General features: G+C 60.2%; 106 protein-coding genes, 1 pseudogene and 1 riboswitch (2 of these 108 running past the window's edge). Of the genes and pseudogenes, 59 read left to right on the top strand and 48 right to left on the bottom strand.

Annotated elements, in window-relative coordinates; genetic code table 11:
• The 4 genes from IT763_RS10870 to IT763_RS10885 all read left to right on the top strand — a co-directional run.
• Positions 1-570, top strand: partial view of a 2,5-dihydroxypyridine 5,6-dioxygenase gene (locus IT763_RS10870; RefSeq protein WP_049298978.1) — the 3' portion only. It extends 489 nt beyond the left edge of the window; the window shows 570 of its 1,059 coding nt (coding positions 490-1,059); the start codon falls outside the window, past its left edge; its stop codon occupies positions 568-570.
• Positions 571-636: 66 nt separating this feature from the next.
• Positions 637-1,110, top strand: coding sequence for a MarR family winged helix-turn-helix transcriptional regulator (locus IT763_RS10875; protein ID WP_004938613.1), 474 nt, complete (start codon positions 637-639; stop codon positions 1,108-1,110).
• A gap of 85 nt (positions 1,111-1,195) precedes the next feature.
• Positions 1,196-1,738 (top strand): (2Fe-2S)-binding protein, encoded by a 543-nt coding sequence (locus IT763_RS10880; RefSeq protein WP_049298981.1) that lies wholly within the window; start codon positions 1,196-1,198, stop codon positions 1,736-1,738.
• Positions 1,731-5,306, top strand: a complete 3,576-nt coding sequence (locus IT763_RS10885; protein WP_206195398.1) for a molybdopterin cofactor-binding domain-containing protein — start codon at positions 1,731-1,733, stop codon at positions 5,304-5,306. The genes IT763_RS10880 and IT763_RS10885 overlap by 8 nt, the downstream gene beginning before the upstream one ends.
• A gap of 6 nt (positions 5,307-5,312) precedes the next feature.
• Here IT763_RS10885 and IT763_RS10890 read toward each other — a convergent pair whose 3' ends face one another.
• Positions 5,313-6,194, bottom strand: a complete 882-nt coding sequence (locus tag IT763_RS10890) for a LysR substrate-binding domain-containing protein (RefSeq protein ID WP_206195399.1) — start codon at positions 6,192-6,194, stop codon at positions 5,313-5,315.
• 107 nt (positions 6,195-6,301) lie between these two features.
• Here IT763_RS10890 and IT763_RS10895 point away from each other — a divergent pair, with 107 nt between their 5' ends.
• The 9 genes from IT763_RS10895 to IT763_RS10935 all read left to right on the top strand — a co-directional run bounded on the left by IT763_RS10895 (position 6,302) and on the right by IT763_RS10935 (position 17,692).
• Positions 6,302-7,045 (top strand): sulfite exporter TauE/SafE family protein, encoded by a 744-nt coding sequence (locus IT763_RS10895; RefSeq protein ID WP_206195400.1) that lies wholly within the window; start codon positions 6,302-6,304, stop codon positions 7,043-7,045.
• 268 nt (positions 7,046-7,313) lie between these two features.
• On the top strand, positions 7,314-7,637 hold the full coding sequence (locus IT763_RS10900) for a hypothetical protein (RefSeq protein ID WP_239511172.1): 324 nt from the start codon (positions 7,314-7,316) through the stop codon (positions 7,635-7,637).
• Positions 7,638-7,896: 259 nt separating this feature from the next.
• Positions 7,897-9,171, top strand: coding sequence for an HlyD family secretion protein (locus IT763_RS10905; protein ID WP_206195401.1), 1,275 nt, complete (start codon positions 7,897-7,899; stop codon positions 9,169-9,171).
• The gene (locus IT763_RS10910) at positions 9,164-11,263 is read left to right on the top strand and encodes a peptidase domain-containing ABC transporter (protein ID WP_206195402.1); all 2,100 of its coding nucleotides are present in this window, start codon (positions 9,164-9,166) and stop codon (positions 11,261-11,263) included. The genes IT763_RS10905 and IT763_RS10910 overlap by 8 nt, the downstream gene beginning before the upstream one ends.
• A 334-nt stretch (positions 11,264-11,597) precedes the next feature.
• Positions 11,598-12,653 (top strand): P1 family peptidase, encoded by a 1,056-nt coding sequence (locus IT763_RS10915; RefSeq protein WP_021504539.1) that lies wholly within the window; start codon positions 11,598-11,600, stop codon positions 12,651-12,653.
• Between the two features lie 16 nt (positions 12,654-12,669).
• A complete protein-coding gene (locus tag IT763_RS10920) occupies positions 12,670-13,494 on the top strand; it encodes a M55 family metallopeptidase (RefSeq protein WP_206195403.1) in 825 nt (274 codons plus the stop codon).
• Positions 13,495-13,695: 201 nt separating this feature from the next.
• Entirely contained in the window at positions 13,696-15,918 is a 2,223-nt protein-coding gene (locus tag IT763_RS10925; protein WP_176063232.1) for a molybdopterin cofactor-binding domain-containing protein, read from the top strand.
• Complete coding sequence (locus IT763_RS10930; RefSeq protein ID WP_004940763.1) at positions 15,918-16,376, top strand: (2Fe-2S)-binding protein; 459 nt, start codon at positions 15,918-15,920, stop codon at positions 16,374-16,376. The genes IT763_RS10925 and IT763_RS10930 overlap by 1 nt, the downstream gene beginning before the upstream one ends.
• Before the next feature lie 11 nt (positions 16,377-16,387).
• Complete coding sequence (locus IT763_RS10935) at positions 16,388-17,692, top strand: c-type cytochrome (RefSeq protein WP_016927822.1); 1,305 nt, start codon at positions 16,388-16,390, stop codon at positions 17,690-17,692.
• A gap of 37 nt (positions 17,693-17,729) precedes the next feature.
• Here the strand turns inward: IT763_RS10935 and IT763_RS10940 are convergent, their stop codons facing one another.
• Complete coding sequence (locus IT763_RS10940; RefSeq protein ID WP_151254802.1) at positions 17,730-18,899, bottom strand: cupin domain-containing protein; 1,170 nt, start codon at positions 18,897-18,899, stop codon at positions 17,730-17,732.
• 559 nt (positions 18,900-19,458) lie between these two features.
• Here IT763_RS10940 and IT763_RS10945 point away from each other — a divergent pair.
• The 3 genes from IT763_RS10945 to licT are packed head-to-tail and all read left to right on the top strand — an operon-like array spanning position 19,459 to position 23,590.
• Positions 19,459-21,315 carry a beta-glucoside-specific PTS transporter subunit IIABC gene (locus IT763_RS10945; protein ID WP_206195404.1) on the top strand — a complete coding sequence of 619 codons (1,857 nt, stop codon included), beginning with the start codon at positions 19,459-19,461 and terminating at the stop codon, positions 21,313-21,315.
• Positions 21,312-22,727: a glycoside hydrolase family 1 protein gene (locus IT763_RS10950; RefSeq protein WP_049298999.1), complete on the top strand. Its 1,416-nt coding sequence runs from the start codon at positions 21,312-21,314 to the stop codon at positions 22,725-22,727. The genes IT763_RS10945 and IT763_RS10950 overlap by 4 nt, the downstream gene beginning before the upstream one ends.
• A 20-nt stretch (positions 22,728-22,747) precedes the next feature.
• Complete coding sequence (gene licT / locus IT763_RS10955) at positions 22,748-23,590, top strand: BglG family transcription antiterminator LicT (protein WP_197788519.1); 843 nt, start codon at positions 22,748-22,750, stop codon at positions 23,588-23,590.
• Here the strand turns inward: licT and IT763_RS10960 are convergent.
• Complete coding sequence (locus IT763_RS10960) at positions 23,575-24,489, bottom strand: LysR family transcriptional regulator (protein WP_206195405.1); 915 nt, start codon at positions 24,487-24,489, stop codon at positions 23,575-23,577. The two genes, licT and IT763_RS10960, sit on opposite strands and share 16 nt — an antisense overlap.
• Before the next feature lie 103 nt (positions 24,490-24,592).
• Between IT763_RS10960 and IT763_RS10965 the strand changes: the two genes are divergently transcribed.
• Positions 24,593-25,159, top strand: coding sequence for a chromate transporter (locus IT763_RS10965; RefSeq protein WP_206195406.1), 567 nt, complete (start codon positions 24,593-24,595; stop codon positions 25,157-25,159).
• Positions 25,156-25,677, top strand: coding sequence for a chromate transporter (locus tag IT763_RS10970; RefSeq protein WP_028127817.1), 522 nt, complete (start codon positions 25,156-25,158; stop codon positions 25,675-25,677). The genes IT763_RS10965 and IT763_RS10970 overlap by 4 nt, the downstream gene beginning before the upstream one ends.
• A gap of 4 nt (positions 25,678-25,681) precedes the next feature.
• Here IT763_RS10970 and IT763_RS10975 read toward each other — a convergent pair whose 3' ends face one another.
• Positions 25,682-26,035: a protease inhibitor Inh/omp19 family protein gene (locus tag IT763_RS10975; RefSeq protein WP_016927814.1), complete on the bottom strand. Its 354-nt coding sequence runs from the start codon at positions 26,033-26,035 to the stop codon at positions 25,682-25,684.
• Positions 26,036-26,446: 411 nt separating this feature from the next.
• Between IT763_RS10975 and IT763_RS10980 the strand changes: the two genes are divergently transcribed.
• Entirely contained in the window at positions 26,447-28,063 is a 1,617-nt protein-coding gene (locus IT763_RS10980; protein WP_206195407.1) for a serralysin family metalloprotease, read from the top strand.
• Positions 28,064-28,104: 41 nt separating this feature from the next.
• Here the strand turns inward: IT763_RS10980 and IT763_RS10985 are convergent, their stop codons facing one another.
• Both IT763_RS10985 and IT763_RS10990 read right to left on the bottom strand, forming a co-directional pair.
• Positions 28,105-28,755 carry a dihydrofolate reductase family protein gene (locus IT763_RS10985; RefSeq protein WP_079451276.1) on the bottom strand — a complete coding sequence of 217 codons (651 nt, stop codon included), beginning with the start codon at positions 28,753-28,755 and terminating at the stop codon, positions 28,105-28,107.
• 69 nt (positions 28,756-28,824) lie between these two features.
• Positions 28,825-29,829 carry an alpha/beta fold hydrolase gene (locus tag IT763_RS10990; protein WP_049299004.1) on the bottom strand — a complete coding sequence of 335 codons (1,005 nt, stop codon included), beginning with the start codon at positions 29,827-29,829 and terminating at the stop codon, positions 28,825-28,827.
• Positions 29,830-30,063: 234 nt separating this feature from the next.
• Here IT763_RS10990 and IT763_RS10995 point away from each other — a divergent pair, with 234 nt between their 5' ends.
• The 10 genes and pseudogenes from IT763_RS10995 to IT763_RS11040 all read left to right on the top strand — a co-directional run bounded on the left by IT763_RS10995 (position 30,064) and on the right by IT763_RS11040 (position 39,397).
• Positions 30,064-30,495: a DcrB-related protein gene (locus IT763_RS10995; protein WP_016927810.1), complete on the top strand. Its 432-nt coding sequence runs from the start codon at positions 30,064-30,066 to the stop codon at positions 30,493-30,495.
• A gap of 31 nt (positions 30,496-30,526) precedes the next feature.
• Entirely contained in the window at positions 30,527-34,753 is a 4,227-nt protein-coding gene (locus tag IT763_RS11000) for an RHS repeat-associated core domain-containing protein (protein ID WP_206195408.1), read from the top strand.
• Complete coding sequence (locus IT763_RS11005; protein ID WP_016927806.1) at positions 34,750-35,082, top strand: barstar family protein; 333 nt, start codon at positions 34,750-34,752, stop codon at positions 35,080-35,082. Before IT763_RS11000 ends, IT763_RS11005 begins: the two co-directional genes overlap by 4 nt.
• A 384-nt stretch (positions 35,083-35,466) precedes the next feature.
• Positions 35,467-36,693: pseudogene (locus tag IT763_RS23455) on the top strand (RHS repeat domain-containing protein); the annotation flags it as partial.
• 8 nt (positions 36,694-36,701) lie between these two features.
• Positions 36,702-37,076, top strand: coding sequence for a hypothetical protein (locus IT763_RS11015; RefSeq protein ID WP_230199816.1), 375 nt, complete (start codon positions 36,702-36,704; stop codon positions 37,074-37,076).
• A 163-nt stretch (positions 37,077-37,239) separates the two neighbouring features.
• On the top strand, positions 37,240-37,698 hold the full coding sequence (locus IT763_RS11020) for a hypothetical protein (protein WP_075686905.1): 459 nt from the start codon (positions 37,240-37,242) through the stop codon (positions 37,696-37,698).
• A gap of 3 nt (positions 37,699-37,701) precedes the next feature.
• Positions 37,702-38,112 (top strand): hypothetical protein, encoded by a 411-nt coding sequence (locus tag IT763_RS11025; protein WP_143778967.1) that lies wholly within the window; start codon positions 37,702-37,704, stop codon positions 38,110-38,112.
• 30 nt (positions 38,113-38,142) lie between these two features.
• Positions 38,143-38,472 carry a hypothetical protein gene (locus IT763_RS11030; RefSeq protein ID WP_206195409.1) on the top strand — a complete coding sequence of 110 codons (330 nt, stop codon included), beginning with the start codon at positions 38,143-38,145 and terminating at the stop codon, positions 38,470-38,472.
• Between the two features lies 1 nt (position 38,473).
• On the top strand, positions 38,474-38,941 hold the full coding sequence (locus IT763_RS11035) for a hypothetical protein (RefSeq protein ID WP_197758241.1): 468 nt from the start codon (positions 38,474-38,476) through the stop codon (positions 38,939-38,941).
• Positions 38,942-39,016: 75 nt separating this feature from the next.
• Positions 39,017-39,397: a hypothetical protein gene (locus IT763_RS11040; RefSeq protein ID WP_076740238.1), complete on the top strand. Its 381-nt coding sequence runs from the start codon at positions 39,017-39,019 to the stop codon at positions 39,395-39,397.
• A 66-nt stretch (positions 39,398-39,463) separates the two neighbouring features.
• Here the strand turns inward: IT763_RS11040 and IT763_RS11045 are convergent, their stop codons facing one another.
• Together IT763_RS11045 and IT763_RS11050 are read right to left on the bottom strand one after the other, a co-directional pair.
• Positions 39,464-40,360: a PhzF family phenazine biosynthesis protein gene (locus IT763_RS11045; protein WP_206195410.1), complete on the bottom strand. Its 897-nt coding sequence runs from the start codon at positions 40,358-40,360 to the stop codon at positions 39,464-39,466.
• 54 nt (positions 40,361-40,414) lie between these two features.
• Positions 40,415-41,332: a DMT family transporter gene (locus IT763_RS11050; RefSeq protein ID WP_164053693.1), complete on the bottom strand. Its 918-nt coding sequence runs from the start codon at positions 41,330-41,332 to the stop codon at positions 40,415-40,417.
• 178 nt (positions 41,333-41,510) lie between these two features.
• On the opposite strand from IT763_RS11050, the gene IT763_RS11055 reads away from it, so the two are divergent.
• The 4 genes from IT763_RS11055 to IT763_RS11070 all read left to right on the top strand — a co-directional run bounded on the left by IT763_RS11055 (position 41,511) and on the right by IT763_RS11070 (position 44,097).
• Complete coding sequence (locus IT763_RS11055) at positions 41,511-42,380, top strand: helix-turn-helix domain-containing protein (protein WP_085058677.1); 870 nt, start codon at positions 41,511-41,513, stop codon at positions 42,378-42,380.
• An 18-nt stretch (positions 42,381-42,398) separates the two neighbouring features.
• A complete protein-coding gene (locus IT763_RS11060; protein WP_164094979.1) occupies positions 42,399-42,833 on the top strand; it encodes a glyoxalase in 435 nt (144 codons plus the stop codon).
• Positions 42,834-43,143: 310 nt separating this feature from the next.
• Positions 43,144-43,596 (top strand): MoaF N-terminal domain-containing protein, encoded by a 453-nt coding sequence (locus IT763_RS11065; RefSeq protein WP_015377823.1) that lies wholly within the window; start codon positions 43,144-43,146, stop codon positions 43,594-43,596.
• 9 nt (positions 43,597-43,605) lie between these two features.
• On the top strand, positions 43,606-44,097 hold the full coding sequence (locus IT763_RS11070; protein WP_197758244.1) for an ester cyclase: 492 nt from the start codon (positions 43,606-43,608) through the stop codon (positions 44,095-44,097).
• A 171-nt stretch (positions 44,098-44,268) separates the two neighbouring features.
• Here the strand turns inward: IT763_RS11070 and IT763_RS11075 are convergent, their stop codons facing one another.
• Entirely contained in the window at positions 44,269-45,468 is a 1,200-nt protein-coding gene (locus tag IT763_RS11075; protein ID WP_015377824.1) for a multidrug efflux MFS transporter, read from the bottom strand.
• A 255-nt stretch (positions 45,469-45,723) separates the two neighbouring features.
• On the opposite strand from IT763_RS11075, the gene IT763_RS11080 reads away from it, so the two are divergent.
• The 3 genes from IT763_RS11080 to IT763_RS11090 all read left to right on the top strand — a co-directional run bounded on the left by IT763_RS11080 (position 45,724) and on the right by IT763_RS11090 (position 47,848).
• Positions 45,724-46,296, top strand: a complete 573-nt coding sequence (locus IT763_RS11080; protein WP_033633093.1) for an isochorismatase family cysteine hydrolase — start codon at positions 45,724-45,726, stop codon at positions 46,294-46,296.
• A complete protein-coding gene (locus tag IT763_RS11085; RefSeq protein WP_049299019.1) occupies positions 46,293-47,309 on the top strand; it encodes an FUSC family protein in 1,017 nt (338 codons plus the stop codon). The genes IT763_RS11080 and IT763_RS11085 overlap by 4 nt, the downstream gene beginning before the upstream one ends.
• A 92-nt stretch (positions 47,310-47,401) precedes the next feature.
• Positions 47,402-47,848 (top strand): MarR family winged helix-turn-helix transcriptional regulator, encoded by a 447-nt coding sequence (locus IT763_RS11090; protein WP_060445182.1) that lies wholly within the window; start codon positions 47,402-47,404, stop codon positions 47,846-47,848.
• Positions 47,849-47,885: 37 nt separating this feature from the next.
• On the opposite strand, the gene IT763_RS11095 is transcribed toward IT763_RS11090, so the two are convergent.
• Positions 47,886-48,167, bottom strand: coding sequence for a YjcB family protein (locus tag IT763_RS11095; protein WP_004940713.1), 282 nt, complete (start codon positions 48,165-48,167; stop codon positions 47,886-47,888).
• 294 nt (positions 48,168-48,461) lie between these two features.
• Between IT763_RS11095 and mrdA the strand changes: the two genes are divergently transcribed.
• Both mrdA and IT763_RS11105 read left to right on the top strand, forming a co-directional pair.
• The gene (gene mrdA / locus IT763_RS11100) at positions 48,462-50,387 is read left to right on the top strand and encodes a penicillin-binding protein 2 (protein ID WP_049299020.1); all 1,926 of its coding nucleotides are present in this window, start codon (positions 48,462-48,464) and stop codon (positions 50,385-50,387) included.
• 107 nt (positions 50,388-50,494) lie between these two features.
• The gene (locus IT763_RS11105) at positions 50,495-52,213 is read left to right on the top strand and encodes a penicillin-binding transpeptidase domain-containing protein (protein ID WP_206195411.1); all 1,719 of its coding nucleotides are present in this window, start codon (positions 50,495-50,497) and stop codon (positions 52,211-52,213) included.
• Between the two features lie 6 nt (positions 52,214-52,219).
• On the opposite strand, the gene IT763_RS11110 is transcribed toward IT763_RS11105, so the two are convergent.
• Both IT763_RS11110 and IT763_RS11115 read right to left on the bottom strand, forming a co-directional pair.
• Positions 52,220-52,618: an SRPBCC family protein gene (locus IT763_RS11110; protein ID WP_206195412.1), complete on the bottom strand. Its 399-nt coding sequence runs from the start codon at positions 52,616-52,618 to the stop codon at positions 52,220-52,222.
• 46 nt (positions 52,619-52,664) lie between these two features.
• Positions 52,665-53,903, bottom strand: coding sequence for a hypothetical protein (locus IT763_RS11115; RefSeq protein WP_197758249.1), 1,239 nt, complete (start codon positions 53,901-53,903; stop codon positions 52,665-52,667).
• 338 nt (positions 53,904-54,241) lie between these two features.
• On the opposite strand from IT763_RS11115, the gene IT763_RS11120 reads away from it, so the two are divergent.
• Positions 54,242-55,867, top strand: coding sequence for a methyl-accepting chemotaxis protein (locus tag IT763_RS11120; RefSeq protein ID WP_371811610.1), 1,626 nt, complete (start codon positions 54,242-54,244; stop codon positions 55,865-55,867).
• A 154-nt stretch (positions 55,868-56,021) separates the two neighbouring features.
• Here the strand turns inward: IT763_RS11120 and osmB are convergent, their stop codons facing one another.
• A complete protein-coding gene (gene osmB, locus IT763_RS11125) occupies positions 56,022-56,234 on the bottom strand; it encodes an osmotically-inducible lipoprotein OsmB (protein ID WP_004940700.1) in 213 nt (70 codons plus the stop codon).
• Between the two features lie 230 nt (positions 56,235-56,464).
• On the opposite strand from osmB, the gene IT763_RS11130 reads away from it, so the two are divergent.
• The 3 genes from IT763_RS11130 (at position 56,465) to IT763_RS11140 (ending at position 57,793) form a co-directional block, all read left to right on the top strand.
• Positions 56,465-56,860 (top strand): DUF427 domain-containing protein, encoded by a 396-nt coding sequence (locus IT763_RS11130; protein ID WP_016927781.1) that lies wholly within the window; start codon positions 56,465-56,467, stop codon positions 56,858-56,860.
• Positions 56,861-56,991: 131 nt separating this feature from the next.
• Positions 56,992-57,462, top strand: coding sequence for an Rrf2 family transcriptional regulator (locus IT763_RS11135; protein WP_016927780.1), 471 nt, complete (start codon positions 56,992-56,994; stop codon positions 57,460-57,462).
• A gap of 193 nt (positions 57,463-57,655) precedes the next feature.
• Entirely contained in the window at positions 57,656-57,793 is a 138-nt protein-coding gene (locus IT763_RS11140; RefSeq protein ID WP_016927779.1) for an AcrZ family multidrug efflux pump-associated protein, read from the top strand.
• Between the two features lie 39 nt (positions 57,794-57,832).
• On the opposite strand, the gene IT763_RS11145 is transcribed toward IT763_RS11140, so the two are convergent.
• The 6 genes from IT763_RS11145 to IT763_RS11170 form a co-directional block, all read right to left on the bottom strand.
• Positions 57,833-58,594 carry an amino acid ABC transporter ATP-binding protein gene (locus IT763_RS11145; protein ID WP_016927778.1) on the bottom strand — a complete coding sequence of 254 codons (762 nt, stop codon included), beginning with the start codon at positions 58,592-58,594 and terminating at the stop codon, positions 57,833-57,835.
• Entirely contained in the window at positions 58,591-59,496 is a 906-nt protein-coding gene (locus tag IT763_RS11150) for an amino acid ABC transporter permease (RefSeq protein ID WP_206195413.1), read from the bottom strand. The genes IT763_RS11145 and IT763_RS11150 overlap by 4 nt, the downstream gene beginning before the upstream one ends.
• Positions 59,493-60,407 (bottom strand): ABC transporter substrate-binding protein, encoded by a 915-nt coding sequence (locus IT763_RS11155; protein WP_206195454.1) that lies wholly within the window; start codon positions 60,405-60,407, stop codon positions 59,493-59,495. The genes IT763_RS11150 and IT763_RS11155 overlap by 4 nt, the downstream gene beginning before the upstream one ends.
• 17 nt (positions 60,408-60,424) lie before the next feature.
• Positions 60,425-61,762 (bottom strand): LLM class flavin-dependent oxidoreductase, encoded by a 1,338-nt coding sequence (locus IT763_RS11160; RefSeq protein WP_143778978.1) that lies wholly within the window; start codon positions 61,760-61,762, stop codon positions 60,425-60,427.
• A 19-nt stretch (positions 61,763-61,781) separates the two neighbouring features.
• Positions 61,782-63,086, bottom strand: coding sequence for an MmgE/PrpD family protein (locus IT763_RS11165; RefSeq protein ID WP_143778979.1), 1,305 nt, complete (start codon positions 63,084-63,086; stop codon positions 61,782-61,784).
• A 225-nt stretch (positions 63,087-63,311) separates the two neighbouring features.
• Positions 63,312-64,199 (bottom strand): LysR family transcriptional regulator, encoded by an 888-nt coding sequence (locus tag IT763_RS11170; protein ID WP_143778980.1) that lies wholly within the window; start codon positions 64,197-64,199, stop codon positions 63,312-63,314.
• A 121-nt stretch (positions 64,200-64,320) separates the two neighbouring features.
• Here IT763_RS11170 and IT763_RS11175 point away from each other — a divergent pair, with 121 nt between their 5' ends.
• Together IT763_RS11175 and IT763_RS11180 are read left to right on the top strand one after the other, a co-directional pair.
• The gene (locus IT763_RS11175) at positions 64,321-65,487 is read left to right on the top strand and encodes a serine hydrolase (protein WP_143778981.1); all 1,167 of its coding nucleotides are present in this window, start codon (positions 64,321-64,323) and stop codon (positions 65,485-65,487) included.
• Complete coding sequence (locus tag IT763_RS11180) at positions 65,478-66,695, top strand: MFS transporter (RefSeq protein WP_049299193.1); 1,218 nt, start codon at positions 65,478-65,480, stop codon at positions 66,693-66,695. Before IT763_RS11175 ends, IT763_RS11180 begins: the two co-directional genes overlap by 10 nt.
• Here IT763_RS11180 and IT763_RS11185 read toward each other — a convergent pair.
• Positions 66,622-67,497: an alpha/beta hydrolase gene (locus IT763_RS11185; protein ID WP_164053824.1), complete on the bottom strand. Its 876-nt coding sequence runs from the start codon at positions 67,495-67,497 to the stop codon at positions 66,622-66,624. The genes IT763_RS11180 and IT763_RS11185 overlap by 74 nt on opposite strands.
• 149 nt (positions 67,498-67,646) lie before the next feature.
• Between IT763_RS11185 and IT763_RS11190 the strand changes: the two genes are divergently transcribed.
• From IT763_RS11190 to IT763_RS11200, 3 genes are all read left to right on the top strand, one after another.
• Entirely contained in the window at positions 67,647-68,396 is a 750-nt protein-coding gene (locus IT763_RS11190; RefSeq protein WP_016927770.1) for a DeoR/GlpR family DNA-binding transcription regulator, read from the top strand.
• A gap of 12 nt (positions 68,397-68,408) precedes the next feature.
• Positions 68,409-69,476, top strand: a complete 1,068-nt coding sequence (locus IT763_RS11195) for an oxidoreductase (RefSeq protein WP_016927769.1) — start codon at positions 68,409-68,411, stop codon at positions 69,474-69,476.
• A gap of 113 nt (positions 69,477-69,589) precedes the next feature.
• The gene (locus IT763_RS11200) at positions 69,590-70,984 is read left to right on the top strand and encodes an MFS transporter (protein WP_206195414.1); all 1,395 of its coding nucleotides are present in this window, start codon (positions 69,590-69,592) and stop codon (positions 70,982-70,984) included.
• Here the strand turns inward: IT763_RS11200 and IT763_RS11205 are convergent.
• The 7 genes from IT763_RS11205 to IT763_RS11235 all read right to left on the bottom strand — a co-directional run bounded on the left by IT763_RS11205 (position 70,969) and on the right by IT763_RS11235 (position 75,579).
• Entirely contained in the window at positions 70,969-71,505 is a 537-nt protein-coding gene (locus tag IT763_RS11205) for a dihydrofolate reductase family protein (RefSeq protein ID WP_016927767.1), read from the bottom strand. The two genes, IT763_RS11200 and IT763_RS11205, sit on opposite strands and share 16 nt — an antisense overlap.
• Positions 71,505-71,906, bottom strand: a complete 402-nt coding sequence (locus tag IT763_RS11210) for a VOC family protein (RefSeq protein ID WP_015377846.1) — start codon at positions 71,904-71,906, stop codon at positions 71,505-71,507. Before IT763_RS11210 ends, IT763_RS11205 begins: the two co-directional genes overlap by 1 nt.
• Before the next feature lie 146 nt (positions 71,907-72,052).
• Positions 72,053-72,247: a ribbon-helix-helix protein, CopG family gene (locus IT763_RS11215; RefSeq protein ID WP_004928567.1), complete on the bottom strand. Its 195-nt coding sequence runs from the start codon at positions 72,245-72,247 to the stop codon at positions 72,053-72,055.
• Between the two features lie 80 nt (positions 72,248-72,327).
• Positions 72,328-73,116, bottom strand: a complete 789-nt coding sequence (locus IT763_RS11220; RefSeq protein ID WP_197758258.1) for a spermidine synthase — start codon at positions 73,114-73,116, stop codon at positions 72,328-72,330.
• A 30-nt stretch (positions 73,117-73,146) separates the two neighbouring features.
• Complete coding sequence (gene fabZ / locus IT763_RS11225) at positions 73,147-73,602, bottom strand: 3-hydroxyacyl-ACP dehydratase FabZ (RefSeq protein ID WP_004928563.1); 456 nt, start codon at positions 73,600-73,602, stop codon at positions 73,147-73,149.
• Positions 73,603-73,790: 188 nt separating this feature from the next.
• Positions 73,791-74,285: a TIGR00645 family protein gene (locus IT763_RS11230; RefSeq protein ID WP_025302805.1), complete on the bottom strand. Its 495-nt coding sequence runs from the start codon at positions 74,283-74,285 to the stop codon at positions 73,791-73,793.
• 94 nt (positions 74,286-74,379) lie between these two features.
• Entirely contained in the window at positions 74,380-75,579 is a 1,200-nt protein-coding gene (locus IT763_RS11235; RefSeq protein WP_117286811.1) for an MFS transporter, read from the bottom strand.
• 97 nt (positions 75,580-75,676) lie between these two features.
• Between IT763_RS11235 and IT763_RS11240 the strand changes: the two genes are divergently transcribed.
• On the top strand, positions 75,677-76,618 hold the full coding sequence (locus IT763_RS11240; RefSeq protein WP_015377850.1) for a LysR family transcriptional regulator: 942 nt from the start codon (positions 75,677-75,679) through the stop codon (positions 76,616-76,618).
• A 6-nt stretch (positions 76,619-76,624) separates the two neighbouring features.
• Here IT763_RS11240 and IT763_RS11245 read toward each other — a convergent pair whose 3' ends face one another.
• Both IT763_RS11245 and IT763_RS11250 read right to left on the bottom strand, forming a co-directional pair.
• Complete coding sequence (locus IT763_RS11245) at positions 76,625-76,918, bottom strand: SelT/SelW/SelH family protein (protein ID WP_004928553.1); 294 nt, start codon at positions 76,916-76,918, stop codon at positions 76,625-76,627.
• Positions 76,919-77,045: 127 nt separating this feature from the next.
• Entirely contained in the window at positions 77,046-78,281 is a 1,236-nt protein-coding gene (locus IT763_RS11250; protein WP_049299198.1) for an FAD/NAD(P)-binding oxidoreductase, read from the bottom strand.
• Between the two features lie 191 nt (positions 78,282-78,472).
• On the opposite strand from IT763_RS11250, the gene IT763_RS11255 reads away from it, so the two are divergent.
• The 3 genes from IT763_RS11255 (at position 78,473) to adhP (ending at position 81,778) form a co-directional block, all read left to right on the top strand.
• Positions 78,473-79,258 (top strand): sulfite exporter TauE/SafE family protein, encoded by a 786-nt coding sequence (locus IT763_RS11255; RefSeq protein ID WP_033640363.1) that lies wholly within the window; start codon positions 78,473-78,475, stop codon positions 79,256-79,258.
• 16 nt (positions 79,259-79,274) lie between these two features.
• Positions 79,275-80,564: a bifunctional sulfur transferase/dioxygenase Blh gene (blh, locus tag IT763_RS11260; RefSeq protein ID WP_206195415.1), complete on the top strand. Its 1,290-nt coding sequence runs from the start codon at positions 79,275-79,277 to the stop codon at positions 80,562-80,564.
• A gap of 197 nt (positions 80,565-80,761) precedes the next feature.
• On the top strand, positions 80,762-81,778 hold the full coding sequence (gene adhP, locus IT763_RS11265; protein WP_016927758.1) for an alcohol dehydrogenase AdhP: 1,017 nt from the start codon (positions 80,762-80,764) through the stop codon (positions 81,776-81,778).
• 55 nt (positions 81,779-81,833) lie between these two features.
• Here adhP and IT763_RS11270 read toward each other — a convergent pair whose 3' ends face one another.
• Positions 81,834-83,354: an aldehyde dehydrogenase family protein gene (locus IT763_RS11270; protein ID WP_049299200.1), complete on the bottom strand. Its 1,521-nt coding sequence runs from the start codon at positions 83,352-83,354 to the stop codon at positions 81,834-81,836.
• 276 nt (positions 83,355-83,630) lie between these two features.
• Here IT763_RS11270 and IT763_RS11275 point away from each other — a divergent pair, with 276 nt between their 5' ends.
• Positions 83,631-85,406 carry a sigma-54-dependent Fis family transcriptional regulator gene (locus IT763_RS11275; protein ID WP_049299201.1) on the top strand — a complete coding sequence of 592 codons (1,776 nt, stop codon included), beginning with the start codon at positions 83,631-83,633 and terminating at the stop codon, positions 85,404-85,406.
• 55 nt (positions 85,407-85,461) lie between these two features.
• Here IT763_RS11275 and IT763_RS11280 read toward each other — a convergent pair whose 3' ends face one another.
• A complete protein-coding gene (locus tag IT763_RS11280; RefSeq protein WP_021504584.1) occupies positions 85,462-86,379 on the bottom strand; it encodes an ABC transporter substrate-binding protein in 918 nt (305 codons plus the stop codon).
• 149 nt (positions 86,380-86,528) lie between these two features.
• On the opposite strand from IT763_RS11280, the gene IT763_RS11285 reads away from it, so the two are divergent.
• Positions 86,529-87,725, top strand: coding sequence for an MFS transporter (locus tag IT763_RS11285; RefSeq protein WP_049299202.1), 1,197 nt, complete (start codon positions 86,529-86,531; stop codon positions 87,723-87,725).
• Here IT763_RS11285 and IT763_RS11290 read toward each other — a convergent pair.
• Positions 87,722-89,815, bottom strand: coding sequence for a bifunctional diguanylate cyclase/phosphodiesterase (locus IT763_RS11290; RefSeq protein WP_206195416.1), 2,094 nt, complete (start codon positions 89,813-89,815; stop codon positions 87,722-87,724). The two genes, IT763_RS11285 and IT763_RS11290, sit on opposite strands and share 4 nt — an antisense overlap.
• Positions 89,816-90,722: 907 nt before the next feature.
• Here IT763_RS11290 and IT763_RS11295 point away from each other — a divergent pair.
• Positions 90,723-93,758 (top strand): autotransporter domain-containing protein, encoded by a 3,036-nt coding sequence (locus IT763_RS11295; protein ID WP_176063183.1) that lies wholly within the window; start codon positions 90,723-90,725, stop codon positions 93,756-93,758.
• A gap of 140 nt (positions 93,759-93,898) precedes the next feature.
• On the opposite strand, the gene pqqF is transcribed toward IT763_RS11295, so the two are convergent.
• From pqqF to IT763_RS11335, 8 genes are all read right to left on the bottom strand, one after another.
• Positions 93,899-96,214 (bottom strand): pyrroloquinoline quinone biosynthesis protein PqqF, encoded by a 2,316-nt coding sequence (gene pqqF / locus IT763_RS11300; protein ID WP_206195417.1) that lies wholly within the window; start codon positions 96,212-96,214, stop codon positions 93,899-93,901.
• A 2-nt stretch (positions 96,215-96,216) separates the two neighbouring features.
• Positions 96,217-97,353, bottom strand: a complete 1,137-nt coding sequence (pqqE, locus tag IT763_RS11305; RefSeq protein WP_206195418.1) for a pyrroloquinoline quinone biosynthesis protein PqqE — start codon at positions 97,351-97,353, stop codon at positions 96,217-96,219.
• Positions 97,346-97,624, bottom strand: coding sequence for a pyrroloquinoline quinone biosynthesis peptide chaperone PqqD (gene pqqD / locus IT763_RS11310; RefSeq protein WP_049199562.1), 279 nt, complete (start codon positions 97,622-97,624; stop codon positions 97,346-97,348). Before pqqD ends, pqqE begins: the two co-directional genes overlap by 8 nt.
• Positions 97,624-98,379 carry a pyrroloquinoline-quinone synthase PqqC gene (pqqC, locus tag IT763_RS11315; protein ID WP_015376769.1) on the bottom strand — a complete coding sequence of 252 codons (756 nt, stop codon included), beginning with the start codon at positions 98,377-98,379 and terminating at the stop codon, positions 97,624-97,626. Before pqqC ends, pqqD begins: the two co-directional genes overlap by 1 nt.
• A gap of 9 nt (positions 98,380-98,388) precedes the next feature.
• Positions 98,389-99,300 (bottom strand): pyrroloquinoline quinone biosynthesis protein PqqB, encoded by a 912-nt coding sequence (gene pqqB / locus IT763_RS11320; RefSeq protein ID WP_206195419.1) that lies wholly within the window; start codon positions 99,298-99,300, stop codon positions 98,389-98,391.
• A gap of 58 nt (positions 99,301-99,358) precedes the next feature.
• On the bottom strand, positions 99,359-99,436 hold the full coding sequence (gene pqqA / locus IT763_RS11325) for a pyrroloquinoline quinone precursor peptide PqqA (RefSeq protein ID WP_004937827.1): 78 nt from the start codon (positions 99,434-99,436) through the stop codon (positions 99,359-99,361).
• 117 nt (positions 99,437-99,553) lie between these two features.
• On the bottom strand, positions 99,554-100,603 hold the full coding sequence (locus IT763_RS11330; protein WP_049299208.1) for a dipeptidase: 1,050 nt from the start codon (positions 100,601-100,603) through the stop codon (positions 99,554-99,556).
• 81 nt (positions 100,604-100,684) lie between these two features.
• Entirely contained in the window at positions 100,685-101,347 is a 663-nt protein-coding gene (locus IT763_RS11335; RefSeq protein WP_016927746.1) for an O-methyltransferase, read from the bottom strand.
• A 93-nt stretch (positions 101,348-101,440) separates the two neighbouring features.
• Between IT763_RS11335 and IT763_RS11340 the strand changes: the two genes are divergently transcribed.
• A complete protein-coding gene (locus IT763_RS11340; protein WP_049299210.1) occupies positions 101,441-102,082 on the top strand; it encodes a TetR family transcriptional regulator in 642 nt (213 codons plus the stop codon).
• A 7-nt stretch (positions 102,083-102,089) separates the two neighbouring features.
• Here IT763_RS11340 and IT763_RS11345 read toward each other — a convergent pair whose 3' ends face one another.
• Positions 102,090-103,022, bottom strand: coding sequence for a LysR family transcriptional regulator (locus tag IT763_RS11345; protein ID WP_206195420.1), 933 nt, complete (start codon positions 103,020-103,022; stop codon positions 102,090-102,092).
• 69 nt (positions 103,023-103,091) lie between these two features.
• The gene (locus IT763_RS11350; protein WP_100225605.1) at positions 103,092-103,898 is read right to left on the bottom strand and encodes an AraC family transcriptional regulator; all 807 of its coding nucleotides are present in this window, start codon (positions 103,896-103,898) and stop codon (positions 103,092-103,094) included.
• 127 nt (positions 103,899-104,025) lie between these two features.
• On the opposite strand from IT763_RS11350, the gene IT763_RS11355 reads away from it, so the two are divergent.
• Positions 104,026-104,814, top strand: coding sequence for a cyclase family protein (locus IT763_RS11355; protein WP_206195421.1), 789 nt, complete (start codon positions 104,026-104,028; stop codon positions 104,812-104,814).
• A gap of 3 nt (positions 104,815-104,817) precedes the next feature.
• On the top strand, positions 104,818-105,345 hold the full coding sequence (locus tag IT763_RS11360) for a carboxymuconolactone decarboxylase family protein (RefSeq protein WP_049299212.1): 528 nt from the start codon (positions 104,818-104,820) through the stop codon (positions 105,343-105,345).
• Between the two features lie 76 nt (positions 105,346-105,421).
• Here IT763_RS11360 and IT763_RS11365 read toward each other — a convergent pair whose 3' ends face one another.
• The 3 genes from IT763_RS11365 to IT763_RS11375 form a co-directional block, all read right to left on the bottom strand.
• Positions 105,422-106,891, bottom strand: coding sequence for an aspartate aminotransferase family protein (locus IT763_RS11365; RefSeq protein ID WP_028127421.1), 1,470 nt, complete (start codon positions 106,889-106,891; stop codon positions 105,422-105,424).
• Positions 106,892-106,909: 18 nt separating this feature from the next.
• A complete protein-coding gene (locus tag IT763_RS11370; RefSeq protein WP_004937838.1) occupies positions 106,910-108,292 on the bottom strand; it encodes a diaminobutyrate--2-oxoglutarate transaminase in 1,383 nt (460 codons plus the stop codon).
• 505 nt (positions 108,293-108,797) lie between these two features.
• Positions 108,798-110,018: an NADH:flavin oxidoreductase/NADH oxidase family protein gene (locus tag IT763_RS11375; protein ID WP_143778991.1), complete on the bottom strand. Its 1,221-nt coding sequence runs from the start codon at positions 110,016-110,018 to the stop codon at positions 108,798-108,800.
• Positions 110,019-110,088: 70 nt separating this feature from the next.
• Between IT763_RS11375 and IT763_RS11380 the strand changes: the two genes are divergently transcribed.
• The gene (locus IT763_RS11380; RefSeq protein ID WP_016927737.1) at positions 110,089-110,496 is read left to right on the top strand and encodes a MerR family transcriptional regulator; all 408 of its coding nucleotides are present in this window, start codon (positions 110,089-110,091) and stop codon (positions 110,494-110,496) included.
• On the opposite strand, the gene eno is transcribed toward IT763_RS11380, so the two are convergent.
• Genes eno through IT763_RS11395 form a run of 3 tightly spaced genes read right to left on the bottom strand, consistent with a single transcriptional unit; the run spans position 110,493 to position 113,190 of the window.
• Entirely contained in the window at positions 110,493-111,776 is a 1,284-nt protein-coding gene (gene eno, locus IT763_RS11385) for a phosphopyruvate hydratase (protein ID WP_143778992.1), read from the bottom strand. The two genes, IT763_RS11380 and eno, sit on opposite strands and share 4 nt — an antisense overlap.
• A gap of 16 nt (positions 111,777-111,792) precedes the next feature.
• Positions 111,793-112,221, bottom strand: a complete 429-nt coding sequence (locus IT763_RS11390; protein WP_206195422.1) for a universal stress protein — start codon at positions 112,219-112,221, stop codon at positions 111,793-111,795.
• A gap of 3 nt (positions 112,222-112,224) precedes the next feature.
• The gene (locus IT763_RS11395; protein ID WP_164052413.1) at positions 112,225-113,190 is read right to left on the bottom strand and encodes a DHHA2 domain-containing protein; all 966 of its coding nucleotides are present in this window, start codon (positions 113,188-113,190) and stop codon (positions 112,225-112,227) included.
• 40 nt (positions 113,191-113,230) lie between these two features.
• A riboswitch (Fluoride riboswitch) is annotated at positions 113,231-113,306 on the bottom strand.
• 176 nt (positions 113,307-113,482) lie between these two features.
• Here IT763_RS11395 and IT763_RS11400 point away from each other — a divergent pair.
• Positions 113,483-113,685, top strand: the 5' portion of a protein-coding gene (locus IT763_RS11400) for a diguanylate cyclase domain-containing protein (protein WP_016927733.1). The gene runs 1,678 nt beyond the window's last position; only the first 203 of its 1,881 coding nucleotides appear in the window; its start codon is at positions 113,483-113,485; the stop codon falls past the right edge of the window.

Consider the following 113,685-nt stretch of genomic DNA (forward strand, 5'->3'; position numbering starts at 1 on the left):
GATTTCCGCGCGCCGCTGGGGCAATACCCGACGGTGACCGAGTACGGCTATGCCGATGAACCGGGGCGCTGGGATCACTGGCCGAGCGGTTTCCTGTTCACCTGGCCGAATGAGGAACAGGCGGAAGGGGTGCTGGTGCTGGAGGTCGGCGATATCTTGCTGCCGTTCAAAAGCTATGCGCGCGAACGCATCACGCTGGAGATCGAACAAGGGTTCGTCACCCGCATTCACGGCGGCTTCGAGGCGGAATACCTGCGCGAATACATGAAATACTTCGACGATCCGGAGGTGTACGGCATCTCGCACATCGGCTGGGGTCTGCAGCCGCGCGCCCAGTGGACGGCGATGGGCCTGCACGACAAGAACGACGGCATGTGCATGGACGCGCGCGCGTTCTGCGGCAACTTCCTGTTCTCCACCGGGCCGAACACCGAAGTGGGCGGCACGCGCAAAACGCCTTGCCATATGGATATCGCGCTGCGCCGCTGCGACATTCGCCTCGACGGGCAAACGGTGGTGGCGGACGGTGAAGTGGTGGCGCCGGAGGCGTCGCGCGTGCGCCGGGCGTAATCGTTGCTGCCAACGGCGGGGGTTTGTACTATTCTCGTGGATTCCATAGATGGTGAGAGTAACGCAATGACGCCCCCCGAATACCCGTCAGCCGTGAGCGGCCAACCCGAAAATTATCATTTTACCGAGCAAGTCGGGCACCTGCTGCGCAAGGTTTATCAGCGCCACGTGGCGATTTTCCAGCAAAACGTCGGCGATTCGCAGCTGACGGCGGTGCAGTTCATCACCCTGTGCGCGGTGCGCGATATGGGGCCGAGCTCGCTGACCGAGCTGGTGCAGGTGACGGCGGTGGATCAGGCCACCATCCGCGGCATCGTCGAGCGGCTGAAGGCGCGCGATCTGATCACGGTGACGCCGGATCCGGTGGATCGGCGCAAGGTGGTGGTCGGCCTGACCGACGCCGGCGGCGCGCTGCTGGCGGAAACGGTGCCGCAGGCGGCGAAAATCACAGAATTGACGTTCGGCACGCTGAACCCGGCCGAACGGATAGCGCTGATATTTCTGCTGAATAAAATGCTGGAAGACCCTGCCACCGGCTGATTCGCCCGCGTAACGTCGGTTGCCTGGTGGTCGGTGGCGAGAGGCCAGCCCATAAGACCATCAAGTGCAGGCGGAGACGCAAACAATGGCGATATCTGAAGTGCAATCGCCCAGGGACGGCGCGAAAACCACGCTGACGGAGCATCCGCTGATGCTGTCGGTGAACGGCGAACAGCTTCATGCGCAGGTGATGGCGGATACGCCGCTCTTGCTGGTACTGCGCAACGATCTGGCGCTCAACGGCCCAAAATACGGCTGCGGCCTGGGCGAATGCGGCGCGTGCACCGTGCTGATCGACGGCGTGGCGGCGCGCTCCTGCGTGATCCCGGCCCTCGGCGTGTCCGGCCGGGCGATCGTGACCCTGGAAGGTCTCGGCACTCGCCAGCGCCCGCATCCGGTGCAGCGCGCCTTTATCGAAGAGCAGGCGGCGCAATGCGGCTACTGTCTCAATGGCATGATCATGACCACCAAAGCCCTGTTGGATCGCAATCCCGCCCCGAGTGAGGCGGAGATCCGTCAGGCGCTGTCCGGCAATCTGTGCCGCTGCGGCACCCATCTTGAAATCTTGCGTGCGGTTCAGCGCGCCATCATTCTCTGCCGCGATGAGGACGCCCACGATCATGACTGATTCCCGTACCCGTACCCCATCGCCGAGCCAGGCCGAATTGCTGCAGCGCGACGGCGTGCTGCTGATCGTCGACAGCGTGCAACCGCCGCCGGGGCTGGTGCCCAAGGGGCAAACGCCGGTGCTGAAGCCCAAAGAGCAGGGGCTGTTTATCGCCCTGTGCGGCAGCGGCGAAATCTATGCCTTTAACGGCCATGTCGATCTCGGCACCGGCGTGCGCACCGCGCTCGGGCAGATCGTCGCCGAAGAGCTGTACCTGCGCATGGATCAGGTGCAAATGGTGTTGGGTGATACCGAACGTGCGCCGAATCAGGGCGCCACCATCGCCAGCGCCACGCTGCAGATCGCCGCCGTGCCGCTGCGCAACGCCGCCGCCGAAGCGCGCCGTTGGTTGTTGCGCCAGGCGGCGCAGCGCTTCGATGCGCCTGTGGAACGGCTGACGCTGGAGGAGGGCGTGATCCGCAGCCCGCAGGGGCAGGCGCTCAGCTACGCCGAGCTGGTGGCCGGCGGTCATGTCGAGCTGTCGATTTCCGGCGACGCGCCGCTGAAACCGCAGGCGGAGTATCGCCTGGTGGGCACCAGCGCCGCGCGCGTCGATATTCCGGCCAAGGCGACCGGCGAAACCACTTACGTACACGATATGCGGTTGCCGAATATGCTGCACGGCCGGGTAGTGCGGCCGCCCTATGCCGGTTACGACAGCGGCGAATTTGTCGGCACCAGCCTGCTGGCGGTGGACGAAACCTCGATCGCGCATATTCCCGGCATCGTCAAACTGGTGGTGATCGGCGATTTCATCGGTATTGTCGCCGAGCGCGAAGAGCAGGCGGTCAAGGCGGCGCAGGCGCTGCAGGTCAGTTGGAAAGACTGGCGGCGCAATTTGCCGCAGATGACCGACGTGGCGCAGGCGCTGCGCGACAACCCGCATTCGACCCGGGTGGTGCACGATACCGGCGACGTGGACGCGGCGCTGGCGGCGGCCGACAGGCGTTTCACCCGCAGCTACCTGTGGCCGTATCAGCTGCATGCCTCTATTGGCCCTTCCTGCGCGCTGGCGGACTACCGACCGGAGCGTCTGCAGGTCTGGTCAGGCAGCCAGAACCCGCACCTGCTGCGCGCCGATCTGGCCTGGCTGCTGGAGTACCCGGAAGCGCAGATCGAGATCGTTCGCATGGAGGCGGCCGGCTGCTATGGCCGCAATTGCGCCGATGACGTCTGCGCCGACGCGGCGCTGCTGTCGCGCGCGGTGGGCCGGCCGGTGCGGGTGCAGCTGACCCGCGAGCAAGAGCATGTGTGGGAACCGAAGGGCACGGCGCAGCTGATGGAGGTGGACGGCGGGCTGGACGCCGCCGGGCACCCGGTCGCCTACGATTTTCGCACCTATTATCCTTCCAACGGCGCGCCGACGCTGGCGCTGTTGCTGACTGGCCGGGTCGAGCCGCTGCCGGTGGCCTATGAAATGGGCGACCGCACCTCGGTGCCGCCTTATGAGTATCCGGCGCTGCGCGTCAGCATCGAGGACATGGCGCCGATCGTGCGCGCCTCCTGGATGCGCGGCGTTTCCGCCTTGCCCAACACCTTCGCCCACGAGTCTTATATCGATGAGCTGGCCCACGCCGCCGGCGTCGATCCGCTGGAGTATCGGCTGCGCTACATCCATGATGAACGCGCCAGTGAACTGATGCGCAGCACCGCAGAACGCGCCGGCTGGACGCCGCATACCGAACCGATGCAGACCCCGGCGGAAGACGGCGTGCTGCGCGGGCGCGGCTTTGCCTACGCCCGTTACATCCACAGCAAGTTTCCCGGCTTTGGCGCGGCCTGGGCCGCCTGGGTGGCCGACGTGGCGATCGACAAAGCCAGCGGCGAAGTGGCGGTGACGCGCATCGTGGTCGGCCACGACGCGGGCATGATGGTCAACCCGGACGGCGTGCGCCACCAAATTCACGGCAACGTATTGCAATCGACCAGCCGGGTATTGAAAGAGCGCGTGACCTTTGAGGAATCGACGGTCTCCGCCAAAGAGTGGGGGGCTTACCCGATCCTGACCTTCCCGGAGGTGCCGGAGGTGGACGTGGTGATGATGCCGCGCCCTTACGATCCGCCGCTGGGCGCCGGGGAGTCGGCATCGGTGCCCAGCGCGGCGGCCATCGCCAACGCGGTGTTCGACGCCACCGGCATTCGTTTTCGCGAGCTGCCGATCACCTCGGACAAGCTGCGAGAGGCGCTGAACGGGCCGGACGCCGAGCGGCAGGCCGCGCCGCCCAAGAAAAAGAAGCGCGGCAAATGGTGGTTCGGTGGCGCGGCGGGGCTGTTCGGCGCCGTGCTGGGCATCGCCGGCAGCGCCTTGCCGTGGCGTGCGGAGATCGCGCCGGTGGCGACGCCCGGCGCCGGCACCTGGTCGGCCGCCACGCTGGAGCGCGGTCGTCAATTGGCCGCCGCCGGAGACTGCGCGGTTTGCCATACCGCGTCGGAAGGGGCGACCAACGCCGGCGGGTTGGCGATGGCGACGCCGTTCGGCACGCTCTACAGCACCAACATTACCCCGGACGTGGCAACCGGCATCGGCAACTGGTCGTTTACCGCATTCGATCGGGCGATGCGTCAGGGCATCGCCCGCGACGGCCGCCACCTCTATCCGGCATTTCCTTACACGGCATTCAGTAAAATGACCGACGGCGACATGCAGGCGCTGTACGCTTATCTGATGTCGCAACCGGCGGTGCGCCAGAGCAATCCGGCCAATCAGATGCGCTTCCCGTTTAACCTGCGGCCGCTGATGGCGGGCTGGAACACGCTGTTCCTGCGCCAGGGGGAATATCAACCCGATCCGCAACAAAGCGCGCAGTGGAATCGCGGCGCCTATCTGGTCAACGGGCTCGGTCACTGCGCCGCCTGCCATTCGCCGCGCAATCTGCTGGGGGCGGAAAAGGGCGGAGCGGCTTTCCTGGCGGGGGGGATGGTGGACGGGTGGGAAGCGCCGGCGCTGAATCAATTGGCCAACGCGGACAAACCCTGGACCGAGGAACAGCTGTTTCAGTACTTCCGCAGCGGGCATTCCGCCGAGCACGGCGTGGCGGCCGGGCCGATGGGGCCGGTGGTCAGCGAACTGGCGACGTTGCCGCAGAGCGATCTGCGGGCGATGGCCAACTATGTGATGTCGCTGAGCGCCAAGGCGACGCTGAATGTGGAACCGCAGGCGCAGTTGGCGGCCCGCGCGTTGCCTGCGGGTCAACTGGCGGGCGAGCGGTTGTTTCAGGGCGCTTGCCAGGCCTGCCACAGCGCCGCCGCCGGCGGGCCGCAGCTGTTCGGCGTCAGCCCGGATCTGGCCAATAACACCAATATCTTCAGCGATCGCCCCGATAACCTGATCAAGGTGATCCTGCAAGGGATCACCAAACCGGCCACCGCCGAATTGGGCTTTATGCCGGGCTTTAAGGACAGCTTTTCCGATCGGCAGGTGACGGCGCTGGTGAATTATCTGCGCCAACGCTATGCCGGCGACAAACCGGCCTGGCGCGACGTGGAGGCTCAGGTGGCGCGGCTGCGCGCAGAGCCGGGCACGCACTGAGCCGCCTCAGGCTTGGCGCAGGAACGCCACCAGCCGCTGCGCCGGCAGCGGCAACTGCGCCAGGTCACGCACCGCGATCGACAGGCGTCGGGTCGCCCACTCGTCCGTTAGCGGCAGGGCGCCGTGTCGGATCTCCGGATGGCGTTGGGCGCTCTCCTCCGGCACCACCGCCAGCCCGGCGCCGCGCAGCACCATGCGACAGATGGCGTCGAAATTAGCCGCACGCGCCCGCAGCCGCATCGGGCCGCCGCTGCGTATCGCCAGCTGTTCCAGATGCTGTTGCAGCGCACTCTCTTCCGGCAGACCGATGAAATCAAAAGGCAGGGCGTCCGCAAAGCTGAGCGTGCGGCGGCCGCTGAGCGCATGCCCCGGCGGCAGCGCCAGCACCAGACGATCCTGGCGAAAAGGGTAACTTGTCAGCCCGCGCAGATCGGCGTGGTCCGCGACGATGCCGATATCCGCCGCCCGTTCGGCGATGGCCTGCGCGATGGCCGGGCTGGGCAGCTCCTCCAGCGCGATGTCGGTGTGCGGGTGCTGCACCAGAAAATCCGCCAACAGCTCCGGCAAAAAGGTGTCGGCGGCGACGGTATTGGCGACGATGCGCAGCCGGCTGCGCTGGCCCGGCGCGAACTCGGCCATATCACCGCGCAGCCGGTCGCGCTGCTGCAATAGCACTCGCGCGTGATGCAACAGGCGCTCACCGGCGGGCGTCGCCTGGACGCCGCGCGGATTGCGCGTCAGCAGCGCTACGCCGGCCTGTTGCTCCAGCCCGCGCATGCGGGCGCTGGCGGCGGCCAGCGACAGCCCGACGCGCTCGGCGCCGGCGGTGATGCTGCCGGTCTCGAGCACCGCCGCCAACAGCCGCAGATCGATAAAGTCAAAATGCATGCGTTTTCCCTCTGTCTTTGCCGCAGGCAGGCTCTGTCATTGCCGCATTGTGCCGCGGCGCGGCGCTGGCCACAATCGAGCCGTTGATTCGCCATAAGGATAGACGCATGTCGCTGACGTTACTCGAAATTGTCGCCCTGACGGGCATTTTTACGCTGGCCGGCACGGTCAAAGGGGCGATCGGTCTGGGGTTGCCGACGGTGTCGATGGGGTTGCTCAGCCTGATGATGCCGCCGGGGCAGGCCGCCGCGTTGCTGCTGTTGCCCTCGCTGATCACCAACCTGTGGCAACTGCTGTGCGGGCCGCGGTTGGGGGCGCTATGCCGGCGGCTATGGCCGATGATGCTGTGCGTCATGCTGGGCACGTTATTGAGCGCCGGCGCGCTCACCGACATCGACGGCCGCCTGGCGCCGCTGGCGCTGGGCATGTGTCTGATCGGCTATGCGCTGCTGGGATTCACCCGTTTTGATTGGCGCATTTCCGCCGTGGCAGAGCCTTGGCTGGGGCCGCTGTGCGGCCTGGTGACCGGTACGCTGACCGGCGCCACCGCGGTATTCGTCATTCCGGCGGTGCCTTACCTGAATGCGTTGGGCCTGGCGCGTGACGATCTGGTGCAGGCGCTGGGGTTGTCGTTCACCGTCTCGACGCTGGCGCTGGCCGCCGGATTAGCCTGGCATCAGGCGCTGCCCGCTACGCTGCTCGGCGGTTCGCTGTTGGCGCTGTTGCCGGCGCTTGCCGGCATGTGGCTGGGGGAGAGGGTGCGTCGTCATTGGCGCCCGCAGCTGTTCCGCCGCCTCTTCTTTATAGGGTTATTAATCTTGGGCGTTGAGATTATTTGGCGATTCAATTAATTGAATCGATAACATCTGCGTGTAATTAGGTTCGGTATATTATTCTGGGTTTTATTTTAATATGATGGCTTGCAATGTTTAGAACACACTTTCTTATTGGTTTTTTTATGAAATACAGGATGGTTATGGATTGTTATTAGTGTGTTTTACTTTTGCCATTACAGCTGTTTTTAATGACTGTAAAACCAGTAAACCCATAGGAGAGTATTTATGAAGGAAATCTTAAGCAGCCAATTCGATGCGGTGTCGGGTGGATGGCAGGATCGCGATGGGAGTGGAAAAAGAGCGTCTGATAACGGAGATGGGGTATATGATGAATAGATATGTTGTTTTTATAAAGAGTGATGAATCAAAAGTGCTAAGAAAGGAAGTGGTTACACGAGAAATTATTAAGAATATGAAGCGGAAGGGATTCAGAAAGCATCATATCGAAGTAGAGGCTGATAACGAAAACGATGCTATTAACAAATTAAATAAGAACAGCAATGATTATTTGTATTCATTGAGAAATTTTTCAGGTGATTTATTGTTCTGTTCTATTTGTGTTATTATTATGACGATCGTCTATTTTGCCACGATGAAAATGAGTTAGAAGTAGATGCTGTTGGATTTAAAAATAAAACGGCTTGTCGAACTGGATCTCTCTGATTTCCTCTGGATATGATACTGCCATAGGGTGAAAAATACGTTCATGAAAATTTATTGGTGCTAGGATCACTCAGAAGATTTAAAGGTGTTTATTTTAATGGTTTCATATCCTCTCACCAAAATTAACTGACCTTCTGCTTGTTTTATTGTCAATACAATAGCCTGTGAATTTGAATGTTAGCTATCAATAAGGGACGCTGATCATGTTTCGCCAGGAAGCGATCGATAATCAGAAAATGAAATGGCGTGGCCGGGCACTCCTGCTACCCGGTATTCCCGTTTGGGGCACGACAGGGCTCTGCCTGTTTTTCTTCATCGTCTTTCTCACCTTCGCGATCGCCGGCACCTATACCCGGCGGGTCAATGTGACCGGTGAGATCAGCACTTATCCGCGGGCCGCCAATGTCTATTCCGCCGTTCAGGGGATAGTGGTCAAACAATTCGTCACCGAAGGGCAGGTCATTGCCGCCGGTGCCCCCGTTTACCAGATCGACGTCAGCAAGAGTACCCGTAGCGGTGTGCTCAGCGACAACCAACGCCGGGATATCGATGGCCAGCTGGCGCGCATTGCGCAAATCATTAACCGACTGGAAAGCAGCAAGCAGGCCACGCTTATCATGCTGAAACAGCAGAAGGCGCAATACACCGCTGCATTCACCCGCTCCACTGATATCCTCAAACGCGCCCAGGAAGGGATACGCATCATGAAGGAAAACATGGAGAACTACCGGCACTATCAGACCCAGGGGCTGATCAATAAGGATCAGCTCACCAATCAGGTGGCGCTGTATTACCAGCAGCAGAACAACCTGCTGGGCCTGTCCGGCCAGAACGAACAGAATGCGTTGCAGATCACCGCGCTGGAGAGCCAGATCCATACCCAGGCCGCTGAGTTTGACAACCAGATCTACCAGATGGAGCTGCAGCGCTTCGAGCTGCAAAAGGAGCGGCAAAACATAGATGCCACTGGCGATATTATCGTTCGCGCGCTGGCCGGAGGCCGTATCGATTCGCTGAGCGTCACGGTTGGCCAGATGGTCAACATTGGCGACAGTCTGCTGCAGATTATTCCGCAAAACATCGATCGCTATGCCCTGGTACTGTGGGTGCCCAACGACGCCATCCCCTACATTGCCGCCGGCGATAAGGTCAATGTGCGCTATGACGCCTTTCCGGCGGAGAAGTTCGGCCAGTTCGCCGGCACAGTGTCCGTCATCTCCAAAGCCCCGGCCTCACCGCAGGAAATGCTGACCTACCAGGGAGCGCCCAAAGCGGCGCTGACCGCCTCCGGGCCGTACTACAAGGTGATCGTCATGCCGGAGAAACAGGCCATTGCCTATGACGGTAAACGCCTCAGCCTGGAAAACGGCATGAAAGCGCAAAGTACTCTGTTTCTGGAAAAAAGGAAGATGTATCAATGGATGCTGTCGCCGTTCTACGACATGAAACACAGCGCGACGGGGCCAGTCAATGAGTAGGACCACATTCAAACAACGGGTCAGCCAACTGGATCTGCGGTTGCGCCACCGGGTTTCGATGGTGCACCAGACCGAGTCGTCGGAATGCGGGCTGGCCTGTCTGGCGATGATTTGCGGTTATTACGGCAAAAACATCGACCTGATCGCGCTGCGCCGGCAGTTCAACCTGTCATCCCGCGGTGCAACGCTGGTTGGACTGACCGGTATCGCCGAGCAATTGGGGTTGAGCACCCGTCCCCTGTCTCTGGATCTGGACGAACTCGGCGCGCTAAAACTGCCCTGCATTCTGCACTGGGAATTCAACCATTTCGTGGTGCTGGTCAGCGTCAAAGGCCACCGCGCCGTGCTGCACGATCCGGCGCGCGGGCGCCGGATCGTCAGCCTGACGGAACTGTCGCACAGTTTCACCGGCGTAGCGCTTGAGGCCTGGCCCGGCAGCGAATTCACCGCCGACAGCGTCCGCCATCGCATTCATCTTCGCACGCTGATCGGCAGCTTGCATGGCCTCAAGCGGGCGCTCGGCAAAATCTTTTGCCTGTCTCTGGTATTCGAAACCATCAACCTGGTGATGCCCATCGGCACGCAACTGGTGATGGATCACGCTATTCCTGCCGGAGATCGCGGGTTACTGTCGCTCATCTGCGCCGGATTGATGCTGTTTATCTTGTTGCGGGCCGCCATCGGCATGGTGCGGGCATGGTCAGGATTGGTCATGGCGACGCTTATCAACGTGCAGTGGCAGTCCGGGTTGTTCACCCATCTGCTGCGCCTGCCACTCGGTTACTTTGAACGGCGTAAGCTGGGTGACATTCAATCACGCTTCGGTTCGCTGGATACGCTGCGCAGCACTTTCACCACCAGTATCGTCGGCGCCATCATGGACGGCATCATGGTGATCGGTGTGTTGGTGATGATGGTGCTGTATGGCGGCTGGCTGACCTGGGTAGTGCTCAGTTTCACCGCGCTTTATGTGTTGATGCGGCTGCTGACCTATGGATATTACCGTCAGCTGTCCGAGGAGGCGCTGGTGAGAGAGGCGCGGGCCGGCTCGTATTTTATGGAAACGCTGTACGGTATCGCTACCGTCAAGATGCAGGGTATGGCAGAACGCCGCATCGCCCACTGGCTAAACCTTGAAATTGACACTATCAACACGGGTATCCGCGTCACCAGGATGGACATGCTGCTTGGCGGGATCAACACCTTTATAGCGGCGTGCGACCAGATCGTCATTCTGTGGTTGGGAACCAGCCTGGTGATCGATAACCAGATGACCCTCGGCATGTTCGTGGCGTTCGGCGCCTTTCGGGGGCAGTTCTCCGACCGCATCGGGTCGCTGACGGAATTTTTGCTGCAGCTGCGCATGATGAGCCTGCATAACGAGCGCATCGCTGATATCGCCCTGCATCCGCGGGAGGCGCGTAAACCCGATCACCCATACACGGCGGGCCTGCAACCTTTGGGATTGACGACCCATGCCCTGAGCTATCGTTACGACAGCCAGTCACCGGCTATTTTTGATGGCCTGGACATCAGCGTTGCGCCAGGCGAAAGCGTGGCCATCGTGGGCCCGTCCGGCGCCGGCAAAACCACGTTGATGAAGGTGCTGTGCGGACTGTTTACTCCAGATTCGGGGCGGGTTGAGGTGAACGGCGTCGATATCCGGCAGCTCGGCATCAACAACTACCACAAAATGATTGCCTGCGTGATGCAGGACGACAAACTGTTCTCCGGCTCGATCCGGGAAAATATCTGCGGGTTCGCGGACGAGGTGGACGATGCCTGGATGCAAGCCTGTGCCCGTGCCAGCTATCTGCATGACGTGATTTTACGCATGCCTATGGGATATGAAACACTGATTGGCGAGTTGGGGGAAGGATTGTCCGGCGGGCAAAAACAACGGCTATTCATAGCCCGGGCAATCTACAAAAAACCGGCTATTTTGTTTCTGGATGAGGCCACCAGCGCGCTGGATAAGGAGAGCGAAGCTGTGGTGAATCAGGCCATCAAGAGACTCAATATCACTAAGCTGATCATTGCCCATCGTGAAACGACCATTGCGTCGGCAGATCGAGTTATACATTTTGGATAAGGGGGATATCACCCGCGGCACCGGCCATTTACACTGTTTTTCCCCCTAAAAACCCAATAGGTTCAGGCCGCCGATGCCGCCGCCAATGACGATTGCTTTCATCGGGCTGTTCTCCTCGCATGGCGATAACCGAAGCGGCGATTATCGTACCCGCTAGCCGGGGCGGTGGCGCGCGGGCTGGCGTAGAGGGGCGGTCGCAAACGCAAAGTGGTGCAGGCAATGAACAGCGACGGGGCAAGGCTATTTTTGCTGCTCGCTTCGGCTTTCAATTTACGGCGCGGCGCATTGCGCGATATTCTGGTTTTCTGATGGGCTGACGGCGGATGAGGGAACCATGACAGACAGCCAGGCGTTTGAACAACAAAGCCTCGACAATCTGCTGAGCTATTGGCGGCGCCATCGCCGCCTGCCGGGCGCGCGCTATCCGGCCGGCCCGACCGACACACTGTGCGACGTGCCGGGCGTCAGCGTCGGGCATCACACGCTGGCCGACGGCGAATGCCAGACCGGCGTTACCGCCATCGTGCCGCCGGGCGATCTGTTTAACCAGCCGCTGCCGTGTGGCAGCGCGGTGCTCAACGGCTTCGCCAAGCCGCTGGGGCTGGTGCAGCTGAACGAGCTGGGGGTGCTGCAAACGCCTATTCTGCTGAGCAACACCTTCGCCGTCGGCACGCTGTTCAACGCCATGGTGCGGCGCAGCTGTCTGCGTTACCCGCAGATCGGCCGCGGCAGCGCCACCATTAACCCCCTGGTGCTGGAGTGCAACGACGGCTACCTCAACGATATTCAGGCGATGGCGGTGCGTGAGGAGCACGTCTTCAGCGCGCTGGATAACCACTCCACCCGCTTTGCGCGCGGCAGCGTCGGCGCCGGGCGCGGCATGAGCAGTTTCGGCTTGAAGGGCGGCATCGGCACCGCCTCACGCTATTGCCCTGGGCTTGGCACCACGCTCGGCGTGCTGGTGCTGGCCAATTTCGGCACCCTCGACTCGCTGACGCTGAGCGGCGTGCGCGTCGGCCAGGCGCTGGGCAAACTGTTGGCTGACCCGCCGCCGCAGGTGGACGCCGGTTCGGTCATCATCATCATCGCCTGCGATCGGGCGCTGGACAGCCGCCAGCTGAACCGCATCGCCCGCCGCGCGGGCGCGGGTCTGGGGCGGGTAGGCAGCCATTGGGGGCACGGCTCCGGCGATATCGCGCTGGCGTTTTCCACCCGGTTGCTGGGGGCGACGTTGCCGGACGAGCGGCTGGAGCCGCTGTTTGCGGCCGCCGCGGACGCCACCGAATACGCGGTGTTGGATGCCTTGCTGAGCGCGGAAGGCGTCAGCGGTTTCCAGCAGCACGATCGTATGGCGTTGGGCCCGCTGCTCGATCGGCTGGCGGCAAATTAAATAACGGGAGTGTGATGTGAAAGTCTTTATCTCTGCGGATATTGAGGGTATTGCCGGCGTGATGCGGCCGGAGCAGTGCAACCCGGCTCATGCTGACTATGCGGCGGCGCGCGAGCTGATGGAGCAGGAGGTCAACGCCGCCATCGACGGCGCTTTTGCCGGCGGCGCCACCGAGGTGACGGTGGCCGACAGCCACGCCATGATGCAGAACCTGCGCGCCGATCGCATCGATGCGCGGGCGCGTCTGGTGCAGGGCAAACCGCGCGGGTTATCGATGGTGGAAGGGCTGCAGCATCAACGTTACGATGGCCTGATGTGTATCGGTTATCACAGCGCCGCCGGCGAACGCGGCGTGCTGGCGCATACCATCAATGGCCGGGCCTTTTACCGCGTCAGCCTGAACGGCGAGGTGGTAGGCGAAAGCGATCTGTATGCGGCGGCGGCGGCCGAGTTGAACGTGCCGTTGTGGCTGGTGAGCGGTGACGACGAGCTGCAACGCTGGATCGCTGAACGTTATCCGCAATCCGGCTATGTTTGCGTAAAACGCGCCATCTCGCAAACCGCCGCCGAATCGCTCAGCCCTCAGCGGGCGCGGGCGGAGATCCGCGAGCGGGCGATGCAGCAGGTGCGCCAGGGCGCCAGACTGCCGGTGGAGCGCCGCTTCATGCCGCCTTACCGGCTGACGCTGATGGCGGCCAAACCGGTGCTGGCGGATCTGTTCAGCCTGGTGCCCGGCGTGGAGCGCCAGGATGCGCTCACCGTGGCCTTCGACAGCGACAACATGGCGGCGCAAATCAACCTGCTCAGCGTCTTCTCCTCTCTGGCGGCGACGCAGAGCTGACTCCCGGTGCGGGTTCCCGCCCGCACCGCACGATTCTCCAACAGAAAATCCCTTATCAAGATTAGGCCTGCTGAATAATAGGCTACGCTAATTATTGCTCTGTTGCGCTATATCACCTGACGGACGCGACAAGCCATTCCCATAACAAGATTTGTTTCGCCGAAGGCAGTGACGCCTTCGGTTTTTTTGGAGTCATGAGCAATGAGCATATCCCAAGTTCCGCTTTCGCGGCGGCGGTTTATCGTCGGCGCCGGGGCGTTGGTGATCGGCGCCTATCTGCCGTCCACCGGGGCGCTGGCGCGTTCGGCTGCCCCGACCGCCTCCGGCGCGGCGGCGTTAGACGCCAACGCCTTCGTTCAGATCGGCGCCGACGGCGTCGTCACCGTCATCAGTAAACACACCGAAGTGGGCCAGGGGGTCTATACCGGCATGGCGACGCTGGTCGCCGAAGAGCTCGATGCCGATTGGGCACAGGTGCGGGTCGTGGCCGCGCCGGTGGACACCAATATCTACAAAAACCTGGCCTTCGGATTCCAGGGCACCGGCGGTTCCAGCTCGGTGGCCAATGCCTATGAGCAAATGCGGCGTATGGGCGCCATGGCGCGCGCGCTGCTGGTGCAGGCCGCCGCGCAGAGCTGGAAAACCTCGGCGCAGGAAATCACCGTGCAGGCGGGCAAGATCCGCCATGCCGCCAGCGGGCGCGAAGCGGGCTTCGGCGAATTCGCCGCGCTGGCCGCCACGCTGCCGCCGCCCGATCCCGCTAGCCTGACGCTGAAGGATCCGGCCAATTTCACCCTGATCGGCAAAACGCGCGGTTTGCACCGCGTCGATTCGCTGGCGAAAACCAACGGCAGCGCGCAGTTCTCGCAGGATATCCACGAGCCGGACATGCTGACCGTCACCATCAAGAAACCGCCGCGTTTCGGCGGCAAAGTGGCGACCTTCGACGCCGAGCGGGCGCTGGCGGTGCCGGGCGTGGTGGCGGTGAAGCAGGTCGCCACCGGCGTGGCGGTTTACGCCAAAAACACCTGGGCGGCGATCCAGGGGCGGGAACGGCTGCGGGTCACCTGGGACGACGCGCAGGCCGAACGGCGCAACACCGAGGAGATCTACGCCGAATTCCGCCAGGTGGCGCAGAAAACCGGCGTGGTGGCGAAGAGCCACGGCAAGCCGGACGAGGTGTTCGATAAGGCCGACAAGGTGATCGAGGCCGAATACACCTTCCCGTACGTCGCGCACGCGCCGATGGAGCCGCTGGACGGCTATCTGTTCTGGGACGGCGAGAGCGTCAAGGCGCGCTACGGCTGCCAAATCCAGACGCTCGATCACAAGCAATTGTGCGATCTGTTCGAGTTGCCGCCGGACAAGGTGCAGATTGAAACCATTCTGGCGGGCGGCAGCTTCGGCCGGCGCATCGATTTAGGCAACCCGACGCTGGGGCCGGATCTGGCGGCCGACATGGCGGCGGCGGCCAAGGGCATCGGCCCCGGCCACGGCGTGAAGGTGGTGTGGACGCGCGAGGACGACATCCGCAACGGCTGGTATCGCCCGATGATCCTGCACCGCCTGCGCGGCGCCATTCGGGGCGGCAAAGTGGTGGGCTGGACCGATACCGTGGTCGGCCACTCCTGGACGCGCCACAGCGCGATGGATGCGCTGGTGGTCAACGGCCTCGATCAGATGATGGTCGAGGGCGCCAGCGAGGTCTCATACACCTTCGAAGCCTTCCGCTGCGATGCGCATATTGTGCCCGGCAAGGTGCCGACCACCTCTCTGCGGTCGGTCGCCAGCACCCACACCGGCCACGCGGTGGAGAGCTTTATCGATCAGCTGTTGCAGGAAACCGGCCAGGATCCGGTCGAAGGGCGGCTGGCGCTGATGGGCGATGCGCCGCGCGCGGCGGGCGTGCTGCGGGCGGTAGCGAAAGCCGCCGGCTGGCAGGGCGCTAAAGTGGTAGACGGGCGCGCGCGCGGCGTGGGCGTCGCCAAGGCGTTCGATACCTATGTGGCGCAGGTGGCCGAGGTGTCGATCGGCGAGGGCGGCATCCCGAAAGTGCATAAAGTGTGGTGTGCGGTGGATTGCGGCGTGGCGGTGAACCCCGACGTGATCCGCGCGCAGATCGAGGGCGGCATCGGTTACGGCCTCAGCATGGCGCTATACGGCAATATCACGCTGAAAGACGGCGTGGTCGAACAGTCCAATTTCAATAACTTCCGCCCGCTGCGCATCGATGAGATGCCGGAGATCGAGGTGATCATCGTGCCCTCGACCGAGAAACCGACCGGCGTGGGCGAGCTGGGGGTGCCGACCATCGCCCCGGCGGTCGGCAACGCGCTGGCGCTGCTCGGGCGGCCACGCACTTCGCTGAGCCTGCCGCTGCATAATCCCACTGCGAATCCGGCGTCTGACAAGGAGAGAACCTGATGATTCATTTAACCGTAAACGATCAGCCGCTGACCTTTGAGGGCGATCCGCACATGCCGCTGCTGTGGTTTTTGCGTGACGAAGCCGGCCTGACCGGCACCAAGTTCGGCTGCGGCATCGCCATGTGCGGCGCCTGTACCGTGCATCTGGACGGCGTGCCGGTGCGTTCGTGCATGACGCCGGTCTCCGCCGCCGTCGGCAAAAAAATCACCACCATCGAAGCCGTGGGCGCCACGCCGGAAGGCAAGGCGGTGCAGGAAGCCTGGCTTGATCTGGACGTGGTGCAGTGCGGTTACTGCCAGTCCGGCCAGATCATGAGCGCCAGCGCGCTGCTGGCGCAAAGCAAGGATCCGAGCGATGCGGACATCGACGCGGCGATGGGCGGCAACGTTTGCCGTTGCGCCACCTATGTGCGCATTCGCGCCGCCATCCACCAGGCCGCCAAGGCGTTGGGTTAGGGAGAGATGCGATGAGCAATGCCTTGAAAGGGCTGTTATGGCTGATTATCGCCGTGGTGGTGTTGGCGGGAGGATACGCGCTGTATACGCTGCTGCGGCCCACCGGCGCTGAGCCTGCGGCGCCGATCGCCGGGGCGCCGGCCGGCATGACCGACAAACTGGCGCGCGGCGAGTACCTGGCGCGCGCCGCCGACTGCGTGGCGTGCCACACCGCGCCGGGCGGCACGCCTTATGCGGGCGGCTTCGCCTTCAAGCTGCCGTTCGGCACCATCTACGGCACCAACATCACCGCCGACAAGGAAACCGGCATCGGCAACTGGAGCGACGATCAGTTCGTGCGCGCGGTGCGTGAGGGCATCGGCCCACAGGGCAACCTGTATCCGGCGATGCCTTATACTTCCTACACCGGGCTGAGCCGCGATGATGTGCTGGCGATCAAGGATTATCTGTTCAGTCTGCCGCCGGTGAAACAGGCCAACCCGCAAAACGAGCTGTCGTTCCCGTTCAACCAGCGTTGGGGCATGAAATTCTGGAACCTGGCGTTCTTCCAGGAGCAGCGTTTCGCGCCGGATCTCAACAAGGATGAACAGTGGAATCGCGGCGCCTATCTGGCGACGGCGCTCGGCCACTGCGGCGAGTGCCATACGCCGCGCAATCTGGGGTTCGGTCTTAACCAGAGCAAGCACCTGAGCGGTGAAGTGGTGCAGGGCTGGTTCGCCGCCAACATCACGCCGGACAAACAGACCGGCATCGGCGGCTGGAGCGACCAGCAACTGTCGCAATATCTGGCCACCGGCCATGCGCCGGGGCGCAGCAGCGCCGCCGGTCCGATGGCGGAAGCGGTGGAAAACAGCCTGCAGTTCCTGACGCCGGAAGATAATCTGGCGCTGGTGAAATACCTGCGCGACATCGAACCCATCGCCGGCGACAGCGCGGCGGCGGTGAACTTGCAGCCGAAGGGCGCGGGGGCTTCCACCCCGATCCTGCCGGGCGGGCAAGACAGCTCGCTCGGGCGGCGGATGTTCGCCAACGACTGCAGCGGCTGCCACCAGTGGAACGGGCCGGGCCGCCAGAGCGAGTATGCTTCGCTGGTGGGCAGCACGGCGGTGAACGATCCGCAGGGGCGCAGCGTGGTGCAGGCTATCCTGAAGGGGACGAGCATCAGCGTCGGCGAGCGGCATGAGATGATGCCGTCGTTCGGCAGCGCGTATTCCGACGAGGAAGTGGCGGCGGTCGCCAACTTCGTGGTCGGCCACTTCGGCGATAAGCAGGGCAGCGTCACCGCCAAACAGGTGGCGGAGCAGCGCAAGCAGTAACGAAAAGCGGCGAGGGAGATTCTCCCTCGCCGCGGCGTTATCGGCTGCGCCGCGACATCACCCGTTTGTCTTTCGGTCTATCCTGCCAGTCCTCAACCTGATTATTGAAGTTGTCCGCCAGCAGGTAGGCCGGGGTTTTCGCCAGCCAGTCGGACAACGAAATATCCTGATAAATGCCGTTGTCCATCACGATCAGTACCTTCAAATCCTCATCGCCGATGTTCTCGATGTAATGGCCGAAGCCCTGCGGCACGTAACCGACGTCCGAAGGGGCGTACTCTTCCGTCTGCGCGTGGCCGTGCGAGCTGAACACCGTCATGCGGCCTTTGCCGGCAATATAGTATTGCCATTCGTTGGCGTTGGGGTGCCAGTGCAATTCCCGGATCGCGCCGGGTTTCACGATCTCGATGATGCCGGTCATGGTGGTGGAAATGGGAAATTCTTTCGACGACACCAAATGGACGCTGCCGGCGTCATTTTCAAAGAACGGCTTTTGCTTCATTAATTCATAGCGGTGGGTCAGCGGGGCATTATTTAATCCGCCGTCGCTTTTCGGTAATGGCAAGGTGGGCGGAACGGCGCCGCCGACAATATAAGCTTCGCCCTGTTTGGCCTTGGAAAATACTGCCGCCGACATGTCGACGCTTTTTTCCAATACCTCTTTCGGCATATGCGCCACCCAATCGGTGATGCTGAAGGTGCCGAATTCGGAGAAATGGCCGTTATCGAACGCCAAAATAAAATGCGCGCCGTCCGCCAGCGCCTGAATGGAATGGCCGTAGCCTTTCGGGAAATACCAGACGTCGCCGGGGCCGAAATCCGCCACCTCACATTTTCCCTCGGGATCGAGGATGGTGATGCGCGCATGGCCTTCCAGCATGAATGCCCATTCGGCGGCGATGGCGTGCCAATGCAGTTCGCGCACGCCGCCCGGCTCCAGCGTCATGTCGACGCCCGCCACGCCTTCGGAGATCGGGAATTGCTCGACGGTAGCTTCGCGCGCCCAGCCGCTGGGCAGGCTGCGTTTTTTGCTGTCGGTGAATTTGTATTTATAGAGATGTTGCGCATCGGCAGGCGGCTGATAGCTGCTGGGGGGCACGATATTGCGATGGTCGTCGGCAGCGGCATTTTTGGTGATGCCGCCGATCATGCCGGCGGCGGCCGCGCTGACGGCGGAGACTTTCAATATATCACGACGCGATAGCATAGCATTTTCTCCAATATAAAGCCGTGCGCCTGCAGAAGCAGGCGACGGGGAAGGCGCGATCGCCATTGAAATGATTTTTGTCATCGGCGGGAATAGGCTGTGACCCTTAAATCCTAGCGGCTGGAATGTATTGCGTAGGCGTTTATTTGTTTGCGTTTGTTACTAAGTGAGAGCGGGTTTAATTATTCATTGTTAATCTCAATAGTCATGGATATGAATTAATCTCCCCCTGTAATTAAATAAACAAAGTGTCAATGAAACGCATTATTTTGGGTTATTTCCTTCCGATTGCGCTATGGGTGTGCGCAAAAAGCGTGCAGCGGCGACATTGCAGTGCATTTACGCTAAATCGTGACGCCTTTCACAACGCTGACGTCTGGCTATTGCCGAGTATTCGCGAGTATGGTGATACTTTTAGCGCGGTCGAGAAGACCGCACACCATTTTTATTGCGGCGTGTTACTGCTAAAGCAGGCAAGACCAAAATAGGAATGCACTTCTCCTTGTGATGAGGCGCATTTCCATTTTGGTCTTTTTTTTGCATTTTACCGGGGAAGACGATGGACTATCAAAAACTTGGCTTAGAAATATTGGCGCGGGTCGGCGGTAAAGGCAACGTCAGCAAGCTGACGCACTGCGCGACCCGTTTGCGTATGGAATTCAACGACGACGCTAAAGTGGATTCGAAGGCGATCGAAGCCCTGCCGGGCGTTATCAGCGTGGTGGTGCGAGGCGGCCAGTTTCAGATCGTGGTCGGCAATAACGTGCAGCAAACGTTCCGCGTGCTGCAAAAGGAGATTGGCCAGCCGCAAACCGGCGCTCAAAAGCAGCAGCCGAAAGGTGGCGTGGTGTCACGGATTATCAGCGTGATTTCCACGACCTTTACCCCGGTGATCCCGGCCATTACCGGCGCGGGGATGATCAAGGCGCTGCTGGCGATCCTCAAGCTGGCCGGGGCGATAGATCCCGCCGGCACGACCTATCGATTGCTGGATACCCTCGCCGATGCGGCCTTTTTCTTCCTGCCGGTGCTGTTGGCTTACGGTGCCGCGATAAAATTCGAGTGCAATCCCATCCTGGCGATGACCCTCGCCGGCGCGTTGCTGCACCCTAATCTGGCTCAGATGCAGGCGGCGGGCGCCGCGATTGATTTTCTCGGCATTCCGGTGCGGCTGGCGGATTATGCCGGCTCAGTGTTGCCGATCATTTTTACCGTGTGGCTGATGTCCTATATCGAGCGGTTTGCCGAGAAAGTTTCGCCGACGATGATCAAGTTCTTCACCAAACCGATGATCGTGCTGCTGGTCACCGCGCCACTGGCGTTGGTGGTGGTCGGGCCGTTCGGCATTTTCCTCAATGACATGGTGGCCGCCGGTGCGGCGATCGTCGATGGCAAGGCCAGCTGGCTGATTCCTATGTTGATGGGCGGGCTGCAGCCATTTTTGGTGATCACTGGCACCGCCTGGGCGATGACACCGATCGCCACCGGCCAATTGACCAAGAATGGCTTTGAGATGATTAACGGGCCGGGCATGTTGGCGTCCAATATTGCACAAGGTGCGGCGACGCTATGTGTGGCATTCCGCACCAAGAACACGAATTTGCGCCAGTTGGCGTCCTCCGCCGGTTTTACCGCGTTGTTGGGGATCACTGAACCCTCGCTGTACGGGGTGACGCTGAAACTGCGCAAACCGTTGATCGCGGCGATGATCGGCGGTGGCTGCGCCGGCATTTACGCCGGGTTGAGCGGGTTGGTGCGTTATGCCTTCGTTTCTCCTGGCCTGGCCGCTTTGCCGGCGTTTATCGGTGAGAACCCGATGAATATCGTGCACGCGCTGATCACTTGCGCCATTGCCATCGTCGTGACCTTTGCCCTGACCTTGATCCTTGGCTTCGACGATCCGGTCGAGGAGACGAACGACGAGACTCAGGTGGCGGCGGCCGACGAGGTATCGCCGGTTTTCAGCCCGCTGACCGGCAAAGCCGTGACGTTGGATCAGGTCAACGATGACGTTTTCTCCCAGGGCTTGTTGGGCCAGGGCATGGCGATCATACCGTCGGAAGGCGTGCTGCGTGCGCCGCTGGACGGCGAGATCGTGACTTTCCTGCCGTCAAAACATGCGGTCGGCATCAAGGGGGACAACGGCGCGGAGCTGTTGCTGCATATCGGCATCGACACGGTAAACCTGGGTGGCCAACACTTTGACTCCGGACTGCAGATCGGCGATCGCGTGAAGGCCGGCGACGAGCTGGTGCGTTTTGACATCGGCGCGATCGCCGCATTGGGCTTCGATCTGACGACGCCGGTATTGATCGTCAACAGCGAAGCGTTTCAGGTTCAGGTGTTACCTAAGCCGCATGGCGTTCATGCCGGTGAGACGATTATGGCGCTGAAGGCCAATAAGGAGCCGGCATGATTTATCAACGCTTGCACGATTTTCCCGCCGAGTTTCTCTGGGGCGCGTCGACTTCCGCCTATCAGGTGGAGGGCGCATGGAATGAAGACGGCAAAAGCCCGTCGATCGTCGATATGCTCGAACATCCCGCAGGCACGGCGGATTTTACGGTGGCCAGCGATCACTATCATCGCTTTCGCGAGGATGTGAAGCTGTTCGCAGAACTGGGGTTAAAGGCCTACCGGTTTTCGGTTGCGTGGACGCGCGTGTTGCCCGAAGGCGTCGGCGAAGTCAATGCGCCGGGGTTGGCGTTTTACCGGCAGTTGATCGACGAATTGCTGGCGCACGGCATCGAGCCGGTGGTGACGCTGTATCATTTCGATCTGCCGTATGTGCTGGAGCAGCAGGGCGGCTGGTCCAATCGCGCCACCATCGAGGCTTTTGTCACTTATGCCGGCGTGCTGTTCGACGCCTTCGGCGATCGGGTGAAGTATTGGCTCACCATCAATGAACAGAACACTATGATCCTGCACCCCGGCGCTATCGGCACGCCCAAAGGCGGTGCGTTGCCTGACAAACGGACGCTGTATCAGCAGAGTCATCATATGTTGGTCGCTCAGGCCAAAGTCATGGCATTATGCCATCAGCGCTGTCCCGGCGGGAAAATTGGCCCGGCGATCAATACCACCTCGATGTATCAGGAGACCTGTAATCCGCTGGATGCCATTGCCGCTCATAACTGGGAGACGTTGCGCTGTTGGAGTTTTCTCGATGTGGCGGTGCATGGCCGCTATAACGCCCTGGCCTGGCGTTACCTTGAGGATCGGGGGTGGTCGCCGGACAGGGAGCCGGAGGACGCGGCGCTGCTGTTGGCGGCACGACCGGATTATGTGGCGATCAATTACTATTCCACCGCCACGATCGCCGCCAGCCGCGGCGACGGTTCAGACGTGAGCGCACGCGCCGGCGATCAGCAAATTATGCTCGGCGAACCGGGTGTGTATCGTGCGGCGGAAAACCCGTTTGTCGGCAAGACGCGCTACGGATGGGTGATCGATCCGGTTGGCCTGCGCTTAACGCTGCGCAAGACCTTCGAGCGCTATCACCTGCCGATACTGATCACGGAGAACGGCATTGGCGCGCCGGATGAATTGCGGGCGGATGAGACTATCGACGACGACTATCGCATTGAATTCATGCGGCAGCATGTCGAACAGATGCGGCTGGCGATCAACGATGGCGTCGAGCTGCTCGGTTACTGCCCGTGGGCGGCGATTGACGTCGTCAGCACGCATCAAGGTTACGCAAAGCGCTATGGATTTATCTACGTGAACCGCGGAGAACGGGATCTTAAGGATCTGCGGCGCATCAAAAAACGCAGTTTTGACTGGTATCGGCAGCTTATCGCCGCCAATGGCCGGTTGGGCAAATAAGCAAGGTGACGGCCGAGACGATGAAAGTCATTAAGGTGCTCAACAACAGTCTGGTGTTAACCGCGGACGACGATAACCGTGAGGTTATCGTCATGGGCAAGGGAATTGGTTTTAACAGCAAAACCGGAGACGAGATCAACTCGGCCGCCATTGAGAAAGTGTATGTGGTGCAGGAGGGGCAAAAGGGGCGGGATTACCTGCGGCTGATTGAAACTGCCCCGACGGAGCACATCGAAATTGTGCAGATGATCCTCAGTGAGGCCAATCGCCAACTGAACGGCAACATTAATGAACAGATTTTCTTTACGCTGGCGGATCACGTCAGTTTTGCTATCGAACGTCATCACAAGGGTATCGCCATCCAAAACCGCCTGCTGTTCGAGGTGAAGCGTTTCTACCCGCGAGAGTTTGCGGTGGGGCTGCAAGCCTTGGCCTACATTAACCAGCGGCTGAATATCCAACTGCCTGAAGAGGAAGCGGGCAATATCGCCTTTCACCTGGTCAACGGCCAGACCGAAGTGCAAAACATGGAGCACACGTTGCTGGCGGTGAAGATGCTGAAAGATATTTTCAATATCATCAAGTATCACTTTCGCCTCAATATCGACACCGATTCGCTGAACTACGCGCGCTTTTTAGTGCATATGCAGTTCTTTATCCAGCGCATGCTCGACGGCAAACAGATGACCTCGAAGGCCGACTTTCTGTTTGCCCAGATGATGGCCGAGTACCCGCATGCCTATCGCGGCGCGCTATTGATCCGCGATTACGTGAAGAATCTGCTGCAAATGGAGATGTCGAACGATGAGCTGCTGTATTTGATGATCCACCTGACGCGCATCACCGATCAGCCCGAGGCCTGAACCGCCTCGGCGACCAGTTCGCGAAAGCGCTCGACGATCGGCGAGGCCGGGCTATGGCGCAGCGCCAGGTAAAGCGGGGCGCTGAGCTGCGCTTCTTCGGCGATCGTGCGGTAGACAATGCCGTCGCCGCCCAGCCGCCGCATCGAGCCGGGCACGATTGACAACCCCAGCCCGGCGCCGACCAGGCTGAGGGTGGCCGGCAGGCGCGGCGCTTCCTGCACGATGCGCGGGCTGAAGCCGGCGCGGTGGCAGGCGGCCAGGATGGCGTCGTACAACCCCTGACCGGCGGGGCGGCGATAGAGAATAAACGCCTCGTGGGCCAGTTCGGCCAGCGGCAGCGGTTGCTGCGTTTCTTGCGCCAGCCGGTGGCCCAGCGGCAGGGCGACGATCATCGGCTCGCTGAGCACCGGCTCGACGCTCAGGCCGGGAATGCCGTTGGCCGGCGAGCGCACGAAGGCGGCGTCGAGGCGCTGTTCCAGCAACGCCTCCATCAGTTCGCCGCTGCCGGCTTCTTCCAACTGGGTAGTGATGCCCGGCAGGATATCGCGATAGCGGCGCAGCAGGTTGGGCACGAACGGATGCAGCGCGGCGGAGCTGGTGAAACCGATGGCGATATAGCCCTGCTCGCCGCGGGCGGCGCGCTGTACCGCTTCGCGCAGGCGCTCGGCGCGCGCCAGCAGGGCGCGGGCTTCTTCGAACAACACGCCGCCCGCTTCGGTGACGCGCACGCCGCGCGGCAGGCGCTGCAACAATTTCACGCCCAGTTCATCTTCCAGCCCCTGCAACAGGCGGGTCAGCGGCGGCTGCTGGATAAACAGCCGCTCGGCGGCGCGGGTGATGTTGCCTTCTTCCACTACGGTGACGAATGCCCGCAGGCGACGCAGTTCGATCATAGCCATACCTCAAAGGTATCTTTGGTTTTTCCGGAATGCATTAGACATCATGGCACGGCGGCGCGCATGATACCAGACATCAAAACAAGCGATGTGGAATGGCAATGTCATGTCAGATATCAATACGTTAAAACCGCACCCGGCGGCAGCGCCGGGCAACGCGGAGCTGTTTTTGGGCTTTCTGTGGCTAGGGCTGATTGGCTTCGGCGGCGTGCTGCCGCTGGCGCGCAGCATGTTGGTGGAGCGGCGGCGCTGGCTGAGCGGCGAACAGTTCACCGAGCTGCTCGGCCTGGGCCAATTTTTGCCCGGCGGCAATGTGATCAATCTGTCGGTGGCGGTGGGGATGGAGTTTCGCGGGCTGCGCGGCGCGCTGTGCGCCTTGCTGGGCCTCATCAGCGCGCCGACGGCGATCGTGGTGGGGCTGGGTATGGTCTACGCCCGTTTCCAAAACGATCCGCATGTGCAGCATGTGTTCGCCGGGCTGGCCGCCGCCGCCGCCGGGCTGCTGCTGTCGACCGGGATCAAGATGCTGCTGCCGCTGCGCGGTAAATGGCCGGCGCTGGCGATCGTCGCGCTGGCGCTGATCGCTATCGCCTGGCTGCGCCTGCCGCTGTTGCCGACCATGCTGGTGCTGGCGCCGCTGAGCATTCTGCTGATGTGGCGGTGGCCGTCATGAGCGGGGTGTTGATGGCGTTGGCGCTGATCTTCACCGAGCTTTCTTTATTGGCGTTCGGCGGCGGAATGACCATTCTGCCGGAAATGCAGCGGCAGGTGGTGGAGGTGCATCAGTGGATGAGCGCCCAGGAGTTCAGCGCGCTGTTCGCCATGGCGCAGGCCGCGCCGGGGCCGAACATGATGATCGTGCCGCTGGTCGGCTGGCACGTCGCCGGCTGGGCGGGGCTGCTGGTGTCTTCGATCGCCAAGTTCGGGCCGTCTTCTATCGTTACGCTATTGGTGATGGGCGCCTGGCGGCGCTTTAAGGATCGCCCGTGGCGCCGCATCGTGCAGGCCGGGCTGGTGCCGCTGACCGTGGGGTTGGTGGCGGCCAGCGGTATCTTGATCGCCGAGGCTTCCGCGCCCAGCTGGCGGCTGGCGGCAATCGTGGCGCTGGCGACGGGGTTGAGCATGAGCAAGCGCCTCCATCCGCTGTGGGTGCTGGCGGGCGGTGCGCTGCTCGGGTTGCTGTTCGCCTGAAGGGTTAGCGCGGGATCAGCACAAAGCGCGAAGGGCCGTTGCGGTCGATCAGCTCATAGCGCTTCGGCGCGGTCAGGGCCAGAAACGCCACCATGCTCCCTTCGGCATCGGTCAGCGTCATGCCGTCCGGCGTCGGCCGCCAGGCGACCGGCAGCGCGTGCAGCGCCAGCGGCTGCAGGCATTGGGCGGAGGCGCTGAAACGGAAAGCGTTGGTGTTGGCGACCGCTTCGTCGCTCAGCTGCACCTCGCAGACGGTTTTACCGTCGCCGATGGCGGCGAGCTGCCAGTCGCCCTTCAGCGCGGCGGGTTCCAGCAACGGCAGTGAACTGCCCAGGGCACTGCTGCACAATATGCTCATAACGACTCCTGTCAGGCTGGCGCGGCGCAAGGCGCGCATAAGGAAATGGGTTGGCATCGGGTCACTCCTTTCGGCTGTCCGTTCACACTTTAGCACGTACCCATCTTGATGATGAGGGAAGGATTAGGTTTTTTAATCCTCGATTATTCTGATCCAATCGGCGATAAAATGCGCAAAAAGACGAATAATTAACCCGTTAATGCGCTCATTTTTCTCATTAATATAGTGAGAATACAAATTGTTACGCGTATCTCCAACTCAATGCCCGGCGTGGTGAAGCCAGGCCGGGCGGGCTCGCGCCAGCGGGGTGAGTCACTATACTGGTCATTCCTAAGCCTTGGCTTAGATTAGAACGACTGATGAGTAGTCTTACAAAGCGAGTGGGTTCCTATTGTGTAAAAGGAGAATACAATGCGCAGTCGCCACAACGACATTTTGCAAGATGACGATGAGTTCACCAGCCTGAGCGCCACATCCCCCAACGATCATAACTATCAGTTTTACTATCACCAGCCCGGCAGCATTTATGACGGATTGGGTTACGGCGCGCTGTTCACGCTGGACAACGCTAACCTGTACAGCAATCAGCGCGGCGGGGCAGCCATCGACAACCTGGGTAAAATCCGCGATAACTTCAGCTTCGATCGCGCCGCCGATCAGCTGACGCGGCCGGGCCTGACGCACAACGGCGATCAGGTGTATCATCAGTCGGTGGCGCTGACCTACTCCTTCCTGACGCAGAGCGCGCTGAACCGCATCGGCCAGACCGGCGACGGCGACAAGGGGCTGCAGCCACTGACCCAGGCGGCGCAGGCTCAGGCGCTGAAATCGATGCAGGCGTGGGCCGACGTGGCGAACGTGACCTTTACCGAAGCGGCGTCTACCGATATCAACCACCGCTCGGACATCACCTTCGCGTACTTCACCCAGCGCGCCGACGGCAGCACCGCCGCCGGCAGCGGCCCGAATGCCATCAACGCGTACGCCTATTACCCGCCGAGCTCCAAACCGGGCAGCGATAACGCCTTTGCGGGCACGGTGTGGTTCAACAAAAACTTCGCCACCCATCAGGCGCCGGTTAGCGGTGACTTCAGCAGCCAGACCTTCACCCACGAGTTGGGGCATGCCCTGGGGCTGGCGCACCCGGGATCTTATGACGCGTCGCTGGGCAACCCGAGCTACCAGAACGATGCCGCCTATTATCAGGATTCGTTGCAATACTCGATCATGAGCTATTTCAACGCCGGTTATACCGGCGCCGATACCAAAGGGGTGTACGGCTATGGCCCGATGGTGGATGACATTGCCGCGATCCAGAAGCTGTACGGCGCCAACATGAACACCCGCACCGGCGACACGGTGTACGGCTTCAACTCCAACACCGGGCGCGATTTCCTGACCGCCACGGCGGACAACGGCAAACCGGTCAACTTCGCGGTGTGGGACGCCGGCGGCAACGACACGCTGGACTTCTCCGGCTACAGCCAGCAGCAGATGATCAACCTGAACGACGGTGCGTTCTCCAGCGTCGGCGGCGGCACGCAGAACGTCGCCATCGCGCGCGGGGCGATCATCGAGAACGCCATAGGCGGCAGCGGGCGCGATGTGATCATCGGCAACGATCAGGACAACCTGCTGGCGGGCAACGCCGGCTCCGATATCCTGTACGGCGGCCTGGGGGCGGATCATCTGTGGGGCGGCAAAGACGCCAATAACTTCACCGACTATTTCGTCTATCTCAACGCCAAAGAGTCCACGGTGGCGGCGTTCGACGTGATTGAAGACTTCGAGCACGGCATCGACAAGATCGATCTCTCCGGCCTGCGCTTCAACAACAGCCTGAGCGAGCTGCGCTTTATCGACAGCGGCAGCGCCTTCAGCGGCCAGAAAGGCGAGATCCAGCTCAACTTCGACGCCTTCAACGGCACCACCGATCTGTTGATGAACACCCAGAGCAACAGCTATGCCGCCGACTTCAAGATCCACGTGGTCGGGCAGGTGGAGCAGAGCGATATTTTGTTTGCCTGAGGTGAGGAAGGGGAAGAGAAAAGGGCCGACCGGCCCTTTTTTTACGACTGGGCCGCCGCGGCGCTTTCCGCCACGAAAGAGCCGGTTTTCACCGCGCCGGCACGGCGGTAGTGAGCCACAATGACGCCGCCGGGCGAGACCACCGAGTGGGCCAGCGTGAAGGCCGCCGGCGCCGCGTTGTCATCGAACAGCCGCTTGCCGCCGCCGAGCAGCACCGGGTAGGTGAGCAAGCGCAGTTCATCCACCAGATCGTTGGCCAGCAGCTGTTGCATCAGCGTGCTGCTGCCCTGCACCAGCAGCACCGGCCCCTGGGTGCGCTTCAGCTCGCGCAGCCGGGCGAGGATGTCTTGCCCCAGCCACTGGCTGTTCTCCCACGTCAGCGTCTCGCCGTGGTGGGTGGCGACGTACTTGGCCGCCTGATTGAACGTGCGGGCGATATCGGCGGAAAACGGGTCGGCCTCGTCGGTGATATGCGGCCAGTAGCCGGCGAAGATATCGTAGGTGCGCCGCCCGAGCAGCAGATCGAAAGGCGCAGAGAAAAGATCGCTCATCGTTTCCGCGACGGCGTCATCCCAATAGGGCGCGGTCCAGCCGCCGAAGCGAAAACCGCCGCTGCGGTCTTCGTCCTGCCCGCCGGGCGCCTGCATCACGCCGTCGAGGCTGACGAACGCACTGGCAATAATCTGTCGCATGGCTGTCTCCTGCAATTGAGTGCCAGCTGAAAGTTTAGCCGCCGTGCGGCGGCCGCGCCAACCGGCCGCTCAGGGTTGCAGCGCCTTGAGCAACGCCTGATGGAAGCGCGCCGGCTCCTCCATTTGCGGCGCATGGCCCAGCCCGGCGAACTCGATCAGCGTGGCGTGCGGGATGAGTTTCGCCGCCTGCTTGCCCAGCACCGCGTAATGCCCGATTTTGGCCTTGACTGCCGGCGGGGCGATATCGCTGCCGATGGCGGTGGTGTCGGCGGTGCCGATCATCAGCGTGGTGGGCGTCTGCAGATCCTTGAACTCGTAATACACCGGCTGAGTGAAGATCATGTCGTAGATCAGCGCCGAGTTCCACGCCACCAGGCGGTGGCCCGGCCCGTTGTTCAGCCCGGCCAGCATATCCACCCAGCGATCGTACTCCGGCTTCCAGCGGCCGCCGTAGTAGGTGTGCTGCTCATAATTGCGGATGCCCTCGGCGGTGGTGTTCAGCTCGCGCGCGAACCATTGATCGATGCTGCGCCACGGCACGCCTTTCGCCTTCCAGTCCTCGAGGCCGATCGGGTTGACCATCACCAGCCGTTCCACCGCCTGCGGATACATCAGGCTGTAGCGCGTGGCCAGCATGCCGCCGGTGGAGTGGCCGATGACGATGGCCTTGCTGATGTTCAGGTTCTGCAGCAGGCCGTGGGTATTTTGCGCCAGCTGCTGGAAGCTGTACTGGTAATGCGCCGGCTTGCTGGAGGAGCAAAAACCGATTTGGTCCGGCGCTATGACGCGGTAGCCGGCCTTGCTCAGCGCCTTGATGGTGTCCTGCCAGGTGGCGGCGCAGAAGTTTTTACCGTGCAGTAACAGCGCGGTGTGGCCGTTGGCGGCGCCTTCCGGCGGCACGTCCATATAGCCCATCTTTAACGGCTGCCCCTGCGAGGTGAAGCTGAACTGCTGCAACGGGTAGGGGTAGTGAAAGCCCTGCAGTTCCGGGCCGAACGTCGGCGTTTCGGCGGCGCCGGCGTTGAACGCGGCCAGCGCGGCGCACAGCAGCGCGCTACGGGTGAATCTCAGCATCCTGATCTCCTGAAAAACGGACGAGAGCCGAGTATAGCCACAATCAAGGCGTTGGCGCGCCAGTGGTTTCAGATAATTCTGTAATATGACGGTTTGATTCCCGGCCAGATTCCGGCAACGCTCTTTTTCACAGTGAACGCGGTCACGCCGTGCAACATTGGCGACGCCTGATGGTTTTATTTCAAGGCTAAGTTATGCGATGCTTAAGCATTATTTATGCAAAAGGATCCTCGCATGTCCGCTTTATCCCGCTGCGCTTTCAGCGAAGGCAGCGTCGCTTTGCCGGAAGGCTATGCCGATCGCACGGTCAACGTCCTGTTGGCCGGCGATGATGTTTCCCCCTCAGTCAATATTTCCCGCGATGCGCTGCAGCCGGCGGAGAACCTGGAAGGCTACGTCACCCGCCAGCTCGATGCGCTGGCGCAGGGGCTGAAAGGCTGGGCGTTCAAAAGCCGCGAGCCGGCGTCGCTGGGCGATGGGCTGGCCGCCGGTGAGTGGGTGCGCGCCAGCTACCTGCGCGACGGCAAACGCATCTGGCAGAACCAGGCGGTGTTTGCGCTGGCGGAGGGGCGGGTGCTGGTGTTCACCCTGGCGATGGCGCGCAAGCTGACGCCTCAAGATGACGCGCTGCTGCAGCAGGTGCTGAACAGCTATCGGGCGGCCTAACGATGAACTCTTTGCGTAAAAGGAAATTACGATGACCGAAGCGGCCCGCGTCGGCGATACCATCGGGCATTCCCATGCCCTGGCCGGCATGATTGCCGGCACCCTTGTCGGTGGCCTGATCGCCGCCGCAGGCGCATTGGCGGCGGGTGCGCTGTTCGTCGCCGGCCTGGCGGCTTCCTGTATCGGCGTCGGCGTGCTGCTTATCGGCGCCAGCCTGGCGGTGGGGTATCTCACCGGGGAGGCGGCCACCGCGGCGCGCGACGGCATTGCCGACGCCGGTGCCGGTAGCCTGACCCCCAAAGGCAATATCGTCACCGGCTCCCCCAACGTCTTCATCAACGGCAAACCCGCCGCGCTCGCCACCAACAGCCAGGTGGCCTGCAGCGACGACGGCCCGAGCATGCAGATGGCGCAGGGCTCCGACAAGGTCAGCATCAACGGCCAGCCCGCCTCGCGCGTGGGGGACAAAACCAACTGCGACGCGCAGGTGATGGAAGGTTCGCCCAACGTGTTTATCGGCGGCGGCACCGTCACCACCTTGCCGATCAAGCCCGAAGTGCCGGATTGGCTGTACAAGGTCTCTGACCTGACGCTGCTGTTCGCCGGCCTGGTGGGCGGCGTGGGCGGCGCCGCCGGCAAGCTGGGGGCGCTCGGCAAACTGCTGGGCAAGCTGCCCGGCATCAACAAACTGGCGCGCATCGCCTGCCGCGCCGGCACCCTGATGACTGCGACCGCCGCGGTCGGCATTATCGCCCGGCCGGTGGATATCGTCAGCGGCCAGAAATTCCTCGACGGCGAAGACGATCTCGATTTCGTGCTGCCATCGCGCCTGCCGGTCGCCTGGCAGCGTTATTGGCGCAGCGGCAACCCCGGCGACAGCGTACTGGGCCGCGGCTGGAACCTGTTCTGGGAGAGCAGCCTGCAGCCGTATCAGGACGGCCTGGTGTGGCGCGCGCCTTCTGGCGACTTCGTCGCTTTCCCCATGGTGCCGCGCGGCCACAAAACTTACTGCGAAGCCGAAAAATGCTGGCTGATGCACAACGACGACGGCAGTTGGCAGCTGTTTGACGTCGGCGAACAGATTTTCCACTACCCGCCGCTGGCGGGCGAGCAGCCGAGCCGGCTGAGCATGATCACCGACGCCATCGGCAACGCCACCTCGCTGTTCTACGACGATGAGGGACTGCTGAGCGAACTGGTGGACAGCGCCGGGCAGCGCCTGATGTGCCGCTATGCGCAGGGCCGCCTGCGTGAAGTGGCGCTGCAAACCGCCGACGGTGAACGAACGCTGGCGCGCTATGGTTACGATGAGCAGGGCCAGCTGACGACGGTGAGCAACCGCGCCGGTGAGGTGACGCGGCGCTTTGGCTGGCGCGACGGCCTGATGATCAGCCACCAGGACGCCGCCGGGCTGCTGAACGAATACCAATGGCAAGAGATCGACGGCGTGCCGCGCGTGACGGCCTACCGCAACAGCGCCGGGGAATCCCTTGAGTTCGGTTACGACTTCGCCGGCGGGCGCCGCAGCGCGGTGCGCGGCGACGGCAAACGGGCGGAGTGGCGGCTGGATGACGACGACAACGTGGCGCAGTACACCGATTTCGACCAGCGCCGCTACGGTTTTATCTACCAACGCGGCGAGCTGTGCAGCGTGCTGCTGCCCGGCGGCGCGCAGCGCCAGAGCGAATGGGATCCCTACGGCCGCCTGCTGTCGGAGACCGATCCGCTCGGCCGCGTGACGCGCTATCAATATTCGCGCAACAGCGGCCGGCTGTTCGCCGTCGCCTACCCGGACGGCAGCAGTGAGGCGCAGCATTGGGACACGCTGGGGCGCCCGACGCGCTATGTCGATGCGCTGGGCAATGCCACGCTGTACCGTTATCCGGATGACGAAGAGAGCCTGCCAGCCAGCGTGATCGACGCGCTGGGCGGGGAAGTGAAGCTGGAGTGGGACGCTCGCGGCCAGCTGACGCGCTACACCGACTGTTCCGGCAGCGTGACGGCTTATACCTACGATGCGCTGGGGCAACTGACGGCGCAGACCGATGCCGAAGGCCACCAGACGCGCTACCGGTGGGATAACGGCGGCCGCCTGCACACCCTGATCCACCCGGACGGCGGCGAAGAGCGTTTTAGCTGGAACGCGCACGGCCAGCTGGCCGAACATCAGGACGCGCTGGGCAGCCTGACCCGCTGGCAGTACAACGCCCTGGGGCTGCCGGTCAGCATCACCGATCGCATCAACCGCACCCGGCGCTATCACTACAGCCCGCAGGGCTGGCTGACGCGGCTGGAGAACGGCAACGGCGGCGACTACCGCTTCAGCTACGATGCGGTGGGCCGTGTGCTGGCCGAAGAGCGCCCGGACGACACCCGCCACTATTATCGCTACGGCGCGGCCGGGCTGCTGGAGGAGCACCGCGAGGTCGGCCTGCCGGGCAGCGCGGGCGAGCTGACGCAGCGCGAACAGCGCTTCCGCTTCGACGAGGCCGGGCAGCTGGTCTGGCGCGGCAACGCCAGCGCGGAATGGCATTACCGCTTCGACGCCATGGGGCGGCTGCGCGAGCTGAACCGCCTGCCGACGGCGAGCGGCGCGGCGCTGGGCATCGAGCCGGACAGCGTGCAGATGCGCTATGACGCCGCCGGGCGGCTGCTCGGCGAACAGGGCGTGAACGGCGAGCTGCAATACCAGTGGGATGCGCTGGCCAACCTGCAGGCGCTGACGCTGCCGCAGGGCGATCGCCTGCAGTGGCTGTATTACGGCTCCGGCCACGCCAGCGCCATCAAATTCAACCAGCAGGTGGTGAGCGAGTTCACCCGCGATCGCCTGCACCGGGAAACCGGCCGCAGCCAGGGCGCGCTGCAGCAGCAGCGGCGTTACGACGCCATGGGCCGCCGCAGCTGGCAGAGCAGCGCCTTCGGCCACGACAAACTGACCCGGCCGGAAGACGGCGTGCTGTGGCGCGCTTATCGCTACACCGGCCGCGGCGAGCTGGCCGGGGTGAGCGACGCGCTGCGCGGCGAAGTGCACTATGGTTACGACGCCGAAGGCCGCCTGCTGCAACACCGCGAACCCAATCAGGGCAAACCGGGCGCACGGCTGGTGTACGATCTGGCGGATAACCTGCTGGGCGAACGCAGCCCGCAGAGCGACATCGACGCGCACCTGCCGCTGGCGCCGATCGCCGACAACCGCCTGACGCACTGGCAAAAACTGTTTTACCGTTACGACGCCTGGGGCAACCTGATCAGCCGGCGCAACGGCCTGTACGAACAGCACTACCGCTACGACGCCGACAATCGGCTGGTGCAGGCGTACGGCCGCGGCCCGCAGGGCGAGTTCGAGGCGCAGTACCATTACGATGCGCTGGGCCGCCGCAGCCGCAAAACGGTGCGCTACAAAGGCAAAACCGAACAGACGACCCGTTTCCTGTGGCAGGGCTACCGGTTGCTGCAGGAGCAGCGCGACGACGGCAGCCGCCGCAGCTGGAGCTACGATCCGGCCAGCCCGTGGAGCCCGCTGGCGGCGCTGGAGCAGGCGGGCGACAGCCGCTCGGCGGATATTTACTGGTATCACACCGATCTGAACAGCGCGCCGCTGGAAGTGACCGACGCGGCGGGCAACCTGTGCTGGTCCGGGCAATACGACACCTTCGGCAAGCTGCAGGGCCAGACGGTGGCCGGCGCGGCGCAGCGGCAGGGCGCGCAATACCAGCAGCCGCTGCGCTACGCCGGGCAATACCAGGACGACGAAAGCGGCCTGCACTACAACCTGTTCCGCTACTACGAACCCGAGGTGGGGCGTTTCACCACGCAGGATCCGATAGGGTTGGAAGGTGGGCTGAACCTGTATCAGTATGCGCCGAACCCGCTGATGTGGGTGGATCCGTTTGGGTTGACATGTAGCCATTCTGCTAAGAATCCTAAGCAGGCTCACGCTGCTATAAAGGATAAATGGGGACACGATATGACTCCTAAAGAAATGAAGGAGTTACATAAAACGGTAGACAATATCAAATTGAATAGGCCAGCTTATGCAAGGGATGGTATTGAATTTGAAAATAGTTATCGTATATCACCGAATAGCCAACGACTAGATACAGGTAGTGGGCCATATAGAGAATGGACAGTTAAGACCCCTGGTGTTGGTAATCGAGGTACAAGACGTATTGTTGTTGATAAAGCGACAGGGAAAGCTTACTACAGTCATGATCATTACGATTCCTTTATAGAAATAGATCTTTCAGGGTGGAAATGATGAAGTTTAAACGAGTAGTTGTTGATTTTTCAGAAATAAATACGGATGATGAATTTCATGATGAAATGAATAGGGTTTTTGGTTTTCCAGATTTTTATGGGAATAACTTCAACGCTTTTGTTGACTGTTTAAATAGTCTTAGATTTCCTGATGATGGGATGACTAGCATACACTTAGATAAGGATGAGTATTTGCTTATGAAAATCAATGGAATAAATTCGCTGCCTGACGATATTAGATATAATTTTTTATTGGCGGTAGAGGCTGTCAATAGGGGGGCTATCTCGTTTGGTGACGAAGCATTGATTCTATTACTTTTGGTTAAATGAAAAATGTACTAAAAAGGTGCTCGACTTTGAATTAAGGGACGCTTTTTTAATAATTTAAATAGAGCGTTCTTTAGAGATGAGCTGGCATATCAGACCATTGCGACGCTCTGTTTAGCCGCAACCGCACACTCATTTTTTTCGGGTTTTCATTGGAAGCAATGAATTCACTAAATCAAGGTTTTTTGTGCTGAGTGTTGTCTATCGGTGGCTAATGAGTAACTGTTTTATAATGGTCTGCTTTCAGATAATACCTGGTTTATATGAAAGAATTAAAATGTGAATAGATAATCTTCAGCTCTTTAAAAATAAAGAATCATAGAAAATTAATATTCCAAGTATTTATTGTAGAGCAGGCAGTCTGCTGTAACACCGCGAGCCCAATCAGGGAAAACCCTGGTGTACGATCTGGCGGATAACCTGCTGGGCGAACGCAGCCCGCAGAACGACATCGACGCGCACCTGCCGCTGGCGCCGATCGCCGACAACCGCCTGACGCACTGGCAAAAACTGTTTTACCGTTACGACGCCTGGGGCAACCTGATCAGCCGGCGTAACGGCCTGTACGAACAGCACTACCGCTACGACGCCGACAACCGGCTGGTGCAGGCGCACGGCCGCGGCCCGCAGGGCGAGTTCGAGGCGCAGTACCATTACGACGCGCTGGGCCGCCGCAGCCGCAAAGCGGTGCGCTATAAGGGCAAAACCGAACAGACGACCCGTTTCCTGTGGCAGGGTTACCGGTTGCTGCAGGAGCAGCGCGACGACGGCAGCCGCCGCAGCTGGAGCTACGATCCGGCCAGCCCGTGGAGCCCGCTGGCGGCACTGGAGCAGGCGGGCGACAGCCGCTCGGCAGATATTTACTGGTACCACACCGATCTGAACAGCGCGCCGCTGGAGGTGACCGATGCAGCGGGCAACCTGTGCTGGTCCGGGCAATACGACACCTTCGGCAAGCTGCAGGGCCAGACGGTGGCCGGCGCGGCGAAGCGGCAGGGCGCGCAATATCAGCAGCCGCTGCGCTACGCCGGGCAATATCAGGACGACGAAAGCGGCCTGCACTACAACCTGTTCCGCTACTACGAACCCGAGGTGGGGCGTTTCACCACGCAGGATCCGATAGGGTTGCGCGGCGGGTTGAACCTTTATAGATATGCTCCAAATCCTTTGGGATGGATAGATCCTCTAGGACTTAGTGGCTTAAATAGCCTTCAGCAACAAATTGATGAGATTCTATTGGAACATCTTCCTGCTATACAGAAGATAGATCCAAACGCAACCGTTGGATATAGAGGTAGTGCTGCAAGTGGAATAAGTAAGTCCCATGATCCTGCGATTGCTAGACCTATTAACATGAATGATTTCGATGTTGATGGATTTATTAAGTCGGATTACTTAGCTAGTTCACCTGAGTTTAGGAACAGACGCCGGGACGCATCTAAGCTTGGGGGGATGAAATCAATAGAGGAGTCTATCGATTCGAAGTTAAGGCAGAAATTCCCAGGGTTAAGAAATGAACCATTTGGGTTTAGGGTGTTCTACACCCATGAGTTAGATGATCTGGCTAGAAAAGGCGACGTCCAAAGAAGGTTAGGGCGTTCCGGATGTTCATGAAATGGAGAATGGCTGTGAACGAGAATAGGCAATTAGGTATTTTATTATTGGAAGACATTCCATTTGATAAGCTGCTTATTAAGCTGGAAAGGGCGTTTGGTGTTTCACTTCCTTGTGAAGATGATAAGGGGCGCTATGTGGCAAAAGCAGAACTAGATGATTATAATATAGAGGTTATAGATAGAGTTGATAGATTAGGGGATGTTCTTTGTGATGATAATCATGTGATCGACGTGAAAATAAAATCTAATGATTTTTTTAATCCAGACTTTGAGAGAAAAATAAAAAAAATACTAAGAGATGGAGATGTGAAGTGGAAGGATGGAATTTGGACTAAGCTTCATAGGGATGAGGATTATAGAGTCGTCTATCCTGACTCTTAGTGTTCACGTTAACAATGTAACCATTTCTAAATCTGCGTTAGAGCCGACAATTCTCAGTCGGTTCTAAATATCTAGAGTAAAAAAGTATCTAAAAGCAGGTTTGATAATTTTGAAATATCCATCCATAAACATTGATAAATCATTTTATATTACGGTATCTAACATGATTGATTTTAACGCTAGGATTGTGTCTGGTGTTTCCATAGGGAATGTCGTTCTAAATGAAAATATTTCATTATATATTAATGAGATGCAATCCAGATTTAGCGTTAAGATTAAAAATCACTCCCTACCTGACGGGAGTGAGCGAAAGTCATATACAGTCGATAATACCTTATCCGTCATAACTGATAAAGACGGTGTCATTTTGTCACTTGGATGTAATGCTCATTACCAAGGGGGCTACAATGGAATCATATTCCCCGGAATGGAAATAACAGATATAATCAAGCTGACGATATCACAGAAAATATACAATGGTTCAATAGTTATTAATGATGACTTTGGTATTTCGTTTATCCTCCCATGCCCATATGATGAGATTGCCGATGCGATAAACGATATTCCTGGCGGGGTGATAATAAACGAAATTTTCGTATCTGATTTTTCATTCTGGCGTTAGCTTATGGAACATATGAGTGAATTTAGTGAGAATATAATTAAATATGGGGTGGGTGATATAATTGTTACTGGTTACATAGATTCGGATACACCACCGTTTTTTCATCCGATGTATGACAGGGTTTACTTTATATCCGGTGAGGTTATATTTGAATTTTACATTGATGATGATGGGGTTGTTAATTCACATTTAGTTGAAAACATCTCTCCGTGGTTTGAAGTAGATGTGGATGATCAATTCTCCATGATGTCAATCTATTCACAAGCTTTTAAAACTGAACGGGAAGTTAAAATAATTGCAGTGAATTATAGTGAAGAACCGTTCTCAGTGTTCATCGTCAGGTATAAAGATGGTGACCATGAAAATTCACTGTATTTAGAGCCAAAGAGTTTTTTTGGCTTTTTGATTTCATAGAAAAAACCATGGAATGATTAGGAGTTCAATGTGAGCAAGGAATTAAAGCTTGATGTTATGAATAACAAAAATGACTTGATTGAAGGGACTTTTTGCCACTCGCTTTTTGAGAGGTCGTTCTTTGATGAAAAGCTGTTAAGTGACTTAATAAATAATTCAGGGGCATTTTTAAAAGAAAACGAATGTGATAAGGATGTTTTAAATTTGCTATCATGGATTGTCAATGGTGTTGATCAGTGTTTTACATCCCATAATGATGAAAATGACTATTATTTAATTAAAAACTACTCTGTGTCATTGGAAAATAGGTGGGTGCTTTTGTGGCGGTCAAAAATTGATAAAATAATTGGCGGGAAGTAAAATGGATATCAAGAAAATACAAGAGAAATGGGAGCGTGGTCAGTTAATTGGAGTGGATCTCATCGCAAGTAAAAACAATACAGCAAGAGAGATAAATATTTACTCTGAAGAAAGTGATGGCTTCAAAAATACTTTTAATAAGGAGTATGGCATTTCATATGGGAGTATTATTTCGTTAAGCTCATTCATTAAGAAACGTGATGATTTGTGGTCTGAAATTCAAATAAACAACAAGGTATTGCTTCCTGATGGTGACGTTTTATTTTGCGGGGAGGGCGAAATGGGGAGTGATGGTTTTATTGTCAGAGCAGATAAGTATAATAAATTGAAATGGTTCATGTACTCTACGACCTCTAACCCATTTCTTGATGTTATAAGGTTAAACGGTCGGCTGCATATAAAATCCACGTTGGGTTTTTATCTTGACTTCGGTATCGCTGACAATGATATTTTTCTGAGAAATAAATGAGTGATATTTTTCTAATTGACATCATTAGTATTAAGCCTAATAATCAATGAGTTTTTAATTTGATGTAGATTACCAATGATTAACAAATCTAGTCTGGTTGATGGTATCCTTTTTCGAGATGAGAATGACTCGAATGAAACTGTAGTTTTCAATTTTTATACTTGGGTGGAAATGCTTAAAGCGATCATTGTTAAATATGCGCAAAAGTCTGAAAGTGACGCGGAGTTATTGGTTTTATCATCGGGCTTAGTGTGCAAGCCTATCAACAGTTATACGGCTGTCTGTCTCAGGAGCCATGAAATTGAATATCATTGGGCAATGCTGATAGCTTATGGTGAACAGTATTGGCTGAAAGGCGTAGAATCCAAACAGCCTGATGGCTACTTTGACTGGGATGTGCAACATAGGAAAGAACATAACTTAGCAGAGGAAAGCTTTGTTTTTAGCAATTCATGAATCGCGATCCGATAGGGTAAACACCCCTCCAAATGTCCAACGCCTTCCTTATCCTACATCTCCAAACTAAATACCCACCGTGCCATTAATCAGGGTGCAGCACTGCCCGCCGATCCAGGGCTCACCGTCAATAAAGCGCACGCTCACGCGGCCATCTCGCTTCAGTTGGGTGCCCTGGCGCACCTGGTAACCCTGTGCGGTCTGGCCGCCGTCGGGGAAGCGGCTGGTTTGCAGCAAGCGCGCCAGGCAGGCGTTGGCGCTGCCGGTTACCGGATCTTCAATCAAAACACCGCATTCCACCATAAACGCGCGCATTTCGTAATCGACCGGTTCGGTTGCAGAGCTGACGCCATAGATCACCACGCCATCCACATCACACGCCGTTTGCAGCTGTTTAATCGTGGCCTGATCCGGCGTTACCGCCAGGCAAGACTGCGCATCCGGCAGGCGCACCATCAGCCAGCGAATGCCCATCTCGGCAATCACCGGCAGGGGGATTGCTGCAATCATCGCGGGCCGTAAAGCGGCCGTCAACCGTTCGGTTTCCTCGGCCGCCATTGGTCGGAACTCAACTTCGGGCGCGGCGAACGCCAAGGCGCCTTCCGGCAGGATATTGACCGCCACCAGGCCGACGCCGCATTCCTGCATCACCGTTCCAGGTCGTTTGGGCGTCAATCCGGCTTCCAGCAGGGCGTGGGCGGTGCCCAGCGTCGGGTGGCCGGCGAAGGGCAGCTCTTTTTCGGTGGTGAAAATGCGCACCTTATAATCCGCCGCCGGGTGCGTCGGTTTAAGCACAAAGGTGGTTTCCGAAAGGTTGGTCCAACGGGCCAGTGCCAGCATCTGCGCGTCGTTCAGCCCTTCGGCTTCCAGCACCACCGCCACGGGATTGCCCTGCAGCGGCGTGGCGGTGAAAACGTCCACCTGTTTGTAGGCGCGGGGTGTCACATCATCACTTCTGAGCATTGGCCATCATCCGTTATCAACAAAACCTGATGATAACGATATTCGCCAATGGCTTCAAAGGGTTGAGTTTTGTTTTGAGATATCTGCCCGTCGCCACTTCAGCCCCGGCTTGGCGAACATCACCAGGTTGCCCAGCAGGATCAGGCACAGGCCCAGCACGGCGTTGAAATGCCACTGGTAGCCTTCGTAGATCGTTGAGATGGTCAGCGCCACCAGCGGAAACAGCAGTGTGCTGTAGGCCGCCGCGCCGGCGCCGATGCGGCCGAGCAGGCTGAAGTAGGCGGCGAAGGCGATCACCGATCCGAAGATCGCCAGGTACAGCAGGGAGCCGATATAGCGGCTGCTGAATTCCATCTGGAATGATGCGCCCTGCGCCAGGGCGATCAGCGCCATCAGCATCGCGCCGTAGGTCATGGCATAGGTATTGGTGGAAAAAATATCCAGCCCGCGGCGCTGATGGCGCGCGCTGATCATATTGCCCAGCGAGAAGCCGTAGGTGCCGAGCGCGCTCAGGCCGATGCCTTTAAGCAGCTCCGGCGCCATGCGGGTGGCGGCCAGATCTTGCCAGAACAGCGCCACGATGCCGGTCAACCCCAGCAGCGCCGCCGGTAGCAGGTTGGGGCTGGGGCGCTGGCGGAAGAACAGCAGGCTGTTGAGGGCGTTGAACAGCACCGCCATCGAGAAGATCACCGATTCCAGCCCGCTGCTGATATAAGCCGCTGCGTGGTAAAAACAGAAGAAGTTGAAGCCGAACACGCAGCAGCCCTGCAGCACGCAGAACAGATGATCGCGCGGGGCGATGCGGCGCAGGCGGCGTGTTAACAACAGCACGGCGAACATCACCGCAGCGGAAATGGCGAAGCGGTAAGCGATCGAGACGGGAATGGCCACCGGGCCTTCCTGTTGCAGGGTGATCGCAATCCAGGTGGTGCCCCAAATCAGCACCACGGCGAGGTACAACAGCGCATTCATTCTATTTACTCCGAAAAACCGATGACGCAGTATCCGCTTTGGCGTGCGGCCGCGCTTGCAGCGCCTTGCGCCCAGTTGCATATTCTTGCGCTTTTTTTTGGTAAAAGCGCGAGGCGGCGGCTGGCATGCCGAGGCGCCACTCTTTACACTGTCAGAATGTCGAACAACGGGGCCGGCGATGTCCAACTATCAGGCGTTTGAAACACTGCGTGAGCACAAGGCGCGGCTGCACGGCAGCGTGCTGCTGGGCACCGGCGTGGAGCTGGCGGCCTGGTCCAACTGCAACGATCGCGTCACGCAGGAAAGCGCCGACCACCATACCCTGAGCCTGTACGTCGCCGACGGCTATGAGTGCTACCAGCAGGTGCCGGGCGGCTGGCGCAACGGCGGCGGGCCGGATCGCTTCTGCATCATGCCGCGCCAGTACGCTTCCACCTGGGATGTGCGCAGCGATCTGTCGTTTGTGCATCTGTATTGCACCGACGGGCATCTGCGCCGGCTGGCGGAGCAAACCTGGGATCGCAGCCCGGCGGCGATCAACGTGGAGCAACGCAGCTTCGGCGAAGATCCGCAGATCACGCTGCTGTATCGTCAGTTTTTGCTCAACTGCGACTGGCGGGACAGCGCCAACCTGCTGGCGCTCAGCAGCGCCTCGAACCTGCTGATGTCGCACCTGATCCAGCGCTACAGCCAGCTGCAGTGGAAGCTGCCGGCGGCGCGCGGCGGCCTGGCTCCCGCGGTAGCCAGGCGGGTGCGGGAATATATCGCAAGCCACCTGGATCGGCCTTTGTTGTTGGCCGATCTGGCGGCGCAGGCCGGGTTGAGCGAATACCATTTTGCTCGCATGTTCAAACATTCGACCGGCTTGGCGCCGCACCAGTTTGTGATGCGCGCGCGGCTGCAGCGGGCGGAACAGCTGTTGCGCCACAGCCAACAGCCGATCACCGAGATCGCGCTGGCGTGCGGCTTCAGCTCCGCCAGCCATTTCAGCAACCGCTTCAAGGCGGCCTATGGATTTGCTCCGCTGCAGGTGCGGCAGGGGCGCTAACCGGAAGGGAGTGCAAGCATGGATCAACCATTTGCCGGGCTGGGCGTGTTGTTCGTCGCCGGATTCGGGCCGATCACGCGTGAGAGCGACGAGAGCGAGGCGTTTTATGTCGAGGCGCTGGGGTTGCCGCTCAAGCCGATGCCGGGCAACGAAACCTATCTGCTGGCCGAGCAGGGCGCGCTGGACGGGGTGAAGCACTTCGCCCTGTGGCCGCTGGCGCAGGCGGCGCAGTCCTGCTTTGGCGACGATCGCTGGCCGGCGGATCTCGCGGTGCCGCAGGCATGGATCGAGTTCGACGTGGCCGACATGGCGGCTGCCACCCAGGGACTGATCGATCGCGGTTATCGGCTGCTGGTCGCCAATCGTGAAGAGCCGTGGGGGCAAAGCGTTACCCGTTTGCTCAGCCCGGAAGGGTTGCTGGTTGGCGTCACCTATACGCCCTGGCTGCGTTAAACGCTACGCCGTTCGCCGCCGTTTCCCTGCGGCGGGCGGCTTAAGAATAAATACGCATTAGCTTAAAGCGATCTGCGCTATAGACCCATCAAATCCCCGAGTGGTTTCCCTTTCTGAAAGCAGTAATTCCGTTCATTGCGTAAAAACCAATGGCCAGAACGCGCTATTGCTATGCCATTTTACGGCGATTTTTCGCCCGCTTTTTTCGCCGCCAGGTGCCTGATAGGAATAGAGATTATTCTTATATTTCCGCCAACCGTTAAGAAATAATAATGATTCTCGTTTTCAACCACGGAAAGGAGAAGGAACGATGAAAACAGTGAAACGAACGGGCATCGCGCTGGCGATAGCCCTGACTTTCCCCCTGGCATTGCCTGCCGCTTTGGCGGCGCAAACCACCCTGACAAACAGTAAGGCGGCGACGATGACGGAAAAACACGGGCAGTTTATTGCGGTCGGTAAAGTGGTGCAGGTGACCTTCGGCGATTTCGCCTTCAAGCTGGATTTTACCGATGACAAGACCATGACCTTCACCGGTATCGGCGAAGCGTCGCAGGGCATCACCGATACCGTGCAGTACACCGCGGTGGAGATTCGGCCGAAGGTCTACATGGTCTATTGGCATGAACCGCAGTCCGGCGACAACGTGACGCATGTCGAGGACTTTGAGCGCGGCGAGGTGTACACCAACATCGCCGCCAGGGACGGCAGCTTCACCCATCTGAAAGGGCAGCTGAAAATCGTAGGTCACTCAGGAAACTAAGGAGCAGTTATGAAAAAGGCATTGATCACCTGTGCGATCGTCGGCGGTTTGCTGGCGAGTTACCCGGCGCTGTCAACGGATCAGACGGCGTCTTACAAATCGGCCGGCAAAGGCGGCTATCATCATGCCCAGCAGAAGCTGAAGGTGGTGGAAGATCTGTATGCGGGCTTTTTCAACCGTCATGACATCAGCGTGGCGCAAAAGCTGATTGTGGAGAACTACAAGCAGCATAACCCGTTCGTCGGCGACGGCATCAAGCCGTTCCTGGATTTCTTCAGCCAGACCTTCAAAGACAATCCGCAGTACAGCGCCAAAATATACCGCAGCGCGGTCAACGGCGATCTGGTCTACGTTCACGTCCAATACCAAAATAACCCGCAGGATCGCGGCACCGCCAGCGTGGATATTTATCGGGTGAACGATCAGGGTAAAATCACCGAGCATTGGGACGTCAATCAGGATGTGCCGGAAAAATCGGCCAACGACAATACCATGTTCTGATCCAAAAGGGCCGCTGCGGCGGCCCTCCACACGCCCGCAACACTTTATTTACTTACATAAATACCAAACGTTCATCGTGTCGAGTAGGCTACGGCCGCCTTTGGCAGTGGTGGTACGGTTGATGGGCGTCATTGTCCCGCCACTGCTTGAGGCGTTTCCCCACATTCCTCGTTATCCCGCGCGTTTATTTTCCACTTTTTTGAACTGATGCCGCAGCTGCAGCGCATTGCAAAGCACCAATACCGCCGTGACGGCGAACACCCAGCGGAACCCCATCATCGCCGAAATGCCCGATCCCAGCAGCGGGCCAACCACGTTGCCCAGGTACATAAAGGATTGGTTATAGCCGAAGATGCGCCCGGTCACCTGATCGGAGGAATACTTCAGCAGCAGCGCCTGCACCGCCGGCATCAGCGCGCCGTCGGCGAACCCCAGCAGGAAGCGCAGAATGCCCAGCTGCAGCGGCGTATTCACCCAGGCCATCACGGCGAACAGGCCGGTGGTGAACAGCAGCGCGGCGATCAGGATGCGCGCGGTGCCGATGCGATCGCCGAGCCGCCCGAGGCGTGGCGCCGAGATCAGCGCCGCAATGCCGGGCACGGCGGCGATCATCCCGCTGACAAAGGCGATATTGCTGACGTCGCCCGACAGTTCGCGGATGAACAGCGTCAGGATCGGGCTGATGGAGGAGTTAGCCAGCTGGATCATCAGGGTACAAACGAACAGCGTGACGATCAGCGTTGGATAAGGCAGCGAACGGAATACCGCCTTGCCGCTTAGCTGATCCGCTTTTTTCACCGTGATGCGCCGTTCTTTAATCAGAAACAGCGTCACCAGGAAGCTGACGAACATCAGCCCGGCGGTGACGAAAAACACCACCCGCAGCCCCAGATGGTCGGCCATCAACCCGCCCAGCAGCGGCCCGGCGATCACGCCGGAGATCTGCCCGGTAGAGAGCGTGCCCAGCGCCCAGCCGCTTTTATCGCGTGGCGCCTGCGAGGCGACCAGCGCCATGGCGTTGGGAATATAGCCGGACGTCAGCCCCATCAGGGCGCGCAGCGCGAACAGCTGCCAGACGTTGGTGGCCAGCCCCTGCAGGGCGATGACGATCGCCATGCCCAGCGAAGCGCGCAGCAGCATCAGCTTGCGGCCTTTGCGGTCGGCGAGGCTGCCCCACAGCGGCGACACCACCGCCGAGACCAAAAAGGTGCCGCTGAACACCAGCCCGGACCACAGGCTGAGGGACTGATGATCGCTGACGCCGAGCTGTTCGACGTACAGCGGCAGAAAAGGGAGGATTTGGCTCATCGCCAGCCCGGTGAAGAAACACCCGAGCCAGACCGAGATCAGATTGACTTTCCACGCTTCCATCGACTTGTCGTACCACTTTGAATTTGGAGGGATTTGTTAAGCAAGATAATAATAACACCGCGAACTGGCCGGCGCGGGGGAAATGCGTGAGAAAACGTAAAGCCCGTCGGCGGCGTTGTTACATTTAGCTATAAATTAATAGCTATATTATCATAGGTATTTATTTTAAGCTACTCCACCAAGCCGCTCAACAATTCGGCGGCGCCACACTCTCTCTACCCATTTCGCCGTGTCGGCGGCAAGGAGACGCTTTCTATGAATACCGCACTGATCGCTCTGGATTACATCGTGGATATCTCCCACCCGGAAGGAAAAATTGCGCGCTCGGCGCAGCAGGTCATTGAGCGCGATGCTATCGCGCGGGCAAATAGCGCATTGTCTCTCGCGCAGCGCAAGGATTGGCTGCGCATATTGGTTAAAGTCGGTTTCGCGGCCGGCTATGTCGATCAACCCAAATACTCGCGGATGTTTGGGCAGGCGCATCAATTTGGCGCTATCGCACTGGGCCAGCCGGGCACGGATTTTCATCCTGATTTAGCGTCTGATTTGGGGGAGTTAACCATCGTAAAACCGCGCGTCAGCGCGTTTTATGGCACCAATCTGGATGCGACGCTGCGCGCCCGCCGCATTGAACGGTTGGTGATCTGTGGGGTCAGCAGCACCTGGGCGGTACAGGCGACGGCGCGCGACGCGCACGATCGCGATTATCAGGTGCTGATACTGGAAGAGGCTTGCGCGGCGGCCACGGCGGAAGAGCACCGGATCTCGATGGAAACGCTTGCCACTATTGCCGATATCGTCACGCTGGAACAGCTGAGCGCATTGTGAAGCTGCTGCGTGAAGAAATCGCCTGGCGTCAGCTGCGACGGGGAGCATGGGTGTTGGCGCCGTTGCTGGCCCTGAGCCTGGCGACAGGCAATGCCAACTGGCTGAAGGCTTCGGTGGTCACCATATCGCTGTTTGTCGTTTGTGAGCGCCTTGAACTGGCGCCGCTCGGCGTGGCGCTGCATGCGGCGGCATTGCTGCTGCTCTTTATGGCGCTGCTGTGCGCCATGCACACGTCGGTAATCTTCATTTTGGCGTGCGTGTTGGCAGCGGCGGCGGCGGTTGGGATCTCCGCGTTCGGCGGCAAGCTGCGATCCCTGGGGAATTTTATTTTTATTCCGGCTCTTTATCTGGCGTGTGAAACCGCTGAAGGTGGCGCCGGCGCGCCATTAGCCCAATGCGGCTGGGCGCAGCTCCCTTTTCTGGGGGCAGCCGTCTTGCCGGTGCTGATGCTTGCACTGGCAGAGCATCGGCGGCTAGCGCAGCTGTCGACGAGTGACAGCCTGCATCATTATCTCCAGCTGCGCCGCAGCGATGAGCTTGGCGCTCGCGTGGCCTGCGGCGAGGCTTTGCTCGCCGTAAGTTGTGCCGTTGCACTGTCGGCGGCGATCGTTGAGTGGCAACACCTCGATTACGGGCAATGGGTGATCTGGTCGGCCGTCAGCGTGATCAGCGGCGATATGGCCGCTACGCGCAACAAACTCCGCCAGCGTGCGTCAGGCGCATTGCTGGGCGTGCCCGTCGGTATTTTGCTGGGCAGCCTCATGCCGCATGGCAATGTGGGTTATGAACTGCTGAGCGTGGTGACGATGCTCACCCTGGTGTCTTTTCATCGTTATACCTTGGGGTTTGGCGCCCGTTGCGCCTGCATCGCCTGCGCGTTGGTGATTGCCGGAAAAGCGCCGTCGATCGCCGCAGAAAGGGTGGTCAATGTGTTGCTGGGCGGTGGCATCGGTCTGCTGTTCGCTTTGGCGGTGCATGCGGTGTTGCCGCCCAACGCCGGCACCCGCCAATAGCGAGCTGGCATATTTCGTCCGCCAATTTCGGTTGACCGTTCCCAGTCTCGGTGTGAAAGTACGGACAAATCTATCGTTATCTATTGATGCCAATGAAAAAAGATCATCCTGAAGACGTGACGCTGCTGCGCACGCAATTAATGTCGCTGGTGCGCCGTTTGCGGCGCGAGTCGCGCAGCGACGAAAAATCCTGGGCCCAGTTGATGCTGCTGGGAGCTATCGATCGCCACGGCGGCGAGGCGACGCCGTCGCTGCTGGCGGAATCGGAGCGCATGCGCTCCTCTAACCTGGCGGCCGCCTTGCGTGAGCTGGAGGGTGATGGGCTGCTGGTGCGCACGCCGGATGCCGAAGACAAACGCCGGGTACGGGTGCGCCTGACGCCCGCCGGGCTGGGCCTGCTGCAGCAAAGCCGCAGCCGACGCGAGGCGTGGCTGCTGGCGGCGATGGAAAGTTGTTTAACGGAGCGGGAGCAGGCGCTGTTGATAGAGGCGGGGGCGTTGATGGCGCGACTGGCGGCGGCGCCAACGGACGAGGAATAATCGGCGGGGCGGCAGATGCGCCGCCCGTGCAGCGAGGTTACGGCATCGGCCAATCGGCCGGCATGGTGCTGACCACGTCCACGTAGCGATCCCAGGCCGATGACCAGAATTGGGTGAAGGCTTCCAGGGTGAGGTGGATGCCCATCAGGCCCATCACGAACCAGCAGGCGGTAAACAGGCCCAGGCTGCTGAACATGAACGCCATGCCGTTGCGGCTGGTTTTACGGCAAACGACGTTTAACTGGCTGGCGAAGAACATCATCACGGCGCTCAGCAACTCCCAGCGCATCATGACTAAACCGGTGGCAATGGTACTCATCGAACTCGATCCTATGTAACAAAAAGCCGCATCCGGCAGGGCGCCGACAGGGAAATGCGGGGGAATAACGGGAATAATGTGATTTAGATCACATTGTAACATTGAGGCGAACGGCGGCTCAATGGGGATCGCGGTGAAAAAATCGCCGCCGGTAACATTCCAATATGCTGAAACAGTTATGCCATTTCATTAGCAACCTTTTCATGGGGCGGCGCGCCCGATAACGCTATGCTTGCCGGCTTTTCAGTTCCCTGATTTTGCGGGGAAATGTGACGCAAAAGGTACCGGCACCGCATGGCCCTGTTAAAAGAAAAAATTCGCGATCATTCCGCGGAAGAGAGGCTGTTCATCCGCCGGGCGGGCGTGGCGCTGGCGCTGGTGGTGGCCTGTTTCGGCGTGCTGATCGCCAATCTCTACCGGCTGCAAATCCGCCAGCATGGTTTTTACCAGACGCGCTCCAACCAGAACGACATCAAGATGCTGCCGCTCGCTCCCAGCCGCGGGTTAATCTTCGATCGCAACGGTACTCCGCTGGTGCGAAACGTGACACTGTATCGTATCGAGATCACGCCCAGCAAAATCACCGACATGGCGGCGCTGCTGCAGGCGCTGACGCCGATCGTCGATCTGACGCCGGAAGACATCAGCGCGTTTCGCGACGATATGCACCACAACAGCCGCTACAAGCCGGTGACGCTAAAAACCGGGCTGAGCGACACCGAGGTGGCGCGTTTTGCCGTCAATCAATACCGTTTCGACGGGGTAACAATCGATACCTATCAACAGCGTGAATATCCTTACGGCGCTCAGCTGGCGCACGTGCTGGGCTATGTGTCGAAGATCAACGACAGCGATCTCAAGCGCCTGGACAAGGCCGGCCTGAGCGAAAACTACGCCGCCGACCGCAACATCGGCAAACAGGGCATCGAAGCCTATTACGAGTCAGAGCTGCACGGCACCACCGGCTATCAGGAGGTGGAAGTGGATAACCACGGGCGGGTGATCCGGCTGCTGAAGGAACAGCCGCCGCAGGCCGGCAAAAACATTTACCTGACGCTGGATCTGCCGCTGCAGCAGTACATTGAATCGGTGCTAAAGGGGCAACGCGCCGCGGTGGTGGTGGAAGATCCGCGCGACGGCGGCATTCTGGCGATGGTCTCCAGCCCCAGTTACGATCCCAATCCCTTCGTCAAAGGCATCGGCTATCAGGCCTATAAAACGTTGTTGAGCAATCCGGAGCTGCCGCTCATCAACCGCGTTACCCAAGGGTTGTACCCGCCGGCTTCCACGGTGAAGCCCTATATGGCCGTTTCGGCGCTGTTCGCCGGGGTGATCACGCCCACCACCACCTTTTTCGGCGCGCCGACCTGGACGCTGCCCGGCACCGAGCGCCGTTACCGCGACTGGCTGAAAACCGGCCACGGCATGCTCAATGTCACCAAAGCGATTGAGGAGTCCGCCGATACCTTCTTTTATCAGGTGGCGTATGAGATGGGCATCGATCGCATTCACCATTGGCTGAGCCAATTCGGCTACGGTCAGTCGACCGGCATCGATCTGAACGAAGAGTACCGCGGCGTGCTGCCAAGCCGCGACTGGAAACTGAAGGTGCACAAAAAGGGCTGGTATCAGGGGGATACGGTCTCGGTGGGCATCGGCCAGGGGTATTGGGTGGCGACGCCGATCCAGATGGTGAAAGCGTTGACCACGCTGCTCAACAACGGCAAGGTGAAAACGCCGCACCTGCTGTATTCGCTGCAGCAGGGCAACCGGGTGACGCGCTACCAGCCGCCGGCGCAAGCGGCGCAGATCGGCGATCCCAACTCGCCTTACTGGGGCATCGTGCGCAACGGCATGTACGGCATGGCCAACTTGCCGAACGGCACCGGTTACAAGCTGTTCCATACCGCGCCGTATCAGATCGCCGCCAAATCCGGCACCTCGCAAGTGTTCAGCCTGAAGCAAAACCAGACTTACAACGCCAAAATGATCCCGGTGCGGCTGCGCGATCACATCTTTTATACGCTGTTTGCGCCCTACAAAAATCCCCGGGTGGCGATGGCGCTGATCCTGGAAAACGGCGGCGGCGATGGCGTGGTGGCGGGGCCGACCGCGCGCGCGATCCTCGACCACATTTTTGACCCGGCCAACGCGCCACAGCCCGGCGATACGCTGCAAAGTAAACCGCAGTTAAACGACAGCGCGGATGTGCAACGGTGATGCGGTTTGTTTTTACTTTCTTACAAACTGCAATCTCCTGACCATTTCCGGCAAGGTAGACTGAAATAACACCATAAACTGAATAAAAACGCAGGGTTAACACAACAGTGGCGCCATCGACCAAAAAGAGCGGTAAAACCTATTCCACAGTTCGTTTCGGCTGGATTTGCGCCGGCATGCTGGTCTGTTTTTTTCTGTTGGCGTTCAGGGTCGGCTACCTGCAACTGCTGGAACACCAGCAGTTGGCCAATCAGGCTGACCAGCGTTCGATCCGCACCCAGGTGGTGCCGACCAACCGCGCCATGATCACCGATCGCAACGATGAGGCGCTGGCGGTCAGCGTGTCGTCCAAAGACATCGTGCTGGATCCGAAGCATATTCTCGATACCCAGACCGATACCGGCAACGAACGCTGGCAGAGCATGGCCAACGTGCTGAAGATCCCGCTGGCGGACATCCAGCATCTGATCCAGAGCAACGCGCACAAACGTTTTGTCTACCTGGCGCGCAAGGTGGAGGACGACAACGCCGCCTACATCAGCAAACTGCACCTGACCGGCGTCAGCGCCGAGCAGGATTTCAGCCGCTTTTATCCGATGGGCCAGGATGCCGCCGGGCTGATCGGCATCGTCGGCCAGGACAATCAGGGGCTGGAGGGCATCGAGCTGGGGGTCAACCCGCTGTTGCAGGGAAAAAACGGCCTGCGGGTCTATCAGAAGGATGGCAGCGGCGCGGTGATCGGCGTGCTCAAAAGCGTGGATCCGGTGCCGCCGCCGAACGTGACGCTCAGCATCGACAAATTTATCCAGTACGTGCTCTATGCGCAGATCCGCGACGGCGTGGTGGCTAACCAGGCCGACTCAGGCTGCGCGGTGCTGGTCAAGATCGACACCGGCGAAATCCTCGGCATGGCCAGCTATCCGTCGTTCAACCCGAACAACTATGGCAGCACGCCGGCGAAAGATATCCGCAACGTGTGCAGCAGCGACAGCTTCGAACCGGGTTCGACGGTGAAACCGGTGGTGGTGATGGTGGGGTTGGAACATAAGCTGATCCGGCCGGATACCGTGTTGGACACCACGCCGTATCGGGTTAACGGTCACCTGATCAAAGACGTCGGCCACTGGTCGAAACTGACCATCACCGGCGTGCTGCAAAAATCGAGCGACATCGCGGTATCGCATATCGCGCTGGCGCTGCCGGCCACGGTGCTGCCGGCGGTCTACCGCAGCTTTGGCCTGGGGCGGCCGACCGAGCTCGGCATCGGCAACGAGAGCAGCGGCTATCTGCCGCAGCACCGTGAACGCTGGGCCGATATCGAACGCGCTACCTTCTCCTTCGGCTATGGGCTGCGCGTGACGCCGCTGCAGATGGCGCGCGAATATGCCGCTATCGGTTCCTTCGGCATTTATCGGCCGCTGTCGATCACCAAGGTGACGCCGCCGGTAATGGGGCAACGTATTCTGCCGGCGGATACGGTACGATCCGTGGTGCATATGATGGAGAGCGACGCCTTGCCGGGCGGCAGCGGGGTGAGCGCCGCGGTGCCGGGCTATCGGCTGGCGATCAAAACCGGTACCGCCGAGAAAATGGGCCCCAGCGGCAAATACGACGGCGGCTACATCAACTACACCGCCGGCGTGGCGCCCGCCAGCGATCCGCAGGTGGCGCTGGTGGTGATGGTCAACAACCCGAAAGCCGGCAAGCACTTCGGCGGTTCGGTGGCCGGGCCGGTGTTCGGCAAGATCATGGCCCAGGTGCTGGAGCACATGAATATTCTGCCGGACGCCCAGCCGCTTAACGTGGTGTCGTCGGTCAAGGGGTAAGGGGGATTAGCGCGATTCCAGCAGGCGCTTCAGCGCCTGCAGATCGGCGTTCACCAGCCCGACGTCGCGGGCGAACAGCGCGTCGTCCATCTCCGGCTGGCGGAACAGGGTGAAGATCACCTCGGTGCCGCGCCGGTTGGCGAGCGCGCGCAGCGGCACGTAGACCACGCCGCCGTCCGACAGCGTCACCCAATGATCCAGCACGCCGAAGGCATTCGGCGCGCTGAAGCGAATGCGGATCGGCCCTTGTGGGGTGTTTGCCACCCAATCTTCCCCTTCCCGCCGTAAGCTGTTGGCTAACCCTCTGGCCCACAAGGGGAAATTTTCCGGCTGGCTGAGAAAGGCGTACACCTCGTCACAGGGGCGGTTAATGGCAATATGCAGCGTTTGCGCGCTCAGCATCATGATTTCTCCGATTGACGGCGATACTTCAGTGTAGATCCCGCCGCGCTCAGAAGTAGTAACCGATGTTTACGTTGGTGCGAAAATACCATTTATTGCTGCCGGAGGACTGGGTGCCGGTCCAGCCGGTGGCGTTTTCCACGCCGCCCCACGGGTTGGCGTTCTGCGCCCAGGTCAGATCCACCCACAGCATCACCGGCATGGCGAACACCTGCACCCCGAGCGTATTCATTTTGGAGTCGGAACCGCCATGCTTATCCTTCCAGAGCACGCTGTAGTCGTTGTAGAAGCGCAGCTTTTTCACCGGCCCCCAGGGTACGTCGACGTCGCGCGCCAGGTTGATGGCGGCGGTGGTGGCCTGCGACGGGATCAGATAGGCCGGCGTCAGGCCGTTGCCGCCCATCAGGATCACCGAATTGTTGGCCCCGGCCGGGCCTTTGGCGTCGTAACCGTAGCGGATCACCTGGCCGGACAGATGCCAGGGATCGTTATTCACCAGCGTATGCAGGCCCGCCGCCCAGAAGCTGCCGTTATCGCCGGTCGCCTGGTTGTAGAGCCGCGAGGCCGCCAGCGAACCGCCGAGCTCATTGTCCCAGCTGCCCTGGTGGAAAGCGCGCGTCAGCCGCAGGTTTATCTGATCGCGTTTTTCGTTGCGCTGCAGGTGCTGTGACGCATAGTTGGTGTTTTTCAGATCGCCGTAGCTGGCGACGTCGGGGGCGTAACGCACGCCGGTCGGCATCATGCGCGGGTAGTAGGCGGCGTCGAAGGCCCAATCGTCATGCTGGTATTGGTATTTGGCGCCGAGTCCGGTGTTGACGCCAAAGCCGAGGTAAAACGGAATGCCGTACGACCAGCCGAACTGCGGGTAGGGCATCAGGCCGAACGGTTTGAACGGCGCGCCCAGTTGCACGGTGGAGCGCTCAGACAGGCGGTAGCCGATATAGGCGCGGTCGATGGCGTATTTGCGCCGATCCTGAAACCAGAATCCGCTATCGAAAAACGCGTCGTTGACCTGGCCGGCGGTATCAATGCGAAAGGCGTCAAAGCGTAAATGCGGAGGATTTCGATAATTGCTGCTGCGCCAGTCTTCATAGCGATAATTGGCGCGCAGCGCGCCGCCGATATCAATATTCTTTTTATTATCCTCGCTTTGCCAATGAATATGCGGAAATGCCGGACGGCTTTTTTTTACCGGCGCCATGGTGGCAGCAGTGTCGCTGGGCAATGCGACAGTGGTCGCGTAACTTACTGGTGAAACAAGAAAAAAACAAAGCGTGATCTTGCGCATGCCTGGCCCCTGGTGAAAGTAGACGGTTTATTAAGGCGAGCGAATTCCACCTGTGAATAGGGTGAATTTGCTCATTAGTTTTATATTTGAGACGATTTTATATGTGTGTTTCATATATTAAATTCGCTGTCGATTAATATATGAAACTTTGTTTCTTGTTTAATGGAAAAACTATAAATCCGGCATTAGACAAGTCAAGAAATAAAAATGAGCGTTGACGAGAAATTCCGATTATTGGGTCGCCCTGGTTTGCGGTGGGCGACACAAAGCAAGCTGAAATAGTGGTGTCATCAATGCCCGTTAGACTCGCGGCATCCTGGTATGACTGACTAAAAATCATGAACATAAAACTGACACTTGGCCGCCGGGTAAAACCTGCGGCAGCGCTGCCGCACGCATTTGGCATCGGCAAGAGCATGGGCTTATTAGGCGGCATAATTTGCGTTATTGCGCTATTTTCTCTGCTGCAATTGTTTTCCACCGTATTTATTTCCAATATTCTGCGCGACGCCAAGGTTAACCTGGTGACGGGCGACGGGTTGCATCGCCAGCAGGCGACGATGGATCGCGCCAGACTGTCGCTGCTGACGGCCAGCGACAGCCTGAACCGCGCGGGCATCTATTATCTGCAGGACAAAGTCACCGGCTCCGACGGCAGTTGGCATAGCCTGCTGGATGAATCGTTGGCGGCGTTGGCGGCTTCAAAGCAGGCCTTTGCCCGGTTCGAGCGCTTGAGCGCGGCTGCGCCCGAAGCGACGGGCGCCCTGAAAGACAGTTATCGCCTGTTCTATGACGGCCTGAAGGAACAGGCGCAAGGGTTGCAAAACAGCGCCAGCATCGATGCGTTTTTCGCCGTGCCGATCCAGGCGTTTCAGGCGGATTTCAACGAAAAGTACCTCGCGTATCAGGCGCTGAACGAACAGCGTGGCGATGACGTCAACGTGCGGCAATTGGCGGCGCTGGAGCAGGCCAAGACCTTTGCGCTTGGCGCATTGGCCGCGCTGGCGCTGATCGCCGTGGGGGTGTGGTTCGGCGTCGCCCGCTGGGTGATAGCACCGCTGCAGCGGGCGATTGTCCACCTCAACGTGCTGGCCGCCGGCGATCTTTCGCGGCCGCTGCCGCCTGAGCGGGCGTTGAACCGCGAGATGCGTCAGCTGCAGACCAGCATTGGCCATATGCAAAGCGGCTTGCAGCGCCTGGTAAGCGAGGTGCGCGATGCGGCGAGCGGGATCCTGAACGGCGTCGAGCGGCTGGCGGACGGCAATCGACAGTTGACGGCGCAGTCGGCGAAGCAGGACGGGGAATTGCAGTTGGCGACCGAGCACGTGCAGCAGCTGGCGGCGCGGGTGGAAGAAAACGGCCAATACGCCCAGCAGGCCAGCCAACGAACCGAATTGGCCCGGCAGTGCGCCGGCGCCGGTGAGCAGATGATGCAAACTGTCAACGTTTCGATGCACGGGATCGTCAACCAATCGGCCGAGATGCGCGGCATTGTCGCGCTGATCGACAGCGTGGCGTTCCAGACCCATATTCTGGCGCTGAATGCGGCGATCGAGGCCGCGCATGCCGGCGTTCACGGCCGCGGCTTTGCCATCGTAGCCAAAGAGGTGGGCCTGCTGGCGCAAAAAAGCAGCCATTCGACGCGCGATATCCAGCAGTTGATCAACCGTTCGCTGCTGCAAATCGATCAAGGTTCGCAGGCGGTCGAACTTCTGACGGGCAATCTGCGCCAGATTATCGATCTGGTGAACAAATGCAGCGCGCTGATGGGGGAAATCTCGTTGGCGTCGTTCAATCAAGGGGAGAGCATTCAGGCCGTGACGGCGCGCATTGCGACGCTGAATCAGGTGGCGCAGCAAACCGGCGACGTGGTGAGCGCGGTGACCGAGGCTTCGCAGTCGCTGCAGGGCGAATCGGAACGCTTGGAAAAAGCGATGGCGCGTTTCAGGCTGCCTGTGCAATAAATAACCCTGGCGCGGGTTAATGAATAATAAAGCTGCGCTTAATGTTATTCATTATTTCCCCGCCCTGAGGGACGTTATTTCGATAAATAAAAACAGGCCGGCGCTTATGGATGAAAAAAGCGCCGGCCTGCAGAGAATTATTTTAACGGGAGGATTAACGGCTGGTCTGGTGGCCGATAATGCCGCCCAGCGCTGCGCCGCCGAGGGTGCCCAGCGTGCTGCCGTCGGTCAGCACGGCGCCGCCGACCGCGCCGACGCCCGCGCCGATCGCCGTGTTGCGATCGCGATTGGACATATGCCCACATGCGGTAACGGAAAGCGTCGCCATCACCACCACCAACACACCTGCGGCACGTTTAATATTCATAATGAGTTCCTGGTAAATTGGCTGATTAATGGATTAAAAATAATCCGATTAACCCGCCGGTAGAAGTTGGGATGAATGTATTCCTCAGAAAGAAAATCGAACAGGTAAAAATTCTTAATTTTGCGGCGGTGAAAAGCGATTGCTCGCCGAATGTGCGGCCGCCGACAAAACCGCTGGTCTATACTGGGAAGACGCCTCGCGGGGGCGGGGCACACACTCTGGAGGCCGCCATGTCCGATCTCGTTTCCGCATCCGGCAAACCGGTGAAAATCCCCGGCCCGGATCACCCGATCACCTTGACCCGTCATCCGACGCGAGTCGTGGTGCGTGCTGCCGGGAAAATCCTGGCCGACAGTCGCAATGCGCTCATCCTGCAGGAAGCCACCTATCCGCCGGTGTTTTACTTTCCGCGTGAGGACGTGAATATGGCGCTGTTGCAGAAAAACGAGCACGTCAGCTACTGCCCGTATAAGGGCGACTGCAGTTATTTCACCTTCGCGCTGAACGGCGGGCAGGGGGCCAATACGGCCTGGAGCTATGAAATGCCTTACAACGCCGTGGTGGCGATCAAGGATCATCTGGCATTTTATCCCGATAAAGTGACAGAAATCAGTACTGAAGCCTGACCTGCCGCCGCCGCCGGGCGGGGGCAGGTTGACATTCCGCTTATCCCTACTCATTATGTGTATTACTGGAAACTGATACGCTTTCCTTATGTTTTAATCCGACATAAACGAAACTCTGAGCAGGTGCCAAGGTGTCTACCTCTACGCGATTTGCCGTTGCCATCCATATTCTGACCAACATCACGCTGTGTCGTGGCCAGACGGTGCGTTCCGAAGATATCGCGCGCAGCGTCAACACCAACCCGACGGTGGTGCGGCGGATCCTCGGCGCGCTGGCGGAGGCCGGGCTGACCTATTCGCAGATGGGGCAAGGCGGCGGGGCGCTGCTGGCGCGGCCGGCAGAAGCGATCTCGCTGCTGGACGTGTATCGCGCGGTGGAGGATCAACCTTATTTCATGCTGCACCGCGCCCGGCCTAACGATGCGTGTTATATCGGCCACGCTATTACCCCTGTGCTGGAGCAAGAGTTTGCGCGCGTTGGTCACGCGCTGGAAGCCAGCCTGGCGCAAACCAGCATCGCCGAAATGGCCGGGCAGGTCGAGCGGCAAGCCGGCTATCCTTTCGTCCCTTGTTCATCGCAATATCAAGCGGATACGCAATAAAAATCCACGCCAATTCCGTCTTCCCGCAGAGCATTTTTTGCATTGCGTTAATGTAATTGTGTAAGTTACATTAGCTCGCATCAAGTGTGATGTGGCTCACGTTTTAGACTGCCTCCCCACGATAATCGATCGATTGGCCGGAAACCTTTTCTTCCGGCGCAGATTCGCTGTGCTTATAAACCAGGAGAGAACGATGTTAGAAATGATTGAAAGCTTGGCCACCGTGGTGGTCCTGGTGCCGGTAATGGTGGCCGTCTTGCTCGGCGCGATTTACGGTCTGGGTGAAGTGTTCAACGTCTTTTCCGCTATCGGCCGAAAAAATAACGGCTGAATTTGAACGTCAGGGGACGCAACGCCCCCTGACGTAGGGTTACAATACTGTCGCCAGGAAGTTGCGCGTCCTCTCATGTCCCGGCGCATCCAGAACCTGCTGCACGCTGCCCGTTTCAACCACCTTTCCCTGATCCATAAAGACAATCTGGTCGGCCACTTCGCGGGCGAAGCCGATTTCATGCGTGACCACCACCATCGTCATGCCCGAATGCGCCAAGTCTTTCATCACCTGCAGCACTTCGCCAACCAATTCAGGATCGAGGGCGGAAGTCGGTTCATCAAACAGCAACACCTGCGGGTTCATCGCCAGCGCGCGGGCGATGGCGACGCGTTGCTGCTGGCCGCCGGACAGTTCACGCGGCCAGGCGTTGATGCGATGTTCCAACCCGACGCGGGCCAGCAACTGCTTCGCCCGTTCCTGCGCCTCGGCTTTTTTTTCCTTTTTCACCCGCTGCGGCGCGTCGCTGACGTTTTGCAACACGGTGCGGTGCGCAAACAAGTTGAACTGCTGAAATACCATGCCGATGCTTTTACGCTGTTCGGCCACCTCGGCTTCTTTCAGCTCGTACAGATGCCGGCCTTTTTGACGATAGCCGATCAGCTGTTCGCCAACGCGAATGGTGCCGCCGTCCAGCTTTTCCAGGTGGTTGATGCAGCGCAACAGGGTGGATTTGCCGGAGCCGGAAGGGCCGAGGATCACCGTCACTGAACCCGCCGGAATGGTCAGGCTGATGTTTTTCAACACTTCGGTGCCGGAAAAGGATTTCCGCACCCGGTTGATGTGGATGGATGCGCTCATTGTTCACCTCCCTGAGGGGCTTTGCGGTTGAGGAAGAACCCGCCGCTGCGCGTTGCCTGCGTGCCGCGGCCAAAATAGCGCTCCACGTAGTATTGGCCAATCGACAGAATCGAAGTCATGGCCAGATACCACAGGGTGGCGACCAGCAGCAGCGGGATGACCTCGTAGGTGCGTTGGTAAATGATCTGCGCCGAATACAGCACGTCCTGCAGGGCAATCACCGACACCACCGCGGTGGTTTTCAACTGCCCGATCACCTCATTGCCCGCCGGCGGCAGGATGGTGCGCATCGCCTGCGGCAATACCACGCGCCACAGGATTTGCCCACGACGGTAACCCAGCGCTTTGGCGGCTTCCAGCTGGCCGCTGCCGACGCTTTGGACGCCTGCGCGCACGATCTCCGCCGCATAGGCCGACTGATGCATCACCAGCGCGATCACCGCCGCGCTGAAGGTGCTGATAAGGGTATTGGTCGGCGCGCTGGCGACTTCGCCCAGAAACGGGATCCACAAGCTGATGCGCGGATAAAGCGCGGCGATGTTGTACCAGAAGAACAGCTGCACCAGCATCGGCACCGCACGGAAGAACCAGGTGTAGAACCAGCTTACCGCAACCAATACCGGATTGGCCGACAGGCGCATCAGCGCCAGCAGCACGCCGCCGGCGAAGCCGAACACCACCGAAATCACCGTCAGCTTCAGCGTCATGAGCACGCCGTTGAGGATGGACGCCTCGGTCAGATTTTCCGCCACCACCGACCATTCAAAGCGCGGGTTGTGCAGCATGGAATTGATGATAACGCCGACGATCAGCAGCACAACCAGGGCGCTGAGCCAGCGCCCGTAATGCCGGTGGCCGACGATGCTCAGTTCCGCGTCGTCGACAGGGTGTTGCCCACTCATTTTGCGATCTCTTCATTGATGCCGGCGGTTTTCACGGCACCAAAACCGATATCCCAGCTGTCGAGGATTTTCTGGTAGCTGCCGTCGGCGATCAGAGAATTCAGCGCCGCCTGCACCGGTTTCACCAGCTCGGAGCCTTTCGGCAGGGCGATGGCCACCGTGGTGCCGTCGATGTTGATATCACCGGCCAGCGTCAGCGGTTTAACGTGGGTGGCCTGGTAGCGCAACCCTTCATACGGGCCGAAAAACATCGGCACGCGGCCGCTGATCACCGCCTGCACCCCGGCCGGGCGGTCCGGGAAGATCGGCATGGTGATGGCCGGCTTGCCGGCGGCGACGCATTGATCGCTGGCCTGCTGCAGGCGGGTGATCTGCGAGGTGCCTGCGCCGGCGCCGACGCTCTGGCCGCACAGCTGGGCCAGCTCGGTGTAAGGGCCAAGCGCAGCGTCTTTGCGGGCGATCAAGGCCAGCTTGGAAGCGTTGTAATAGCCGACGAAGTCCACTTGCTGGAAGCGCTTTTTGTTGGCGTCAATGTTGGCCAGCGCGACGTCATAACGGCCGGACTTCAGGCCGGGGATGATGTTGTCGAAACCGCCGGTGTCCTTCCAGTGGATCGCCACGCCCAGGCGATCGGCAATCGCGCTCATCACGTCGATTTCACGCCCGGCCAGCGTTTTGTTGTCCGCCTGGTAAAAGGTGGTCGGCGGGGTGTTCGGGTTGGTGCCGGCAACGATATAGCCGGCCTTTTTGATAGCTTCAGGCAGACTGTCATGCAGCGCCGGATCGGCGGCAGCTTTCACCGCCGCCTTGAAGGGAACATCGCCTTCAGCGGCATGAGCTGCGGCCAACGGCGCCAGCGTGGAGGAAGCCAACAGCAGGGACAGTACGGTGCGTTTGAATGTGGTTTTCATCATGATTTCCCTGCGGATTAAGCCGATTTTACGTTAGCGAAGTTGATTGCCGGTTCCGGCAGACCCAGGTTTTCACGCAGGGTTGCATGCTGATACTCTTCACGGAACAGGCCACGGCGGCGCAGCTCTGGGATCACCAGCTCGACGAACAGTTCCAGCTGGTTAGGCAACACCGCCGGCATGATGTTGAAGCCGTCTGCGCCTTGCTGTTCCAGCCACAGCTGGAAGTCGTCGGCGATCTCTTCGGCGGTGCCTACCACCACGCGGTGGCCGCGCGAACCGGCCGCGACGGCCGCCAGCTCGCGTAGCGTCAGGTTTTCCCGCTCGGCCAGATCGGTCAGCAGTTTCACGCGGCTTTGGCCGCCTTCGGTGGCGCCCACATTCGGCACCGGGCCGTCCAGCGGGTAATCGCTCAAATCGAAACCAAAGCGTGCCGACAGCTGCTCAATGCCGTTATCGATATCCACCAGTTGATTCAGCTGATACCAGGTTTCTCGCGCTTCTTCTTTGGTTCGGCCGACAATCGGCATCACACCTGGCAGGATCAGCAGGTGGTCCGGGTTGCGGCCGGCGTCGGCCACGTATTTTTTCTGACTGCGGTAGAAAGCCTGTCCTTCTTCCAGGCTGGCGGCGGCGGTGAACACCACTTCGGCGGTTTCCGCCGCCAGCTGTTGGCCGGCCGGGGAAGAGCCGGCCTCAATGATCACTGGCCGCCCCTGCGGCGAGCGGGAAATGTTCAGCGGGCCCTGCACCGAGAAATGCTTGCCCTTATGGTTGGCGGCGTGGATTTTCTCGTCGATGGCGTACACGCCATTTTGCTTGTCGCGCACGATGGCGTCTTTTTCCCAGCCGTCCCACAGTTTGTAGCTGGCCTCGAGGAATTCCCGCGCCACTTCATAGCGTTCGGCGTGCGACGGCAGATCTTCACGGCTGAAGTTGCGCGCCGCATCGCTGGAGAATGAGGTCACCACGTTCCATGCGGCGCGGCCGTGGCTGATATGGTCGATGGAGGCCATGGCGCGCGCCAGGTGGAAAGGTTGATCGAAAGTGGTGGAGGCGGTCGCCGCCAGCCCGATATGGCGGGTATTGACCGCCAGCGCCGCGAGCAGCGTCAGCGGCTCCAGGCGTGACATCGTCGAGGGCAGGCGGTGCACGCTGGTCGCCAGCGCGTCGCCGACGAAGAACATATCGAAGGTGCCTTCTTCGGCTTTTTTTGCGATCCAGGTGAACCAGTCGATATCGGTCGGTGAACCGCTGGCGCCTTCTGCGCGCCATCCCCCGATGTGGTGCCCCAGCGCCTGAACGAACAGGCCGAGACGGAGTTGGCGCGATGGTGTTGAAGGTGAAGTACTCATAGTTATTCCTGTTTTATTATTAATTTAACAATGCAATCAGTCGCGGCAGCGCGCCAGGGGACATAAGCGCACAGTCGCGGATAACGCTCTCGCCTTCGAGGCCCGGAAGCAGCTGCAAAATGGCGTGCAGCTTGGCGTCGAGGTCTGTCGGCCGGGCGGCGGTTTGCTTTCTTGTGACTATGTCACTTATTTGCCTTCCGTCCTGCAGCGTCAGGGTCAGGCGATGGAAGCGCATCTCCGGATCGAGCGCGTCCGGCGGGGCCGCAGGATCGGCATGGCGCTCAACTTTTGCCGCCAGGGCGGCGATAGCCGCATCGACCGGCTGTTCGCCGTAATGCGTCAGCGCGACCTCGCCGTGGTATAGCGCATCGGCGATGACGTATTCGAGGCTAAAGCGCGCTTCCACACCGGTGGCCGGTTGGCGAATATAGGGCGCGGTATCTGCGCCGGGCGGAAAACTGACCTCAACCAGGGCGATCTCTGCAAGGGCGTCGCCTTGTTCCAGCAGCCGCTCGCGCAGGGCGAGCGCCGCCTCGGCCGCGCTGTGAGTGCCACCGCAGGTCGGGTAGCGCTTGAACTCCAGCCCCGGCTGCAGGATGCGCCAGGGCGCGCCCCAGCCGGCGGTCAGGCATTCCGGTTTTTGCCGGCCGTCGCCGTGGGAAGCCAGCAGGCTGTCCAGCACGCCCTCCGGTTGGCCGATGAAACCGGCCTGAGCCAGCAGGGCGGCGTTGACCGCGTTGCGTGCCGCCAGGCCGGCGTGCAGCGGTTTGGCCGCCGAACCGAACTGGCTGCGCAGGCCCGCCGCCTGGGTGGCCGCCAGGCCGAGAGCAATCTGCGTTTGCCGCTGGTCAAGCTGCAGATAACGCGCCACGGCGGCGCAGGCGGCGACCGCGCCCAGGGTGGCGGTGCTGTGAAAACCCAGCACGTAATGTTGCGTGCCAGCGGCCAATCCCAGCCGGCCAGCGGCCTCTACGCCGATGACATAGGCGGTTAACAGTTCAGTGACATTGTCACTCTCACCGTTCAGCGCCAGCAGGGCGGAGAGCACTACGGTGCTCGGATGGCCACGCAGCGCAGGATGGTAATCATCGAAGTCCAACGAGTGGCTGACATAGCCATAGCGCAGTGCGCGGTTCTCACTGCCGTTCGGCGGAAACGTCGTGCCGATCGCTGCCAGACCGGCATCGCTCAACGCCCCGCGGGCAATCGGCAATGCGCAGGCGAAGTAATCTTTCACGCCGCGGCGAGCGGCTGACAGAGCGGTTTGATCCGGCTGGCTGTTCAATATCAGATGAGCGAATTGGGCGGTTATCGATAATGACAAGGCGTTAACACCTGAATTTATAGATGGTTATGCACGAGTGCGGGGTGAAAGGTATTGTGTGGCGGTTTTCTTTGTCCCGAAAGAACGAACGGCGCTTCCATATCGCTGAATGGAATATCACGACGGCACTGCGCCGCCGTCAGGGCTGCTGGCAGGCGCGGCAGGCTGCACTTTAGCTATTTTTGTGCAAAGCAAAGCTGAATTTGTTCTAACGCGGTAGAGGACTTAGGCCGAGAAAAGGCGAACGCTCATGATGTCGATAAATGCCCTGAGACGCGGTGTAAGATGTTTGCTGGAAGGCCAGAGAATTTTGAGACTGCCACTGTGTCGGCATTGGTCGCCAAGCACGGGTTGGAGCCGCTGCTGCTCCAGCGCCTCCCGTACCGCGAAATCGGGCAGGCAGGCGATGCCCAGGCCCTGTTCCGCCAGGTAAATCAGCGTGTCGACGGTATTGCATACCGTGCGCTTGCCCAGGCCTTCGTCGAGCAGTTTATCTCCGCCCGCCACCGGCCAGGTCTCGACTTTGCCGGTGGTGGGGAATCTGTATAACAGGCAGGCGTGATCGCGCAGTTCTGCCGGCTGGCGGGGTATTCCCGCCCGGCGCAGATAGTCCGGCGCCGCCACCAGCTGTAGGTGAAACGTGCCCAGTTGGCGGCTCATTAAGCGAGAGTCCTCGGTATCGCCCACGCGGATCACCGCATCGAACCCTTCTTCGATCACCGCGACTCGACGGTCGGAAAAATCGGTTTCCAGCTCAATCTCCGGGTAACGCCGAACAAATTCCGCCAGCACCGGATTCAGCAGGCCGCCCACCAGCGGCAAACTGACACGCAGCTTGCCGCGCGGGGCGCTGTGCGTATCGCTGATTTCCCGTTCCGCCGCCGCCAATTCCCCGAGAATGCGCTGACAGCGGTGCAGAAACAGCAGGCCTTCGGCGGTCAGCGTCATGCTGCGCGTGCTGCGGTGAAACAGGCGCGTGCCCAGCCGGTTTTCCAGGCGGGCGATGCTTTTCCCCACCGCGGAAGCGGAAATGCCGAGCACGCGCCCGGCCTCAACGAAACTCAGCGTCTCCGCGGCCTGCACAAAGACGCTCACCCCAGACAGATTATCCATTGCTTGCCCTATTACGGACGTGAGTGTCCGCTATGAAAGGAAATCTAGCCTGTTTTTTCGTTAATCGCCACGCCCTATGCTCGGTGGCGACAGCATGGGCTGACTATCTGAGGTAATAAAGATGAATGAATACGGATCCTCCGCCAACGCGATTGACGGCGCGATAGAGCAAGCCTTGCGCGAAAAACGATTGGTTGGCGCGGTCGTTTTGGTGGCGCAGGGCGGTGAGATCGTTTATCGCCGCGCGGCGGGCATGGCGGATCGCGAAGCGGGCAAGCCGATGGCGCTCAATACGCTGTTTCGTCTGGCCTCGGTGTCCAAACCGATCGTGTCCACGGCGGCGCTGGCGTTGATGGCGCAAGGCGCCATGCGGTTAGACGATCCGATCACGCGTTGGCTGCCGAATTTTCGCCCGCGGCTGGCGGACGGCACCCAACCGTTGCTGACGCTATGGCATTTGATGACCCACACCGCCGGATTAAGCTACCGTTTTTTCCAGACGGAAGGGGGATTCTATGCCCGGCTCGGCGTCTCCGACGGCATGGATGACGCGTCCGTCAGCCTGCAGGAAAACGTGCGGCGCATTGCCTGCGCCCCTTTGCTGGCTCCGCCCGGCGCGGCGTGGCGCTATTCTATCGCCACCGATGTGCTGGGCGCGGTTATTGAACAGGCGAGCGGCCTGCCGCTGGCGCAGGCGGTCAACAAATGGGTGACCGGGCCGTTGGCGATGACGGATACCGATTTCCTGGCGGTGGACGCCGCGCGCCTGGCGGCCGCTTACGCCGATCATCCCGGCGAGCCACGCCGCCTGCGCCAACCGGATCGTTTACCGTTCATCGATGGCAGCGCCGGTTTTCATCTGTCACCTGCGCGTGCGCTGGATCCGTTGGCGTACGCCTCCGGCGGCGCCGGCATGGTCGGCTCGGCGGAGGATTTCCTGCGCCTGCTGGAAGCGTTGCGCCAGGGAGGAGAGCCGGTGCTGCCAACCGAGTGGGTTACGGCGTTCACCAGCAACCAAATCGGCGATTTGCCGATGCCGTTTTGGCCGGGGCGCGGGTTTGGCCTGGGCATCACCGTGCTGAAAGATCCCGTCGCTGCGCACACGCCGGAGTCCGTTGGCAGCTGGCGGATGGGCGGCACCTATGGCCACTCGTGGTTCGTCGATCCTGCCCGGCAGCTCAGCGTGGTGGCGTTTACCAACACGGCGCTGGAAGGGATGTCCGGTGCCTTTGTCGGCGAGATTTGTCAGGCGGTCTATGCCGCGACGGGAGCGATGCAATGCGCCTGATGCCGCCGATTTTCTTCCTCGCGCTGGGGCTGTTCGGCGTTTACTGCATCGAGTTCGGCGTGGTGGGCATTTTGCCGCTGATCATTGCACGGTATGGCATCTCCACGGCGCAGGCCGGCTGGCTGGTCGGGATCTTCGCCCTGACCATTGCGCTGCTCGGGCCGCTGTTGGTGCTGTTGGCGTCGCAATTCAATCGCAAACGCATGTTGTTGATCGCGTTGACCGTGTTTGCGGCGGCCAGCGCGCTGTCCGCCCAGGTGGACAGCTTCGCCATGCTCATGCTGCTGCGCATTGTGCCGGCGTTGTTTCATCCGATCTATTTTTCACTGGCCATGGTGGCGGCCGCGTCGCTTTATCCGCCGCATCAAGCTCCCAAAGCAACCGCCTATGCGTTCATCGGCACCAGCATGGGCATGGTGCTGGGGATACCGCTGACGCAATGGCTCGCCGGACAGTTCAGCTATGAAGCGTCGTTCAGGTTCTGTGCCTGGGTGAACCTTCTGGCGGCGCTGGGATTGCTGTGGCGTTTGCCTGATGCGGCCGTACAGCGCCTCAGCTATGGCAAACAGTTGGCAATCCTGCGCAGCGGTACGCTGTGGCTGAATATCACTACCTGCGTGCTGATCTTTGCCGCCATGTTTGCCGTCTATGCTTACGCGGCCGAGTACCTCAGCCGCGAAATCGGTCTCAGCCGCGGCGTCATCGGCTTTCTTCTGGTGGCGTTCGGTGTGGGCGGTGTCGTGGGCAACCTGTTGGCCGGCAGATGGCTGAGCCGCCATCGTGCGGTGACGGTGCTGCTGCATCCGATAGCCTTGATTGCGGCTTATGCGCTGCTGTATCGCTATGGCAGCGTGAATATTGGCTCGATGACGGCGCTTTGCCTGTATTGGGGAGCGGCGCACACCAGCGGTTTGATTGTCACGCAGATTTGGCTGACCGCCGAAGCCCCGCAAGCGCCGGCGTTCGCCACCGGGCTGTATATCGCTTTTATCAATCTGGGGGTGGCGGTGGGGGCGCTGGCGGGCGGCGGGTTTATCACCGCGTGGGGGCTACAGGGCAGCCTGCTGTGCGGAGCCTTGTTCGCCGCGCTGGCGGTGATTACGATCGCCGCCAGGCTGCGGTTACAGCGGCAGGCTACCGTTGCGTTGCGTCGATCATCGCCATCACCTGCCGGAACATCGCGCTTTCCGCATCCGCCAGCTCGTTGACCAGCGTAAAGTGATTGCAGTGACGGTCGGCCAGCAGCTGGACGTCGAGGCCATGCGCCAGGCAAGCGTCATAATAGGCCTGCGTCTGGTTTTTGAAACCTTGCGTTTCCCGCTGGCCGACGTCGAGCAGGATCTGCGGCGCATGGTCTTTCGCCGGCAGCAGAAACAGCGGGCTGAGGGTTTGCGCCTGTTCGGGCGTCAGGTGCAGCCAGTCGTTGATGTAGATATCGCACAGCGGTCGCAAATCGTAGAGGCCGCTCAGCGCCAGCGCGCCTTTGATCGCGTCGGGCGGCAGGCGATAGCGTTGTTGCCAGCCGTCGGCGATCAGCATGCCGCACAGGTGACCGCCGGCCGAACTGCCGCTGACGAAAATGCGCGCCGGATCGATGCCGAAAGGCGCCCCGTGATGATAAAGCCAGGCGACGGCGCTGCGTACCTCATGTACGATCTCCGCCAGCGTCGCTTCCGGCGCCAGCGTGTATTCCAGCGTGGCGGTCGCCACACCGCGGCGAGCAAACGCGGCGGCCATCGAACAGGCTTCCTCTTTGCGCTGTGAATGCCAATAGCCGCCATGAATAAAGATCAGCAGCGGGGCGGGTTGTGCGCTGGCCGGGAACAGATCGAGGCGCTCGGCGGCGCTCATGCCGTAGCGCAGGTCGTAAATGCCGGGCGTCTGCGCCTTGGCTCGCTGGGCCAGCGCGGCGTATTCCGCCATGCAGGCGTCAAAATCCTCCACCGAAGCGCGGGCGTTGTATTGCACGGCGCGTGCGCTCAGGTCTTCAAACGTCAGATCGATGTTCATGCCTTTCTCCGGATTGTTATGTGTTATGCCTTCATCATCGTCCCGCAGGCGAAAAGATGTTTGATCGCCGGTGCGCACAATTGCGACTTCTCCATTGCTGTTATCTGCTGTATATTGCTGTTTTATGCTTTTTACTGCGGAATAAGCCCATGCACAAAGCGGCAAGGCAGCGCCATTTACTGGATTTGCTCAGCGAACGCGGACAGGCGGCGGTGGCGGAATTGGCCACCGCCATCGGCGTTTCGGTCGATACCGTGCGCCGCGATCTGGCCGATCTCGAGCGGCAAGGGTTGGCGCAGAAACATCACGGCGGCGCGATCGCGCTCGAACCGTCCGGCATGCCACGTCAGGCGCGCGCGGCGCTGTTGCCGCAGATCAAGCAGCGGCTCGGTCGCGCGGTGGCTGCGCAGATCCCGCCCGGCAGCACCCTGATGCTGGATGCGGGCAGTACGCTGTTGGCGGTGGCGCAGGCGTTGCGCGGCCCGGCGACGGTGATCACCGCTTCGCTGGATATCGCGCAGTGCCTGAGCGACAGGCCGGAGATCAACCTGATCCTGCTTGGCGGCCAGTGGGATGCGCGCCAGCGGCTGTTCGCCGGCAGCGCCACGCTGGCGTTGCTGGCGCGCTACCGCGCGGATATCGCCTTGCTGGGCGCCTGCGCGGTGCATCCTCAGCTGGGACTGAGCGCCGGCGAAGAGGCCGATGCAGAGGTCAAGCGCGCCATGCTGGCTAACAGCGGCGAGCGCTGGCTGGTGGCCGACCATATGAAGCTGGATCGCTGCGAACCGCATCACGTGGCGGATCTGGCGCAGATCCAACGCCTGTTTACCGATCGCCCGTGGGACAACCTGGACGAACAGTCATTGATTGAACTTTGTGTCGTCGCCGACGACCGCTAGAGGAGAACACTGATGAACGATACCGCTCGACCGTTGCAGGTGGCGCTGATTGGCTACGGCTTTGTCGGCAAGGCGTTTCACGCGCCGCTGATTAACGCGGTGCCGGGGTTGGAACTGAGCGTGGTGGCTTCGCGCGATGCCGCCAAGGTGCATGCCGATCTGCCGCACGCGCAGGTGATCGCCGATCCGCTGGAGGCCATCCGCCGGCCGGAGGTGGATTTGGTGGTGATCGCATCGCCTAACGCCACCCATGCGCCGCTGGCGCTGGCCGCGCTGGAGGCGGGCAAGCACGTGGTGGTGGATAAGCCGTTTACGCTGGATTTGGCGCAGGCGCGCGCGCTGATTGCGGCGGCGGAGAAGCACGACCGCCTGCTGTCGGTGTTCCAGAACCGTCGCTGGGACAGCGATTTCCTGGGCGTGAAGCAGGTGATCGAACAGGGGCTGATTGGCAAGGTGACGCACTTTGAGTCGCACATCGATCGTTACCGCCCAGAAGTGCGGGTGCGCTGGCGTGAACAAAACCTCCCTGGCAGCGGACTGTGGTTCGATCTGGGGCCGCACATGGTCGATCAGGCGCTGCAGCTGTTCGGCTTGCCGCACAGCGTGCAGGCCAACATCGCCACGCTGCGCCCCAACGCGCAGATTAACGACTGGGCTCACGTGGTGCTCAACTACCCGACGCACCGCGTGATCCTGCATGGCAGCATGCTGGTGGCGGGGGGCGTCTCACGCTTTACCGTGCACGGCGAGAAAGGCAGCGTGGTCAAAGCGCGCGCCGACGGGCAGGAAAGCCAACTGCTGGCCGGCGTGACGCCGGGATCGGCGGAGTGGGGCAAAGACGACGATGCGATGAGCCTGTTTATCGGCACGGAGCCGATGCGTACGCTGCCGACACCGGATGGCGATCAACGCCAGTATTACTTCCAGGTGCGCGATGCGTTGCGCGGCGCAGGCGCCAACCCGGTCACCGCTGCGCAGGCGTTGGCGGTGATGGCGGTGCTGGAAGCGGCCACCCTGGCGGCGGAAACCGGCGTCACCCAAACTCTCCCGCTCACCGAGGCGGAAATCGCCGCCTGGTGACGGCTCGCGTCAGATAAGGCGTCAGGCGCATGGATACAGTGCATGCCATGCGTCTTCCGCCATCCTGCCCCCTGACATAGGCTTACCCGTAGTCAATGTCAGGAGTGTTCATCATGTTATCCCATCCTTCGCCGCAAGGCGTCCGCGGCATACTGGCCGCTCTTTCTCTGAGCATGCTGCTGTCATCGCTTGGTATCAGCATTGCCAACGTCGGGCTGCCGGCGCTCGCCACCGCGTTCCATGCCTCGTTCCAGGCGGTGCAGTGGGTGTTGCTCTGCTATTTGCTGGCCGTCACCACTTGCATCATCGGCATCGGCCGTTTGGGCGACAGCCTCAATCGCCGCCGCCTGCTGCTGGCGGGCATCGCGCTGTTTACCGCCGCTTCGCTGGTTTGCACGCTGGCTCCGCAACTGTGGCTGTTGCTGGCGGCGCGCCTGGCGCAGGGGCTGGGGGGCGCAGTCATGATGTCGATCGCCATGGCGCTGGCGGGCGAGGCGCTGGGGACGGAAAAAATCGGCCGCGCGATGGGGCTGCTCGGCACGATGTCGGCCGTGGGCACCGCGCTGGGGCCGTCGTTGGGCGGCGCGCTGATCGCCGGTTTCGGCTGGCGGGCGATGTTCCTGATCAACCTGCCGCTGGGCCTGCTGGCGCTGTGGCTCGCCTGGCGATACTTGCCGAATGGGCCGCGCGCGGCAGTGCGCGCGGAACCGTTCGATCGCGCCGGCACGTTGCTGCTGGGCGGCGCATTGCTCTGCTATTCGCTGGCGATGACCCTCGGGCGCGGCGACTTCGGCGCACTCAATCTGGCGTTGCTGCTGGGGGCGCTGTTAGCGGGGGCGCTGTTTATCCGCGTGGAGCGCGGCGCCGCATCGCCGCTGCTTGCGCCGTCGATGTTCCGTCATCCGGCCCTGACGGCGGGGCTGGCGGCCAGCGCGCTGGTGATGACGGTCATGACCGCCACGCTGGTGGTCGGGCCGTTCTATCTGTCACGCGCGCTGGAGTTAAGCGCCGCGCAGGTGGGGCTGGTGATGTCGGCGGGACCGGCGGTGGCGATCTTGACCGGCATACCGGCCGGCTATCTGGTGGATCGTTTTGGATCGCAGCGCATTGCCCTGCTTGGGCTGATGGCGGTGGCCGCCGGCGCGGCGCTGCTGTCGCTGCTTAACCGTTGGGGCGTGCTCGGCTATATCGCCCCCATCGCGCTGCTGACCGCCGGCTATGCGCTGTTTCAGGTGGCCAACAACACCATGCTGATGAAAGATCTGTTTCCTGAACGGCGCGGGCTGATCGCCGGCATGGTGAACCTGTCGCGCAATCTCGGGGCGATCACCGGCGCGTCGGCGATGGGGGCGCTGTTTTATCTGGCTTCGCAGCAGGTCGCGGGCACTGCGGCCGCCGCGGCTTACGGCATGCGGGTGACCTACGGCGTGGCGGCGCTGTTGGCACTGGCGGCGTTGCTCATCGCCTTCGGTGGCCGCCGCCTGATGCTGCGTTACGGCGCGCGCTGAACCGCGTAGCGTTCTTGCACGAAACCGTTGTCCGATGAGGTGACGGCAAGCAGGCGCAGGCGCTGCTCCGGGCCGTCGGCGCCGAATAAGGGGATACCGCCGCCCAGCAGCAGCGGCACGCGCGTAATCGTCAGTTCGTCGATCAAGCCGGCCTGCAGGAAGCGCTGCACGGTCTGGCCGCCGTCGATATACAGGTGACGGCAGCCGACCTCGGCCAACCGCGCCACGACGCTGGCCGGTTCGCCGCTCATCCAGCGGACAGGTTCTGCGCCGTGCGGTGCGGGCTGCGTCGACAGCACCACCACCGGCAGTGCGCCATAGGGCCACTCGGGAAAGGCGCGGACTTTTTCATAGGTATGGCGACCCATCACCAGCGCGTCGATGTCGGCGACAAACGCTTCAAAACTCAACCCATTGAGCAGCGAAACCGCGTATTCGGGCCGCAGCAGCCAGTCAATGTCGCCATCCGGGCCGGCAATGAATCCGTCTACGCTGGTGGCGATGTAAACCGAGCATTTCATCAGGCGAGATCTCCCCGATAAACCACATGCACCTTGTTGCCGTCGGGATCGCGCAGGTAAGCGCCGAAATAGCCTTTGCCGTAGTGCGCGCGCTCGCCGGGTTCGCCTTCACTGCTGCCGCCCGCCAGCAGACCGGCGGCGTAGGCGCGTTTAACCGCCAGCTCGTCGGCGGCGAGAAAGGCCAGCATGCTGCCGTTGCCGGCGCTGGCGGGCTGTCTGTCGAAGGGTTGGTAGGCGTAAAAACGCGGCAGCGTTTGGCCTGGCATCACCCAGCAGCGGGCGGCGGGGCCGCCGTCCGGCGTCACTTCCCGCCGTTGTAAACCCAATGGCAACAGAATGGCGTCGTAGAACGCGGCGGCGGCATCCAGATCGCTGACGCCGACGGTAATATGGCTGAACATGGCGCGTTTCCTTTCCCAAGAGAGAATAATGAACGCCTAAAACAGTAGCAGCGATATTGCAGGATGGACAGACCGCCGTGGAGGATTCGGATTAGGGACGCGCGCAGGGGGAAGCGCGCTTCACGGTTTGCGGGGCAGGCCGCCGTTCAATTGCTCTCGACTCGCGGATTGGCGTGGGTCGGCTGGCTGGGATAATCCACCTGATGCTTGTGCAGATAATCGCGGATCAGCTGACGCACCACCTGGGAAGGGGTGACGTCCTGCTGCAGGCACAGCTCTTCCAGGGCTTTCTTCTTGTCCGGGTCAATCAGCACCGTTAGCCGCGCCGTTTTCTTTTCCATCAGGATCCTCCAGAGAATGATGACTGAATGATAATACCATGTGGACGAAGCGGCCAGCCAGACCGCGTCGCCGCTCGTTCTTAGCGGAAATGCAGCCGTTCTATCTTGCGTGACAGGTAGCCGAGTTCGCAGTTGAACAGCTCGCCGCTGCCGGCGGCCAGCGTGCGAAGCGTGCTGAGCGGCAACGTCACCTGGGCCGGCGTGGCGTAAATGATCACGTTGCCGCTGGGGGCGACGCAAAACAATACGGTGCCGAATATCCGGTGCAGGCTGTGGTACAGCAGGCTGTTCTCATCGGGCAGATCGTGGTAATTGAGCACCAGCCAGCCCCCGTCGTTCAGCCGCGCGGCGCAGTTTTCCAGGAATGTCTGGGTGCCTTGCTGCGGATCCATGGCGAACGCCGAATAGAGATCGGAGAAAATCAGATCGTAACGCGTCTCGGCAGGCGGGCGCACAAAGTCCATGGCGTCGGCGGTACGCAGGCTGATGGTGTCGGTGGCCGGCAGCGTAAAATAGCGGCGCGCGACGGCGATCACTGCGGCGCGCAGTTCAACCACGTCCAGACGCATGGCCGGATCGAGCGCGTGCAGCGCACGCAGCAGGCTGCCGCCGCCTAACCCCAGGATCAACGCCGAGCTCGGCGGCTGCCAGGCCACCGCCATCAGCATCGCTTTGATGTAGTTGTGGATCGGCTGTGCGGGGTTGCTGAGGCTCATCTTGCTTTGCTCGCAGATGCCGTCAAACCGCAGCGTGCGGTAGTCCTTGTGATCGGAAACGATGATTTCGCCCCAGGCGTCGGCTTCGCGAGCGATCACCTGGCCGCGCGGGGAGAAATCGAGGGTTCTGAGTAAGCGGTCAACCAGAGACATGGTATTCGCAGGGTTCCTTTGGCAAGCGGCCTATTTACGGGCGCACATGAAATCGGCGGTGCAAATGCGCCGGCCATCGATGCTGGCGCGGCCGGTGAAGCGGGCGATCGCGCCACGCCGGCGTACAAAGGCGACCTCCATCAACACCTGGTCGCCGGGACGGGCGGCGCGATAAAACCGCGCCCGCTGAATGGAAGCGAAGTAGTAATGTTCCCCTTCGTTCAACGCCCCGAGATAATAGTGCGCCAGCAGCCCGGTGCTTTGCGCCAGCGCTTCCACCAACAGCACGCCGGGAAAACCGGCGAAGTGCGCATGGCCGTTCCAGAACGTCGGCTCATTGGCGGTGATGTTCTTGATGGCGCTCAGCCGCCCTTCGGCAATGCAGGTGCCGGCGGGCAGCACGCGATCGACCAACAGGCAGGGATAACGATGAGGCAGAATCGCCTGAATATCGTTGAATTGCAGGGGGTGACCGTTTAATGGCATGGAGGTGCGTGATCCTGTCTGCGGCGAATCCGGTGCGGTGGCCGGCGTTCGGTCCATAATGAGTGTAATGACATTATAATAAAATTATCATCAGATGTGCCAGATGAAAGACATGACGGCGGCGACGGTTGGGGAATAGCGAAGGAGGGGATGACACCCGATCCTGACGATCGGGCGTGGCGGCGCGTTTAATGCTTGGAGCGGGTCACCTTGTCCAAATAACCCATCACGAAGGCGGAGAGCACGAAGGTGAGGTGGATGATCACATACCACATCAGCTTGTTGTCGGGTACGTTCTTGGCGTCCATAAACACCCGCAGCAGGTGAATGGAGGAGATGGCGACGATAGATGCGGCGACCTTGTTTTTCAGCGAGGTGGCGTCCATTTTGCCCAGCCAGCTCAGTTTTTCTTTTCCTTCGGTGATATCCAATTGCGAGACGAAATTTTCGTATCCGGAGAACATCACCATCACCAGCAGCCCGCCGACCAGCGCCATGTCGACCAACGACAACAGGGTCAGGATCAGATCGGCTTCAGCGACGGAGAAAATGTTGGGCAGGACGTGCAGGATCTCCTGAAAAAATTTGATAGACAGGGCGACCAGGGCCAGTGAAAGGCCGAAATAAACCGGCGCGAGCAGCCAGCGGGAGGCGTACATCGCGTTTTCTAGCAAGCGTTCCATCATAAAATTGTTTTAAATGCGTAGCAAAAAGGGCGCTCAGTATAGCGCAAGAGGCCTGGGTAAAATCAACCGCTTGCGCCAGTAGAGGGCGATATCAGGCCGCTACGCGCGCCGTTTTGCGCCCGCTGCGGATCCACAGCGCCACGGCCCCCGCCGCCGTCGCTAGCGCCACGACACCCGGCCAGCCCGCGCTTGCCAGAATGCGGCTGCCGAGGGCGGCGCCGGTCGCCATACCGATGAATACGCCGGTGAACAAGAGGGCGTTCAATCGGCTGCGAGCTGCCGGATCGAGACCGTAAACGATGGTTTGATGCGCGATCAGCGTAGCCTGGATGCCCAGGTCGAATCCGACGGCGCTCAGCGCAATGAGCGCCAGCTGCGCCGGGAGCGGCAACAGCGGCAGCAAAAACATCAAGGCGAAGGAGGCCAGAACCAGTCCCGCGCCGATACGGGTCACGACGTCAGGGCCGTGCCGATCGGCCAGACTTCCCGCCAACGGCGCCGCCAGCGCCCCCGCCGCCCCCGCCAGGCCAAACGCGCCGGCGGCCGCGCTGCCGATCTGGTAGCGCTCCGCCAGCATCAACGCCAGCGTTGACCAGAAAGCGCTGAAGCCCAATGACAGAAAGCCTTGCGCCAGCGTCGCGCGCCGCAGCGCGGGATACTCGGCCCACAGATGTCCCAGTGAGCGCAGCAGCGCGGGGTAACTCAGCGCGTTATGGGGGCGAAGACGCGGCAACATGCGCCAGATCGCCAGCGTGATCGGCAAAACGCCCAGCGCCGCGAGCGCGTAGACGCTGCGCCAGCCGGCGAACTCGGCGAGCGCGCCGCTGAACACGCGCGACAGCAAAATGCCGGCCAATAGCCCGGTCATCACCGCGCCGACGGTTTTGCCGCGGCTGGCCTCTGGCGCCAGCGTGGCGGCGGCGGGGATAATGTCTTGCGCGACGGTGGCGGTCAGGCCTATCGCCAGGCTGCTGAGCAACAACAGCGGGAACGAGGCGGCAAAAGCGCAGAGTAACAGCGTCAGCGCCAGCAGCGCGCCTTTTACCAGAATGATCCGCCGGCGATCGTACCGGTCGCCGAGCGGCGCCAACAGTAAAATGCCCAGCGCATAACCTAACTGGGTCAGCGTCGGCACCATGCCGGCATCGGCGACGCCGGCGTGGAAATCGGCGCCCATCATGCCAAGCATGGGCTGACTGTAATAGATTGACGCGACGCTGAGGCCGGCGCCGGCGGCCAGCAGAAATACGACGTTGGCGGACGGTGCGCCGTGGGTGGTGGCGGTGCTCATGGCAAAAATTCCTGCAAGGTGAATGTGCGGCCATTTTTACCGCTTGCTTCATTCCGCTGTAGCCCCCTCGCAGGTAAAACTGTTATACACTTAACGTATGAATAAAATTAACTTACCTAACGGCGACCGCATAACTTTGCTGCATACGCTGGTGCGCATCGTCGAAAGCGGCAGCTTGTCGGCCGCGGCGCAGCAGCTGGGCACCTCGCAGCCGACAATCAGCCGACGTCTGCAGGCATTGGAACAGCTGCTGGGCGCCAAACTGATCCAGCGGACGACCCACGCCCTCAAACTGACCGACGACGGCGAGCGCTGTTACCGCCAGGCGCGGGGGCTGATCGAACAATGGCAAAGCCTGGAAGAAGGGCTTGGTGGCGCGCGCGACGAACCGGTCGGCGTGTTGCGCGTGCGGGCGCCGCACGCATTCGGTCAAGATCAGCTGATCGGTCCGTTGGGCGAGTATTTGCGGCGCTATCCGCAAACTTACGTTGAGTGGACGCTGAACGACCATTCTCCGGACTTTATTCCCGAGGGGGTGGATTGCGCCATTCACGTCGGGGCGGTGACCGATCCGTCGGTCGTGGCGGTGTTGCTGGCGGAGGTGCCGCGCAGCACGGTGGCGTCACCGGCGCTGTTGGCTGAACGACCGGCGATCGTCGATCTCGACGATTTGGCCTCATTGCCGTGGTTGGCGGTAAACAGTTTTTATCGTAATGAGGTCGTCTTGACTCACGCGACCAGCGGTGAACAGCGGCGTTTCGACATCGCGCCGAGGTTGAGCACCGACAGCCTTTATGCGGCGCGCAAGGCGGCGCTGGAAGGGCTGGGCGTCGCGATCGTGTCGTCTTGGGTGGTGAAAGAAGAATTGGCGCAAGGCGCTCTGCAGACGCTGTTACCCCTGTGGCGAGCTGAGCCACTGCCTATTTACCTGTTGTATCCCTATGCCAGCTATTATCCCGCGCGTTTACGCAAATTCATGGAAATGATGAAAGAAACGATGCCGCGCATTCTCGGCGCGCAGCCGCCGACGGGGCGCTGACGGCCTTCAGTGTCTGGCTTTTTTTCCGTCGCTGTGGCCGAGAGAACGATCGGGGAAGCTGTGATCGCGCAGCCGCTGCTTTAACTGCGCCGCATCGGGGAAGCCGCCGTCAATCTTGCGATCCCAAATCATCACGCCATCGACGCTGATTTGGTAGACCCCGCCGGTGCCCGGCATCAGGGTGACGGAGGCGAGATCGTCGCCGAAGGTGTTCAGCAGCTCTTGCGCCATCCAGCCGGCGCGCAGCAGCCAGTTGCATTGTGAACAGTAGTGAATCGTAACGGCGGGTGCGTTTTTCATCGTTGATCGACCGGTTAGTGGTGACGGCTTGCAATCAGCCTGCGGGCTCGCAAGCGATGGTGGCTGTGTATCGCCAAATAGTCAAGCGCCTGCGGAAGCCGCGAGGCGCGGATAACGATGACGGTCGCTATGGCTTGCTTTTGGCAAACCATTCGACCCCGCGCAACATGCCCGCCCAGTAAAATTTGGGTAAAAACCAGGCCTTCAGCCACCAGGCCATACGGCTGGGATGCGTGTTGTCGAACAGAGGAAAGGTGGGGAGTAATTTACTGTCGTAACCAAACTCCGCCAGAACAACCTTGCCTTTCTCTACCGTCAATGGGCAGGAACCATAACCATCATACCGTGCCGCATCAGGAGCGCCGTTAAGCCGGGCCGCGATGTTCTCTGCCACCACTACCACCTGTTTGCGAGCCGCCGCCAGGGTTTTGGCATTTGGCGTGGCGCAACAGTCGCCAACCGCAAAAATCGTCTGCCACTGCTTATGCCGTAGGGTGAATTTATCCACGTCGCACCAACCTGACTCGTCAGACAACCCACTTTGCGAAATGAACGCCGGCGCAGATTGCGGCGGCACTACGTGCAGCATATCGAAGGGCAGTGTCACTTCGCGTTTGCCTTCTTCATCACCGTCCAGAGAAAAGGTTGCTTGCCGACGCAGCCCATCAACGCGAACTAAATTATGCCGGAAGTTGACCTGTGCGTGGTATTTCTTCAAGTAATCGGTCAGCGGAGGAACAAATTGCGGCACGCCGAATACCGCCGCGCCCGCCAGGCAGAAATTGACGTTAATATTATTAAGGACACCTTGTCGCCGCCAGTGATCGCATGAAAGGTATAAGGCTTTTTGCGGCGCGCCGGCGCATTTTATCGGAACCGGCGGTTGAGAAAATATCGCCTCGCCGCCTTGCATTTCACGAACCAGTTTCCAGGTGTATTCCGCAAGATCAAAACGATAATTAGAGGTGACGCCATTCATTCCCAACGTTTCTTCAAGACCCTCTATTTTATCCCAACGTAAAACGAGGCCGCAGGCAACAATAAGAAAGTCGTAGTTTATTTTCTGCCCTTGGCGGGTCTCGACATATTTTTTGCCGGGCTCCACCCTGACCACACTATCCTGAATCCATGCGGTTCCTGGGGGGATGACGGCGCGCATAGAACGCCGTGTTTTATTGATATCAAACAGCCCGCCGCCCACCAGGGTCCATGCCGGTTGATAATAATGGCAGTCGCTAGGTTCAATTACCGTTATATCAATGCCTTTAACTCGCTTCCTTATGCTTGCCACGACGCTTATTCCAGATGAACCACCGCCAATAACAACAACTTTCTTCTTGGTGTTTATTTTTTCCGGTTTCATGCAGGCCTCCTTTCATAAGAAAGTAGGGGGTTAATGCCCAGATTAAAAGGGAATTCATAGAACTTATGGTTATATTAAAAAACACATATTCGATTTAGCTATATGTAATAGCTAAATGTAATAAGTTATTTGACAATCAATGCGAACTGATCGTTAATAAATACCACAAACACCGTTCGGGAATTAACCCATTGGATTTTTTCCATTTTACTTTTTATACCCTGATGTTATTGGTGATAACCGGAGGAATAGTCGGATTTCTCTTGGCCCTGACAGGCGGAGGCGGCTCCATCGTTTGTGTGCCGCTGCTGCTGTATATGGTGCAAATCCCGGATACGCATTTGGTGATAGGCACCAGCGCCATGTCCGTCGCCGTCAGCGCGCTGCTCAACCTTTTTGCGCACGCCGCCAAAGGAAACGTCCGGTGGCGAACCGGCATTGTCGTGTCGCTGGTCGCGGTGGCCGGCACGCTGGCAGGTTCACAAATGGGAAAAATCACGGACGGGCGCTATCTAACCCTGCCTTTCGCTTTGCTGATGCTGATTGTCGCCGGATTAACGCTGAAAAAAAATCACCGGGCCGGCAACGGATTGGCTTCTCCTGATGCGGCCTTTCATCCCGCCATCGTGTGGCCCTGCGTGTTGGCGCTGGGCGCGGTGGCCGGCTTTCTGGGGATCGGCGGCGGATTTTTAGTGGTGCCGGCGCTGCTCTGGTTTTTCCGCTTTTCGCTGCTTGAAGCGGTGGCCACCTCGCTGGTGGTGGTTTCTGCCATGGGTTTATCGACGAGCGCAAGCTATGCCTTGTCCGGCAAGGTGTCGCTCGTCATCACGTGCTGGCTGATCGTCGGCGGTGTTCTGGGGGGCGTCGTGGGGGTTGCGCTCACCGAGCGCCTGAAGAAACGCGAGGACATTATCCGTGTGCTCTACGCCGCCATGCTCTTGGTGCTGGCCCTTTATATGCTTTTTAAAAGCTTATAAGACAGAAGGAAAAAATATGCGCATCCGTACATACCATCATCAGCTCTCCTTTTCGGGGGCGCCCGCAGCGAGTGATTTCGCTACCCTGCATCAACAAGGCTACCGGCTTATCGTCAACAACCGGCCGGACGAAGAGCCGGGAGAGTATCTTGACCATCAGCAAGAGAAAGCGTTGGCTGAACAAGGGGGGATGCGTTACGTCTATCTCCCTTATACGTTCGATACGCTGACCTGGGAGACCGTTTACACCTTCCAGTTTCTGTTGCGGCAAGGCAAGAAGACCCTGGCGCATTGCAGGAGCGGGGCGCGCTCGGCTTGCCTCACTCTGCTGTATGCGCTGCGCGAAGGGCGGATCGATGAAGCGCAATTCCGCAGCCAATGCGAAGAATATGGCGCGGATGCCGATAAGGCGCTCAGTTGGTATCGCCGGCATCAGCCCGTTCAGTCTCATGCGCAAGTGCATGCGTTTTATGAGCCGGAAAGCGGCAGCCTGCAGTATGTCGTCGCCGATTCCAAGGCGCGTCGCTGCGCCATCATCGATCCGGTGCTGGATTTTGATCGCCGATCGGGCACGGTCTCGCATCAGCAGGCCCGCACCATTTTAAGTTTTATCCAGCAGCGAGGGTGGGGTGTGGCCTGGGTGCTGGATACGCACCCGCATGCCGACCATTTTTCTGCCGCCACCTGGCTGGCGCAGAAAACCGGCGCCCTTACCGGCATAGGCGAAAAAATTACCGCCGTGCAGGGGCTGTGGCAAGACATCTATAATTTGAAGGAACTGCCTCCCGCCGAGACCGTGTGGGATGCGCTGTTTGCGGATGGGGACGTCTTTTTTATCGGCAACCTGCGCGCTGAAGTCTTGCTGTCTCCTGGCCACACCCTGGCTTCCGTCACGTATCACATTGCCGATGCTGCGTTTATTCACGATACGTTTTTCATGCCGGACAGCGGCACCGCAAGGGCCGATTTCCCCGGCGGAAATGCGGAAGCCCTGTGGGATTCGTTGCAGCGGATCTTGAGCCTGCCTGCGGATACCCGCCTGTTTACCGGCCATGATTACCGCCCGGAGGGGCGTGAGGCCCGCTGGGAAAGCACAGTGAGAGAGCAGCGCGAGAACAACCCCTGGGTGGCCAACATGGATAAAGCTCAATTTATCGCGCAAAGAAAGCAGCGAGACGCCACGTTGCCGCATCCGGAATTGATGCTGATGGCGCTGCAGGTCAACATTCGCGGCGGCGTACTGCCTGATTGCGAAGATGATGGGCGGCACTACCTCAAAATTCCTGTTAATCGCTTCAAGGGGTAAATCAAGCCAGAGAGGCGCGATCGTTCACGGCTGCCAATCTCAAGGCGATCGCGCCGTCTGTTAATGGTTTTTTATGAAATAATCAGACTGATTCATATTTAATTATTTGTTTTTACACAAAACACGCGGCGCTTGCCCTCGCCGAATACAGTCACTACATTAACAACTGTACTTCCCACACTGCTAAGGAAAACACCATGAAAGCTGCCGTAGTGACGAAAAACCATACCGTAGACATTCAGGATAAAGTGCTGCGCCCGCTGAAGCACGGCGAAGCGGCGTTGAAAATGGAGTGTTGCGGGGTGTGCCACACCGATTTGCACGTGAAAAACGGCGATTTCGGCGAGGTGCCGGGCATTACGTTGGGGCATGAGGGCATCGGCGTGGTCTCCGCCGTCGGTGAGGGCGTCACCTCGTTAAAAGTGGGTGACCGCGCCAGCGTCGCCTGGTTTTACCAGGGTTGCGGCCATTGCGAATACTGCGTCAGCGGCAACGAGACCCTGTGCCGCTCGGTGAAAAACGCCGGCTACAGCGTTGACGGCGGTATGGCGGAAGAGTGCATCGTGGTGGCGGACTACGCGGTGAAAGTGCCGGATGGGCTCGATTCTTTCGCCGCCAGCAGCATCACCTGCGCCGGCGTCACCACCTACAAGGCGGTGAAGATTTCCGATATCAAACCGGGGCAGTGGATCGCCATTTATGGCCTTGGCGGGCTGGGCAACCTGGCGTTGCAGTACGCCAAGAACGTGTTTAACGCCAAAGTGATCGCCATCGACGTCAACGACGGTCAGCTGGAGTTCGCCAAACAGATCGGCGCCGATCTGACCATCAACTCCAAAACGCAAAACGCGGAGGAGATCATTCAACAGCAAACCGGCGGCGCTCACGCGGCGGTGGTGACGGCGGTGGCGAAAGCCGCCTTCAACTCGGCGGTGAATGCGGTGCGCGCCGGCGGTAAAGTGGTGGCCGTGGGGCTGCCGCCGGAGAGCATGGATCTGAGCATTCCGCGCCTGGTGCTGGACGGCATTCAGGTGGTGGGTTCGCTGGTGGGCACGCGCGAAGATCTGAAGGAGGCGTTCCAGTTCGCCGCCGAAGGCAAGGTGACGCCGAAAGTGACCAAGCGGCCGCTGAGGGATATCAACGCCATCTTCGACGAGATGAAGGCGGGCACCATTCGCGGTCGCATGGTGATCGATCTCGGCATGGCGAAGTAGGCCACGCGCAAAAAGAAGGCCACCTGCGGGTGACCTTCTTGTCATTACGCCGGGTTCAGAACAGGCCCAGCGGCTTGGCGTCGTAGCTGACCAGCAGGTTTTTCACCTGTTGATAGTGCGACAGCGCCGCCTTGTGGGTCTCGCGCCCGATGCCGGAGTTCTTGTAGCCGCCGAACGCGGCGTGCGCCGGGTACAGGTGGTAGCAGTTGGTCCATACGCGCCCGGCCTTGATCGCGCGGCCCATGCGGTAAGCGCGGTTGATGTCGCGGGTCCACAGCCCGGCGCCCAGCCCGAACTCGGTGTCGTTGGCCAGCGCCAGGGCTTCGGCCTCATCCTTGAAGGTGGTGACGCCAATCACCGGCCCGAAGATCTCCTCGCGGAAGAAACGCATGCTGTTGTTGCCGGTAATCAGCGTCGGCTGCAGGTAGAAACCGTTTTGCACTTCGTCGCCGCGCTGGGCGGGCTCGCCGCCCGCAACGATTTTGCCCCCCTCGTTTTTAGCGATGTCGATGTAGGACAGGATCTTGTCGTACTGCTGTTTTGACGCCTGGGCGCCGATCATGGTCTCGGTGTCGAAGGGATCGCCCTGGCGGATGGTAGCGATACGCGCCAGCACTTTCTCCATAAACTGCGGGTAGATGGATTCCTGGATCAGCGCGCGTGAAGGGCAGGTGCACACCTCCCCCTGATTGAAGAAGCCGAGCACCAGCCCCTCAATCGCTTTGTCGATAAACTCCGGTTCCGCCTGCATGATGTCTTCAAAATAAATGTTCGGCGATTTTCCGCCCAGCTCGACGGTGCTGGGGATGATGTTCTCCGCCGCACAGGCGAGGATGTGGCGGCCGACCGGCGTGGAACCGGTGAAGGCGATTTTTTCGATGCGTTTGCTGCGCGCCAGCGCTTCGCCGGCCTCGCCGCCGAAACCTTGCACCACGTTGAGCACGCCCGGCGGCAGCAGATCGCCGATCTCTTCCATCAGCACGCTGATGCCGAGCGGCGTTTGTTCCGCCGGCTTCAGCACCACGCAGTTACCGCCCGCCAGCGCTGGCGCCAGTTTCCAGGCGGCCATCAGCAGCGGGAAGTTCCACGGAATGATCTGGCCGACCACGCCCAGCGGTTCATAGATATGGTAAGCCACGGTGTTCTGGTCGATCTCCGCCGCGGTGCCTTCCTGCGCGCGCAGGCAGCCGGCGAAGTAACGGAAATGGTCGACCGCCAACGGCAGATCGGCATTCAGGGTTTCGCGGATCGGTTTGCCGTTGTCCCAGGTTTCGGTCAGCGCCAGCATCTCCAGCCGCGATTCGATGCGATCGGCGATCGCCAGCAGCACGTTGGAACGCTCCTGCACGCTGGTTTTGCCCCAGGCGTCCGCCGCCGCATGCGCCGCGTCAAGCGCCAGCTCGATGTCTTTGGCGTCGGAACGCGGGAATTCGGCGATCGGCTGGCCGGTCACCGGCGAGGTGTTGGTGAAGTAGTTGCCGGATACCGGTTCGACAAATTTGCCGCCAATGTAGTTGCCATAGCGTTTACGGAACGAAACCAGCGAGCCAGGCAAACCGGGGTGAACATATTTCATGTGAAGCACCTCTCTGCAGATGATAACCGGCGCTATTGCGCTGCGCCTGTGAGTGCGGCCTGTCGCCGCAGCACAGAGAAGCACGCCCCGTGCCAGATTAGCGATGGACGTAGCATTAGTAAAAAATGGCTATTTATTAAAATGTTAGGCATTGACAGGGGTAAGGCAATCGAGCGGTGCCGCGGCCGCCGATGATTTTTTGTGTCCCGTGTCGCAACGCCTGGTACACATTTATGATACACATTTGCAACACTCGCGAACGGGGGGGAGAAACGCATGTTGTCTGACGACCGCTTGCCCGCAGAGGGCGCCAGCGTGCTGACCCAGCCGTTGGCGGAATCCTGGCAACGCAGCCAGGGTTATGGTTTGACGCGCACCGATCAACATATCCCGTTTATCAAAGCCGGATTGCTTGAAGAGCTGCGCAGCCGCAACGATTGGGTGCCGCAGCGGGTACAGCCGTTGATCGAGCAGCTGGGTGCGCAAATTACGCGCCAGCCCGCCATTGTGGTGATCGCCGACGCCGGCGGGCTGGTGCTGGAAACCCGCGGCAATACCGACTTTCTGCATAAGGCGTCGCGCTTTGCGCTGGCGCCGGGTAACCAGTGGGGAGAAGCGGAGCGGGGCACCAACGCCATCGGCACCGCGCTGGCGCTGGGCGCATTCTGCGAAGTGCGCGGCGGCCAGCATTTTCTCAACCAAAATGCCGGATTGAACTGCACCGCCGCGCCGATCTATCGTCCGGATGGCCGCATTGCCGGCATACTGGATCTCTCCGCCCCCGCGCAGCGCCCGTACCGCGATGCACAGCGCCTGATCATGCAGGCGGTGCGGCATATCGAACACCGCTGGGTCAGAAGCGCGATCGCCGATCGCCACTGGACGCTGCGCCTGCACGCCGATGCCCGCTGCCTGGGCAGCGCGCAAGAGCTGCTGCTGGTGTTTCACGACGAAGTGCTGATCGCCGCCAATCGACTGGCGATGATGGAGTTCCGGCTTTCGTCGGCCTCATTCGGCTCCGTTGAGTTCACCCAACTGTTTCCCGACCTGTTGCGACAGCCTTCCGGCGCACCGCGCCAGACGCTGGCCGGCAATCAACAGCACTATTATTCGTTGCTTGAGGCGCCGCAGCGCCGCGTCAGCGCTCTGCGTTCTGCGCCGCCGGCGGAACGGCACGACGAGCAGCATCAGAAAGCGCTGCGTATTCTCAACGCCGGCCTTTCGCTGTGCGTGACCGGCGAAACCGGCTGCGGTAAAGAGCATTTCAGCCGCAGCCTGTTTCAAGAGAGCCGCTGGCGCAACGGCAACTTTGTGGCGATCAACTGCGCGGCGCTGCCTGAGCCGCTGATCGAATCCGAACTGTTTGGTTATGCGCCGGGGGCGTTTACCGGCGCCAATCCGAAAGGCTACATCGGCAAGATCCGCGAGGCGGACGGCGGCGTGCTGTTTCTCGATGAAATCGGCGACATGCCGGCGGGCCTGCAAACGCGCCTGCTGCGGGTGTTACAGGAAAAAACGGTCACGCCCCTTGGCAGCCGCAGCGCTTATCCGGTCGAATTCGCGCTGGTCTGCGCCACGCACCACGATCTGCATCGGCAGGTAGAGGCGGGGGCGTTTCGCGAGGATTTGCTGTACCGCATACAGGAATACAGCCTGCGCATCCCGCCGCTCAGAGAGCGGGCGCAGCTGGAGGCCTTCATTTTGCAGCTATGGCGAGAGCTGGGCGGCGAGCGGCGCGACATTCGTCTGTTGCCGGAGGCGCTGGCGATGCTGGCGCGCTATCCGTGGCCCGGCAACGTGCGGCAACTGTTGAGCACGCTCAAGGTGCTGCTGGCGCTGGCGGACGATCATGCGGTGCTTACCCTGGACGATCTTCCTCAGTCCATCGCGGTGCTGGCGCCGCGGCAAGAGAACGCCGATACCGATCAGGGGGCGCTGCAGGCGGCGATCGACAGGGCGGGCGGCAATCTCAGCCGGGCGGCGAAGGCGCTCGGCGTTTCGCGCAGCACGCTGTACCGCAAGCTGGGAAGGCAGAAAACGGCGGCGGAATGAGGCGGCATGATTGCTCATCAATAACCGGCCCCTCGATGCGGGGCCGGTTCATACTCTAGTCCCCCAGCCCCGGCGGGTTAATCTCGGAATGGGCAATCTTCTCGTCGCTCTCCGCCCAGCGATCCAGCACCTGCAGATAGCTGCCGTTGGCGATGGCGCTGTTGAGCGAAGCCTGCACCGCGTCCACCAGGCCGTTGCCTTTCTTCAGCGTGACGGCGATGTTGGCGGTCTTCGGCCAGCCGCCGGGCACGATGCCCACCAGCCGGGTTTTGCCGGTCAGCCGCGCCTGATAGGCGCCGGAAACGTTGGGCCCGAAGGTGGCGTCGGCGCGGCCGGACTGAATGGCCAGCGTGGAGGCGGCCTTGTCGGTGACATACACCGGCTGCAGCGGCGCGAGCCCCTTGGCGCGGTTCTCTTTGTCCCAAGCCAGCAGCACCGCTTCCTGATTGGTGCCGGAATCGACGATGATCTTTTTACCGGCGATATCCGGCGCGGTTTTGATCTGGGTGATTTTACTGTCGGACTTGACGTAGAAACCCAGCGTATCCTGCCGATAGGTGGCGAAATCGAATTTGGTCTTGCGTTCGTTGGTCACGGTGATGTTGTAAACCGCGGCGTCATATTTGCCGGAGGCCACCCCCAGCGGCCAGTCTTCCCACGAGGTGGGCACCAGCTTGAGTTTCAACCCCAAACCGTCGGCCACCAGGCGCGCAATGTCCGCCTCGCTGCCAATCACCGTTTTATTGTCGCGGGCGTACAGGCCGAACGGCGGGCCGCTGCCCAGCAGAGAAATGGCGACCGTCAGCGTGCCGGGTTCCACGAACCGGAAGCCGGCGGGGATTTTGGCCACGGCTTCGGCGCTCTTCACCGTGTGGATCGGCGTTTCGTTGGCGACGAGATCCACGCCTGGTGCGGCGGCGGCGGAAAAACTCAGCAGCGCCGCAATCACTATCATCTTTTTGCTATATATCATTATGTTAATTACCTTCATTATTATGGGTGTCACACGGTCGTTGCACTATCTCTAAAGGCGGCAGATCTGTGAACGAACAAAATCAACTAACCAATCTTGGAAAAATCATGAGGCGCCTCTGGCGGCGCTGAATCGATCGAGGATGCACCATGTCGTCGCGTTTCGCTACGTTGGGCCGCATACCGCGCGGCGTGTGGGTATTGGGTGGCGTGAGCCTGCTGATGGACGTTTCCTCGGAGATGATCCATAGCCTGTTGCCGCTGTTTATGGCGACGACGCTCGGTGCCAGCGTGATCGTCATCGGGTTGATCGAAGGGCTGGCGGAGGCGACGGCGTTGATCGTCAAGGTGTTCTCCGGCGTGCTCAGCGATTACCTCGGCAAACGCAAGGGGCTGGCGCTGCTGGGCTACGGGCTGGGCGCCATCAGCAAACCCTTTTTCGCCATCGCGTCGTCGTCCGGCATGGTGATGAGCGCGCGCCTGCTGGATCGCGTGGGCAAAGGCATCCGCGGGGCGCCGCGCGATGCCCTGGTGGCCGACGTGACGCCGCCGGAGATCCGCGGCGCGGCTTTCGGGCTGCGCCAGTCGCTGGATACCGTCGGCGCCTTTTTAGGGCCGCTGCTGGCCGTCGGCCTGATGCTGCTGTGGCACAACGATTTTCGCGCCATCTTCTGGGTGGCGGCGATCCCGGCAGCGCTGGCGATTGCGCTGCTGTTTTTCGGCCTGAAAGAGCCGGCCGCCGCGATAACCCACAAGCGCACCAACCCGATTACCCGCGCCAACCTGCGGCTGTTGGGGCGCAGCTATTGGTGGGTGGTGAGCATCGGCGCGATCTTTACGCTGGCGCGCTTCAGTGAAGCGTTCCTGGTGTTGAAGGCGCAGCAGGGCGGCACGCCGCTGGCGTTGATCCCGCTGGTGATGGTCGCCATGAATCTGGTCTACGCCTGTTCGGCCTATCCGTTCGGTAAATTGTCCGACCGCATGAGCCATGAAGGATTGCTGAAAGCCGGGCTGCTGGTGCTGATCGCCGCCGACCTGGTATTGGCGCTGAGCGATCATTGGGGCGGGGTGCTGTTTGGCGTGGCGCTGTGGGGCGTGCACATGGGCATGACGCAGGGACTGTTGGCGGCGATGGTGGCGCACACTGCGCCGGCGCACCTGCGCGGCACCGCGTTCGGCATGTTCAATCTGATCAGCGGCGTGGCATTGCTGCTGGCCAGTCTCGGGGCCGGAACCCTGTGGGAACTGTTCGGTTCCGCCTCCACCTTTTACGCCGGGGCGATCATCTGCGTGGTGACGCTGCTCGGCATGAAGCTGGCACCGTTCGGCGAACGGCAGGGCGCTTAGCGGCCCTCGACAAACTGCGGCATCGCCTGCAGCAACTCGGGCACCTGCTGGGACTCCACCGCCCGGCTGAACAGAAAACCCTGGCCGATATGGAAACCGGCTTCGCACAGCGTTTGGCGCTGCTGCTCGGTTTCCACGCCTTCGGCGATGATATCGATCGACAGTTTTTGACCGAGAATGCCGATGCTTTCCACGATCGCCAGGATCGCCGGTTCGGTGTTCATGCGTTGAATAAAGTCGCAGTCCAGCTTAATGCAGTCCAGCGGGTAATCCATGATATGGCTGAATGAGGAGTGGCCGGTGCCAAAGTCGTCCAGCGCGATGCGGATACCCATCTCTTTGAGCATTTGCAGCGCGCGCAGTACATATTTCGAACCGTGCTTGTTGAACGCGTGTTCGGTCACTTCCAGTTCGATCAGGTGATGGGGAATGCGGAACTTCAGCAGACGTTGCAGGAAGGTTTCGGCGTAGTTGTCGCGTAAAAACTCGATCGGCGACACATTCAGCGAAATAGGCCGCACCGCCACGCCGGCCGCGCGCCAGCGAGCGATATCGGCGAAGACTTTCAGCTGCATGGCTTCGCTGATCTTGGTTGCCAATTCGTAGTCGTTGAACGCCTCGCTTACCGTCGCCGGCAGCTGTACGCCGTTTTGCGGGCAGTGCCAGCGCAGCAGCGCTTCAAAGCCGACGATGCTGCCGTCGATCAGGCAGACTTTCGGTTGGTAGCTGGGGCGGATGCAGTTGTCGCGTACGATCTGGCGCGCGTAGTTGAGCTGGCTGGCGCGGGCGCGGGCTTTGTCCATCATCTTGCGATCGAACATGTAGACGCCGCCGCGGCCGCCGTCTTTCAGTTCATACAACGCGGTATCGGCGCATTTCATCAGCTCCGAAGTGTCGCGAGCGTCTTTGGGATAGATGGCGCCGCCGATGCTCATGCCGCAATGCAGCGTCTTGCCGCCGTGGGTGATCGGCGTCTCCAACTGCAGCAGAAACTTGTTGGCGATGCGGAAAATATCCTGCTCGTTTTCGACATCGCTGATCACCACGGCGAACTCGTCGCCGCCGAGGCGGGAGACGAACGAATGCGCATTCATGCAGGCGCTGAGCCTTTTACCCAAGATCCGCAGCAGATGGTCGCCCGCCGCGTGGCCCAGCGTGTCGTTCACCAGCTTGAAGTGGTCAAGATCCAGCAGCATCAGCCCAAGCGACTTTTTGCCGTGCAGGGCGCGCTTCATCTCTTGCTTCAGCTTTTTCTTGAATAAGCGCCGGTTGGGCAGGCCGGTCAATTCGTCATATTCGCTGGCGAGCAACAGACGTTGTTCCATCACGCGTTGCGACGTCACGTCGCGCGAGACGCACAAGATCTCGGCCACGGCGCCGTGTTCATCGCTGACCGGTGTGAGAATGTTGTCCCAGTGCTGTTTTTTACCCTGCGGCGTCACGCTCAATCCGGTGAAGCGCGCATTTTTTCCGGCTCTGACGTTGCGCAGCGCCTTGCTGCCGCGGCGACGGATCTCGGGGGACAGCAGCCCCAGCCAGGGCATGCCAAACTCTTTTTGCGCCGGATCAAGACCGAGCGCCAGGCTGCCGGAGCGATTCATGTGGCGCAGCGTGCCGTCGTGATTGATCACTTTGATGCAGTCGACGCTGGCGTCCAGCATGTCTTGCTGGATAGAGAGCGCCTGAACGTTTTGCTGGCGTTGCAGCATTTGCGGATGGATGTCGGTGGCGGTGAGGTACCAGCTGGGCTCCTGCGCCATGCCGTCCTGACGGGCGTTAAACGCCAGCATAAACCACCGGTAGGCGCCGCTGCGCTCGCGCAGACGGGCTTCGCCGGCGAACGAGGAGAGGGCAACGATCGCCTGGCGCCATTGCGCGGCCAGGCGATCGCGATCGTCGGGATGCAGTGCATCGAGCCAGTCTGCGGCGGCGTGCTCACCGGCGATGGCGCCGGTATAGTCGCGCCACTGCTTATTGAAGTAACCGCCAAGGCGGTTGCCGAAGCAAATCAGACCCGGCAAGTCGTCTACGATTTCGCTATAGAGATCAATCGGATTTTTGTTATTGCTCTGCTTGGGCAACAGGGTCATGCGGTATTTCCTCGGAAAATTACCCATATTCGTGCTCTATAGCAGAGCCTCTTTCAATATAGTCTTGCCAATGAAATTAGGAATAGCCAGCGGACGCGGCTAAAAACCGGCCTGGTAGCATGAAATAGATTACACAAGAACGCATTAGGAATACTCCTGTTATTTATAAGCCCCTCTTATATTGCATCGAAAAATAAGTGCTCCGACCACGGTGGGCTATTGCCATAAAAATTAATCAATCTGATGTTTCTATTTGATGAAATATTCAGGTGTTTTCATGCTCTTCCATCGTCTGCACTGTCGCCGCTATGCGTATTCACTGATAAAAATCTCACTTATGGCGGCAATAGCCGTCATTTCATGCACTCTTCAGCGGTTATCGCAGCACCGTCGCTCGGCGCTTAGAGAAAAGTCATGATACAAATCAAGAAATGTTTTGTTTCATCTGTTGACACTTTGCTTACGTATAAGATAGCCTCGCGAATGAAAATCATTAGCAAAACTGGATGATGAAGCGAAATGTACCCACAGCCTGATCCTTACGCCCGGTCCCGATGGTCGGGTCATTCCGGCGCAACGGCGCCGGCAAACGTACATTCGCCTCCTCTCCAGACGCCTGCGCCATAGGCGCCCGGCGCGATGACATCCCTTTGTCTGTCCGCGCCCATTTGCATCTCTCAGCATGTCTGTTCGTGCGGCCCGCGCCGGGTCCGCATGTGTTATCCGTCGTTTCACGATCATAGGAGGTTTCAGCGCGGTTAAAACGTAAGTTTTCTTCTGGGTATAAATAAACATGGAGCGTAAAATGATACTTAATAAAAGATTGAAGTTAGCGTATTGCGTTTTTCTGGGTTGTTATGGCTTATCCATTCATTCTTCTCTTGCCGCTTATCAGGATCCCGGTCGATTGGGCGCGCCTGACAGTTGGAAAACCGCGGAGTTTAATCGCCAATGGGGGCTTGAAGCTATTTCCGCCGAATTCGCCTATGCCAGAGGCTATACCGGAAAAGGTATAACCATCGGCGTTATCGATAACGCTATTCTTTCCCATTCTGAATTCTCCGGTAAACTGACGCGCCTGGATAACGGCAGTTATAATTTCTCGTATGATAAACAAGATAATATGTCTTTCGGCGATCACGGCACGCACGTAGCCGGTATCGCTGCGGCTAAAAGAGATGGCGCAGGCATGCACGGCGTCGCTTTCGACGCGGATATTATCGGCACCAAATTGAATGATTACGGTAATCGCAACGGCCGTGAAGAGCTGATTCAGAGCGCGGCTCGCGTCATCAATAACAGCTGGGGGATCGCGCCGGATATACGGCGAGACGCCAAAGGCGATATCATCTGGTTGCCGAACGGCAGGCCGGACTACGTGGCATTCGTAAAAAGCGAAGTGATCGCCGAGATGATGCGCAGCAAATCCAGCGTGGAATGGGGCAGCGAACAACCGGTGCCCACCGGCGGGCACAGCGCCATGTCGACGCTGCTGCGGGCGGCCAGGCACGGCAAGCTGATCGTCTTCTCGGCGGGCAATTACAACAATTACAATATTCCGGAAGCGCAAAAGTCACTGCCTTACGCTTTCCCGGACGTACTGAATAATTACCTGATTGTGACCAACCTGAGTGACGAAAATCAGTTAAGCGTTTCCTCGACCAGCTGCGGGCAAACGGCCAGCTATTGTGTTTCCGCGCCGGGTTCTGATATTTACAGCACCGTCGGCCGGCTGGAGTCCAATACCGGCGGCGCCGTGAATCGCGAAGCTTATAATAAGGGCGAGCTGTCGCTTAATCCTGGTTACGGCAACAAATCCGGCACCTCAATGGCGGCGCCGCATGTGACCGGCGTCGCCGCCGTATTGATGCAGCGCTTCCCATATATGAGCGCCGATCAAATATCTGCAGTCATTAAAACCACCGCCACCGATTTAGGCGTTGCCGGCATTGATAATTTATTCGGCTGGGGGCGCGTCAATTTACGCGATGCGATCAACGGCCCGAAAATGTTTATTACCAAAGAGGATATCCCGCAGGAATATTATGTGCCGGGTTCCTACAGTGAGAAACAGTTTGTGGTGAATATCCCCGGCCTGGGAAATATCGTCGAACCCGGCACGCCGGTTGAGCGGCGCTGCACGTCGAGCGAATGCGATTTCGATTCGTGGAGTAACGACATCAGCGGGCACGGCGGCTTGACCAAAACGGGCGCCGGTACGCTGGCGCTGTTGGGTAATAACACCTATCGCGGTGATACCTGGGTGAAACAGGGCGTGTTGGCGATCGACGGTTCGGTGGCATCCAACGTCTATATCGAAAATAGCGGCACATTGTCCGGCGAGGGCACCGTAGGCGCCTTCAGAGCGGCTCGGAGCGGCAGCGTCGCGCCGGGCAACGGCATCGGCACGCTGCATGTGTTGCACGATGCCATTTTTGATCGCGGTTCGCAGTATAACGTGGAAGTGGCGGACAATGGCCGCAGCGATAAGATCGCCGCGCGGCGCGCTTTCCTCAACGGCGGCAGTGTGAATGTCAGCCTGGAACGCAGCCAAAACCTGCTGTCGCAGAATGAGGCGCAGAGTCTGCTGGGCAACAAGTACACCATCCTGACCACGACGGACGGCGTTACCGGTAGATTCGAAAACGCCAACCCATCGTATCCGTTTGTTAAAGTCGCGCTGGATTATCGGGGCAATGACGTCGGCCTTGGCATCACGCGCACCGACGCCAGCTTTGACAGCCTGGCCAGCACTGAGAACGAGAAAGCGGTAGCTCGTGCGGTGGAGACGCTCAACGCGACGGAACCGGTCACGGAAACGGCCAAACGCAGCGTGGCGATCCCGGCGGCCGAAGAGGCCAACCTGCTGCAAAGCGATGGGGGCGAGGCGCAAGCCGTGAACGAAGAGGCGAGCATCGTGGCGGGCCATCCGGTCTATGAAAGCTTCCTCGGCTTCACCTCGGCCAGAGAATTGCAACAGGCGACCCGTCAACTGTCCGGCCAGATCCACGCGGATATGGCTTCCGCCCAGATCAACGAAAGCCGTTACCTGCGCGATACCGCCACCGAGCGCTTGCGCCAGGCGGAAGGCCGCCGCACCGCTACCGACATTAAAGCGGATGACAACGGCGCCTGGGCGAAACTGCTGGGTAGCTGGGGGCATGCTTCCGGCAACGACAACGCCACCGGTTACCAGACCTCCACCTATGGCGTGCTGTTAGGTCTGGACAGCGAACTGTTTAGCGACGGCCGGCTTGGCATGATGACCGGGTATACCCGCACTTCGCTGGATGGAGGTTATCAGTCAGATGCTCACAGCGACAACTACCATCTGGGGCTGTACGGCGACAAACGCTTCGGCGCGTTGGCGCTGCGAGCGGGCGGCACCTATACCTGGCATCGCATCGACACCTCGCGTTCGGTGAACTACGGCGCGCAGTCGGATCGCGAGAAGGCCAAGTATAACGCGCGCACCGGTCAGCTGTTCATCGAAAGCGGCTACGATTGGACGAGCGATGCGGTCAACCTTGAGCCGTTCGCCAACCTGGCGTATACCCATTACCGTAACGAGGAGATCAACGAACAAGGCGGGGCAGCGGCGCTGCGCGGCGACAAACAAAGTCAGTCCGCCACCGCCTCGACGTTGGGTCTGCGCGCCGACACCGAGTGGCAAACCGACAGCGTGGCGATCGCGCTGCGCGGCGAGCTGGGTTGGCAGCATCAGTACGGCAAGCTGGAGCGTAAAACGCAGCTGATGTTCAAACGCACTGATGCGGCGTTCGACGTGAACAGCGTGCCTGTTTCTCGCGATGGCGCGATTCTGAAAGCGGGCGTCGATGTATCGATTAACAAAAATGCCGTCCTGTCCCTTGGCTACGGCGGGCAGCTGTCGTCCAACCACCAGGACAACAGCGTCAACGCCGGTCTGACCTGGCGCTTCTGATCGCGGTTGCATGCTTCGCTTTATTCAGCCCTCATCGAGACGATGGGGGCTTTTTTTTTCGCGGCCAGCCGGCCTTCTGCGGCATGAGCGATACTTTCTCAGCGACCTATTCCCCCGGCCGGTGTTCGCCGCCGGGTAAATCAATCAGAGGAAAACAAACGCTGCTGCCAATAGCGCAATTGCGTCAGCGTGATCGGCGCAGCGGCGGCAATGGCCGCGCGATTTTCCAACGCAATCTCCCGCGCACGTTGCAACGGCTCGGCGCTGAGGCCTTGCAAGTTTTGTTGCAGCGCCTGTTGCGTTTGCTCCAGCTCTCCAACGCTAACGTGCGTCAGCTCATGATACATCTGCAGCAAGAATTCATCGTTTAACTGCCGCAGCTGTTCTGCGGTGAACGTCGGGGATTGCAGCGCGAACAGCAGGCCTTCGGCATGGGTGCAGCGGTGGAAGGCACATTGCACCACGTAGCCCACGTTGCGTTCCACGCGCAGCCGCTGAAAATAGCGCGGCGCGTAAAGCCGGGCCAGCACGCGCAGCGCCCAGCGGCCTTCGGCTTCATCGTTTTGCAGCGGGTAAAACTGCAGCAAGGCGTGTTCGGCGCCGCTTTCCGTCAGCGTGACAGGGGGATGTAAACGCGGCGGCGTTTGCGGCTCAGCCGTTATGGCGTAGGGGAAGTCATACAGCAAATGTGACAGTCGCCGTTTTAACTTGCCATCGCCGCCGACCAGGGTGGCATGCCAGTGTGGCGCCGTTGTCGTAGAGACGTTCAGCGCCGCCGGCAATTGGGCCAACAGGCGGCGAATGGCGATATCGTTTCGTTGTTTTAACTGCGCGTGGCGCAGGTTTCTCGCCGCCTCGTTGATGACGGCCGGCGGCTGCGCCGCCAGAGCCCGGTTCACGACGTTCAGGCCGTGGCAGATCAGCCCGTGGCTGCCCGCCAGCTGCAGCAGCCACACGCCCTGGTGGCGTTCGACGCTTAAATGTCCCTCCCGATGCGCCAGCTCCGCCGCGCCAGGGCGCAGCGCCGCCTGCAAGCCACAGGCCTGTTCTTCGCTGAGCGCGCCATGCGACGCTGGGCGCAGCAACAGCACCGGCTGCGCCTCGCCGGAACGCAGATGCCGCAGCGGCGCCTGGCCGGCCGGCAAGGGCGGGATCGGCAGCGCCGCTGAGGCTGAGAAAAAGCGGAAAGGTTCCGCTGTAGGTGCCAGCGCGGCGCCGGCGAAGGGGCGCAGGGTCAGCGGCAGCCCTTGGATTTCGCGCGTTTCACCGCCCCCCTCGGGCTGCACGGCCAGGCGGCGGCGCGGCGCCGCCATCAGCATAGCGAGTTGCCGCGTCCAGTCGTCATGCTGTTCCGTCGGCGGCAGCCCAAACGCTCTGGCCCGCAGCTGATCGAGCGGCGCCAGACGGTGAAAATCGCGGTTCGCCAGTTGCCCGAAATGCTCGAGCTGGCCTGGTGTCAGCGCGTTCAACGCCTGCAGCCATGCCAGCAAGGCGCTTTCGATATGGGCGGCCTCAGACGCCGAGCCGTGATTGACGGTGAAAATAAAACTCAACAGGGCGCTGTTTTCGCCGCAGCGGGCATAATCCAGCCGAACGGCGTCGCCCCACGCGTGCGCGCGCAGCCGTGCCAGCAGCCCGCCAGGGGCGTCGTCCAGCAATAAACGCTCAAGCCGTCGCAGCCAGCCGCGTGAACGGCAGTGCGGCAGGGCAAACACCAGCCGCAGCTGCGGCGCGCCGGGAAGAGACAGCGTGTAATCTTGCCCGGCGGCCAGCGGCGGCAATGTCTCGGGCGGCGCGGCGCTGCCCGACGGCAAGCCGCCACCGTAGCGCTGTGCCAGCGCATGCAGTTGCTCAAGCGATTGCGGGCCTTGCAGCCACAGCGTCATGTTCGGTGCGCGGTAATAATGGTGGTGAAACTGCCGCAACGCCTGCTGCAACGCGGAAATATCGCTGCCGAAAGCGGCGCGGCTGCCGATATGAAAGCGATGCAGCGCGTCAAATCCGCTGAACATCTGCCGCTGCGCCGCTTCGCAGCGGGTTTCAACATCGGCGCGCAGCAGGCGGTATTCGGCGTCGATGACCTCGATCTCCTGGGCGATCGCCTCAGTCGCCAGCTGCGGAGCGGCGAGCATATCGCTCAGCCGCGCCAACCCATCCGCCAGATGGGCGGCGCCCACCTCAAAGAAAAACGCGGTTTGCGTGGCCTGGGTGGTGGCGTTTAACCGGCCACCGGCCGCCTGCGTCCAGCCCATCAGCCCATCTTGCGCGCTGAAGTTCGCGCTGCCGCGAAACAGCATATGCTCCAGCAGATGCGCCAGGCCGGGCCAGGCGGCAGGCGCCTGAAAGCTGCCCGCTTCGATGCGCACCAGCGCGGCGGCGGCGTCGGCGGCAGGGTCGCTTATCGCTTTGACGGCCAAACCGTTATCGAGCTGCCACGAAGCGGCGGCGGGTGCCATCGTCAACCCTTGAAGATCAGACGGGAGTTGGTCTGATTGCGAAAACGCAGCTGATCGATACCGATCTGCGAACGGTTCGCCGCTTCCCGCGCCGCCAGGATGGTGCCGTGATGCGGCGATTTGCCGCACACCGGGTCGGCGTTGTCGGCGTTGCCGGTCAGCATGAACGCCTGGCAGCGGCAGCCGCCGTAGTCTTGCTCTTTCTCCGAACAGGACCGGCAGGGCTCCGGCATCCAGTCATAGCCGCGATAGCGGTTAAAGCCGAAGGAGTGGTACCAGATATGCTGCAGATCGTGCTCCAGCACCGACGGAAACGTAATCGGTAACTGACGGGCGCTGTGGCAGGGTAATGCCATGCCTTCCGGCGTCACGCTCATGAAGATGGCGCCCCAACCGCCCATGCAGCCTTTAGGCCGCTCCTCGTAGTAATCCGGCGTGACGAACAGCAGGTTAGCCAGTTTGCCGTCGGCGGCCATGCGTTCGCGGTAGCGTTTCACCACCGCTTCTGCCTCGGCGATCTGTTCGCGGGTCGGCAGCAGGCCTTCACGGTTCAGGTGCGCCCAGCCGTAGAACTGGCAGGTCGCCAGCTCGACGTCGTCGGCATCCAGCTGGATCGCCAGTTCGATGATGCGGTCGATCTGGCCGATATTATGGCGATGCAACACGAAGTTGAGCACCATCGGATAGCCGAGCGCCTTGACCGCCTTGGCCATCGCCAGCTTCTGCTGAAATGCCTTGGCGGAGCCAGCCAGCGCGGCGTTCAGCGTTTCGTCGCTGGCCTGAAAACTGATCTGAATATGATCCAGCCCGGCGTCGGCGAAGGTCTGCAGCTTTTTCTCGGTCAGGCCGATGCCGGAGGTGATCAGGTTGGTGTAAAACCCGAGATCGCGGGCGGCGGCGATCAGCTCGGGAAGGTCTTTACGCACCAGCGGCTCGCCGCCGGAGAAGCCGAGCTGCACGCTGCCCATCGCCCGCGCCTGGCGGAACACCTCTATCCACTGTGCGGTAGTCAGCTCTTTTTCCTGCGCGGCGAAATCGAGCGGGTTGGAGCAGTACGGACACTGCAGCGGGCAGCGGTAGGTCAGCTCCGCCAGCAGCCAGAGCGGCGGATTCACCGCCGGCGCATGTGGTTCAGTCACGGAAGGTCACCCATTTTTGTTCGTAGGCGCGCTGGAAAAATTCCAGCACGTCGTCCGCCAACCCATCGGCGCCGGGGAAGCGGGCGTTCAACTGGGCGATGATGCCGTTCAGCGTAGTGTGGCCGTCGACCAGTTGCAAAATGGCGGCGGCGCTGTCGTTCAGCTTGGCCATGCCTTCCGGGTAGAGGATCACATGGCTGTTTTGCACCTGCTCCCATTGCAGGCGGTAACCGCGGCGGAAGACGGGAGTGTGTTCAGGGTTCAGCGTCATTACACCAGCCTCTGGTTGTGCCATACCCGCGCGGCGGTCACGCTGTGGTAAGGCGGGCGGTTCAGGGTGTAGGCCATGCTCATGGCGTCCAGCATGCTCCACAGAATGTCCAGCTTGAACTGCAGGATCTCCAGCATGCGCTGCTGCTTTTCAACGGTATCGCAATAGTCCAGCGCCAGCGCCAGGCCGTGTTCCACGTCGCGGTTAGCCTGGCCGAGGCGGCTGCGGAAATAGTCGTAGCCGGCGGCGTCGATCCACGGGTAGTGTTGCGGCCAGCTGTCGAGACGCGACTGGTGGATCTGCGGCGCGAACAGTTCGGTCAGCGAGCTGCAGGCTGCTTCCTGCCAGCAGGCGCGGCGCGCGAAGTTGACGTAGGCGTCCACCGCGAAGCGCACGCCAGGCAGCACCAACTGCTCGGATAGCAGGGCGTCGCGCTGCAGCCCGACGGCCTCGCCGAGGCGCAGCCAGGCCTCGATGCCGCCTTCGCTGCCGCCGTAGCCGTCGTGATCCAGAATGCGCTGCACCCACTTGCGACGGGTGTCAGGCTGCGGGCAGTTGGCCATGATCGCCGCATCCTTGATCGGAATGCTGGTCTGGTAGTAGAACCGGTTGGCCACCCAGCCCTGGATCTGCTCACGCGTCGCTTCGCCGTTGTGCATCGCGATGTGATACGGGTGGTGGATGTGGTAATAAGCGCCTTTGGCGCGCAGCGCCGCTTCAAATGCCTGCGGCGTCAGGGGACGTGGTTGCGTCATGGCGATTCCCTACAGTTCGATATTCATGCCGTCCCAGCTCACTTCGATGCCGGCGGCGGTCAGGCTCTGCCGTTCCGCGGAGTCTTCATTGAGGATCGGGTTGGTATTGTTGATGTGGATCAGGATCTTGCGTTTGGCGGGCAAGGTGCTGAGCAGGGCCGCCAGCCCGTACTCTTCCGCCAGCGCCAGGTGCCCCATGTCTTTGCCGGTATTGCGGCCCACGCCGGCGTTGGCCAGTTCGTTGTCGCGCCACAGCGTGCCGTCGATCAGCAGGCAGTCCGCGCGGCGCAGCCACGGCATCAGCGCCTCGTCCGGCTCACCCAGGCCCGGTGCGTACAGCAGACCGGCCCCGCGCGCGGTATCTTCGATAAACAGCGCCACGTTGTGGCCCGGCAGCGGGCGATCGCGGTACGGCGAATAGGGGGGCGCGTTGCTGAGCAGCGGAATGGCGGTGAAGCGCACGTTTGGGCAGACCGCCGTGCGGAACGGCTCACCGGGCGTCACCGGGTGGTGAATCAGCCCGCCGTTCCAGTGGGAGAGCATGGGAAATACCGGGAAGCCGGTGCTGAGATCGTCATGCACTTCAGGCGTGCACCAGACGTGATGCGGGCAGCCCTCGCGCAAATTGAGCAAGCCCGCGCTGTGATCGATTTGGCTGTCGGTCAACACGATCGCGCCGATACCGGTGCCGCGCAGCACGTCGGGATTATTCAATTCGGGCGAGGCCAGCAGCTGATGGCAAATGTCCGGGGAAACGTTGCACAGCACCCAGTTTTTACCGTCGTCGCTGACGGCGATGGAAGACTGGGTGCGGCGCGTGGCGTTGATGCTGTGGTCGCGAACGCCCCGGCAATTGTCGCAGTTGCAATTCCACTGGGGAAAGCCGCCGCCCGCCGCCGAGCCGAGAACTTTTATCTGCATGTCTGAACCAGAAAAAGAGGGAAAGAAATGCCCGCGCGAAAGGCGGGCAGACAGGCGATTAACGGTTGGAAATGTACAGCGTCACTTCCAGCCCCAGACGCAGGTCAACAAACTCAGGTTTAGTCCAGGTAGTCATAGCGGTGCTCCTTTACATGCATCGTGATAGTTCGAGCCCAATGAGAAATTTTCGCATTAGGCCGGCCCAATGTTGGCGAAATGTGACGAAGATCGCAACCTTTAAAGCGTAACCGGGTTATTCACCCCAGGTGGCGGCGAGCGCGTTCAGCCAGTTGCGCCAGGTCAGCTTCTCCAGCAGCCGGTTATCGAACCCGGCCTGCGCCAGCGCTTGCGTCAGGCGCGGTAGGCCTGCGGCGTCCTCCAACGGTTGCGGTACGTTGACTCCGTCAAAATCAGAGCCAAATCCCACGCGATCTTCACCAAGTTTAGCGATCAAATACTCAACGTGTTTAACAATTTCTGTTAAGCCGGTCGTTGCACTGTCACGTTTACCGTCCGCCCGCAGGAAGGCGGTGCCGAAATTGACGCCGACCATCCCGCCGCTCTGGGCGATGGCGTCCAGCTGTGCGTCGGTGAGGTTGCGCGGCTGCGGGCAGAGGGCGTGGGCGTTGGAGTGGGTGGCGACCAGCGGCGCACGGCTCAGCGCGGCGGTTTGCCAGAAGGCTTTCTCGTTCATGTGCGAGACGTCGATCATGATGCGTCGGTGATTGCAGGCGCGGATCAGCGCCTCGCCGGCCGGCGTCAGGCCGGGGCCGGTATCGGGTGAGCCGGGGAACGGCCCGCTGACGCCGCTGCCGAAGGCGTTAGGCAGATTCCAGAATGGCCCGATGCTGCGCACGCCCAGCCGGTAGAAGGCCTCCAACTGCGTCAGCTCCGCATCGATCATGCCGGCGCCTTCGATATGCAGCACCGCGGCGATTTGCCGGTTGAGGCGGCACTGCTCTATCTCGGCGGCGGTGCGGCAGATGCGCAGCCGCCCCTGAGAAGCCTGCTCCAGCTGCTGCAGGATGGCGATTTGCCGTTCGGCGATCGCCAGCGGATCGAAGGCGGCCTGCGCCTCGTCCTGCGTTTGATTACGCATCTGGGCGATATAGCCGACCGGAGGAATAAATACCGCGAACAGCCCGCCGCAGAATCCGCCGCGCTGCATGCGGGAGAAATCGAGGTGGCCCGGCGTGACGCGGGAATAAAAGGCGGCGACCGGATCGTCGTCATGCTGCAGCCACAGATTGAGCAGCAGGTCGTTATGGCCGTCGAAGACCGGCCAGAGAGGGGGAAGCGTCATGGGCGTTTCACTGCGTCAGGCATCGTGAACGCTATGTTCTCCCATCGAGCGAGGGGGAACAACCCTCGCTCGATGGGGATTTTAAAGCCGAATTGTCAATTCGACGTCATCCGCGAACGGCGTGGAGAGATAGCCCGTCGCCGGATCGCGCACCCGCGCCAGGTAATCCGGGCTGTCATCGGCGTTGTCCGCGACGATCAGCGCACCGGGCCGCAGACGGCTCTCAAGCAGGTCGAGAATATCGGGATAAAGTCCCTTGGCGCCGTCGAGCAGCAGCAGATCGACCGTGGCCGGCAGATCGCCGCGCAGCGTTTCCAGGGCGTCGCCGACGCGGATCTCCACCAGGTCGATGACGCCGCCTTCGGTCAGGTTGTCGCGCGCCCGCGCCGCTTTGCTCGGTTCAAACTCGCAGGTAATCAATCGGCCGCCGCCGTTATCGCGCAGTGCGGCGGCCAGGTGCAGGGTCGAAATACCGAACGACGTGCCGAATTCGACGATGTTTTGCGCCCGGCAACCCCGCGCCAACATGTAGAGCAAGGCCCCGGTCGCCGGCGACACGGCCAGCGGGAAATCCTTCAGGCGGTGGTAGAGTTCGCGGTACTCGGTTTTGCTCTGCATCAGCCGGCTTTGCTCTGCGTCCGGCACGTCGCGGAACAGGGCGGCAAGCGCCGGCGACCGGCGGGATGCCTGTTGGAACAGGCGGTTTAGCAGCGGCGCTAAGGGGGCAGTGGTCAGGGTACTCATGGCAAATTTCCTGTCGTAAATGGAGCGCGTTAGCGCATGCCGTTATAATATGACGAACTATTCGCATTCCTCTATTCGCATTGGCCGCCCGCTATGACTGAACGCCGCAGTAAGCAAATTTCCTCGAGAAAACAACCGCAACAGGCGCGCTCCGCCGAACTGGTGTCCGCTATTCTGACCGCCGCTATTCAGGTTTTGGCGCAGGAGGGGGCGGCGCGTTTCACCACCGCCAGGGTGGCCGAGCGTGCCGGCGTCAGCGTCGGGTCGCTTTATCAGTATTTCCCCAATAAGGCGGCGATCCTGTTTCGTTTGCAGAGCGACGAATGGCGGCAGACCACGGATATGCTGAGCCGTATTTTGGCCGACCGCGAGAAAACGCCGTTCGCGCGCTTGCGGTTGTTGGTGCAGGCGTTTATCCGTTCGGAATGTGAAGAGGCGCAGATGCGCGTAGCGTTGAATGATGCGGCGCCGCTTTACCGCGATGCGCCGGAGGCACAGGCGGTAAAGGCAGCCGGCAAGGATATCGTGCAGGTTTTCATGTGCGAAGCGTTGCCTGATGTTCCGCAGGTCACTCGCCGGTTGGCGGGCGATCTGATCGTCGGCACGTTGGGGGCGGCGGGCAAGCAATTCTCCGAAACGCCGCGAACTGATTCCGAGATCTCGGCTTATGCCGATGCGATGGCGGATATGTTCTGCGCTTATCTGGCCGATTTAAACGGGCATCAGAGGCCGTAAACGCTTTTTAGGTGACATTGTCACTCGCCGGGAGCTGCGCCTGCCGACGACAAACCGACAGCACCAACTGCCGCAGCCAGCGGTGATCCGCCTCGGCGTCCAGGCGCGGATGCCACATCTGCGAGACGGTGATGGGCGGCGTTTTTACCGGCAGTTCGAAGACGCGCAGCGGGCCATCGGCAGGTTGAGCCTGCAGGAAAGAGGCGGGAAGCAACGCCAACAGATTCGAGGCCTGCGCCACCGCCAGCGCGGCGGGAAAGCTCGGCACCACGGCGGCGATATGGCGTGCCAGCCCCAGCTCCGCCAGCGCGGCGTCTACCGGCCCGAGGATGCGCCCGCTGCGCGAGGCCACCACGTGGCCGCAGGCGGCGTAGTCGGCGACGCCAATCTCCGGCTGTTGCGCCAGCGGGTGTGCGGTTCTCATCACGCCAACGAAGCGATCGCGGAACAGCGCCTGCAGGCGGATTTCCGGGCCCATGTCACCCAACACGCCGATCTCCAGATCGACCAGACCTTCACGCAGGGGGCGGTCGCTTTTCTCCGGCTTGGGCGCAAAGCGCAACCGCACCCGCGGCGCCTGTTCGGCGGCGGCGGCGATCAGCGCCGGGCCGAAGGCCTCGACGAAGCCGTCATTGGCGCGCAGCGTGAAGGTACGATCCAGCGCGGCGGGATCCAATGCTCCGTGAGCCGGACGCAACACAGCGCGGGCTTCGCACGTCGCGTGCCGCGCCCGCTCGCGCAGCGTTTCGGCATAGGGCGTCAGCACCATATGACGGCCGGCGCGCACCAGCAGGGGATCGCCGGTGGCCGCGCGCAGTCGGCTGAGGGTACGGCTCATCGCCGAGGGGCTTAAACCGAGACGGCGCGCCGCGCCGGCAACGCTGCCCGCCGTCAGCAGCGCGTCGAGCGCGATCAGCAGGTTGAAATCAGGGTCTGTCATGCGTGCGCATCCTGTCGTGCTGAATAGGGGGGAAGGCGTTCGATGCAGTTTGTGCGTACGAATGCTGCATCAGTCGCCATGCATTATGCCTGAGCCTGTTTTCGGGGTGCCATGACTTACCGCTAAAAAACCGGAGGGGGACTGGCCCGTTTGCCGTCTGAACATGGCGATAAACGCGGAAGGATCGTGATACCCCAGGGTAGAGGCGACATATTTGACGGCTCTCCCTTCCTGCAACAGCGTCATCGCCATGAGGGTTTTGCTTCTCAGTTTCCATTCATTGAAAGAGATGCCGGTGGCGGCGAGAAATCGCCGCGAGAGCGTACGCTCGCTCAAGCCCAGCATGCCCGACCATTGCGTCAGCGTGTTGAAATCGTGCGGCGCGGCGCTCATCTTTTCGGTCATGATCTTGATCACGTCGTCGCTGCCGAGCGGCAGGTAGCTGTCAAAACGCTCCGACAGCGCCAGCTGCTCAAGCAATGCGGTAACCAACGTCTGGTCCTGAGGCGTGTGCGGATAGCCAATGCGCCTTTCTGAAAAATCGGCCAGCACCGCTTTGACGATCTTATTCAGCCGCAGGGTTTGCGGTTTGCTCGGTAAGGATTGGCATAGCGGGGGGCTGACATGAAGAATGACATAGTCAATTGCACTCTTTGCTACGGATTCATGTTCGGTATTAACGGGGAGCCAAATGGCATATTCCGGAGTGGATAAATAAATATTGTCCTCAATATTTATTTCCGCCAACCCTTTCATGGAATACATCAGTTTGCCCCATGGCAACGCCTGTAAAGGGAATTGCGTTCCTGCCGGCCAGGATTTATTTCTGAACCAAATCGATATTGGGATTTCCCCGGTCAATTCTGACGGTTTCATGACGCCTTCCTGTCCGTTCATGGCTGCGTCTTCCTATTATAACAATAAGTTGTCTGATAATCGGCATTTCTATTCTATGGGGAAAGCTTACTCTGGGCATGTCATTCCCCTGGATAAAGGTAACAATATGTACGGTAAAATCATTGATCTTTCGGTGCCGCTGATGATCGGGATCGCTTCCGATCCGGAGCGGTTTCTGCCGGAAATCGAGTATGTTGACAACAAGCGCGGAGCGTTGCAGCTGGCGGAATCATTTCCCGGCCTGGATCCCCTGGCGCTGCCGCGTCAGGAGGGCTGGGCGGTGGAATTTGTCCGCATGAGCACCCATGCGGGGACGCATATGGACGCCCCTTATCACTACCATTCGCATATGGACGACGGTTCGGCGTCAAAAACCATTGATGAAATACCGCTGGAATGGTGTATCGGCCCTGGCGTCAAATTGGATTTTCGCCATTTTCCAGACGGTTATGTGGTCACTGCGCGTGATATTGAGCGTGAATTAGCGAGGATTGATCATCCGCTCGCCGTCGGCGATATTGTTCTGGTCAATACGGCGGCCGGTGGGCGGTACGGCAGTGAAGATTTTATTCATCGCGGTTGCGGCATGGGCCGTGAGGCGACGCTGTATCTTACTGAACGCGGCGTCAGAGTGGTTGGCACCGATGCCTGGAGCTGGGATGCGCCATTCAGCCATACGCGCACCAAATTTGAACAAAGCGGCGATATTTCGCTTATTTGGGAAGGGCACTATGCCGGCAGTAAATATCCTTATTGCCAGATTGAAAAACTGTGCAATCTTGAATTGCTGCCCCCCTGCGGATTCAACGTGATCAGTCTGCCGGTCAAAGTTTATAAGGCATCCGCCGGCTGGGCTCGGCCGGTTGCAATTATCGATGAACGCGCGGGGGAATAAACGATGGCCAGAATAAAACTGCCGGCAGTGAGTGAATTAACGGCTGAGCAACAGCAACAATATGCCCGTTTTCCCGCCAATCTTACGCTGGGTCTGTTGAAAACCAGCCGTTCGGCGCAGGGATATCTGTCGCTGGGCGCCTCTTTTCCGGCCGGGCGACTGTGTGATAAAGATCGGGAAATGATCATATTAAGGGTTGGCGCGTTAAGCCACAGCGCTTATGAGCGTATGCAACACTATCCGTTGGCGATCCTTGCGGGGTGGCGCGATGACGACATCGAGAAAATAGAGCAGGGTGTTGGCATCGACGCCAGAGGAGCGGCCATCTTGCATTTTGTCGATGAATGCGTGCAGCAGGTGAAGGTTTCTGCCGACACGTTTAACGCGGTCAGGCGCTATTATGATGAGGTTCAACTGGCTGAACTGGCATTAATGATTGGGCACTACATGATGACGGCGCGCTTTTTGGAAACGCTGGAAATCGATCTGGACCTACAAGCGACATCCTGGGAAAACATGTCAACGGATTGAGTACGCGCACGGCGTGAGCGCGATAAAAAAGCCGATAGCCTGGGGCTATCGGCTTTTAATGCGCAGTGGCGGAGGGTTACGCCGGCAGCTGCTGCGCGGTTTTCTCGACCAACGCCAGCAACAGCTTGATGTCTTCCAGCGTCACGATCGGGTTCAGCAGCGTCATCTTCAGGCAGGTTACGCCATCGAACTCGGTTACGCCGACGTTGGCGCGGCCCGATTCCAGCAAGGCGTCACCGATACGCTGGTTGAACAGCGCGACGGCCGCGTCGCCATTCGCCGCCAGCTGCGCCGGACGGTAGCGGAACAGCACGCTGGCCAGCTGCGGCTGCATCACCAGTTCCAGCGATTCCTGATCGGCGATGTAACGCGCCACCTGTTGCGCCAGCGTGACGCCATGATCGATGATCTCGGCGTATTGCTTCTGCCCCAGCGCTTCCAGCCCCATCCACAGCTTCAACGCATCGAAGCGGCGGGTGGTCTGCAGCGATTTGGACACCAGGTTCGGCACGCCTTGCGCCTCGTCGAACTCGGAGTTCAGGTAGGCCGCCTGATAGCGCATCAGCTCGTAGTGGCGCGCGTCTTTCAGCAGGAAGGCGCCGCAGCTGATGGTCTGGAAGAACTGCTTATGGAAGTCCAGGGTGATGGAGTCCACCAGCTCCAGGCCGTCCAGGTAGTCGCGGTACTGCTCGGAAAGCAGCAGCGCGCCGCCCCAGGCCGCATCCACGTGCACCCAAATCTGCTGCTCCGCCGCCAGCCGTGCGATGTCGCGCAGCGGGTCAATGGCACCGGCGTCGGTGGTGCCGGCGGTGGCGACGATCGCCATCACCTGCTCGCCGTTGGCCTTGGCCTGCGCCAGTTTTTCCGCCAGATCGTTCACGTCCATGCGGGCGAAGCGATCGGTTTTCACTAGGGTGACGGACTGATAGCCGAGGCCCATCAGCGCCATGTTCTTCTGCACCGAGAAGTGGGCGTTTTCAGAACAGAACACTTTCAGCTTGCGCAGATCGCCCACCAGACCGTCCTGCTGCACGGAGTGGCCCTGACGCGCGAAGAATGCATCGCGCGCCAGCATCAGCCCCATCAGGTTGCTCTGGGTGCCGCCGCTGGTGAACACCCCGGCGTCGCCGGGCTGGTAACCGACCTGGGCGCGCAGCCACTCAATCAATTTCATTTCGATCAGCGTGGCCGACGGGCTCTGATCCCAGGAGTCCATGCTTTGGTTGGTGGCGTTGATCAGCACTTCGGCGGCCTGGCTAATCACCAGGCTCGGGCAGTGCAGGTGCGCCACGCATTGCGGGTGGTGCACCGACAGACTGTCTTTCAAAAAATACTCGATGGCGCGCTCGATCGCCGCCTGGTTGCCCAGGCCTTGCGGGGTGAAGTCGAGCTTGATGCGCTCGCGCAGTTCGGCAACGCTTTTGCCCTGATACATCTCGGGCTGTTGCAGCCACTGCACGACGGCTTCACTGCTCTGTGCGATCGCCTGGCGGTAAGCCTCGGCGCTGTGCGCCGAGGAAGCCAGAATCGGGTTTAACTTGGACATCGCGGTCATTCGCTCCAATCAGACTGGCTTGACGCCGGCGGCCAGCAGCGCCTGCTCAAATTTATCCAGGAAAATACCCAGCTCATCATTGGTGATCAGCAGGGAAGGCAGCAGGCGCAGCACGCAGCCGTTGCGCCCGCCGCGCTCCAGGATCAGACCGGATTCGAAGCATTTCTTCTGCAGCAGCGCGGACAGCTCGCCATCGGCCGGGTAGCAGCCCATGTGATCCTGCGCTTCGTTCGGCTTGACGATCTCGATGCCGATCATCAGGCCCAGACCGCGGACGTGACCGATCACCGGATAACGTTTCTGCAGCTCGGCCAGCTTGCCTTTCAGCCACTCGCCCTGAGCGGCCACTTTGTCGGCGACCTTATGCTCTTTCAGGTACTGCAGGGTGGTCAGGCCGGTGGCCATCGCCAGCTGGTTGCCGCGGAAGGTGCCGGTGTGGTGACCCGGTTCCCAGGCGTCGAACTCTTTTTTGATGCCCAGTACCGCGAGCGGCAAGCCGCCGCCGACCGCTTTCGACATCACGATGATGTCTGGCTCGATGCCCGCGTGTTCGAAGGCGAACAGCTTGCCCGTACGGGCGAAACCGGCCTGAACTTCGTCGATGATCAGCAGAATGCCGTGTTCCTGGGTCACTTTGCGGATGCGCTGCAGCCACTCGGCCGGCGCCGGGTTAACCCCGCCTTCGCCCTGAACGGCTTCAAGGATCACCGCAGCCGGTTTACGCACGCCGCTTTCCACGTCGTTGATCAGGTTGTCGAAGTAGTAGGTCAGCGCCTTGACGCCGGCTTCGCCGCCGATGCCCAGCGGGCAGCGGTATTCATGCGGATAAGGCATGAACTGCACTTCCGGCATCATGCCGTTGATCGCCGCCTTCGGCGACAGGTTGCCGGTGACCGACAGCGCGCCGTGGGTCATGCCGTGATAACCGCCGGAGAAACTGATCACGCCGGAACGGCCGGTGTGCTTTTTCGCCAGCTTCAGCGCGGCTTCCACCGCATCGGCGCCGGACGGACCGCAGAACTGCAGGCAATACTCTTTGCCTTCGCCAGGCAACAGAGAGAGCAGGTAATCGGAGAAACGATCTTTCAACGGGGTCGTGAGATCGAGAGTATGTAACGGCAAGCCGCTGGTAATGACATTTTGGATGCTTTGCAGGACGTCGGGGTGATTATGTCCAAGAGCCAACGTTCCCGCCCCGGCCAGGCAATCAAGATATTGATTATTCTCAACATCAGTGATCCAAACGCCCTGGGCTTTCGCAATTGCCAACGGCAGTTTGCGCGGATAACTCCTAACATTCGACTCAAATTCGGCTTGACGCGCCAAATAGGTTTCATTGTTTCCGTTTAATGAGTTTGCAACTAAAGTATCAATACGGACTTTATCCGTCATCATATCTCTCCTACAACCGAAGGTCTCAACACGCAACGATTGAATTAATGAATTAGAAAAGTAACTGCCTTGTGAAAAGCGCGACCAATATATGGCTTTTTCGCCTGGGACTCAATAGCCGATTTTGTTTTGAATTGTTTAGTTTTTTCTTAGGCTCATCAATATGTTGTTGATTTGTTGACCGTTGGTTTTGCCAGCAGAAAACAACATTTCCTTAACATTGCGTAAAAATCCCTTTCTGCTTTCCTTTGTCCGCCTCTTTAATGCATTTATTATTAAGGTGAATTTCCGATTAATAACATAAATAGAAAATAGCGGCTTATTTTCATCTATTCACCACCTTAAGTCCTATAGCGGTTATATACACAAAATTTGTGATGAATATAAGTCATCGAGCGTTAAAAGCGCGGTATCCAGAGTGGTGATTTCTCGCAGATTTTACGTAGCGCGATCGAAAAAGCGGAATTTTTGTGCGGCGCCGGCGAGTCTGCCGGCGCCGTGGTCATTAACGTTGCCGTAACCAGACGCGATAGCGCCGCAGAGTGCGGCGGGTGCGCCATCTATCGATGAGCAGCGACCACAGTGGGGAGTAACGCACGTTGCGCGTCCGATCGCGGCTCAGGGCGTGCATGCGGCGCTTGATCAGCGCCATGCGGGCGAGCAGCGTCAGCGTTTTGTCGCGCCATTTTACCGGTGCGGGCAGTGCATGAGGGGCTTCGCCGGTTTGCCAGCGGTGCGGCAGATCGGGAATTTCCGCCATGGCGGTGGCGATGCCGACTACCGCGACGCCGCTGTTCAGCACCTGTTGCGCCACCGACGGGCGGGCGATGCCGCCGGTGGTCATCACCGGCATGCGGGCTACTGCGGCGAGATCGCGGGCGAAGGTCAGAAAATAGGCTTCGCGCGCCAGGGTGCTGTCGTCCGCCGCTTCGCCCTGCATCGCCGGGCTTTCATAACTCCCGCCCGATAGCTCCACCAGATCGACCGGCAGTTTGTTGAGCATCAACAATACCTGTCGGGCCTCGTCCGGCGAAAAGCCGCCGCGCTGAAAATCGGCGGAGTTCAGTTTGACCGCCACGCAAAAGCCTGGCGAGACACGCTGGCGCACCGCGCTCACCACCTCCAGCAGCAGGCGGGCGCGATTCGCCAGCTCGCCCCCCCAACGATCGCTGCGCTGGTTGGACAACGGCGACAAGAACTGGGAGATGAGGTAGCCGTGCGCCGCATGGATCTGCACGCCGGTAAACCCGGCCTGTTCGGCGGCGTGCGCGCTGGCGGCGAAGCGGGCGATCACCTCGGCAATCTGCGCTTCGCTCATGGCCTGCGGCGGGGCAAACTGCTTGCTGTACTTCCCCATCGCCATTGGGATGGCGGAGGGCGCCCAGGCGTTGCCGCCCATGTTGGCCATCACCTGACGGCCCGGGTGGCTGAGCTGCATCCATACCTGCGCGCCTTCCTGGCGCGCGGCCTTGGCCCAGGTTTCAAACGGGGCGAGCGGCGTATCCTGTTCCAGCACCACGCCGCCGGGGCCGGTCATGGCGCGGCCGTCGATCATCACGTTGCCGGTGATGATGAGGCCGGCGCCGCCGATACCCCAGTGGCGATACAGACGCCATAGCGCGGGGCCGGGCAGTTGGCCTTCATCGGCCAGATTTTCTTCCAACGCGGCCTTGGCCAGACGGTTGGGTAAGCGGCTGCCGTTGGGCAGAATCAGCGGGGTAAACATCGGGTACGTTCCTGTCGCAGGGTGAATGGCGCTATACTAGGTTTAAAGTTAACTTTAAGGTCAATAGGGCATGAAAATCGGAGAGTTGGCGGAGCGCGCCGGCATGGCCGCCTCGGCGATACGTTACTACGAACAGCAGGGTCTGCTGCCCAAAGCGGTGCGCGGCGTCAACGGTTATCGGGTGTATAGCGAAAGCGCGCTGGAGCGGCTGCACCTGATCCAAATCGGCCAGAATCTGGGGTTTTCGCTGCAGGCGATCCGCGGGGTATTGGCGCTGCAGGGCAGCGCTTATGAGGATGGGTTGATACAGGGCGTCGACAGCCGGCTGGCGGAGATCGAGCGGATGATGGCGACGCTGAACGAGCAGCGTGAGACGTTGATGGCGACGCGGCGTATTCTGTTGGAATCCGGCGTGGCGGGATTATGCCGCGCAAAAAATGAAAAACAGGCCGGTGCGTGGCCGGCCTGCAAAGATTAACGGCGTTTAAAGGCGGCGCGCCCGGCATATACCGCCGCGGTGCCCAATTGCTCCTCAATGCGCATCAGCTGATTGTATTTTTCGATGCGCTCGCCGCGGCACGGCGCGCCGGTTTTCAAATGGCCGGCTCGCATCGCAACCGTCATATCGGCGATAAAGCTGTCGACGGTTTCGCCGCTGCGGTGCGAGATAAAGGCGCCCCAGCCGTTTGCCTGGCAAAGCTGCACGGCGGCGAAAGTTTCGCTCAGCGTGCCGATCTGGTTCAATTTGATCAGCGCCGCATTGGCCAACCGTTCATCAATCCCGCGCTGGATGTATTTCACGTTGGTGACGAACAGATCGTCGCCAACCAGTTCCACCTGATCGCCCAGGGTGTCGCTGAGAATGCGCCAGCCGGCCCAATCGTCCTCGGCCAAACCGTCTTCAATCAGCACGATGGGAAAATCCTGCACCAGCCGCTGGTAATAGGCCGTCATCTGTTCGGCATCCAGTTCAGCGTTTTCGCTGCGCAGGCGGTATTTGCCGTTGGCATAGAATTCACTTGAGGCCGGGTCCATGCAAATGGCGATATCGTCTCCCGGTTGATAACCGGCTTTCTCTATCGCCTGCACGATCAGCTCCAGCGGTTGCCGGTTCGAGGCAACCGCCGGCGCGAAACCGCCTTCGTCGCCGACGCCGACCGACAGGCCTTGTTCCAACAGGATTTGGCGCAGCGCCTGATAGACTTCACTGCCCCAGCGCACGGCCTCGCGCAGCGATGGCGCGCCCTGCGGGGCTATCATAAACTCCTGAAAGTCCGCCCCTTGCCAACGGGCGTGCACGCCGCCGTTGATGATATTCATGCAGGGCACCGGCAGCAGGTTGGCGCCGATGCCGCCCAGATAACGATACAGCGGCAGTTGCGACAATTGCGCCGCGAGGCGGGCGGCGGCCAGAGAAACGCCGAGCAGGGCGTTGGCCCCCAATCGGCTCTTGTTCTCGCTGCCGTCCAGCGCGATCAGCCGGCGGTCAATCTCCTCTTGTTGGCGCACATCCACCCCGCGCAGCGCCTCATTGATCGCCGTTTTGACGCTGTGCACCGCCTCCAGTACGCCTCTGCCGCCGAAACGGTGCGGATCGCCGTCGCGGTGCTCCACCGCCTCGCGTGAACCGGTGCTGGCGCCGGAGGGAACCGAAGCCCGTGCCACGACGCCCGCCGCAGTCATTTCAACTTCGACGGTCGGGTTGCCGCGCGAATCCAGGATTTCTCTGGCGGTTACGTTTTCAATCTCATAGCTCATGGATGATCACCTCATTCTAGGGAGTGGGCACGTGCTTTATCAGCACGTCGATCGACAAATGGTTAATGAACTCGAAGCCGAAGGAGGCAAAGACGCCGAACGGACGGTTCTGATGGCCGAGCAGCAACAGATCGACCCCTTCGCGGGCAATCAGGGCTTCGACGTCTTTGAAGCGATGGATGCTGATAATTGCGCGCACCTCCAGGGGGATTGAGCAGTCTTCCACCAGACGGCTGAGCATGGCTTTGGCGGCGATCACCTCGCTGGACTGGCGATCTTTGGTCAGCGAATCGCTGAGGTAGTCCAGCTCGGCATAGTCGGCGCTGATGTGCGCCACGGTAATGCGCGTATTCATCTGCTGATTGAGGCGTTCGGCATGACGCAACAGCAGCCGGCCGTCGCGTTCATCCTGCACCAGCAGTAAAGCATGTTGGTAGAGCGGCATGACTTATCTCCCTGCGTTAGCGATCTGGCGGGTTAACCACGGTAAAACCTCTTTTTTCCGGCTCGTCATGCCGGGCAGCGACACCTGACGAATGTCGAGCACCCGGTTCGGCGAGAAATACAGGGTGGAGCGACGGCAGGTGATATCGGTGACCAATAGCGCGGCCATCGCCAGCCCGGCTTCCTGCTTCGCGTGTTCAAGCGCCTGTTGCAGCGCGGGCAACAGCGGATCGATGTCGCTCATGGCCCGCACTTCTATCTGCGACAGCAGCAGCGAGACGCTATGGATGCGATAATTCTTGGCATCGCGCTGCAGCAACTGCGCGGCGGATTGCCCCGAAAGATCGGTTTTGGCGGCCAGCAGCCCGGCGGTGAAGGCGTCATAGTCAACGTGAGAAATTGCGCGCAACCGCGAGACCGCCAGCCGATCCAGTTCGGTGGTGGTCGGCGCGCTCAGCGCAACGGTATCGCTCAAAATCGCGCCCAGCAGCAGCGTGGCCTGGGCGGAAGAAAGCGGCATCGGCCTTTCCGCCGCCAGGATCTGCAGGATCACGGTGGCGCAACAGCCGACGGCGCGAACCCAGACATCGGGCGGGTTGCGGGTGATTAACGTGCCCAGCCGGTGATGGTCGATAACGCCGACCACATCGCTGTCGGGCAATGAGGCCGGCCCTTGTTCGACGTCGGTAAAATCGACCAGCCAGACTTTACGGTCACGGAGATCGCCTTTCAGCAGCGGAGGCGCTTGTACGCCGGCGGCGGCCAGTATGTAGCGGGTTTCCGGCGTCAGTTCGCCAAGGCGGAAAGCGACGGCCGGTTTGCCGAGGTGATTGAGCCAGTCCGCGACCACCAGCGTGCTGCAGATGCTGTCGCTGTCGGGATTTTTATGGCCGAAAACGTACAGCGGCATTTCCCGCACGGTGAGATCAGGCTGGGGCGGAAAAGGGGTAAAACGTGAGATTTCATTCATAGCGACTCCTGACATACCTGCCTAAAAAATAAAGCGAAGTTGTATATCAGGCGTCATCATCCGGTTCGAGCGAACGCGGCGGTTGGGAAAGGTGGAACACCATCACCTTGTGAGCGACTGTAGCGCAGCGCGGTGGCAAACGCAACGCCCGGCAAAGCTGGCGAGAATGCGCAATCGGATTGATACTGAGTGAGTCTATGATGGACAAGGATATTTGCCGCTAACCGACGAAAACGCTGAACGGACTCACGCCGGCTATGCCGGGTCCGTCGGTGACACATTGGGAGACAACATGCTCGAACCCTGCTTCCCCGAAAACGAAGCTGAACGCCTGTCGGTATTGAATTCGCTGAACGTGCTGGATTCAAACTCGGTGGAGAAACTGGATCGCATCACGCGGCTGGCGGCGAAATACTTCGGCGTGACCATCGCGTTGGTGTCATTGATCGACCGGGATCGTCAATGGTTTTTATCGCGTTACGGTCTGGATGCCCG

The sequence above is a fragment of the Serratia sp. CMO1 genome (genome assembly GCF_015689115.1).
GTDB lineage: Bacteria > Pseudomonadota > Gammaproteobacteria > Enterobacterales > Enterobacteriaceae > Serratia > Serratia marcescens.

Bases quoted from the DNA above. Each gene is read 5' to 3' on its own strand.
- fabZ (WP_004928563.1), bottom strand. From the start codon at position 73,602: ATGCCATTAAACGGTCACCCCCTGCAATTCAACGATATTCAGGCGATT.
- IT763_RS11140 (WP_016927779.1), top strand. From the start codon at position 57,656: ATGTTAGAAATGATTGAAAGCTTGGCCACCGTGGTGGTCCTGGTGCCG.
- IT763_RS11050 (WP_164053693.1), bottom strand. From the start codon at position 41,332: ATGAATGCGCTGTTGTACCTCGCCGTGGTGCTGATTTGGGGCACCACC.
- IT763_RS11270 (WP_049299200.1), bottom strand. From the start codon at position 83,354: ATGAAATATGTTCACCCCGGTTTGCCTGGCTCGCTGGTTTCGTTCCGT.
- IT763_RS11280 (WP_021504584.1), bottom strand. From the start codon at position 86,379: ATGATATATAGCAAAAAGATGATAGTGATTGCGGCGCTGCTGAGTTTT.
- IT763_RS11360 (WP_049299212.1), top strand. From the start codon at position 104,818: ATGGCCAGAATAAAACTGCCGGCAGTGAGTGAATTAACGGCTGAGCAA.
- IT763_RS11170 (WP_143778980.1), bottom strand. From the start codon at position 64,199: ATGGATAATCTGTCTGGGGTGAGCGTCTTTGTGCAGGCCGCGGAGACG.
- IT763_RS11160 (WP_143778978.1), bottom strand. From the start codon at position 61,762: ATGAGTACTTCACCTTCAACACCATCGCGCCAACTCCGTCTCGGCCTG.
- IT763_RS11080 (WP_033633093.1), top strand. From the start codon at position 45,724: ATGAATACCGCACTGATCGCTCTGGATTACATCGTGGATATCTCCCAC.
- IT763_RS10930 (WP_004940763.1), top strand. From the start codon at position 15,918: ATGATTCATTTAACCGTAAACGATCAGCCGCTGACCTTTGAGGGCGAT.
- IT763_RS11065 (WP_015377823.1), top strand. From the start codon at position 43,144: ATGAAAACAGTGAAACGAACGGGCATCGCGCTGGCGATAGCCCTGACT.
- IT763_RS11275 (WP_049299201.1), top strand. From the start codon at position 83,631: ATGTTGTCTGACGACCGCTTGCCCGCAGAGGGCGCCAGCGTGCTGACC.
- IT763_RS11195 (WP_016927769.1), top strand. From the start codon at position 68,409: ATGAACGATACCGCTCGACCGTTGCAGGTGGCGCTGATTGGCTACGGC.
- IT763_RS11180 (WP_049299193.1), top strand. From the start codon at position 65,478: ATGCGCCTGATGCCGCCGATTTTCTTCCTCGCGCTGGGGCTGTTCGGC.
- IT763_RS11365 (WP_028127421.1), bottom strand. From the start codon at position 106,891: ATGTCCAAGTTAAACCCGATTCTGGCTTCCTCGGCGCACAGCGCCGAG.
- IT763_RS11000 (WP_206195408.1), top strand. From the start codon at position 30,527: ATGACCGAAGCGGCCCGCGTCGGCGATACCATCGGGCATTCCCATGCC.
- IT763_RS11330 (WP_049299208.1), bottom strand. From the start codon at position 100,603: ATGACGCTTCCCCCTCTCTGGCCGGTCTTCGACGGCCATAACGACCTG.
- IT763_RS11340 (WP_049299210.1), top strand. From the start codon at position 101,441: ATGACTGAACGCCGCAGTAAGCAAATTTCCTCGAGAAAACAACCGCAA.
- IT763_RS11390 (WP_206195422.1), bottom strand. From the start codon at position 112,221: ATGCCGCTCTACCAACATGCTTTACTGCTGGTGCAGGATGAACGCGAC.
- IT763_RS11355 (WP_206195421.1), top strand. From the start codon at position 104,026: ATGTACGGTAAAATCATTGATCTTTCGGTGCCGCTGATGATCGGGATC.
- osmB (WP_004940700.1), bottom strand. From the start codon at position 56,234: ATGAATATTAAACGTGCCGCAGGTGTGTTGGTGGTGGTGATGGCGACG.
- licT (WP_197788519.1), top strand. From the start codon at position 22,748: ATGAAAGTCATTAAGGTGCTCAACAACAGTCTGGTGTTAACCGCGGAC.
- IT763_RS10945 (WP_206195404.1), top strand. From the start codon at position 19,459: ATGGACTATCAAAAACTTGGCTTAGAAATATTGGCGCGGGTCGGCGGT.
- IT763_RS11025 (WP_143778967.1), top strand. From the start codon at position 37,702: ATGGAACATATGAGTGAATTTAGTGAGAATATAATTAAATATGGGGTG.
- IT763_RS11395 (WP_164052413.1), bottom strand. From the start codon at position 113,190: ATGAATGAAATCTCACGTTTTACCCCTTTTCCGCCCCAGCCTGATCTC.
- IT763_RS11110 (WP_206195412.1), bottom strand. From the start codon at position 52,618: ATGATGCTGAGCGCGCAAACGCTGCATATTGCCATTAACCGCCCCTGT.
- IT763_RS10935 (WP_016927822.1), top strand. From the start codon at position 16,388: ATGAGCAATGCCTTGAAAGGGCTGTTATGGCTGATTATCGCCGTGGTG.
- IT763_RS11200 (WP_206195414.1), top strand. From the start codon at position 69,590: ATGTTATCCCATCCTTCGCCGCAAGGCGTCCGCGGCATACTGGCCGCT.
- IT763_RS10880 (WP_049298981.1), top strand. From the start codon at position 1,196: ATGGCGATATCTGAAGTGCAATCGCCCAGGGACGGCGCGAAAACCACG.
- IT763_RS10910 (WP_206195402.1), top strand. From the start codon at position 9,164: ATGAGTAGGACCACATTCAAACAACGGGTCAGCCAACTGGATCTGCGG.
- IT763_RS11285 (WP_049299202.1), top strand. From the start codon at position 86,529: ATGTCGTCGCGTTTCGCTACGTTGGGCCGCATACCGCGCGGCGTGTGG.
- IT763_RS10905 (WP_206195401.1), top strand. From the start codon at position 7,897: ATGTTTCGCCAGGAAGCGATCGATAATCAGAAAATGAAATGGCGTGGC.
- IT763_RS10990 (WP_049299004.1), bottom strand. From the start codon at position 29,829: ATGCTGAGATTCACCCGTAGCGCGCTGCTGTGCGCCGCGCTGGCCGCG.
- IT763_RS10980 (WP_206195407.1), top strand. From the start codon at position 26,447: ATGCGCAGTCGCCACAACGACATTTTGCAAGATGACGATGAGTTCACC.
- IT763_RS10965 (WP_206195406.1), top strand. From the start codon at position 24,593: ATGTCAGATATCAATACGTTAAAACCGCACCCGGCGGCAGCGCCGGGC.
- IT763_RS11145 (WP_016927778.1), bottom strand. From the start codon at position 58,594: ATGAGCGCATCCATCCACATCAACCGGGTGCGGAAATCCTTTTCCGGC.
- IT763_RS11005 (WP_016927806.1), top strand. From the start codon at position 34,750: ATGATGAAGTTTAAACGAGTAGTTGTTGATTTTTCAGAAATAAATACG.
- IT763_RS11045 (WP_206195410.1), bottom strand. From the start codon at position 40,360: ATGCTCAGAAGTGATGATGTGACACCCCGCGCCTACAAACAGGTGGAC.
- IT763_RS11060 (WP_164094979.1), top strand. From the start codon at position 42,399: ATGGATCAACCATTTGCCGGGCTGGGCGTGTTGTTCGTCGCCGGATTC.
- pqqC (WP_015376769.1), bottom strand. From the start codon at position 98,379: ATGACGCAACCACGTCCCCTGACGCCGCAGGCATTTGAAGCGGCGCTG.
- IT763_RS10895 (WP_206195400.1), top strand. From the start codon at position 6,302: ATGTCGCTGACGTTACTCGAAATTGTCGCCCTGACGGGCATTTTTACG.
- IT763_RS11230 (WP_025302805.1), bottom strand. From the start codon at position 74,285: ATGGAACGCTTGCTAGAAAACGCGATGTACGCCTCCCGCTGGCTGCTC.
- IT763_RS11215 (WP_004928567.1), bottom strand. From the start codon at position 72,247: ATGGAAAAGAAAACGGCGCGGCTAACGGTGCTGATTGACCCGGACAAG.
- IT763_RS11040 (WP_076740238.1), top strand. From the start codon at position 39,017: ATGATTAACAAATCTAGTCTGGTTGATGGTATCCTTTTTCGAGATGAG.
- IT763_RS11070 (WP_197758244.1), top strand. From the start codon at position 43,606: ATGAAAAAGGCATTGATCACCTGTGCGATCGTCGGCGGTTTGCTGGCG.
- IT763_RS10975 (WP_016927814.1), bottom strand. From the start codon at position 26,035: ATGAGCATATTGTGCAGCAGTGCCCTGGGCAGTTCACTGCCGTTGCTG.
- blh (WP_206195415.1), top strand. From the start codon at position 79,275: ATGCGCATCCGTACATACCATCATCAGCTCTCCTTTTCGGGGGCGCCC.
- IT763_RS11290 (WP_206195416.1), bottom strand. From the start codon at position 89,815: ATGACCCTGTTGCCCAAGCAGAGCAATAACAAAAATCCGATTGATCTC.
- IT763_RS11055 (WP_085058677.1), top strand. From the start codon at position 41,511: ATGTCCAACTATCAGGCGTTTGAAACACTGCGTGAGCACAAGGCGCGG.
- IT763_RS10950 (WP_049298999.1), top strand. From the start codon at position 21,312: ATGATTTATCAACGCTTGCACGATTTTCCCGCCGAGTTTCTCTGGGGC.
- IT763_RS10925 (WP_176063232.1), top strand. From the start codon at position 13,696: ATGAGCATATCCCAAGTTCCGCTTTCGCGGCGGCGGTTTATCGTCGGC.
- IT763_RS11020 (WP_075686905.1), top strand. From the start codon at position 37,240: ATGATTGATTTTAACGCTAGGATTGTGTCTGGTGTTTCCATAGGGAAT.
- IT763_RS11370 (WP_004937838.1), bottom strand. From the start codon at position 108,292: ATGACGGATAAAGTCCGTATTGATACTTTAGTTGCAAACTCATTAAAC.
- IT763_RS11075 (WP_015377824.1), bottom strand. From the start codon at position 45,468: ATGGAAGCGTGGAAAGTCAATCTGATCTCGGTCTGGCTCGGGTGTTTC.
- IT763_RS11240 (WP_015377850.1), top strand. From the start codon at position 75,677: ATGAATAAAATTAACTTACCTAACGGCGACCGCATAACTTTGCTGCAT.
- pqqF (WP_206195417.1), bottom strand. From the start codon at position 96,214: ATGGCACCCGCCGCCGCTTCGTGGCAGCTCGATAACGGTTTGGCCGTC.
- pqqB (WP_206195419.1), bottom strand. From the start codon at position 99,300: ATGCAGATAAAAGTTCTCGGCTCGGCGGCGGGCGGCGGCTTTCCCCAG.
- IT763_RS11175 (WP_143778981.1), top strand. From the start codon at position 64,321: ATGAATGAATACGGATCCTCCGCCAACGCGATTGACGGCGCGATAGAG.
- IT763_RS10900 (WP_239511172.1), top strand. From the start codon at position 7,314: ATGGGAGTGGAAAAAGAGCGTCTGATAACGGAGATGGGGTATATGATG.
- IT763_RS10940 (WP_151254802.1), bottom strand. From the start codon at position 18,899: ATGCTATCGCGTCGTGATATATTGAAAGTCTCCGCCGTCAGCGCGGCC.
- IT763_RS11150 (WP_206195413.1), bottom strand. From the start codon at position 59,496: ATGAGTGGGCAACACCCTGTCGACGACGCGGAACTGAGCATCGTCGGC.
- IT763_RS11115 (WP_197758249.1), bottom strand. From the start codon at position 53,903: ATGCGCAAGATCACGCTTTGTTTTTTTCTTGTTTCACCAGTAAGTTAC.
- eno (WP_143778992.1), bottom strand. From the start codon at position 111,776: ATGAGCTATGAGATTGAAAACGTAACCGCCAGAGAAATCCTGGATTCG.
- IT763_RS11090 (WP_060445182.1), top strand. From the start codon at position 47,402: ATGAAAAAAGATCATCCTGAAGACGTGACGCTGCTGCGCACGCAATTA.
- IT763_RS11130 (WP_016927781.1), top strand. From the start codon at position 56,465: ATGTCCGATCTCGTTTCCGCATCCGGCAAACCGGTGAAAATCCCCGGC.
- IT763_RS11345 (WP_206195420.1), bottom strand. From the start codon at position 103,022: ATGACAGACCCTGATTTCAACCTGCTGATCGCGCTCGACGCGCTGCTG.
- IT763_RS11350 (WP_100225605.1), bottom strand. From the start codon at position 103,898: ATGAAACCGTCAGAATTGACCGGGGAAATCCCAATATCGATTTGGTTC.
- IT763_RS11185 (WP_164053824.1), bottom strand. From the start codon at position 67,497: ATGAACATCGATCTGACGTTTGAAGACCTGAGCGCACGCGCCGTGCAA.
- mrdA (WP_049299020.1), top strand. From the start codon at position 48,462: ATGGCCCTGTTAAAAGAAAAAATTCGCGATCATTCCGCGGAAGAGAGG.
- IT763_RS10890 (WP_206195399.1), bottom strand. From the start codon at position 6,194: ATGCATTTTGACTTTATCGATCTGCGGCTGTTGGCGGCGGTGCTCGAG.
- IT763_RS11035 (WP_197758241.1), top strand. From the start codon at position 38,474: ATGGATATCAAGAAAATACAAGAGAAATGGGAGCGTGGTCAGTTAATT.
- IT763_RS11205 (WP_016927767.1), bottom strand. From the start codon at position 71,505: ATGAAATGCTCGGTTTACATCGCCACCAGCGTAGACGGATTCATTGCC.
- IT763_RS11095 (WP_004940713.1), bottom strand. From the start codon at position 48,167: ATGAGTACCATTGCCACCGGTTTAGTCATGATGCGCTGGGAGTTGCTG.
- IT763_RS10995 (WP_016927810.1), top strand. From the start codon at position 30,064: ATGTCCGCTTTATCCCGCTGCGCTTTCAGCGAAGGCAGCGTCGCTTTG.
- IT763_RS11015 (WP_230199816.1), top strand. From the start codon at position 36,702: ATGGCTGTGAACGAGAATAGGCAATTAGGTATTTTATTATTGGAAGAC.
- IT763_RS10985 (WP_079451276.1), bottom strand. From the start codon at position 28,755: ATGCGACAGATTATTGCCAGTGCGTTCGTCAGCCTCGACGGCGTGATG.
- IT763_RS11235 (WP_117286811.1), bottom strand. From the start codon at position 75,579: ATGAGCACCGCCACCACCCACGGCGCACCGTCCGCCAACGTCGTATTT.
- IT763_RS11375 (WP_143778991.1), bottom strand. From the start codon at position 110,018: ATGTTTACCCCGCTGATTCTGCCCAACGGCAGCCGCTTACCCAACCGT.
- pqqD (WP_049199562.1), bottom strand. From the start codon at position 97,624: ATGACGCTGAACCCTGAACACACTCCCGTCTTCCGCCGCGGTTACCGC.
- pqqA (WP_004937827.1), bottom strand. From the start codon at position 99,436: ATGACTACCTGGACTAAACCTGAGTTTGTTGACCTGCGTCTGGGGCTG.
- adhP (WP_016927758.1), top strand. From the start codon at position 80,762: ATGAAAGCTGCCGTAGTGACGAAAAACCATACCGTAGACATTCAGGAT.
- IT763_RS11155 (WP_206195454.1), bottom strand. From the start codon at position 60,407: ATGAAAACCACATTCAAACGCACCGTACTGTCCCTGCTGTTGGCTTCC.
- IT763_RS11335 (WP_016927746.1), bottom strand. From the start codon at position 101,347: ATGAGTACCCTGACCACTGCCCCCTTAGCGCCGCTGCTAAACCGCCTG.
- IT763_RS11245 (WP_004928553.1), bottom strand. From the start codon at position 76,918: ATGAAAAACGCACCCGCCGTTACGATTCACTACTGTTCACAATGCAAC.
- IT763_RS10970 (WP_028127817.1), top strand. From the start codon at position 25,156: ATGAGCGGGGTGTTGATGGCGTTGGCGCTGATCTTCACCGAGCTTTCT.
- IT763_RS11190 (WP_016927770.1), top strand. From the start codon at position 67,647: ATGCACAAAGCGGCAAGGCAGCGCCATTTACTGGATTTGCTCAGCGAA.
- IT763_RS11120 (WP_371811610.1), top strand. From the start codon at position 54,242: ATGAACATAAAACTGACACTTGGCCGCCGGGTAAAACCTGCGGCAGCG.
- IT763_RS11380 (WP_016927737.1), top strand. From the start codon at position 110,089: ATGAAAATCGGAGAGTTGGCGGAGCGCGCCGGCATGGCCGCCTCGGCG.
- IT763_RS10960 (WP_206195405.1), bottom strand. From the start codon at position 24,489: ATGGCTATGATCGAACTGCGTCGCCTGCGGGCATTCGTCACCGTAGTG.
- IT763_RS11210 (WP_015377846.1), bottom strand. From the start codon at position 71,906: ATGTTCAGCCATATTACCGTCGGCGTCAGCGATCTGGATGCCGCCGCC.
- IT763_RS10885 (WP_206195398.1), top strand. From the start codon at position 1,731: ATGACTGATTCCCGTACCCGTACCCCATCGCCGAGCCAGGCCGAATTG.
- IT763_RS11250 (WP_049299198.1), bottom strand. From the start codon at position 78,281: ATGAAACCGGAAAAAATAAACACCAAGAAGAAAGTTGTTGTTATTGGC.
- IT763_RS10875 (WP_004938613.1), top strand. From the start codon at position 637: ATGACGCCCCCCGAATACCCGTCAGCCGTGAGCGGCCAACCCGAAAAT.
- IT763_RS10915 (WP_021504539.1), top strand. From the start codon at position 11,598: ATGACAGACAGCCAGGCGTTTGAACAACAAAGCCTCGACAATCTGCTG.
- IT763_RS11220 (WP_197758258.1), bottom strand. From the start codon at position 73,116: ATGTCTCTGGTTGACCGCTTACTCAGAACCCTCGATTTCTCCCCGCGC.